This is a genomic window from Weizmannia sp. FSL W8-1119, assembly GCF_038008605.1.
In the GTDB taxonomy this organism is placed as follows: domain Bacteria; phylum Bacillota; class Bacilli; order Bacillales; family Bacillaceae_C; genus Weizmannia; species Weizmannia coagulans.
This window is the reverse complement of sequence record NZ_JBBOZL010000001.1, coordinates 2,932,324-3,047,666: the sequence shown is the minus strand read 5'-3', so window position 1 is coordinate 3,047,666 and position 115,343 is coordinate 2,932,324. Positions and strand designations below refer to the sequence as shown.

At 47.7% G+C, this 115,343-nt stretch carries 107 protein-coding genes and 1 pseudogene (1 of these 108 running past the window's edge); 77 read left to right on the top strand and 31 right to left on the bottom strand.

The features are described from left to right. Positions 1 to 47: 47 nt before the first annotated feature. A complete protein-coding gene (locus tag NSQ19_RS14870) occupies positions 48 to 1,343 on the bottom strand; it encodes a transposase (RefSeq protein ID WP_014097075.1) in 1,296 nt (431 codons plus the stop codon). Between the two features lie 427 nt (positions 1,344 to 1,770). Between NSQ19_RS14870 and NSQ19_RS14865 the strand changes: the two genes are divergently transcribed. Together NSQ19_RS14865 and NSQ19_RS14860 are read left to right on the top strand one after the other, a co-directional pair. Beyond that, positions 1,771 to 3,186, top strand: coding sequence for an ISLre2 family transposase (locus tag NSQ19_RS14865; RefSeq protein WP_265115626.1), 1,416 nt, complete (start codon positions 1,771 to 1,773; stop codon positions 3,184 to 3,186). A 473-nt stretch (positions 3,187 to 3,659) separates the two neighbouring features. After that, positions 3,660 to 3,932 (top strand): helix-turn-helix domain-containing protein, encoded by a 273-nt coding sequence (locus NSQ19_RS14860; RefSeq protein ID WP_017550349.1) that lies wholly within the window; start codon positions 3,660 to 3,662, stop codon positions 3,930 to 3,932. Positions 3,933 to 4,056: 124 nt separating this feature from the next. On the opposite strand, the gene NSQ19_RS14855 is transcribed toward NSQ19_RS14860, so the two are convergent. Continuing rightward, positions 4,057 to 4,404: a general stress protein gene (locus NSQ19_RS14855; protein WP_013860790.1), complete on the bottom strand. Its 348-nt coding sequence runs from the start codon at positions 4,402 to 4,404 to the stop codon at positions 4,057 to 4,059. A 147-nt stretch (positions 4,405 to 4,551) separates the two neighbouring features. On the opposite strand from NSQ19_RS14855, the gene NSQ19_RS14850 reads away from it, so the two are divergent. From NSQ19_RS14850 to NSQ19_RS14840, 3 genes are all read left to right on the top strand, one after another. Further along, positions 4,552 to 5,238: a uracil-DNA glycosylase gene (locus NSQ19_RS14850; RefSeq protein ID WP_340703108.1), complete on the top strand. Its 687-nt coding sequence runs from the start codon at positions 4,552 to 4,554 to the stop codon at positions 5,236 to 5,238. Positions 5,239 to 5,688: 450 nt separating this feature from the next. Beyond that, a complete protein-coding gene (locus NSQ19_RS14845; RefSeq protein WP_017550345.1) occupies positions 5,689 to 5,934 on the top strand; it encodes a YwdI family protein in 246 nt (81 codons plus the stop codon). Positions 5,935 to 6,097: 163 nt separating this feature from the next. Further along, positions 6,098 to 6,469 (top strand): DUF423 domain-containing protein, encoded by a 372-nt coding sequence (locus NSQ19_RS14840; protein ID WP_029143102.1) that lies wholly within the window; start codon positions 6,098 to 6,100, stop codon positions 6,467 to 6,469. 39 nt (positions 6,470 to 6,508) lie between these two features. On the opposite strand, the gene gerQ is transcribed toward NSQ19_RS14840, so the two are convergent. Beyond that, on the bottom strand, positions 6,509 to 6,958 hold the full coding sequence (gene gerQ / locus NSQ19_RS14835; protein WP_340703107.1) for a spore coat protein GerQ: 450 nt from the start codon (positions 6,956 to 6,958) through the stop codon (positions 6,509 to 6,511). Between the two features lie 160 nt (positions 6,959 to 7,118). Further along, entirely contained in the window at positions 7,119 to 7,874 is a 756-nt protein-coding gene (gene hemQ, locus NSQ19_RS14830; RefSeq protein WP_013860784.1) for a hydrogen peroxide-dependent heme synthase, read from the bottom strand. 140 nt (positions 7,875 to 8,014) lie between these two features. Here hemQ and pta point away from each other — a divergent pair, with 140 nt between their 5' ends. The 3 genes from pta to NSQ19_RS14815 all read left to right on the top strand — a co-directional run bounded on the left by pta (position 8,015) and on the right by NSQ19_RS14815 (position 10,444). Further along, positions 8,015 to 9,016, top strand: a complete 1,002-nt coding sequence (pta, locus tag NSQ19_RS14825; protein WP_340703106.1) for a phosphate acetyltransferase — start codon at positions 8,015 to 8,017, stop codon at positions 9,014 to 9,016. A gap of 383 nt (positions 9,017 to 9,399) precedes the next feature. Next, positions 9,400 to 9,579: a hypothetical protein gene (locus NSQ19_RS14820; protein WP_207369055.1), complete on the top strand. Its 180-nt coding sequence runs from the start codon at positions 9,400 to 9,402 to the stop codon at positions 9,577 to 9,579. Between the two features lie 31 nt (positions 9,580 to 9,610). Continuing rightward, positions 9,611 to 10,444 carry a lipoate--protein ligase family protein gene (locus tag NSQ19_RS14815; RefSeq protein WP_013860779.1) on the top strand — a complete coding sequence of 278 codons (834 nt, stop codon included), beginning with the start codon at positions 9,611 to 9,613 and terminating at the stop codon, positions 10,442 to 10,444. 445 nt (positions 10,445 to 10,889) lie between these two features. Here the strand turns inward: NSQ19_RS14815 and NSQ19_RS14810 are convergent, their stop codons facing one another. After that, positions 10,890 to 11,600, bottom strand: a complete 711-nt coding sequence (locus NSQ19_RS14810) for an RsfA family transcriptional regulator (RefSeq protein ID WP_017552677.1) — start codon at positions 11,598 to 11,600, stop codon at positions 10,890 to 10,892. A 597-nt stretch (positions 11,601 to 12,197) separates the two neighbouring features. Between NSQ19_RS14810 and NSQ19_RS14805 the strand changes: the two genes are divergently transcribed. Next, entirely contained in the window at positions 12,198 to 13,514 is a 1,317-nt protein-coding gene (locus NSQ19_RS14805; protein ID WP_017552678.1) for an HD domain-containing protein, read from the top strand. Positions 13,515 to 13,531: 17 nt separating this feature from the next. Continuing rightward, a complete protein-coding gene (locus NSQ19_RS14800; RefSeq protein ID WP_019721043.1) occupies positions 13,532 to 14,050 on the top strand; it encodes a YwgA family protein in 519 nt (172 codons plus the stop codon). A 14-nt stretch (positions 14,051 to 14,064) separates the two neighbouring features. Here the strand turns inward: NSQ19_RS14800 and NSQ19_RS14795 are convergent, their stop codons facing one another. Beyond that, positions 14,065 to 14,250 (bottom strand): 2-hydroxymuconate tautomerase, encoded by a 186-nt coding sequence (locus NSQ19_RS14795; protein WP_013860775.1) that lies wholly within the window; start codon positions 14,248 to 14,250, stop codon positions 14,065 to 14,067. Positions 14,251 to 14,396: 146 nt separating this feature from the next. On the opposite strand from NSQ19_RS14795, the gene NSQ19_RS14790 reads away from it, so the two are divergent. Beyond that, positions 14,397 to 15,059: a site-2 protease family protein gene (locus NSQ19_RS14790; RefSeq protein ID WP_014096720.1), complete on the top strand. Its 663-nt coding sequence runs from the start codon at positions 14,397 to 14,399 to the stop codon at positions 15,057 to 15,059. Positions 15,060 to 15,089: 30 nt separating this feature from the next. Continuing rightward, positions 15,090 to 15,602, top strand: a complete 513-nt coding sequence (locus NSQ19_RS14785) for a YwhD family protein (protein WP_013860773.1) — start codon at positions 15,090 to 15,092, stop codon at positions 15,600 to 15,602. Positions 15,603 to 15,708: 106 nt separating this feature from the next. Here NSQ19_RS14785 and NSQ19_RS14780 read toward each other — a convergent pair whose 3' ends face one another. Continuing rightward, positions 15,709 to 17,760, bottom strand: a complete 2,052-nt coding sequence (locus tag NSQ19_RS14780) for a transglycosylase domain-containing protein (protein WP_029713825.1) — start codon at positions 17,758 to 17,760, stop codon at positions 15,709 to 15,711. A gap of 181 nt (positions 17,761 to 17,941) precedes the next feature. Here NSQ19_RS14780 and speB point away from each other — a divergent pair, with 181 nt between their 5' ends. From speB to argS, 3 genes are all read left to right on the top strand, one after another. Next, the gene (gene speB / locus NSQ19_RS14775; RefSeq protein WP_017552682.1) at positions 17,942 to 18,814 is read left to right on the top strand and encodes an agmatinase; all 873 of its coding nucleotides are present in this window, start codon (positions 17,942 to 17,944) and stop codon (positions 18,812 to 18,814) included. Between the two features lie 155 nt (positions 18,815 to 18,969). After that, a complete protein-coding gene (locus NSQ19_RS14770; RefSeq protein WP_017552683.1) occupies positions 18,970 to 19,410 on the top strand; it encodes a DUF1934 domain-containing protein in 441 nt (146 codons plus the stop codon). After that, positions 19,407 to 21,077 (top strand): arginine--tRNA ligase, encoded by a 1,671-nt coding sequence (gene argS, locus NSQ19_RS14765; RefSeq protein ID WP_019721039.1) that lies wholly within the window; start codon positions 19,407 to 19,409, stop codon positions 21,075 to 21,077. Before NSQ19_RS14770 ends, argS begins: the two co-directional genes overlap by 4 nt. A 341-nt stretch (positions 21,078 to 21,418) precedes the next feature. On the opposite strand, the gene cls is transcribed toward argS, so the two are convergent. Then, positions 21,419 to 22,618, bottom strand: a complete 1,200-nt coding sequence (gene cls, locus NSQ19_RS14760) for a cardiolipin synthase (protein ID WP_340703105.1) — start codon at positions 22,616 to 22,618, stop codon at positions 21,419 to 21,421. A 238-nt stretch (positions 22,619 to 22,856) separates the two neighbouring features. On the opposite strand from cls, the gene NSQ19_RS14755 reads away from it, so the two are divergent. From NSQ19_RS14755 to icmF, 6 genes are all read left to right on the top strand, one after another. Then, a complete protein-coding gene (locus tag NSQ19_RS14755) occupies positions 22,857 to 24,974 on the top strand; it encodes a heterodisulfide reductase-related iron-sulfur binding cluster (protein ID WP_013860766.1) in 2,118 nt (705 codons plus the stop codon). Between the two features lie 436 nt (positions 24,975 to 25,410). Next, on the top strand, positions 25,411 to 26,589 hold the full coding sequence (locus tag NSQ19_RS14750) for an acetyl-CoA C-acetyltransferase (protein WP_340703104.1): 1,179 nt from the start codon (positions 25,411 to 25,413) through the stop codon (positions 26,587 to 26,589). A gap of 41 nt (positions 26,590 to 26,630) precedes the next feature. After that, a complete protein-coding gene (locus NSQ19_RS14745) occupies positions 26,631 to 27,767 on the top strand; it encodes an acyl-CoA dehydrogenase (RefSeq protein WP_340703103.1) in 1,137 nt (378 codons plus the stop codon). Positions 27,768 to 27,800: 33 nt separating this feature from the next. After that, positions 27,801 to 28,943 carry an acyl-CoA dehydrogenase gene (locus NSQ19_RS14740; protein WP_017550325.1) on the top strand — a complete coding sequence of 381 codons (1,143 nt, stop codon included), beginning with the start codon at positions 27,801 to 27,803 and terminating at the stop codon, positions 28,941 to 28,943. 19 nt (positions 28,944 to 28,962) lie between these two features. Then, the gene (locus tag NSQ19_RS14735) at positions 28,963 to 29,598 is read left to right on the top strand and encodes a TetR/AcrR family transcriptional regulator (RefSeq protein ID WP_340703102.1); all 636 of its coding nucleotides are present in this window, start codon (positions 28,963 to 28,965) and stop codon (positions 29,596 to 29,598) included. Positions 29,599 to 29,663: 65 nt separating this feature from the next. Next, entirely contained in the window at positions 29,664 to 32,918 is a 3,255-nt protein-coding gene (gene icmF, locus NSQ19_RS14730) for a fused isobutyryl-CoA mutase/GTPase IcmF (protein WP_340703101.1), read from the top strand. 259 nt (positions 32,919 to 33,177) lie between these two features. Here icmF and NSQ19_RS14725 read toward each other — a convergent pair whose 3' ends face one another. Both NSQ19_RS14725 and NSQ19_RS14720 read right to left on the bottom strand, forming a co-directional pair. Continuing rightward, positions 33,178 to 35,643 (bottom strand): FtsX-like permease family protein, encoded by a 2,466-nt coding sequence (locus NSQ19_RS14725; protein WP_340703100.1) that lies wholly within the window; start codon positions 35,641 to 35,643, stop codon positions 33,178 to 33,180. Continuing rightward, positions 35,636 to 36,316, bottom strand: a complete 681-nt coding sequence (locus NSQ19_RS14720; protein WP_014096734.1) for an ABC transporter ATP-binding protein — start codon at positions 36,314 to 36,316, stop codon at positions 35,636 to 35,638. Before NSQ19_RS14720 ends, NSQ19_RS14725 begins: the two co-directional genes overlap by 8 nt. A 1,011-nt stretch (positions 36,317 to 37,327) precedes the next feature. Here NSQ19_RS14720 and rpoE point away from each other — a divergent pair. The 45 genes from rpoE to fabZ all read left to right on the top strand — a co-directional run bounded on the left by rpoE (position 37,328) and on the right by fabZ (position 78,420). Continuing rightward, positions 37,328 to 37,906: a DNA-directed RNA polymerase subunit delta gene (gene rpoE / locus NSQ19_RS14715; RefSeq protein ID WP_133537291.1), complete on the top strand. Its 579-nt coding sequence runs from the start codon at positions 37,328 to 37,330 to the stop codon at positions 37,904 to 37,906. Positions 37,907 to 38,135: 229 nt separating this feature from the next. Further along, complete coding sequence (locus NSQ19_RS14710; RefSeq protein ID WP_340703099.1) at positions 38,136 to 39,737, top strand: CTP synthase; 1,602 nt, start codon at positions 38,136 to 38,138, stop codon at positions 39,735 to 39,737. A 271-nt stretch (positions 39,738 to 40,008) separates the two neighbouring features. Then, positions 40,009 to 40,410, top strand: a complete 402-nt coding sequence (locus tag NSQ19_RS14705; protein WP_035183223.1) for a GntR family transcriptional regulator — start codon at positions 40,009 to 40,011, stop codon at positions 40,408 to 40,410. Continuing rightward, complete coding sequence (locus NSQ19_RS14700; RefSeq protein ID WP_340703098.1) at positions 40,407 to 41,096, top strand: ABC transporter ATP-binding protein; 690 nt, start codon at positions 40,407 to 40,409, stop codon at positions 41,094 to 41,096. Before NSQ19_RS14705 ends, NSQ19_RS14700 begins: the two co-directional genes overlap by 4 nt. After that, positions 41,093 to 41,926 carry a hypothetical protein gene (locus tag NSQ19_RS14695; RefSeq protein WP_340703097.1) on the top strand — a complete coding sequence of 278 codons (834 nt, stop codon included), beginning with the start codon at positions 41,093 to 41,095 and terminating at the stop codon, positions 41,924 to 41,926. Before NSQ19_RS14700 ends, NSQ19_RS14695 begins: the two co-directional genes overlap by 4 nt. Before the next feature lie 12 nt (positions 41,927 to 41,938). After that, positions 41,939 to 43,087, top strand: a complete 1,149-nt coding sequence (locus NSQ19_RS14690; protein ID WP_340703096.1) for a hypothetical protein — start codon at positions 41,939 to 41,941, stop codon at positions 43,085 to 43,087. 197 nt (positions 43,088 to 43,284) lie between these two features. Continuing rightward, complete coding sequence (locus NSQ19_RS14685; RefSeq protein WP_013860752.1) at positions 43,285 to 43,650, top strand: response regulator; 366 nt, start codon at positions 43,285 to 43,287, stop codon at positions 43,648 to 43,650. 211 nt (positions 43,651 to 43,861) lie between these two features. Continuing rightward, positions 43,862 to 44,719: a class II fructose-bisphosphate aldolase gene (locus NSQ19_RS14680; RefSeq protein WP_013860751.1), complete on the top strand. Its 858-nt coding sequence runs from the start codon at positions 43,862 to 43,864 to the stop codon at positions 44,717 to 44,719. Between the two features lie 299 nt (positions 44,720 to 45,018). Then, positions 45,019 to 45,666: a fructose-6-phosphate aldolase gene (gene fsa / locus NSQ19_RS14675; protein WP_013860750.1), complete on the top strand. Its 648-nt coding sequence runs from the start codon at positions 45,019 to 45,021 to the stop codon at positions 45,664 to 45,666. Between the two features lie 178 nt (positions 45,667 to 45,844). Further along, positions 45,845 to 47,131 carry a UDP-N-acetylglucosamine 1-carboxyvinyltransferase gene (locus NSQ19_RS14670; RefSeq protein ID WP_017554520.1) on the top strand — a complete coding sequence of 429 codons (1,287 nt, stop codon included), beginning with the start codon at positions 45,845 to 45,847 and terminating at the stop codon, positions 47,129 to 47,131. Between the two features lie 109 nt (positions 47,132 to 47,240). Beyond that, positions 47,241 to 48,206, top strand: a complete 966-nt coding sequence (gene glpX / locus NSQ19_RS14665) for a class II fructose-bisphosphatase (protein WP_014096744.1) — start codon at positions 47,241 to 47,243, stop codon at positions 48,204 to 48,206. A 434-nt stretch (positions 48,207 to 48,640) separates the two neighbouring features. After that, entirely contained in the window at positions 48,641 to 49,921 is a 1,281-nt protein-coding gene (rho, locus tag NSQ19_RS14660; RefSeq protein WP_013860747.1) for a transcription termination factor Rho, read from the top strand. 160 nt (positions 49,922 to 50,081) lie between these two features. Further along, positions 50,082 to 50,282: a 50S ribosomal protein L31 gene (gene rpmE, locus NSQ19_RS14655; RefSeq protein WP_013860746.1), complete on the top strand. Its 201-nt coding sequence runs from the start codon at positions 50,082 to 50,084 to the stop codon at positions 50,280 to 50,282. Between the two features lie 116 nt (positions 50,283 to 50,398). Then, positions 50,399 to 50,971: a thymidine kinase gene (locus NSQ19_RS14650; protein ID WP_029142835.1), complete on the top strand. Its 573-nt coding sequence runs from the start codon at positions 50,399 to 50,401 to the stop codon at positions 50,969 to 50,971. A gap of 65 nt (positions 50,972 to 51,036) precedes the next feature. Continuing rightward, positions 51,037 to 51,423, top strand: coding sequence for a hypothetical protein (locus tag NSQ19_RS14645; protein ID WP_013860744.1), 387 nt, complete (start codon positions 51,037 to 51,039; stop codon positions 51,421 to 51,423). 140 nt (positions 51,424 to 51,563) lie between these two features. After that, on the top strand, positions 51,564 to 52,634 hold the full coding sequence (gene prfA / locus NSQ19_RS14640) for a peptide chain release factor 1 (RefSeq protein WP_013860743.1): 1,071 nt from the start codon (positions 51,564 to 51,566) through the stop codon (positions 52,632 to 52,634). Positions 52,635 to 52,645: 11 nt separating this feature from the next. Next, positions 52,646 to 53,497 carry a peptide chain release factor N(5)-glutamine methyltransferase gene (gene prmC / locus NSQ19_RS14635; protein ID WP_061566651.1) on the top strand — a complete coding sequence of 284 codons (852 nt, stop codon included), beginning with the start codon at positions 52,646 to 52,648 and terminating at the stop codon, positions 53,495 to 53,497. A 75-nt stretch (positions 53,498 to 53,572) separates the two neighbouring features. Next, on the top strand, positions 53,573 to 54,334 hold the full coding sequence (gene spoIIR, locus NSQ19_RS14630) for a stage II sporulation protein R (protein WP_340703095.1): 762 nt from the start codon (positions 53,573 to 53,575) through the stop codon (positions 54,332 to 54,334). A gap of 198 nt (positions 54,335 to 54,532) precedes the next feature. Next, positions 54,533 to 55,588 (top strand): L-threonylcarbamoyladenylate synthase, encoded by a 1,056-nt coding sequence (locus NSQ19_RS14625; protein WP_340703193.1) that lies wholly within the window; start codon positions 54,533 to 54,535, stop codon positions 55,586 to 55,588. Positions 55,589 to 55,737: 149 nt separating this feature from the next. Continuing rightward, positions 55,738 to 56,289 (top strand): manganese efflux pump MntP, encoded by a 552-nt coding sequence (locus tag NSQ19_RS14620; protein WP_340703094.1) that lies wholly within the window; start codon positions 55,738 to 55,740, stop codon positions 56,287 to 56,289. Between the two features lie 116 nt (positions 56,290 to 56,405). After that, positions 56,406 to 56,855 carry a low molecular weight protein arginine phosphatase gene (locus tag NSQ19_RS14615; protein WP_081106229.1) on the top strand — a complete coding sequence of 150 codons (450 nt, stop codon included), beginning with the start codon at positions 56,406 to 56,408 and terminating at the stop codon, positions 56,853 to 56,855. Positions 56,856 to 56,858: 3 nt separating this feature from the next. Beyond that, a complete protein-coding gene (locus tag NSQ19_RS14610) occupies positions 56,859 to 58,148 on the top strand; it encodes a methyl-accepting chemotaxis protein (RefSeq protein ID WP_014096754.1) in 1,290 nt (429 codons plus the stop codon). Between the two features lie 268 nt (positions 58,149 to 58,416). After that, a complete protein-coding gene (rpiB, locus tag NSQ19_RS14605) occupies positions 58,417 to 58,857 on the top strand; it encodes a ribose 5-phosphate isomerase B (protein ID WP_014096755.1) in 441 nt (146 codons plus the stop codon). Positions 58,858 to 58,871: 14 nt separating this feature from the next. After that, on the top strand, positions 58,872 to 59,435 hold the full coding sequence (locus NSQ19_RS14600) for a TIGR01440 family protein (RefSeq protein WP_041819525.1): 564 nt from the start codon (positions 58,872 to 58,874) through the stop codon (positions 59,433 to 59,435). Positions 59,436 to 59,569: 134 nt separating this feature from the next. Further along, positions 59,570 to 60,814, top strand: coding sequence for a serine hydroxymethyltransferase (gene glyA / locus NSQ19_RS14595; protein WP_340703093.1), 1,245 nt, complete (start codon positions 59,570 to 59,572; stop codon positions 60,812 to 60,814). Positions 60,815 to 61,058: 244 nt separating this feature from the next. Then, complete coding sequence (upp, locus tag NSQ19_RS14590) at positions 61,059 to 61,688, top strand: uracil phosphoribosyltransferase (protein WP_013860732.1); 630 nt, start codon at positions 61,059 to 61,061, stop codon at positions 61,686 to 61,688. A gap of 495 nt (positions 61,689 to 62,183) precedes the next feature. Next, a complete protein-coding gene (locus NSQ19_RS14585) occupies positions 62,184 to 62,558 on the top strand; it encodes an ATP synthase subunit I (RefSeq protein ID WP_017553097.1) in 375 nt (124 codons plus the stop codon). 16 nt (positions 62,559 to 62,574) lie between these two features. Next, positions 62,575 to 63,291 (top strand): F0F1 ATP synthase subunit A, encoded by a 717-nt coding sequence (atpB, locus tag NSQ19_RS14580; protein ID WP_014096761.1) that lies wholly within the window; start codon positions 62,575 to 62,577, stop codon positions 63,289 to 63,291. Between the two features lie 65 nt (positions 63,292 to 63,356). Next, entirely contained in the window at positions 63,357 to 63,569 is a 213-nt protein-coding gene (gene atpE / locus NSQ19_RS14575; protein ID WP_026104500.1) for a F0F1 ATP synthase subunit C, read from the top strand. A gap of 184 nt (positions 63,570 to 63,753) precedes the next feature. Beyond that, complete coding sequence (gene atpF / locus NSQ19_RS14570; RefSeq protein ID WP_017553095.1) at positions 63,754 to 64,275, top strand: F0F1 ATP synthase subunit B; 522 nt, start codon at positions 63,754 to 63,756, stop codon at positions 64,273 to 64,275. After that, the gene (locus NSQ19_RS14565) at positions 64,272 to 64,808 is read left to right on the top strand and encodes a F0F1 ATP synthase subunit delta (protein ID WP_017553094.1); all 537 of its coding nucleotides are present in this window, start codon (positions 64,272 to 64,274) and stop codon (positions 64,806 to 64,808) included. Before atpF ends, NSQ19_RS14565 begins: the two co-directional genes overlap by 4 nt. Positions 64,809 to 64,831: 23 nt before the next feature. Then, a complete protein-coding gene (atpA, locus tag NSQ19_RS14560; protein ID WP_013860727.1) occupies positions 64,832 to 66,346 on the top strand; it encodes a F0F1 ATP synthase subunit alpha in 1,515 nt (504 codons plus the stop codon). A 143-nt stretch (positions 66,347 to 66,489) separates the two neighbouring features. Continuing rightward, positions 66,490 to 67,347, top strand: coding sequence for an ATP synthase F1 subunit gamma (atpG, locus tag NSQ19_RS14555; RefSeq protein ID WP_071452167.1), 858 nt, complete (start codon positions 66,490 to 66,492; stop codon positions 67,345 to 67,347). Positions 67,348 to 67,422: 75 nt separating this feature from the next. Then, the gene (gene atpD, locus NSQ19_RS14550; RefSeq protein ID WP_328192050.1) at positions 67,423 to 68,844 is read left to right on the top strand and encodes a F0F1 ATP synthase subunit beta; all 1,422 of its coding nucleotides are present in this window, start codon (positions 67,423 to 67,425) and stop codon (positions 68,842 to 68,844) included. Positions 68,845 to 68,866: 22 nt separating this feature from the next. Continuing rightward, positions 68,867 to 69,277 (top strand): F0F1 ATP synthase subunit epsilon, encoded by a 411-nt coding sequence (locus NSQ19_RS14545; RefSeq protein WP_013860724.1) that lies wholly within the window; start codon positions 68,867 to 68,869, stop codon positions 69,275 to 69,277. Between the two features lie 131 nt (positions 69,278 to 69,408). Then, complete coding sequence (locus NSQ19_RS14540; RefSeq protein ID WP_195850677.1) at positions 69,409 to 69,645, top strand: DUF1146 family protein; 237 nt, start codon at positions 69,409 to 69,411, stop codon at positions 69,643 to 69,645. A gap of 232 nt (positions 69,646 to 69,877) precedes the next feature. Then, on the top strand, positions 69,878 to 70,618 hold the full coding sequence (locus NSQ19_RS14535; protein WP_019721011.1) for a YwmB family TATA-box binding protein: 741 nt from the start codon (positions 69,878 to 69,880) through the stop codon (positions 70,616 to 70,618). Between the two features lie 32 nt (positions 70,619 to 70,650). Continuing rightward, positions 70,651 to 71,964 (top strand): UDP-N-acetylglucosamine 1-carboxyvinyltransferase, encoded by a 1,314-nt coding sequence (gene murA / locus NSQ19_RS14530; RefSeq protein WP_340703092.1) that lies wholly within the window; start codon positions 70,651 to 70,653, stop codon positions 71,962 to 71,964. 370 nt (positions 71,965 to 72,334) lie between these two features. Continuing rightward, entirely contained in the window at positions 72,335 to 73,345 is a 1,011-nt protein-coding gene (gene spoIID, locus NSQ19_RS14525; protein WP_013860720.1) for a stage II sporulation protein D, read from the top strand. An 81-nt stretch (positions 73,346 to 73,426) separates the two neighbouring features. Continuing rightward, positions 73,427 to 74,197, top strand: a complete 771-nt coding sequence (locus NSQ19_RS14520) for a M23 family metallopeptidase (RefSeq protein WP_013860719.1) — start codon at positions 73,427 to 73,429, stop codon at positions 74,195 to 74,197. A gap of 323 nt (positions 74,198 to 74,520) precedes the next feature. Further along, positions 74,521 to 74,787, top strand: a complete 267-nt coding sequence (gene spoIIID / locus NSQ19_RS14515; protein WP_017553086.1) for a sporulation transcriptional regulator SpoIIID — start codon at positions 74,521 to 74,523, stop codon at positions 74,785 to 74,787. A gap of 390 nt (positions 74,788 to 75,177) precedes the next feature. After that, positions 75,178 to 76,179, top strand: a complete 1,002-nt coding sequence (locus NSQ19_RS14510) for a rod shape-determining protein (RefSeq protein ID WP_017553084.1) — start codon at positions 75,178 to 75,180, stop codon at positions 76,177 to 76,179. A gap of 38 nt (positions 76,180 to 76,217) precedes the next feature. Continuing rightward, on the top strand, positions 76,218 to 77,006 hold the full coding sequence (locus tag NSQ19_RS14505; RefSeq protein WP_019721006.1) for a flagellar hook-basal body protein: 789 nt from the start codon (positions 76,218 to 76,220) through the stop codon (positions 77,004 to 77,006). Between the two features lie 27 nt (positions 77,007 to 77,033). Beyond that, positions 77,034 to 77,864 (top strand): flagellar hook-basal body protein, encoded by an 831-nt coding sequence (locus NSQ19_RS14500; protein ID WP_061566098.1) that lies wholly within the window; start codon positions 77,034 to 77,036, stop codon positions 77,862 to 77,864. A 130-nt stretch (positions 77,865 to 77,994) separates the two neighbouring features. Continuing rightward, positions 77,995 to 78,420: a 3-hydroxyacyl-ACP dehydratase FabZ gene (fabZ, locus tag NSQ19_RS14495; RefSeq protein ID WP_019721004.1), complete on the top strand. Its 426-nt coding sequence runs from the start codon at positions 77,995 to 77,997 to the stop codon at positions 78,418 to 78,420. Positions 78,421 to 78,609: 189 nt separating this feature from the next. On the opposite strand, the gene NSQ19_RS14490 is transcribed toward fabZ, so the two are convergent. Together NSQ19_RS14490 and NSQ19_RS14485 are read right to left on the bottom strand one after the other, a co-directional pair. Continuing rightward, the gene (locus NSQ19_RS14490) at positions 78,610 to 78,774 is read right to left on the bottom strand and encodes a hypothetical protein (RefSeq protein ID WP_013860712.1); all 165 of its coding nucleotides are present in this window, start codon (positions 78,772 to 78,774) and stop codon (positions 78,610 to 78,612) included. A 6-nt stretch (positions 78,775 to 78,780) separates the two neighbouring features. Beyond that, entirely contained in the window at positions 78,781 to 79,140 is a 360-nt protein-coding gene (locus NSQ19_RS14485) for a single-stranded DNA-binding protein (RefSeq protein WP_013860711.1), read from the bottom strand. 349 nt (positions 79,141 to 79,489) lie between these two features. Between NSQ19_RS14485 and NSQ19_RS14480 the strand changes: the two genes are divergently transcribed. Then, the gene (locus NSQ19_RS14480; protein ID WP_013860710.1) at positions 79,490 to 79,912 is read left to right on the top strand and encodes a YwpF-like family protein; all 423 of its coding nucleotides are present in this window, start codon (positions 79,490 to 79,492) and stop codon (positions 79,910 to 79,912) included. Positions 79,913 to 79,935: 23 nt separating this feature from the next. Here NSQ19_RS14480 and NSQ19_RS14475 read toward each other — a convergent pair whose 3' ends face one another. From NSQ19_RS14475 to NSQ19_RS14465, 3 genes are all read right to left on the bottom strand, one after another. Then, positions 79,936 to 80,370 carry a DUF4944 domain-containing protein gene (locus NSQ19_RS14475; RefSeq protein ID WP_328005209.1) on the bottom strand — a complete coding sequence of 145 codons (435 nt, stop codon included), beginning with the start codon at positions 80,368 to 80,370 and terminating at the stop codon, positions 79,936 to 79,938. Between the two features lie 89 nt (positions 80,371 to 80,459). Beyond that, positions 80,460 to 83,261 carry a DEAD/DEAH box helicase gene (locus NSQ19_RS14470; RefSeq protein WP_340703091.1) on the bottom strand — a complete coding sequence of 934 codons (2,802 nt, stop codon included), beginning with the start codon at positions 83,259 to 83,261 and terminating at the stop codon, positions 80,460 to 80,462. Continuing rightward, positions 83,245 to 84,843, bottom strand: a complete 1,599-nt coding sequence (locus NSQ19_RS14465) for an SWIM zinc finger family protein (protein ID WP_315958888.1) — start codon at positions 84,841 to 84,843, stop codon at positions 83,245 to 83,247. Before NSQ19_RS14465 ends, NSQ19_RS14470 begins: the two co-directional genes overlap by 17 nt. A 352-nt stretch (positions 84,844 to 85,195) precedes the next feature. Here NSQ19_RS14465 and NSQ19_RS14460 point away from each other — a divergent pair, with 352 nt between their 5' ends. Further along, the gene (locus NSQ19_RS14460; protein ID WP_013860706.1) at positions 85,196 to 85,339 is read left to right on the top strand and encodes an Lmo0850 family protein; all 144 of its coding nucleotides are present in this window, start codon (positions 85,196 to 85,198) and stop codon (positions 85,337 to 85,339) included. Between the two features lie 95 nt (positions 85,340 to 85,434). Here the strand turns inward: NSQ19_RS14460 and NSQ19_RS14455 are convergent, their stop codons facing one another. From NSQ19_RS14455 to NSQ19_RS14445, 3 genes are all read right to left on the bottom strand, one after another. Further along, positions 85,435 to 86,817 (bottom strand): hemolysin family protein, encoded by a 1,383-nt coding sequence (locus tag NSQ19_RS14455; RefSeq protein WP_013860705.1) that lies wholly within the window; start codon positions 86,815 to 86,817, stop codon positions 85,435 to 85,437. Between the two features lie 82 nt (positions 86,818 to 86,899). Beyond that, positions 86,900 to 87,328, bottom strand: coding sequence for a MerR family transcriptional regulator (locus NSQ19_RS14450; protein ID WP_017553078.1), 429 nt, complete (start codon positions 87,326 to 87,328; stop codon positions 86,900 to 86,902). Between the two features lie 160 nt (positions 87,329 to 87,488). Further along, positions 87,489 to 88,802, bottom strand: coding sequence for a hemolysin family protein (locus tag NSQ19_RS14445; protein ID WP_340703090.1), 1,314 nt, complete (start codon positions 88,800 to 88,802; stop codon positions 87,489 to 87,491). Between the two features lie 442 nt (positions 88,803 to 89,244). Between NSQ19_RS14445 and NSQ19_RS14440 the strand changes: the two genes are divergently transcribed. The 3 genes from NSQ19_RS14440 to NSQ19_RS14430 all read left to right on the top strand — a co-directional run bounded on the left by NSQ19_RS14440 (position 89,245) and on the right by NSQ19_RS14430 (position 92,763). Beyond that, the gene (locus tag NSQ19_RS14440; RefSeq protein ID WP_019720997.1) at positions 89,245 to 90,018 is read left to right on the top strand and encodes a hypothetical protein; all 774 of its coding nucleotides are present in this window, start codon (positions 89,245 to 89,247) and stop codon (positions 90,016 to 90,018) included. Between the two features lie 241 nt (positions 90,019 to 90,259). Further along, positions 90,260 to 91,327, top strand: coding sequence for a D-alanine--D-alanine ligase (locus tag NSQ19_RS14435; RefSeq protein WP_019720996.1), 1,068 nt, complete (start codon positions 90,260 to 90,262; stop codon positions 91,325 to 91,327). A gap of 59 nt (positions 91,328 to 91,386) precedes the next feature. After that, a complete protein-coding gene (locus tag NSQ19_RS14430; protein ID WP_340703089.1) occupies positions 91,387 to 92,763 on the top strand; it encodes a UDP-N-acetylmuramoyl-tripeptide--D-alanyl-D-alanine ligase in 1,377 nt (458 codons plus the stop codon). A gap of 83 nt (positions 92,764 to 92,846) precedes the next feature. Here the strand turns inward: NSQ19_RS14430 and NSQ19_RS14425 are convergent, their stop codons facing one another. The 12 genes and pseudogenes from NSQ19_RS14425 to NSQ19_RS14370 form a co-directional block, all read right to left on the bottom strand. Then, a complete protein-coding gene (locus NSQ19_RS14425; RefSeq protein ID WP_340703088.1) occupies positions 92,847 to 94,514 on the bottom strand; it encodes a glycoside hydrolase family 13 protein in 1,668 nt (555 codons plus the stop codon). Further along, positions 94,511 to 96,793: a glycoside hydrolase family 65 protein gene (locus NSQ19_RS14420; RefSeq protein ID WP_340703087.1), complete on the bottom strand. Its 2,283-nt coding sequence runs from the start codon at positions 96,791 to 96,793 to the stop codon at positions 94,511 to 94,513. The genes NSQ19_RS14425 and NSQ19_RS14420 overlap by 4 nt, the downstream gene beginning before the upstream one ends. 29 nt (positions 96,794 to 96,822) lie before the next feature. Further along, complete coding sequence (locus NSQ19_RS14415; RefSeq protein WP_340703086.1) at positions 96,823 to 97,665, bottom strand: DUF1189 family protein; 843 nt, start codon at positions 97,663 to 97,665, stop codon at positions 96,823 to 96,825. 96 nt (positions 97,666 to 97,761) lie between these two features. Then, positions 97,762 to 98,613: a sugar ABC transporter permease gene (locus NSQ19_RS14410; protein ID WP_340703085.1), complete on the bottom strand. Its 852-nt coding sequence runs from the start codon at positions 98,611 to 98,613 to the stop codon at positions 97,762 to 97,764. Between the two features lies 1 nt (position 98,614). Then, positions 98,615 to 99,922: a sugar ABC transporter permease gene (locus NSQ19_RS14405; protein WP_340703084.1), complete on the bottom strand. Its 1,308-nt coding sequence runs from the start codon at positions 99,920 to 99,922 to the stop codon at positions 98,615 to 98,617. A 300-nt stretch (positions 99,923 to 100,222) separates the two neighbouring features. Then, positions 100,223 to 101,494 carry an extracellular solute-binding protein gene (locus NSQ19_RS14400; RefSeq protein WP_340703083.1) on the bottom strand — a complete coding sequence of 424 codons (1,272 nt, stop codon included), beginning with the start codon at positions 101,492 to 101,494 and terminating at the stop codon, positions 100,223 to 100,225. 129 nt (positions 101,495 to 101,623) lie between these two features. Further along, complete coding sequence (locus NSQ19_RS14395; RefSeq protein ID WP_340703082.1) at positions 101,624 to 103,429, bottom strand: alpha-glycosidase; 1,806 nt, start codon at positions 103,427 to 103,429, stop codon at positions 101,624 to 101,626. Between the two features lie 19 nt (positions 103,430 to 103,448). Beyond that, the gene (locus tag NSQ19_RS14390; RefSeq protein ID WP_340703081.1) at positions 103,449 to 105,140 is read right to left on the bottom strand and encodes a glycoside hydrolase family 13 protein; all 1,692 of its coding nucleotides are present in this window, start codon (positions 105,138 to 105,140) and stop codon (positions 103,449 to 103,451) included. Between the two features lie 160 nt (positions 105,141 to 105,300). Beyond that, a complete protein-coding gene (locus NSQ19_RS14385) occupies positions 105,301 to 106,257 on the bottom strand; it encodes a LacI family DNA-binding transcriptional regulator (protein ID WP_340703080.1) in 957 nt (318 codons plus the stop codon). A 6-nt stretch (positions 106,258 to 106,263) separates the two neighbouring features. After that, on the bottom strand, positions 106,264 to 106,947 hold the full coding sequence (gene pgmB / locus NSQ19_RS14380) for a beta-phosphoglucomutase (protein ID WP_340703079.1): 684 nt from the start codon (positions 106,945 to 106,947) through the stop codon (positions 106,264 to 106,266). A 363-nt stretch (positions 106,948 to 107,310) separates the two neighbouring features. Beyond that, complete coding sequence (locus NSQ19_RS14375) at positions 107,311 to 107,931, bottom strand: LysE family transporter (RefSeq protein ID WP_340703078.1); 621 nt, start codon at positions 107,929 to 107,931, stop codon at positions 107,311 to 107,313. A gap of 405 nt (positions 107,932 to 108,336) precedes the next feature. Then, positions 108,337 to 108,795: pseudogene (locus NSQ19_RS14370) on the bottom strand (IS30 family transposase); the annotation flags it as partial. 398 nt (positions 108,796 to 109,193) lie between these two features. On the opposite strand from NSQ19_RS14370, the gene NSQ19_RS14365 reads away from it, so the two are divergent. After that, the gene (locus tag NSQ19_RS14365) at positions 109,194 to 110,618 is read left to right on the top strand and encodes a DEAD/DEAH box helicase (protein WP_019720981.1); all 1,425 of its coding nucleotides are present in this window, start codon (positions 109,194 to 109,196) and stop codon (positions 110,616 to 110,618) included. Between the two features lie 238 nt (positions 110,619 to 110,856). On the opposite strand, the gene NSQ19_RS14360 is transcribed toward NSQ19_RS14365, so the two are convergent. Continuing rightward, positions 110,857 to 111,456 carry a rhomboid family intramembrane serine protease gene (locus NSQ19_RS14360; protein ID WP_340703077.1) on the bottom strand — a complete coding sequence of 200 codons (600 nt, stop codon included), beginning with the start codon at positions 111,454 to 111,456 and terminating at the stop codon, positions 110,857 to 110,859. A 274-nt stretch (positions 111,457 to 111,730) separates the two neighbouring features. On the opposite strand from NSQ19_RS14360, the gene acpS reads away from it, so the two are divergent. From acpS to NSQ19_RS14335, 5 genes are all read left to right on the top strand, one after another. Then, positions 111,731 to 112,081 (top strand): holo-ACP synthase, encoded by a 351-nt coding sequence (gene acpS / locus NSQ19_RS14355; RefSeq protein WP_328196268.1) that lies wholly within the window; start codon positions 111,731 to 111,733, stop codon positions 112,079 to 112,081. Positions 112,082 to 112,221: 140 nt separating this feature from the next. Next, complete coding sequence (locus NSQ19_RS14350) at positions 112,222 to 113,238, top strand: LolA family protein (protein WP_340703076.1); 1,017 nt, start codon at positions 112,222 to 112,224, stop codon at positions 113,236 to 113,238. A gap of 209 nt (positions 113,239 to 113,447) precedes the next feature. After that, on the top strand, positions 113,448 to 114,599 hold the full coding sequence (alr, locus tag NSQ19_RS14345; RefSeq protein ID WP_340703075.1) for an alanine racemase: 1,152 nt from the start codon (positions 113,448 to 113,450) through the stop codon (positions 114,597 to 114,599). Positions 114,600 to 114,751: 152 nt separating this feature from the next. Next, on the top strand, positions 114,752 to 115,030 hold the full coding sequence (locus NSQ19_RS14340) for a CopG family ribbon-helix-helix protein (protein ID WP_014096808.1): 279 nt from the start codon (positions 114,752 to 114,754) through the stop codon (positions 115,028 to 115,030). Positions 115,031 to 115,034: 4 nt separating this feature from the next. Beyond that, on the top strand, positions 115,035 to 115,343 hold the 5' portion of the coding sequence (locus tag NSQ19_RS14335; RefSeq protein ID WP_013860680.1) for a type II toxin-antitoxin system PemK/MazF family toxin. 42 nt of this gene lie beyond the right edge of the window; only the first 309 of its 351 coding nucleotides appear in the window; the start codon lies at positions 115,035 to 115,037; the stop codon falls past the right edge of the window.

The window sequence follows — 115,343 nt, the reverse complement described above, 5'->3', positions numbered from 1 at the left end:
GATCCACAAGCGCTTTTTTTGAAATTGATTTCCTTTATGTGGATAAGTTAAGAAACGAGGCTTCTCATTTTTTCAGCCTGGTTCTCTTTGATCCGGCCTAAGGCCATGGCTAACATGACACAGAGTGCCAGTCCACAACGCAGCTTCATTTTAGCCATTCCCCGAATTGTATGAAGTTCAAAGCCGAAAGAAGTATCAAGCCGGCTGTTCACGCGCTCTACAGCTGTACGTCTGTTGTATTCTTTTTTCCACTTATAGCTCGATCGATCAATGGGTGTAAAAATACGCCTGTCTTCAGATAATGAGATACGGAGCCCTTGTGCCACGGGGCATTGAGCCTTGCCTTCACATGTCACTCCCATTTGTTTCGCCGGGCAAAGTTTTTTTAGTTTCTGGCGGTCTTTCTCAAATCCCCCGTTGCACATTTCCCGTTGTTTACCTGTTTCAGGGCATACGCAGGATACGGTTCCTTTGTAGTTATAAACGACGTTTTCCTTTCCCGGGAGTAATCGTGTTTTGTCGGGGTCTTTCCACATATTGCGAATATCAATGATGGGCTTAATCTTATACGTATCCCAGAGTTTCGTAATCAGCTTCGTGTCATCATAACCCCGGTCTCCCGCCATCGTTTCCGCTGTTTTCAGAAGCTTTGGCTGCTTTTCTTCCATTTGCTCTAAGAGTTTATGCCCTTCCGTAATGTCTGACTCAGACGCTTTTGTAACCTTGAATGTTACCGGTAACTCGTAGGTTGCATCCACCACCAGATGCAGTTTGTAGCCAAACCATTTCACAACTTTTTGCCATGGGTTGCCTTCTTTTGTCACACCACTGTAAACCTTCTGGCTATGATTTGCATCCAGATCCCGGCGACCATCCTCGGTTTCATGCTTGTTCGGATGTTTAGAAAACGATGAGATCGCCTTGCTGTCGATTGCCAAGCGTTTACCAAAATCCGGCAACCGTTCCAGGAGCTGTTCTACCAAAGTCTCAAACATTTTATCCATCATTTCTTCGTCACGGATTAGGGATTTTAGAAAGCGCGTATAGGCATATGAAGTTGGAACCTGCCCTTCAAAGCCACACATCTCCCTTAATTGGCCATTACGGGAGAGTTCACGGCGTAATTTCTCAATGCTTTCATGTTGAAATACAATGCCTGCCAAGATAGAATTCCACATGGCACGAACGGGGTAGTCATTACGGCCCTTCCCCCTTTTCTTTTCAAGGCTTTGCATGAACGCTTCATCAGGCATGTAGTCCAGTACAAGGCGAAGACGGTCTAAATCTCCAAGAATCTCAATTTCTTTCCATGTAAACAGACTCATTTGTGGTATAATAGCCATACAGGTGAACCTCCCAGTGTTAACTCCCAGTGTTAAGATGTTAGTCCTAAAACTATTTTAACCTACTGGGGAAACGGGTTCACCTGTTTTTGTTTCAGTGGGGTGGAATTTTTGTCCACTCCTTATTTTTTTATCATTTTTGCTTGTTTCCCCCTCTTTTTAGGGGGAAAATTTTTTTATCCTTTTTTCAAACCCTTGGGCTACAAGGAGTCTGTAACATCGCAATTACCTCGAAAACAGAAGGATGGGTGATGAAGTAAAGCTTTTGGAAAAAGTGTCTGATAGATTTCAGCATATATCTTTAGTGATGCCGAAAAAGTATGTGTAAAATTTTACTCGAAGGGCAGATGAGTGGAAAAAAATGGGAAGACGCTCTATCATTTAAATGTACGCTTGTGGGCGAATACATTTAGAAAGAGGTCTTCCTATGGATATTATATCAATAATTGCTAGATTATTAAAGGATACAAAAAGTCTTATTGAATTTGAAGAACAAGTTAAAATTCTGATCCAGAATGCCTTTACGCAATGGGTTGGGGAAATATTTGAGACGTTAGATAAAACAATTAAGCAAAAAAAGCTGGAGGATGGCTGGGAGTACTGCCGGAGTGATAACAGAAGCATTCAGTTTTTATTTGGAAATGTGACCTTTAAACGTTCACTAATGCATGACCAGAAAGGGAATTCACATTATCCTCTGGATGAATGGTTAGGGCTTTTACCATACCAACGATACAGCCCGTTAGTGGAGTTAAAGGTGGCAGAGTTGGCAAGTGAGAACACCTATCGGGAGGTAGCTGATATTTTAAAAGAATGGACAGCAGTGAGCCTTAGTCACACAACTGTAGGGAACATGGTGAAACACGTAGGGAAAACGCAAGCTGAAGCCGACAAGGCACTTGTAGAAGAGCTAGAAATAGCTGATTCACTACCTGAGGGAAAGAAGGTAGATTACCTGTTTTCCGAAGCTGATGGTATATTCGTCCGGGGACTAGAAAAGAAACAGGGTTTGGAAGTCCACCACGCCATTCTCTATGAAGGATGGGAAACCAATGGCAAAAGAGTCTCTCTACACCATCCCGTTGTTATCATGACGACGAAATCCATCCAGACATTTTGGGATGAAGTCCAAGCTGTAGCAGCCAACACCTATTCCCTAGAAAAAGCTCGTGTCATTACAAATAGTGATGGAGGTGCGGGGTACACAGCTGAACGGTTTCAAACAGCATTCTCACAGTCGGAATTTCCGGTGCTCAACCAGCTGGATACCTACCACGTTGCACAAGCCATCGTAAGGACATTCGGGGGCGGAAAGAGCGAGATCAAAGAGCAAATTAGAAAAGCGATTAGAACGCATGACCTAGACCAATTCACATTGTATTTGGATACGCATGAAAGCACATTGACGGATGAAAAGAGCCTTAAGAAAGTCAAGGAGTTTCGTTCGTACATCCTAAAAAACTGGGACCGCATTTTTGACTGGAGGGACAAGGTAGAGAACGTACCGGAAGGTGCGAGAGGCCTGGGGGCAATGGAATCAAATCAAAGGCATATCTCATTCAGAATGAAGAAAAGGGGGATGCATTGGAGTAAAGCTGGCGCCGAAGCCATGGTAAAGGTGAAACAGGGCATGCTTAACGGGACATTGCAGGAAACCTATCTGAAACACCGTTCAAGAAGCGCGAGAAAGCAACGGAGCTTGCAACAATCCATCAGGATGTCTCAACTATTCAAGCAGCCTGTACGCCCGTCAGTGGGCGTAAAGCACGGATCAGTTGCCCTGCATTCAAGCAGTTCATCGGCAATGGGACATTTAAGCAAAATATTAGAGCTTTCGTTTTAAGCTTGGCTCAGTGGGGACTGATCGTTGAGGCGCGCGAAATTTACGAGACTCCTGCGGGAAAAGCGAGCCAGGAGAGACCCCGCAGCGAGGTACGAGCGAGGAGGCTCGCCGGCCGCCCGCGGAAAGCGAGTGAATTTCGCGCGCCTCAACATCCCCGTTATCCATCTTTATACGGAAATATTACATCTTTTCCGAAAATTACACCGAGCAAGTAAAGCACGGTAGCCGAAAGTGTACAAAAAGAGTGTCTTGGAATACCCGATATTTAAACCTTGTCGAGAAAAACTTGACACATACGCCGAAAAATTTTTCGTTGACAACAGTCAGTAATTTATTAAAATAAAAAGTATCGAAAGATTTTGTGATTGATTTGAATTTTTAATTGTTCGTTTTTTTAATTTGAAATGATAAGCTTGTAAATCAAAACTTGTAAATCAAAAATAGAATACTCAAATCATATGGGGTGGGAGCTGATGGTATATCAAGACAAACAATTTCAATCAGAGGAAATGTTTTTACAAAAAATCATAAATGCCGAAAATGTAGGGGTAGCAGTAAAAACTGCCAGATTAGAAAAGGGTTTGACGCAAAAGGATCTTGCAGGCAACATATTATCCGAAAAAACGGTTCATCGGATTGAAAAAGGTCAAGTACTACCCAGTCTGTTTACCTTTTTTTACATATTGAGCAGACTAGAATTATCAGCTGACAGTTTTTTGTCTCTCTTAAGTGATCTGTTTTTATAATTTTTGCAACTGTTAGTTTAATTGGCCTGGTTTAAAGACACGTCCCAGGATGGCTGAATATGAGCCATTTAACCTAATAAAAGCAGAAAAAAGCCGGCTTAAGGAACGCCGGCCCGGTCCGGTTTTATAGCAGGTGTTCAGGCCCCTCCTGGTTATCCGTGGCGATGACGACAACGCGCCCCTCGTCGAGTACTTTTTCATACTGTACGGCTTCCATCTCCGACAATCCGAGCGACTGCATTTTCGAACGCAGCTCATCTCCCCGCTCCCTGAACAGATTGCCGACCGAATCAATGACTCCTTGTTCTTCCATGCCGACAGATCCCGTTTCCGTTGCGTCGGTTAAATCTTTTGAACGGTCTTTGTCATGCGAGAAAATATAAATATTGTCTTTCGCAAATCCTTCATTTTCAAACTCTGTTATCTTTTTCGTCGCTTCGAGCCCGTTTTCGACCACTTCTACTTTATGCACCTGTCTTCCTCCTTCCGAAAAATGATGATACTGTTTGACATTTATATAACCGCTTCCTGCCGTCCTTAAACAAAGAAAAGTTTTACAGCCGCCGGACAAGGAAACTGATAAAATGAAAGTATAGGAAAGAAAGGGGCTGTAAATAAAATGAAGGACATTTTTAAAAATGATTGGGGCCCGCTTTTAAAGGAGGAATTCCAAAAACCATATTATTTAAAATTGAGGGAGTTCCTCAAAAAAGAATATGCAACACAGCGAATCCATCCTGATATGTTCGATATCTTTAATGCTTTTCACTATACGGCTTATCGGGATGTTAAGGTTGTCCTCCTTGGCCAGGATCCTTACCACGGACCGGGCCAGGCGCACGGGCTCAGTTTTTCAGTAAAGCCGGGGGTGGAGATTCCCCCTTCGCTCCGGAATATTTTCAAAGAGCTGCATGACGACCTTGGGTGCAGGATTCCGCAGCACGGGTGCCTGGTCAGCTGGGCAAAGCAGGGCGTGATGCTGTTAAACACCGTGTTGACTGTCAGGGAGGGGCAGGCCCATTCGCATCAGGGAATGGGATGGGAGATTTTTACAGACGAAGTGATCCGGAAAATCAATGCGAAAGAAACACCTGTCATTTTTCTGTTATGGGGGAGGCCTGCACAGAGCAAAAAAGCGCTGATCGACACCAACAAACATTTCGTTTTAACTGCTGCCCACCCAAGCCCGTTGTCCGCCCATCGCGGTTTTTTCGGGAGCCGCCCGTTTTCAAAAACCAACAATATTTTGCGCAAGTTGGGAGAAAAAGAAGTGGACTGGCAGCTGCCGGAACAGGAAAAGATATAAAACGCATTCCATCGCGGAAATCCGACAATGTTCCACGTGAAACATGACGATTTTTTTGCAAGGGATGACAGCGTTCCGCATTGTTCGGACAATTGGCCTCTGTTAAAATAAATGTAAGCAAACGATAAATGCGGGCCAGCAAAGGAAGGAAACATTGTCAGGACCGGCACCCTGCAGCCATGATGCGATCGGAAGTCATGAACCTAGCGATTACAAATTTCAGGTTGGACGCCTATGCTACAGGGAACGCATCACAGCAGCGGGATGAAAACAAATTTTCAGGCTATATAAAATGAATAAAATATCGCAGTTCTGTTGCCTTCGGAAAAAATGTCATCGTGCAAATGGAACGCGGGCTTGGGGGAAAAACTTATATTCATTGCTCATACTTTTTTGCAGTAGGCAACAGATTTCATTTATTTTATATAGAAATTGAACAGAGGTGCGGATATGGCCATTACAACGGAAATGCTTTTGGAAAAAATGGAGCAGGAATTGGCAAAGGCAAAACAGGCAATGCCGGCGGAACAACTCAGGGAGCATATCTATGCGGTAAAAGCTTTGTGCGAAGTTTTATTGGAAAGCCAGCCTGAACAGCCATTGCCTGCCGGTCCTTCTGTGCCGAAACCGGTGCTTAATCCGGAGCCGTTGAAAACGGAAGATGGTGCAAACGGGGACTCTATTTTTGACTTTTAATCGCAAACAATTGAAACAACGCCAGCCAAGCGGGAGTCCCTGTTTTCCTCTGCAGCTTCTTATACGGTTTGCACTGCCATCATAGCTTCCTATTGGCATCCAGCTTTGTATGGTGAACATTTACGTTGGCAGCGTTTCATATTAAAAAACGGGAGTGCATCGCATGAATATTTTTGTTTTTCTCGGAGCAATTAACGCATGTATATCTGTTGCGCTCGGGGCTTTCGGGGCCCACGGGTTGAAAGGGATCATGGATCAGAAGTATCTGGATATTTGGGAGACCGGCGTCCGTTATGAAATGTACCATGCGCTCGGATTGATTGCGATCGGCATTCTTTCCGGCACCCTCAAATCATCCGCACTGCTCAGCTGGTCAGGATGGTTGATGCTGATTGGCATCGTCCTTTTCTCCGGCAGCCTTTATGTTTTAAGCTTAACGAAAATCAGTGTGCTTGGTGCGATTACGCCAATCGGAGGCGTCGCGTTCCTTGCTTCCTGGATACTGCTCGGCATAGCGGCGGTAAAGTGGATGTAAGAAAAAACAGCCCGGTTTCGGAGCTGTTTTTTCTTTCGCTTATCCCCGTGGCGGATAGGTTGCCAGCGGCTGACCGGCCTGCGTTGTGCTGCCATATGGGTATTCATATTCAATTTCTTCAGAGAAGACAACATAATCAACATAGACCATCGGGATTAAATAACGCTGCCCGGTTTGCGGGTCACTGAGAATGACATGGTCCCGTCCGGCAGCTTCAATAATGCCATTGAACACTTTAGCATTCCATTCCCGGTTGTTTTCAAACGTGGCGTACAGCGTGACCAGCTTTCCTTTATTCAGCCGCAAAATATTTTCAATATACGATTGTTCAAGCGGAAGCTGGCCGGGCAGGTTCTGTGATGGCGCCTGCGCTTGCTGCCCCCCGGGAACCTGGTACTGCGGATAATATCCCCCGTAATAAGGCTGTGCGGACTGCCGGTAATAATAAGGATATCCGTATACGGGCGGTGTGTAATTGCCGTTTTCCAACTGATTTCCCCCTCCATTTTGCATATCGGTCTGCCCTGGTTTTTGTAAAATGCATAAAAAACAAGGGCATTCACTACATTCATGTGTATGCCGGCCGGAAACGGGTTATGCTTAAGATCTTTCGTTAAAAAATCCTTCCAGCAGGCTGGAAGGATTTCTTTTAACCAATATGCAAATAGGAGGTTAACCTTTCTTCGTCAAGCAGGCTGCCAACATAAAACGGGCCGAATTCCCCATACCTTGCGCTTGCTTCGTCAAACCGCATTTCATAGACGATTTTTTTGAACTGCAGGGCATCATCGGATAATAAAGCCACACCCCATTCGTAGTCGTCAAGCCCGGTGGAACCGAGAATATATTGTTTTACCTTGCCGGCATATTTGCGCCCGATCAATCCGTGGCTTTTCATTAACGTCTTTCGTTCTTCCATTGGCAGCATGTACCAGTTGTCATTGCCTTCGCGCCGTTTATCCATCGGGTAGAAGCAGAAGTATTTAGATTTCGGCAATGCCGGGTAGAGACGCTCCCGGACACGTGGATTTTCATATGCAGACTCGTCCGCTTTCCCGCCGCGCACATAGTTGCTCAGTTCATTTACACCGATGTACGAATATGCCGGAATGGTAAAATCAGCAATCCTTAATTTATTTAAGGCTGTTTCAATTTCTTCGAGGTCTTCCAGGGCCGGCCGCATCGTCCATAAAACAAAGTCGGCTTTCTGGCCGGTGATGGTGTATAAAGCATAAGCCCCTTCGTGTTTGCTTTGGATGGCATCCAGTTGCTGAAGAAATTGCCGGAATTCTTTCACAGCCGCATCCCTTTCTTCCGCAGGCAGCGCCTTCCAGCCCGCCCAGTCGAGAGAACGGAAATCATGCAGTGAGTACCAGCCATCCAGTGTTTCTGCTGCTTCGCTCATTTTTTTCCCTCCAAATGTTTTTCTCTTCCCTTACTATAACACAGGTTAGAAGAGGGAAAAAATATTACGGCTGCCGCGAAATTGTCTAAAAGAAGCCTTCTTTTGCCTTTGATTTTCCGGAAAAATGGATTATCCTTAAAATGGATACCGTTATACGAGGAGTGTTGAGCGTGAGTACATTTTTTGACGGGATAAAAGAAAAAGTGCGGGGGCACAACAAAACGATTGTTTTCCCGGAAAGTTCGGATGAAAGAGTTTTAACAGCTGTCTCACGGTTTGCATCCGATGAAGTGATCCGGCCGGTTTTAATCGGGAACAAGGACGAAATCCAGGCAAAAGCACGGGCCATCGGTGTTTCCGTCGAGGGCGTTGCAGTGTATGACCCGGAAGACTATGCCGGTTTTGAAGAAATGGTGCAGGCTTTTGTGGAACGGAGAAAAGGCAAGGCGACGGAGGAAGATGCGCGCCAAATATTAAAAGACGTCAATTATTTCGGCACCATGCTCGTCTATTTGAAAAAGGCGGACGGTCTGGTAAGCGGTGCCATCCATTCGACGGCTGATACAGTCCGGCCGGCATTGCAGATCATTAAAACAAAGCAGGGCGTGAAAAAAGTTTCCGGCGTCTTCATTATGGTGAGGGGCGAAGAGAAATTTGTTTTCGCAGATTGTGCAATCAATATTTCACCGGACAGCCAGGATTTGGCGGAAACAGCCGCGGAGAGCGCAAAAACTGCCCGGACATTTGATATTGAACCAAGGATTGCGATGCTGAGCTTTTCAACAAAAGGCTCCGCCCATTCCGATGAGACGGAGAAAGTGGCGCAGGCTGTCCGGTTGGCAAAAGAACGCGATCCGGAGCTTGTGGTGGACGGCGAGATGCAGTTTGATGCTGCGTATGTGCCGGCTGTTGCACAAAAGAAAGCGCCGGATTCCGTGATTCAGGGCAATGCAACCGTGTTTATTTTTCCAAATCTGGATGCGGGGAATATCGGTTATAAAATGGCCCAGCGTCTTGGCGGTTTTGAGGCAGTTGGCCCGATTTTGCAAGGGCTGAATGCGCCTGTCAATGATTTGTCGCGCGGCTGCAATGCGGAAGATGTTTATCATTTGGCTTTGATTTCCGCGGCACAAAGTTTGTAAGGGAGTTGCCAGGCTTCCGGCTGTTGGGTGGACAAAGTTTGGAGGAGAGCGGGTTGATCCTTGGGAGCAGCCCGGCAGGCAAATTGCCGGCAATGTCCGCGTCCGGCAGCATTGTGATTTTTTTAACAAAATGAAATAAAACTGTGTATCCATGCCGCAATGATTCGGCATGAGCGGAAAAGTGGCAAACAGCCGGCACAGTAGTAAAGCTGTTGGACATTGCGGGGGAAAATGGCCTTTGGTATGTAGCCGGGACTCCTCTTTTCCGGCTTGCACCCCCCGGAAGCGCCGGGGATTAGAGTGCTTGCCTTCTTTTGGTTTGGCTTTTGCATGATGCCAAACCTTTTTTATGTTTTATACGGCCGGAGGGAAGGCATTTTATAATGGAAGAATTTGGGGAGAAAAGGGAAAAGGCTGAATTTGATCGTATTGAGAATTTATGTGCAGCCGGGGCAATTTTTACTAAGGCATGCGATAGCCGATGGTTCAGCACTGCTCTCGAATCCTTGCCAATAGAGGGGTTTCGAGAGCAGCTTTTTGGTAGTCAATCCGGCATGATATGATAGTAGTAAAATAAATGGGGGAAGGATCAACATGGAAGAAGCGCTGCAATTGCTGAAGCAGCCCGAGTGGCGGGTGATGGACCAGTCCGGGTTGGGCCCGCAGTTTGAAGCGGCCCAGTCATTTGCGATGGACGACACATTGTGCACCTCTGTAGGGGCAAACGCCTCCCCGGCTGTTGTCCGGACATGGGTGCATCACGACACCGTCAGCCTGGGCATTCAGGATACAAAATTGCCCTTTTTTGAGGAGGGGCTGGCTGTTCTTAAAAATAGAGGATTCCGGTATATTGTCCGTAATTCAGGCGGGCTTGCCGTTGTATTGGATACGGGCGTGCTGAACATTTCGCTTGTTATGCCGGATACGGAAAAGGGGATGGATATCAACCGCGGATACGAAGCGATGTTTAAGCTGGTCCAAATGATGTTTTCGGATTTTCCGGTTGTAATTGAAGCGGGGGAAATAGCAGGCTCGTACTGCCCGGGGAGTTATGATTTGAGCATTGGCGGGAAAAAATTCGCCGGCATCTCCCAGCGGCGGGTCAGGAGAGGGGTGGCTGTCCAGATTTATTTATGCGTGACGGGCAGCGGCGCCGACAGGGCAGAACTCGTTCAGGATTTTTATGAGCGGGCAAAACAGGGCGCGGAGACAAAGTTGCAATACCCGTGTGTCCGTCCTGAAGTGATGGCTTCTTTGTCGGAGCTTTTACAGGAAATACTCACGGTCCAGGACGTTTTCATGCGGCTTTTGCAAACGCTGAAGACGCTGGGGAGCCGGCTTGTGTCCCGCCCGCTTTCGGAACAGGAAACAAAATGGTACGGCAAATATTATGAACGCATGCTGGAAAGAAACGCCCGGTTTTTGTAAAGAATGGATGATAATGGGCCATTCCTTGATCTGATGAAAGACATTCTTGAGGTGTGGCCGGAGTCCATTGTCTTTCATGTGCGGGATGAAGGACAATTTAAAGTGGCGGTAGCCCGTTTTTGTCTTTCATCGGGCGAGTGAAGGACATTTGGAGGTTGTGGTGAGATTGTTTTGTCCTTCATGGGGCGGATGAAGGACATTTGGGGCCGGTGATGGCCTCTGTTTTATCCTTCATGAAGCGGATGAAAGACATTTTGATACGCGGCTGGGAGGGCACTGAAAAAGACCCCCGGGTAACAACGTCCAATTGTTTTTTAGAATGGCTCCAAAAGACAAAACACACCGGGGTCAAAAAGCCGATGCCCGGAGGATTGCCTGCTCCGGGCATTAAAAACCCATTGAGCATGCACCGCCCAATGGGTTTTGGTGTTTGCCCGCCCGGAACTTATTCTGCCAGCTTTTCGAGGTTGCCGTTGCGGTCCATTTTGAACTTGGTCGCGCCGGTTTCGTCTTCTTCGAAAAGGACGTATTTTCTCGCGCGGTTCATGATTTTCATCAAGGTTTCGTAGTCTTCCTGCATGGTAACCGAACCTTCTTCGAGCTCTTGGACACGTTTTTTCAATTCTTCCGTTTCCTTTTTCAATTCTTGGTTTTCGTGCTTCAATCTTGCATTCTCACTTTTTAAAATCGTGCTTTGGAATTGCGTATTGTTCAAGTATTGCAGATAGCTGATGACCTTGACAAGGCTCATATCCCCGTTGCTTTCGGTCGGCTGTGAAACTTGCGGGCTGCCGTTTTCAGCTTCTTCCCCGTCCGGAGCCGGTTGTTCTGGAAATTCAGCAAGCGGCATTTCGCCAATTTCCTCGAGTGTTGGAACCGGCGGCTGGTACAGCAGTTTCTTTTTCCCGCCCTGGTCTTTTCCAAGCAGGCGCTGGCGTTGTTTGCGCTGTTTTTTTGCAAGCTGCAGCGCCTGTTCGTAATTACGGCGAACAACCGCATTCCAGCGGAAACCGCAGGCGGCGGATGTACGGTTCAGCTTATCGCCGACTTCCTCAAAAGCATTCAGCTGTGTGCTTCCTTCGCGCACGTGGCGGAGCACTGTTTCCGCCAGCAACAAATCATCTTCTTCGCTCCACGCATCTTGGCGTGATTTCATTCTCATTACCCCCAAATGTAAATTTTTTGTTTGTACTAAGAGAATGGACAAAAAACACGCAATTTATACCAATATGGTAAAAAAATAATAGAATTTTAGCGCGCAAACGGATTTTTGCTTTCGACAACACAGACAGGCGGGTACACGGGGGAAGCCAAAAAGCCCCGTTAGCGTTTGCCCGGGCACGGATAAATGCAAGGGGTTTAAAAAGCGCAGCCACACGCTGGCGGGGATTGGAAAATATGGCAAGAGAAAAACGGGTTTCCTAATTAAAAAGTGCAGCGCCACAAGCTGTGGGCATGGAGACCGCCAATGCTCTCCAACCACCTGGTCGGTTTAAAAAGTGCAGAGTCAAAGCTGGTGCGAGCCGCTGTTTTACGCTTACCGCGCCCGGCCGGTGTTAAAAAATGCAGCGCCACAAGCTGGTTCCCCTATAGAAACGGCAAAATCAAGCATTTTCGAAAGAGGCGGTCTTCCATCGGGGGGTATTCATTAGCCCCGCGCATTTCCAAAAGCTGCCCGTCCGCATATTACAAGCTTTTTTTCTCGGGCTTGTCCCGGTATAATAGAATTACGACATCAGGAAGAGGGTAAAGCATGGAATACGCCAAACGTAAGCTCAGTGAGGAAAAAGTGTTTAAAGACCCTGTCCACCGCTATGTCCATGTGCGTGACCGGGTGATCTGGGACTTGATCGGAACAAAAGAGTTCCAGCGTTTGCGCCGGATCCGGCAGCTCGGCACGACTTACCTGACTTTCCACGGGGCGGAACACAGCCGTTTCAGCCACTCGCTCGGCGTCTATGAAATTGTCAGGAGAATTACAGATGATGTTTTTAAAGACCGGGTGAACTGGAACGGAAAGGACAGGCTGCTGTCGCTTTGCGCTGCGCTTTTGCACGATCTTGGCCACGGCCCGTTTTCCCATTCGTTTGAAAAAGTGTTCGGTATGGACCATGAGGAGTTTACAAGGCAAATCATCCTCGGGGAGACGGAAGTCAATGAAGTATTGCGGCGGGTCGGCAGAAATTTCCCGAAAAAAGTGGCGGAAGTGATTGCGAAAACTTCAGAAAACAAGCTGGTGGTCAGCCTGATTTCAAGCCAGCTTGATGCGGACCGGATGGATTATTTGCTGCGCGATGCGTACTATACAGGGGTCAGCTACGGCCATTTTGACATTGAACGGCTGCTCCGCGTCATGCGCCCGCATGAAGACCAGGCCGTTTTTAAATATAGCGGCATGCATGCGGTCGAAGATTACATTTTAAGCCGTTACCAAATGTACTGGCAAGTGTATTTCCACCCGGTGACAAGAAGTGCGGAAGTGATTTTAACAAAAATTTTGCAGCGCGCGAAAACGTTGTACGATGCCCGTTATCCGTTCAAACACGGGCCCAGCCATTTCCAATCGCTTTTTGAAGGCAGGCTTACCCTGCGAGATTATTTAAAGCTGGATGAGCACATCATGCTGTATTATATTGAAGTTTGGCAGGAAGAAGATGACCCGGTTTTGCGGGATCTTTGCGCCCGCTTTGTAAACCGGAATCTGTTTAAATACATTGAGTTTGACCCGGCAAAAGAATTTAAGGTGCACAGCCGGCTTGAAAAGCTTTTTGAAGAAGCCGGGATCGACCCGAACTATTATTTGGTCATTGATTCGTCTTCAGACCTTCCGTACGATTTTTACCGGCCGGGCGAGGAAGGGGAACGGCTGCCGATCAATTTGCTGATGCGAAACGGCGACCTGAAGGAATTATCAAGGGAATCGGATATTGTGGACGCCATTTCGGGGAAAAGAAGAACGGATCATAAATTGTATTTTCCGCTTGATTTGATCGAAGACGAAACGACACACGGGGAAAAGAAAAGGGAAATTGCCGCTTTGCTGAAACTGCCCCGGAGTTCGGAAATTTAGTCAGGAGTGAATGGTTTGTGTTAGAAGATCATGTGAAAATAATGGGTGCGCTTGCCATAAGCGGAGAGATTGTCGGGCGTAAAAAGCTGCAAAAAATGATTTATATTGCGAAAAAATTATCCTTCCCGTTTCAGGAAAAATTCGAGTTCCACTTTTACGGCCCGTATTCTGAAGAGTTGACGCTCAAAGTAGAGGAACTGACCAATCTCGGGTTTGTAAACGAAGTAAAAGAGAAAAAAGGCGGATATGTCCAATACCGGTATACGGTGACAGACGAAGGCCGGGAATTTCTGGAAATGTACGAACCGGATCTGCCGGGGCTAGATGCGTGCTTGGCAGAAATGAACGGGCAAAATGCGCGTTTCCTTGAACTTGTTTCAACCGTCATGTATTTTGACACGCTTCCGAAAGAGGAAGTAAAAGAGAAAATCTTTACATTAAAAGCGAAGCAGCGTTATACAGAGGAGGAAATCAACGAGGCGTACGATTACATAGAAAAATTGAAAAAAATCGCCAGGCCCGTCCAGCAGGCTTAGCGATTTTTTCTCCCTTATTCGTCGCTTTTGCGGACGCCGCCGACAGCATAATGGTTTTTTGACATTTCTTCAATAAAAACGGTAATGTTTTCTTTCGGGGCGCCTACGGTTTCGCTGACCGCGGCCGTTACTTTTTCGACCAGCGCTTTCTTTTGTTCGTCTGTACGGCCTTCCAGCATTTTGACAGTTACATATGGCATAGGGTGCATCTCCTTTTGGATGTTTTCATTTAAAAATTGTAAAGTCTTTTTTGCCCGCCTGCAAGTGGCACTTTTAAAACATGTGAATACCGAATGAAAATTTTGTATACTATAGTCAATATATTGTTTTTAAAGGAGACCGGTACGTGGAACAATTACAACAGTTTTTGGCATATCCGTTAAGGGATATCCCGATTGTCGCGGCGGTGCTGATCATTGCTTTTACCGTCCATGAGTTTTCCCATGCTTATACAGCTTATTTGTGCGGCGACCCGACTGCCAAACGCGAGGGGCGGCTGACATTGAACCCGGCGCAGCATATTGACCCGCTTGGCGCGCTGCTTATTTTTGTCGCCGGCTTCGGCTGGGCGCGCCCTGTCCCGGTAAACCGCTACCATTTCAAAAATCCGCGCCTGGCAGGGGTGGCGGTATCTTTTGCGGGCCCTGCCAGCAATTTTTTGATGGCGTTTATCGGGGAAATCATCTTTTATGTGCTGGTGGCAACCGGGCTTGGCGCAGGCCTGCCATGGTTTGTCCTTTCCTTTTTCAATTATTTTGTCTGGCTGAATCTCGTATTGTTTATTTTTAATTTAATTCCGCTTCCGCCGCTGGACGGGTACCGGATCATAGAAGATTTGGTTTCGCCGGGGGTACGGGCAAAATTGACGCAGTACGAGCAATACAGCATCGTTGTATTTCTGGTCCTGCTGGTCACGCCGCTTGGCCGATATACGATCTCGCCGCTGCTTAACAGTGCGGTTCCGTCGATTATGAAGGGATTCCAGACCATTGTTTCCGTATTCGGATAGATTGCCATTGAGAGAAAGGGGATGTGCAAGATGGCTAAAGAAAAGAAAAAGGCAGAATTTAATATTATTAAAAATGCGCCGACTGACGGCCATAAAAGTTTTGGCACCGGGGCGCTGAACCTTGAAAATGTCTCGCCGGTGATCATTGATGTCAATGAAGGCACGGCGGTTGTCGATATTGGGGCGATGCATGCAAGGAGCGCCGTGGAAAAACGGGTGAGATTTTTCCCCGACCGTTCGGAAGTCCCGGAAGAAGGGGCAAAACCGTACTGGCTTGTGTGGGTGACAATTGAACGCGGCGAAAACGGGCCTTATTATCACGGGGTGACAGCCTGCGAAATGGTGGTCAACAAGGAAAAACGCCGCGGCTACAAATCGCTGCCGGAACATGTCAACCGCCTCGACAAGTCGATGAAGGGCCATATCATTGTAGACCATATGGACGACCGGTCCAAAAAAGTGCTGGCAGACTTTTTAAAAGGCCACAGCAGCGAGATGTGGAACTTATCCAGCGATGAATTGAAAGAAGCATTAAAGGCCTGACCCCGCGCATTTATTTTTGCGTAAGGAAAGGACCGAAATTTCACGATGCATTGAAGGAGCAGGAAAGGCCTGACCGCACAGCGGACAGGCCTTTCTGTTTGCTGTTTTAAAAAAACGGGAACAGTTTTTCAAGCCAGTTCCGGTGCTTTTTCGGGTACAACTCATTTTCTCCTGCAGCGGGATGTTTGCTGCAGGGCTCGGCCGGTTCGGTACCGGATATAAAGTATGTCAGCCTTGCCACCGGGCAGTTAGCGGTTGCGATTTTCCCGGTGGCAGGATCGATTTCAACACCGGTTACGCCTTTGGGCGGCTTAAATTCCGTTACAGGGCGCCCGTCAAGCGCCTTTTCCATAAACCGGGCCCATATTTTTTTGGCGTACATTTTATCGGCGGCCAACGTGATTTCCTGCCCGTTGTCGTATCCGACCCAAACGCCTGATACAAGCTGGGGCGAAAACCCGATCATCCAGCTGTCCGTGTTGGTGGAGCCGGATTTGCCGGCGTACGGGCGGGTGAGGTTTTTGACAATGGAGGCGCCGGTGACACGGGCATAGCCGTTCAGGCGCTTGTCAAACATGCCGGTCATCATTTGCGAGGTGACAAACGCCGCCGCTTTGTCCAACACCCGTTTTTTCTCGTGTTTGTCGTATGCATACAGGACGCGGCCTTTATAATCTTCCACTTTTGTGATGAAAACAGGCCCGTTTTGAGTGCCGCCGTTTGCAAGCAGGCTGTAGGCGTTCACCATATCGAGCAGGTGCACGCCGGATGTGCCGAGCGCAAGTGACGGCACTTTTTCCATTGGGGTTGTAAGGCCGAATTGTTTTGCGGTTTGGACAAGCACATCCTGCCCGAGCAGCAAATGGGTTTTCACGGCGTAAATATTATCTGAAACGGCGAGCGCCTGCATCATCGTAATGTCCCTATTGGCATACTGGCTGTTGAAATTATGCGGCCTGTATGAAGATCCGCCCGGCCGGAAAACGGTCGGTTCGCTTTTGAGCATCGTTGCCGGCGTGAATCCGTGGTTCAATGCAGCATAATAAAGGAGCGGCTTCATGGTGGAACCGGGCTGGCGCGTTGCCTGTGTGGCGCGGTTAAAGGAACTTTCCGCATAATCGCGGCCCCCGGTAAGTGCGGTTACGAAGCCGTTTTTCGGATTGATTGCCGCAAAACCGAGCTGGATTTGCGAAGATGCCGGAATGATTTCCTTCACTGTTTCTTCGGCAATTTTTTGCTGCTTCACATCAAGGGTGGTATATACTTTTAATCCCCCGAGCGCAATCGTCCGGTCATCAAACCCGAGTTTTGTTTTCAGCTGTTTTTTCACAAGGTCCTGGAAATAAGGGGCGATCCGGTTTGTATCCGGATCCGCTTTTTGCATGATTTTTACCGTTTCATTGGCGGCTGCTGCTGCTTGTTTTTTTGTAATATAGCCGTTTTTCACCATCGATTGCAAAACAGCAAGCTGCCGTTTTTTCGCTTTTTCCGGCGAAATGACAGGGGAGTAGACTCCGGGTCCGTTTGGAATCCCGGCAAGCATGGCGGCTTCGGCAAGTGTCAGCTGTTTGGCGCTTTTCCCGAAATAGTACCGGCTTGCGGCTTCAATCCCGTATTTTCCATGCCCGTAATTGATCGTATTTAAATAGCCTTCCAGAATCCGGTCTTTGCTGTAGCTGGACTCGAGCCGGACCGTGTAAAATGCTTCCTTTAATTTTCTTTCCCATGTTTTATCAAGCGTTAAAAACAGGTTGCGGGCGTATTGCTGGGTAATGGTGCTTGCGCCCTGCACCTTTCCCATTGCTTTCATATCGGCGGCGACCGCCCCGGCCATGCGCCGGTAATCAAAGCCGTGGTGATGGTAAAAGTTTCGGTCTTCGATTGAAATGGTCGCGTCAATGGCGTTTTCGGAGATGCCGTCAAGCGGCACCCAGTATCTTTGCTGGCCGCTGTTCGACTCGCCGATTTGTTTGCCGTTTTGTGCATAATAAAGCGTTGATTGCGGTACGGACAGCGGCGGCGGACCGAGAATTTTTGCATACAGATAGACAGCTGCCGTTAAGGCAGACAGCAGGATGGCGAAAGTAATCAGGGCAAACAGTATCAGGCGCAGGCCCCATTTGGCTTTCCGGATCTTTGGTGTTGTCTGTGTCTCCATCATCCGCACCTCTTTTTCTCCTTATTTCCTTAGTATTTAGTAAGAGAGGAAATTTTAAACACCGGAACCGAAAAAAAGGATGATGGGAAGGGTGGCCCGCTGTAAAAAGATTCTTGCTTTTTTTCGGAATTTCACTATACTTTTTCCATGTGTCCGAAATTGTGAAAAAGAGGAGAAAAAGATGAGATTTGACGAAGCTTATTCAGGCCATGTTTTTATCGGGGCAAGCCCGGATTATGAAAAAAGCCGGGTGGTGCTTTACGGCATGCCGATGGACTGGACAGTCAGCTACCGCCCGGGTTCACGGTTCGGCCCGGGGCGCATCCGGGAAGTTTCAATCGGGCTCGAAGAATACAGCCCGTATCTTGACCGGGAACTTGCTGAAATCAGCTATTTTGATGCCGGAGATATGCCGCTGCCGTTCGGCAATCCGCAAAAAAGCCTTGATATGATTGAAAATTATGTCGGGACATTGCTCGACGACGGGAAATTTCCGTTCGGCCTTGGCGGCGAGCATTTGGTGACATGGCCGGTGATCCGCGCCGTTTACAAAAAATACCCGGATCTCGCTGTCATTCATTTTGATGCCCATACCGATTTGCGCACGGATTATGAAGGCGAGCCGCTTTCGCATGCTACGCCGATCCGGAAAACGGCGGAGTTGATCGGGCCCGCGAATGTGTATTCATTCGGTATCCGGTCCGGCTTAAAAGAGGAATTTGAATGGGCGGAAAGAAACGGCATGCATATCGCAAAGTTTGAAGTGCTTGAGCCGCTCAAAAAAGTGTTGCCGGCGCTTTCCGGCCGCCATGTGTATGTGACGGTCGATATTGATGTGCTCGATCCCGCTTTTGCGCCGGGGACAGGGACGGTGGATGCCGGCGGGATCACCTCAAAAGAACTGCTGGCATCGATTCATGCGATTGCCCGTTCCGGCGTGAATGTCATTGGTTGTGACCTTGTTGAAGTGGCACCTGTATATGATCATTCCGAGCAAACAGCCAATACGGCTAGCAAGCTCGTGCGCGAAATGATGCTCGGCTGGGTGAAGTAACGGAAAACCCGGCACCGGCTGCGGGGGCGGGTGCCGGGTTTTTAAAGTTAAGCTTGCGGGATAGCAGCTCCATTATATATGATAAAATGAGGAGAGTTACCATATTATTTTTCCGCCGGAAGGGTTATAATGGATGAAATAAAGGATGTGGGAAAATGGCGGGGGAAACCGTTTCTTGCCCTGTAAAAATACATATGACCACGGAGATTTTCCAGGAAGAAGCGGAAAAAATCGAACTGGTTTTGTTCGGCCATTATTACGAAAAAGGCGGTTCGGCCTATTTAAAGTACGAGGAAGTGCAGGAAGCCGGCAAAATTTATACGGTTGTCAAAATGGCAAGCGGAAGGGCGCTTGTATTGAGAAGCGGTGCGGTCTCCATGCGGCTTGATTTGCGTGCCGGGACAAGGCGCCCGGGGACTTACGAAAACGGCTATGGCCAATTCCCGATTGAAGCGGCGGCAGATGAGATTGTGCACACGCGCACAGGCCCGCTTTCCGGGCAGCTTTCCCTCGGATACAGGCTTTATATGCATGGGGGTTCGGTCGGTACATATAAAATGAAGATCCATTATGAGGAGGTACAAGCAGCAAAATGAACATTGCGGAACAAATGCAGGAAACGCTGAAAACGGAAATCAAAGAAGCGGTGATGAAGACCGGCTTGGTTGCGGAAGCGGATATTCCGGCTATTGTGCTGGAAAAGCCAAAAGAAAAAGCGCACGGCGATTATGCCGCAAACATTGCAATGCAGCTTGCGCGTGCGGCAAAAAAAGCGCCGCGCCAGATTGCGGAAGCGATTGTCGAACATATCGACAAATCGAAAACGTCGATTGAAAAAGTGGAAATCGCAGGCCCCGGCTTTATTAATTTTTATTTGGACAATACGTATTTGACCCGGCTGATCCCTTCTATCCTTCACGATGGTGCGGATTACGGCCGTTCAGATGCCGGCAGGGGCAAAAAAATCCAGGTTGAATTCGTATCGGCGAACCCGACCGGTGATCTTCACCTCGGACATGCGCGCGGCGCCGCTGTCGGGGATTCACTGTGCAATATTCTTGAAAAAGCAGGGTATGAGGTGACCCGTGAATACTATATTAACGATGCCGGCAACCAGATCCACAATCTGGCCTTGTCAGTCGAAGCGCGCTACTTCCAGGCGCTCGGGATGGAAAAGGAAATGCCGGCAGATGGCTATTACGGCCAGGATATTATTGACCTTGGAAAAAAACTTGCCGATGAATACGGCCGGAAATTTGTGGACGCGGATGAAAAAACGCGCTACGAATTTTTCCGCCAGTACGGCCTCGATTACGAGATGGCGAAACTGAAAAAAGACCTTGAAGACTTCCGCGTTCGTTTTGATGTCTGGTATTCGGAAACGTCTCTTTATAAGAGCGGAAAAATTGACGAAATGCTGACACTGATGCGCGAAAAAGGCCATATTTATGAAAAGGACGGGGCAACGTGGTTCCGCTCGACGGCTTTCGGCGACGACAAAGACCGCGTGCTCATCAAAAACGATGGGACTTACACGTACTTGACCCCGGATATTGCTTACCATAAAGACAAATTTGACCGCGGCTTCGATACGGTGATTAATATTTGGGGCGCTGACCACCACGGCTATATCCCGCGGATGAAAGCGGCAATGGAAGCGCTCGGCTATAACAGCGGCAATCTTGAAGTGGAGATCATCCAGCTTGTTCACTTGTATAAAAACGGCGAAAAAATAAAAATGAGCAAGCGGACTGGGAAAGCGGTCACGATGCGTGAACTCATTGACGAAGTCGGGCTTGATGCAACCCGGTACTTCTTTGCGATGAGAAGCTCGGATACGCATTTGGACTTTGACCTTGATCTTGCCGTTTCAGAGTCCAATGAAAACCCGGTTTACTATGCGCAATATGCCCATGCCCGTATTTGCAGTATTTTGCGCCAGGCGGAAGAAAAAGGGTTTGTGCCGGATACAGGCGCCGATTTTTCCGTGATCCGGTCTGAAAAGGAAACGGATGTCCTGAAAAAGCTCGGAGAATTCCCGCAGGTGATTGCTGATGCGGCCGAAAAGCGGATCCCGCACCGCATTACAAATTATATTAACGAACTTGCCGCCAACTTCCACAGCTTTTACAATGCTGTGAAAGTGATCGAGCCGGCGCATGCGGACGCCACCAAAGCGCGCCTTGCCCTCGTGAAGGCCGTGCAAATTACGCTGAAAAACGCGCTCCAGCTGATCGGCGTTTCCGCACCTGAAAAAATGTAAAGACAAAAGCCGTCCTCATCCGTTTCCGGGTTCAGGGCGGCTTTTTTTTATTAAGATGGTGTTTCAGTTCAGTGTCCCAGGGACCGGCTTTTCCGTAAGCCGGTGGTCGATTGCCGCCGGGTGTAAGAAAAGCAAATTGGATTGCAGGCAGCAAGATAGCCCGGGGTTCAGTGCTTTTTTCAGTCAACGTGTGGTAAATTTACTGGGCAACAAAATGCGTTACAGCCCGCAAGATGGTATTCAAGGCCGGCCAAGCACCCATCATCCCTCGCAGTGTCCCCGGTCTTCCGGAAGGCAATATTTTCCTGATTGCGCCGACTGGCCCAGAGCCGGCTTTTTCATCACAAAAATCCTTCAATTGCCCTCACGCCCCATTCGGCCAGCCTCGTTGCCAATCCGGGGCGGTTCAGGCCGTCTGATGTAAGAGGGGCAGCGTGGCGCATATCATCCTTCACGACCGCGCACATTTTTTGGATAAACACATTGTCGTATACAAGGCAGTTGACTTCAAAGTTTAAACGGGCACTGCGCCGGTCAAAATTAGCCGTTCCAATATTGCAGACGGTCCGGTCAATGATCATAATTTTCGCGTGATAAAATCCGGGCTTGAACAAATAAATGTCTGCGCCATTTTCAAGCAGCTGCCGGAAATAGCGGCTTGCGGCCTCTTTGACAAGCGGATGGTCCGCCCTATCGGGAGTGAGCACTGTGACTTTTACGCCGCGTGCCAAAGCCTGCACCAGTTTTTTGTGCATGGCCGGAGTCGGGATAAAGTACGGGGAACCGATAAAAATCGATTCACGGGCTTCATCAATCAGGCTGCAAAACAGGTGCTCAAGCTCATCGCCCGCAGTCGGGATGATCCGGTGGCGGCATCCGCTTTTCTCCTCATGGGGAGAGATGTGTGTTTCAAATGGCATATTTTCTCCTGTAGCCGTTTCCCAGTTCCTGATAAATTCCTCCTGCAAGTCGCGGATACTTCCGCCGGTTAAGCGGTAATGGTAATCTCGCCAAGGAGACAGCGACTTGTTGCCATTGATATAATCCTTCCCCACATTGAAACCGCCAAGATAGCCTGTCTTCCCGTCAATGACGGTTATTTTCCGGTGGTTCCGCTGCTGGAGCGTGTAAAAGAAAAAAGGGAACTTCGGCCGGTTGCTGAAGGCAAACGAGACGCCAGCGTTTTTCAGCTGTGCAATCATCTGCTTTGTGACCTTCCGGCTGCCCGCCCAATCGAGCAATACTTTTACTTCTTTCCCTTCGCGCGCTTTTTTTGCGAGCAGGTTGAAAAATTCACGGCTGATTTCATCATTTTTTACAATATAAAACAGGACGTATATGCTTTTTTTGGCATGCAGGATATCGGAAAAGTAGTGGGGAAACAGATTTTCTCCGCATGTAAAAACAGTAAAATCTCCGTGCCGTACGGGATATTGGCGCTGTTTGCGAGTTTTGCGGAAATGCCTTTTTCCAAGCGTGTAATCGGTGAAAAGCCAGATGATGAGTACTATGACGGCAGAAAGGAATAAGAGCAAAATCATATCTTTTTTCCCCGCTTCAATCGATTTTTTTTGTGGTCGAGTCCATGTCTTTATTCTTCCCCAAATGCGGCCGATTCTACTTACAAAAGCCGGAAACAGGCACAAAGAAATTCAAAAAAATAAAGAAAAAAGGATTGACTGAATGCTCATTCATTATATAATGTAGGTAAGCAAGATTCGGAAAATTACCTGCTTTTTTGTGCGAGCACGAATGAACGAAGGGAGCGTCGGGAGAAAAATGCACATCTTATTATGGTTAAACTGGTTGTTGTTTTTGTCTGTAACCGCTTACGGCATTGGCCTTTTTGCGTATTTGGTAAGGACAAGGATCCAGTATATCAAATTGGGGAAAAAACAGGAATTCGACAACAATGTCAAGGCGCGGCTCAAAAAAATATGGGTATACGTTTTCGGGCAGAAAAAACTGCTCAAGGATAAAAAGAGCGGCGCCATCCATGTGATGATGTTTTACGGGTTTATTCTCGTCCAGTTCGGCGCAATTGATTTCATATGGAAGGGGCTTGCGCCGGGTTCGCACTTGCCGCTCGGGCCGCTTTACCCCGGATTTACTTTCTTTCAGGAAATCGTCACGCTCGTGATTTTATTTGCGGTCGGCTGGGCGTTTTACCGCCGCTACATTGAGAAGCTCGTCCGCTTAAAACGCGATTTTAAAGCGGGGCTTGTGCTCATCTTTATCGGCGGGCTAATGGTTTCTGTCCTGGTCGGGGGCGGTATGGAAATCATTTGGCACTTTGAGGAGCCTTCATGGACGGAACCGGTGGCAGCCGGGATTGCAGCAGCCTTTCATTGGATCGGGCCCACCGCGGCGGCCGTTGTGTTTTACGTGGCATGGTGGATCCATCTGTTGCTTCTGCTTACTTTCCTTGTCTATATCCCGCAGTCGAAGCACGCCCATTTGATTGCAGGGCCTGCGAATGTGTATCTGAACCGGCTCGGGGATACCGGGAAATTACGGGCGATCGATTTTGAAGACGAATCGCAGGAAAGTTTTGGCGTCGGGAAAATCGAGGACTTCACGCAGCTTCAGCTTGTCGATCTTTACGCCTGTGTGGAGTGCGGCCGCTGCACGAATATGTGCCCGGCAACCGGAACAGGAAAAATGCTTTCACCGATGGACTTGATCATTAAATTGAGGGACCATCTGACCAATTACGGCGCGGCCGTTACGTCCAAAGCACCGTGGGTTCCGGCATTTGCTTTTGCCAACACGACAGGGAACCGGCTCGCCCGGGAGAGTGCAACCCGCGGGGCAGAAGAGGCAGCTGTAGCGCTTGATTACAATCCGAGCCTGATCGGCGATGTCATTACCGAAGAAGAGATCTGGGCATGCACGACTTGCCGGAATTGCGAAGACCAGTGCCCGGTTATGAATGAACATGTCGATAAAATCATTGATTTGCGGCGCTATCTCGTTTTGACCGAAGGAAAAATGAAACCAGATGCACAGCGGGCAATCCAAAATATTGAACGCCAGGGCAATCCTTGGGGACTGAACCGGAAAGAGCGCGAGTCGTGGCGTGAAGGGCGCGAAGATATCGAGGTCAAGACGGTCAAAGAAATGAAAAAATCGGATGAGGAATTCGAGTATTTATTCTGGGTCGGATCAATGGGGTCTTACGACAGCCGCAGCCAAAAAATCGCGCAGTCGTTTGCGAAACTGCTGAATGAAGCGGGTGTGAAATTCGCCATTCTCGGCAACAAGGAGAAAAACTCCGGAGATACAGCACGCAGGCTTGGCAATGAATTTTTGTTCCAGGAACTGGCCGGCCAGAACATCGCCGAGTTTGAAAAGAACGGCGTGAAAAAAATTGTGACGATCGATCCGCATGCATACAATACGTTTAAGAAAGAATATAAAGATTTTGGTTTTGAAGGGGAAGTGTACCATCACACCGAAGTGCTTTATGAGCTGCTGAAAGAAGGACGCTTAAAGCCGAAGTACGAAGTCAATGAAACGGTTACCTTTCATGACTCCTGCTACCTCGGCAGGTACAATGACATTTATAACCAGCCGCGTGACATTTTAAAAATGATCCCGGGCGTAAAGCTTGTGGAAATGGAACGGAACCGTGAAACCGCGATGTGCTGCGGGGCCGGCGGCGGGTTAATGTGGACGGAAGAAGATACCGGGCACCGGATTAATGTGGCGCGGACTGAACAGGCACTTTCCGTGAATCCGACCGTCATCAGCACGGAATGCCCGTACTGTCTGACAATGCTGTCTGACGGTACAAAAGCGAAAGAAGTGGAAGACACTGTGAAAACCCTGGATGTTGCCGAAATTCTGGAACGTTCGGTCTGCGGGGCACCGGGGCAGACTGCTGCAGTATCTTAAGCGGGTGATACCGCCGCAAAACGGGATGCGCGGCAGGGAAGCTAGCAACAGTTGTATGTAAACCGGCAAATCATCTGCGCAAAAGCGGCGGGGAACAGGATATGCAAAAGGAAGATTCTCCGCCGTTTTTTTGCGGCAGATCACACAGGATGATAATGGTTTGGGAATGTAAGCGCATGCATATTGCCGGCGCTTTTCATAAATCACACAGTAAGGCAAGGCTCACTGCTGTTTTGGGAAACGAACGGCAAAGGGCCATGAATGAACGATGATTGAGCGTTCGCTCGATTGGCGCTTTTCATCCATTCCAAAAGCATCGGGAAGTTCGCTGCTGTTTTGGCAGCAAATAACAAAGGGACTATGAATGAACGATGATTCGCGTTCGTGCAAATTGCCGGCGCTTATCATAAATCCATTGTAAAAGGGGAGAAGATGGTTGAACACGGTGATCATCGACGGGGCGCGTACGCCATTTGGGAAATTCGGGGGAAAACTGGCTGCACTTCCGGCGTCCGCGTTAGGCGGGATTGCGATCCGGCATGCATTGGAAAAAGCGGGCGTTGAAAACGGGGAAGTAAATGAAGTGATTATGGGGAATGTCCTACAGGGCGGCCAGGGGCAGCTCCCATCCCGGCAGGCGGCAAGGCACGCCGGCATTCCGTGGGAAGTCAAAACGGAAACGGTGAATAAAGTGTGTGCTTCCGGCATGAGGAGCGTGACCATGGCGGATCAGATCATCCGTTTGGGAGACGGGGAAGTCATTGTAGCCGGCGGGATGGAGTCGATGTCAAACGCCCCTTACTTCCTGCCCAAGGCAAGATGGGGATTGAAAATGGGCGATGTCCAGCTGAAAGACATGATGACCCATGACGGACTCATCTGCGCATTTTCCGGCGTCCATATGGGCACATACGGAAACCGCACGGCGGAAGCGTTCGGGCTGACCCGCGACTTTCAGGACCGCTGGGCATTAAGAAGCCACCAGAAAGCATTGGAAGCCATTCATTCCGGCAAGTTTGCCGAAGAGATTGTTCCGGTGGAAATCCCGCAAAGAAAAGGCCCTGCGCTGCTTGTTGAACAGGATGAACCGCCGCGCGCGGATACGACGCTTGAAAAACTGTCCCAGCTGCCGCCTGCTTTCGACAAAGACGGCACCATCACGGCCGGCAATGCTCCGGGTGTGAATGACGGGGCGGCTGCACTTGTTTTAATGAGCGCTGAACGGGCTGCAAAAGCAGGGTTGAAGCCGCTTGCAAAGATGGTGGCGCATGCGGAAGTGGCGGTGGAGGCGCAGCATTTTCCGCAGACGCCGGGGCTTGTGATCAACGAAATCCTGAAAAAAACAGGAAGAAAGCTTGATGACATTGATTTGTTTGAAATCAATGAAGCATTTGCCGCTGTGGCCCTTGCCAGCAGCAAAATCGCACAGCTCGATTTGGATAAGGTGAATGTAAACGGCGGCGCGGTTGCGTTAGGCCATCCGATCGGTGCAAGCGGCACGCGCATTATTTTAACCCTTGCATACGAACTGAAACGGCGCGGCGGCGGGACCGGGATCGCAGCCATCTGCTCCGGTGGCGGCCAGGGCGATGCCGTCATGATTGAAGTGCAATAAAACTTCAACGTGTATGACCACCCAAAAAAGGGGACCTGATCATGGATTTTCAGTTTACGGAAGAACAGCTTTTGTTAAGAAAAACCGTACGGGATTTTGCAGGAAAAGAAATTTTGCCGGCTACGGGCGACATGGAGCGCGGCATGTTCCCGCGTGAAATACTTGGAAAAATGGCAACCCTCGGTCTGATGGGCATCACCATTCCGGAAACATACGGCGGTGCGGGGCTGGATTTTACTGCATACGTTATAGCTGTTCATGAAATTTCCAAAGCCAGCGCGACCATTGGCGTCATCCTTTCCGTCCATTCATCCGTCGGGACCGCGCCGATTTTATATTTCGGAAGTGAAGCGCAAAAACAAAAATATTTGCCAAAGCTTGCAAGCGGGGAATACCTGGGGGCTTTTTGCCTGACGGAAGCCGAGGCGGGGTCGGATGCGAAGAATTTAAAAACAAAAGCGGTAAAACAGGGCGGGCATTATGTGCTCAATGGTTCAAAAATGTTCATTACAAACGGCGGCGTGGCGGATACGTATATTGTATTTGCCCGCACGGAAGACGACAACATCACCGCTTTCATTATTGAAAAGACCATGCCGGGTTTCCGGACCGGCAAGGATGAGAAAAAAATGGGGCTGCACGGGTCAAAAACTGTCCAGCTTCACTTTGAAAATCTCCAGGTTCCGGCTGAGAACCGGCTGGGGGAAGAAGGGGAAGGGTTTAAGATCGCAATGGCGGTGCTGGATGCCGGCCGGATCGGGATCGCGGCACAGGCCCTCGGGATTGCGGAAGGCGCCTATGAACTGGCACTTCAATACGCAAAAAACCGGCGCCAGTTCGGAAAACCCATCCACGCATTTGAGGGTACCGGTTTTAAACTTGCCGACATGGCAACAAACATCGAAGCCAGCAAACTGCTTGTCTACCGATCAGCCTTTTTGCGGAGCAACGGCCTGGGCTGCAAAAAAGAAGCGGCGATGGCCAAACTGCTCGCTTCCCAAACAGCTGTTGATACAGCGATTGAAGCCGTTCAGATTTTCGGCGGATATGGATACACGAAAGATTATCCGGTTGAACGGTTCATGCGCGATGCGAAAATTACGCAAATTTATGAAGGGACAAGTGAAATCCAAAGAATCGTGATCAGCAATCAATTATTGCAAGAGAAAAGGCTTTAAGTTGTCTTGAATAAAAAAATTGGAGGCAGAAAAATGGACTTTCGTTTAAGTGAAGAACATGAAATGATCCGGAAAATGGTACGCGATTTTGCCGTGAAGGAAGTAGCGCCGACAGCAGCGGAACGCGATGAGAACGAACGGTTTGACCGTGGCATCTTTGACCGGATGGCGGCGCTTGGGCTGACCGGGATTCCGTGGCCGGAGCAGTACGGCGGGATCGGGAGCGATTTTCTGGCATACTGCATTGCGGTGGAAGAGCTGTCGCGTGTGTGCGCCTCAACCGGCGTGACCCTCTCGGCACATACTTCCCTTGCCAGCTGGCCGCTGTTTAAATTCGGCACAGAAGAACAAAAACAGAAATACCTCGTTCCGCTTGCCCGCGGGGAAAAAATCGGCGCGTACGGCTTGACGGAGCCGGGGTCGGGTTCTGATGCGGGTGCGATGGTGACAACGGCCAGGCGTGAAGGAGACCATTATGTTTTAAATGGTTCCAAAATTTTCATTACAAACGGCGGCGTGGCGGATATTTACATCGTGTTTGCCCTCACCGATCCGAAAAGCAAACACCATGGTACAAGCGCATTTATCATTGAAAAAGATTTTCCCGGGTTTTCAACCGGCAAAAAGGAAAAGAAAATGGGCATCCGGGCTTCCACCACAACGGAAATCATTTTTGACAATGTCATGGTGCCGGCAGAAAACCGGCTGGGGGAAGAAGGACAGGGCTTTAAAATCGCGATGATGACGCTGGACGGCGGGCGCAACGGCATTGCAGCCCAGGCAGTCGGCATTGCCCAGGGCGCGCTCGATGCGGCTGCAGCTTATGCGAAAGAGCGGAAACAGTTCGGCAAACCGATCGCAGCAAACCAGGGCGTGTCTTTCAAACTCGCCGACATGGCCACTGCAGTCGAAGCGGCAAGGCTGTTAACGTACCAGGCAGCCTGGCTTGAGTCAAACGGGCTGCCGTACGGAAAAGAATCCGCCATGTCCAAACTGTTTGCCGGCGATACGGCGATGAAAGTCACAACGGAAGCCGTGCAGATTTTTGGCGGCTACGGTTATACAAAAGATTATCCGGTTGAGCGGTTCATGCGCGATGCCAAAATTACGCAAATTTACGAAGGGACGCAGGAAATCCAGCGGCTTGTCATTTCAAGAATGCTGACAAGGGACTGACGGAGAGGGGAGGCCGTTTGTGAGCCAAAAAAAGTTTGTGCCGGCATCGGTCAGGGACGAAAGGCTGATTGAAAAGCGCAGAAACCAAATGATCAATGCCGCCGTCGCGCTTTTTAAGGAAAAGGGGTTCCACCGGACGACAACGAGGGAAATTGCCAAAAAATCCGGCTTTAGCATCGGGACGCTTTACGAATATATCCGGGCAAAAGAGGATGTCCTTTATTTGGTGTGCGACCGGATTTATGATGAAGTGCGCGACAGGCTGCTGCGCATTGATGCCGGCCAGGGGACGCTTGAAAGTTTGAAACTCGCAATTGCCCATTATTTCCGGATTGTTGATGAACTGCAGGATGAAGTGCTTGTCATGTACCAGGAAGCAAAATCACTGACAAAAGAAGCACTGCCTTACGTATTAAAAAAGGAAATGGAAATGGTCGGCATATTTGAAAAAATGATTAAAAGATGTGCGGAAAACGGCGAACTTGATCTGGAAGAAAAAGAGATTGAGATGCTCGCCCATAATATTTTTGTCCAAGGTGAAATGTGGGCTTTCCGCCGCTGGGCATTTAAAAAGAAGTTTACAATTGAGGATTATATCCGTCTGCAAACCCATTTGCTGTTTTCCGGCCTTGAGACAAGGGATATGATGGCATGAATTTTTCCATCCCGGGGTTCATTTATGCGTTTTAACTTAATCCTGATGAAGACAAGGAGGATATGATGGCTGATACAGAAATTTACCGCCCGAAACATGCGGTCCGTTTTGTCACAGCGTCCAGTTTGTTTGACGGTCACGATGCTTCCATCAACATTATGCGGAGGATTTTGCAGGCAAGCGGTGCGGAAGTCATTCATCTCGGTCACAATCGCTCGGCACGCGAAATTGTCCAGGCGGCGATTCAGGAAGATGTCCAGGGCATTGCCGTTTCTTCTTACCAGGGAGGGCATCTCGAGTTTTTCAAGTATATGTATGATTTGCTCCAGGAAAATGGCGCCTCCGGAATCCGTATTTACGGCGGGGGTGGAGGCGTCATCATCCCGCGTGAGATGAAAGAACTGCATGACTACGGGATCGCGCGGATTTTTTCACCGGAGGACGGCAGAAAGCTCGGCCTTCAGGGGATGATCAATATCATGCTCCGGGAGTGCGACCACCCGACGGTAACGGAAGCGGATTTTGTAAAAGAGGTGGAGCGCTTAAGCGAAGGGCGGATCGGTTCTGTTGCCAGGCTGATTTCTTATGCCGAGAACCATTTGAACCATCAGGAAGCGCTCGCTGCCCTTGAAGCTGCGGTGCCGGCTGTGAAGAAAGCGCCGGTCGTGGGCATAACCGGTACCGGGGGAGCGGGGAAGAGCTCATTAACAGATGAACTGATCCGCCGTTTTTTGCACGACCATCCGGAAAGCAAAATTGCCGTTCTTTCGGTCGATCCGACGAAGCAAAAAACGGGGGGCGCATTGCTTGGCGACCGGATCCGGATGAACGCGATTTTCCATCCGAACGTTTTTTTGCGGAGCATGGCTACGAGGGCATCCCGTTCCGAACTTTCCCTTGCCATCCATGACGCCATCCGGATTGTAAAGGCTGCCGGCTTTGATTTGATTTTGATCGAAACAAGCGGGATCGGCCAGGGGGACGCCGAAATTACGAATGTTTCCGATGTTGCCATGTATGTGATGACGAGCGAATTCGGAGCGCCTTCCCAGCTTGAAAAAATTGATATGATCGATTACGCGGACCTCATTGCGATCAACAAATTCGAGCGGAAAGGTTCAGAGGATGCGAAAAAGCAGGTGCAAAAGCAATACCAGCGGAGCCATCTGCTGTTTGACCAAAGCCTGGATGAGATGCCGGTATACGGTACGATTGCCAGCCAGTTTCATGATCCGGGGACAAACGCCTTATATGGTGCCCTGATGGAAAAAATCAATGAAAAGAGCGGTACGGCTTTTCGCTCGTCTTTTTCAAAAAAACAGGAAGCGGGCAACCGGCATACCATCATCCCGGCAAGCCGCAACCATTACTTGCGGGAAATAGTGGAAACCGTCCGCCGGTACCATAAAAAGGCGGAGGCACAGGCTTCTCTTGCACGGAGAATGTTTCAACTCGAAGGCGCCATTACGGCCGCAAAGGAGTCCGGGGCAGCAGAGGATGTGATCGCATCGCTTGAAGCGCTTCGTAGGGAAGCGGAAAAAGGGCTGACAGAAGAATCGAAAACCCTTTTGAAAAGCTGGCCGGATGTTAAGCAAAAATACAGCGGGGAGACGGTCACTGTCAAAATCCGCAATAAAGAGATCACAACGAGGATCAGAACAACAAGCTTGTCCGGGCTCCCGATCCCGAAAGTGGCGCTGCCGGATTGGGAAGACAAGGGCGAGATTTTAAAATGGCTGTATAAAGAAAATGTGCCAGGGGCATTTCCTTTTACGGCCGGTGTTTTCCCGTTTAAGCGACAGGAAGAAGATCCGAAGCGGCAGTTTGCGGGGGAAGGGACACCGGAACGGACAAATCGGCGCTTCCATTATTTATCAAAAGATGATCCGGCAAAGCGGCTGAGCACGGCTTTTGACTCGGTAACGCTGTACGGCGAAGATCCGGACGAACGCCCGGATATTTACGGAAAAGTCGGCGAGTCAGGGGTAAGTGTGTGCACGCTCGATGATATGAAAAAACTGTATGCGGGTTTTGATCTATGTGCGCCTTCGACTTCCGTTTCCATGACGATTAACGGCCCGGCGCCGGTCATTCTGGCAATGTTCATGAATACGGCGATTGACCAGCAGGTGAAAAAGAAAGAAGCGGAGCTCGGGCGCGTTTTAACCGTAGAGGAATTTACGGAGGTGCGCGAAAAGACGCTGCAGACGGTCAGGGGCACCGTGCAGGCGGATATTTTAAAAGAAGACCAGGGCCAGAATACATGCATTTTCTCAACTGAATTTGCACTCCGGATGATGGGTGATATCCAACAGTATTTTATTGACCATAAAGTGCGCAATTATTATTCGGTCTCGATTTCCGGATACCATATCGCAGAAGCGGGCGCCAATCCAATTTCACAGCTTGCGTTCACGCTCGCAAACGGTTTCACGTATGTTGAGTATTATTTAGGAAGGGGCATGAAGGTGGATGATTTTGCCCCGAACCTTTCATTCTTTTTCTCGAACGGGCTTGATCCGGAATACACGGTGATCGGGCGTGTTGCAAGAAGAATCTGGGCGGTTGTGATGCGCGATTTATACGGGGCGAATGAGCGGAGCCAGAAGCTGAAGTACCATATTCAGACATCCGGCCGGTCGCTCCATGCACAGGAAATTGATTTCAATGATATCCGCACGACGCTGCAGGCGCTGATGGCCCTTCAGGATCATTGTAATTCGCTCCATACCAATGCATATGATGAAGCGATTACGACACCGACCGAGGAATCGGTGCGCCGCGCGATGGCGATTCAGCTGATTATTACAAAAGAGCACGGATTGTCGAAAAATGAAAATCCGCTGCAAGGTTCATTTATCATTGAAGAACTGACAGACCTTGTCGAAGCCGCCGTTTTGGAGGAATTTGAGCGTATCAATGACCGCGGCGGGGTACTCGGCGCAATGGAGACCCAGTATCAGAGAGGGAAAATTCAGGAAGAGTCCATGGAATACGAGGTCAGAAAGCATTCCGGCGCCCTCCCGATTATCGGCGTCAACACCTTCCTGAATCCAAACCCGAAAAGCGAGGACGAACTGAACAATATGCAGCTTGCACGCGCAACAAAGGAAGAAAAAGATTTGCAGATCAAAAATTTGCGTGATTTCCAGGCCCGCCACAAAGCAGAAGCGGAAGCCGCACTGGAAAAATTAAAGCAAACCGCGGTTTCAGGAGGCAATATTTTCGCCGAGCTTATGGAAACCGTCAAAGTCGCAAGCCTCGGCCAAATCACCAACACCCTCTACCAAATTGGTGGCCAATACAGAAGAAATATGTGAACAGAAAGTCCCGCTGCCTTGCCCGTATCCGACAGGCAAATGTTCTGGCCGGAATAAGTTAAGGGCTTTATTACGGGCAGGTTATGCTATCCGAGGAGCTGGCTGCAAGAAGTATTGTTCTTAAAAAACTGGCAAAAATTTCGATTATACACGCGTTCTATTCATATTGCGAATGAATTAGAAAAAAAGAAAGAGAAGCGAAAAGCTATTGAATCATATCACGATAGCTTTTCGCTTCTTTATTTATGTCCAAGGCGTGTTACTCATCCCTTCTAAGGAAAGAAGCAATTGATTGACGTTGTAAGGAACGATTTATTATATAGCCCCCGATAATGAGAAAACTGATTTCAATTAAAATAGACAACAGAAAATATTTAAAATAGAAAACAAGGGGATACTGATGCGGTAACATTATCAATCCAATACAACAAATTAACATACTTAAAATCATAGAGACAAAAACATAAATGAATATTTCGCTAAAAACGAGTTGCATGATTTTTCTTTTACTCATCCCAAGAGATAAGTAAATGCCCCACTGTCTCTTCTGAGTTTGATATTTGCTAAAGATCATGATCGTGACGGAAATCGCAGTGAGGATAAGAGAGACAAAAAACAAAAGCATGCCAAGCACCTTGAGATAATTATAAATTTTACTATCGTCTTTTATTAATTGAGAAGTATTCTGCACTAAGCTGCCAGGAAATGTTGACGATAAGGATTTTACTTGTTTATCAAGATTCATTTTTTCTTTATGAGAGATATCTTTTTTCGTGTAAATCTCAAGTTCATTAAACCCATGGAACAAACCAGATTTTACTGCGGTTTGAGTGTCCATCAAAATAATAAAGTCATCTTTTTTTATTTCTACAGAAGGGCTGACTCTATATTTAAATGGTTTATGAATAACATCTAGAATTTTTAACTTTTTTTGACTGGTTTTCATTCCGGTTGGCGTTTTATACAATCTGACTAAAGTCAATGTATTTCCAACCAAGATTTTATCCTCGTTTGTGTTTTTCTTGTTAACTGGATTATAAATGAATGCTTTGCCATCAAGATCTTTATATTTCTTTGGAGCCTCAATATTTTTCCAGTCGTCTTTATTGAGAAGAACGTATTTTACATCCGGAATAATAATTTTATTATTATAAGTTTTATAAGCAGAGTTTTCATTAAAGATCCAATTGTTAATGGAAGGTGTAATCATTTTCCGATCAATTAGCGTTTCGACATCTTCCATGAATGGAGTTTTATCTATGTATAAAACCCCGGGTGTTTTTTCCAGTTTTTTTACTTCAGCTTCTGTAAAGGTTAATCCCTGGTGACTTAATACTTTTAAATTTTGTTGTGTTTTAAAGCTAAAAGCTTCTTGGGAGTTTAAATAATACTTGGATTTAAGCCCTTCCCAACTATATAAATTATCTTTTTGAATATAATTTGTAAATGTGAATGTTAAAGATGAAAAGCATAAAATTAATACAGTAAGGTAGAATTGCTTCGGATTCGAAAATAATTCTTTCACTAATAATTTTCCATAGCTAGAATGAAAGCCTTTAAAAACGCTTTTATATCGTTCGCTGAAACTTACACGATTTTGCTGGTTCAATAGTTCTTGTACATGTAATGTGCCGGACTCCTTAACATTTTTAAGGAATAAAAATAAGATCATAAAGAATAATCCAATGTATAGTAATATACTCATTCCAACCATTTCAATCATCAGCATAAAGTTAGAAAAATACTCTCTGTATGAGAAATGAATGATTAGTGACTGAATAGAATATACTATAGGAAATGAAAATAAGGCACTTAAAACAAAAATAATAACAGCTTGGTAAATGTATATGCGGTATAAAGCTCGTTGACTTGCACCTACGGATTTCATAATACCCAATTTTTTATGTTGATCTTGGGTAAAATATAAAATGAGACTGTTTATAGAAAATAGTGAAAGAATCACAATTAATAATTGAAATGTAATCGATAAGGACCTGATAGTATCACATTGATTTAGTCCGTTATTAAATAATCGACTATTAACAGTGCCTTGTTGGTCATAGTGATTAATAAGATCTATTGATTTTTCAAACGAATCTTTTGTGCTTTCGTTATATTTGAACAAAAAACTATTATTTTTCTTATAATTGGTAGTTAACTGTTTAGATATAAATATATTCGGGAAGTCATTGACACCCTTCTCAAAATCCTCGGCTACTGACCATTGTGATGAATAATTTTTTACTATTCCAACAAGGCGTAAGCTTTTCGTGCTGTTGCCAATTTTGATTGTTCTTTTTTCCGCGATTCTCCAATTTTTTAAAGGGCCTTGTAAATACGCAGATTCTATCGCAACCTCATTTGGCTTCTCCGGAAATCTCCCACTTATTAATTTTAAATGCCCCAATAATATTGATTTTTTATCCATCCAGCCCACCGTTGCAAATCTATCACTACTAACTTTAGTTTTACCAATAATTTGATATACTCCTACCGATATCCCCTTATTTCTCTTCAACAATGATTTTTTTGTTTCTGTAATATTTGTTAACATACCGGTATGTTCTCCGTAAGTATTCTGAGCCTTTTGTTTAATTGCCGATCTTACAGATTCAGAAGCAATAAATATAGAAGCTACGGATGATAGAACAATCGCAATTGAACCAGCGATGAGAAATAACCATTTTTTTCGCGATAAAAGAATTTTCATGCTTAAATTAAACATTTTCTTGTATCACCTGCAATCTCCCGTTTTTCATAAGAAACAAAGTATCTGGAAATTCGAATAAATTCTTTTCGTGAGTGACAACAATCAGTGTTATATTTTTTTTGTTACACAGACTTGTGAATAAATGGATCATTTTTTTGGTTGTTTCTCCATCAAGATTACCGGTGGGCTCATCGGCAAATATAATTTCGGGATCAGTAATAAGTGCCCGGGCAATGGCTACTCTTTGTTGTTCCCCTCCTGATAAAAAGTCAGGAAGCTTATGTAATTGATTTTCAATCCCTAAATATCCAGCTAATTCTTCCACTTTATTTGTTCTTTCATGCCTATTTATAAACATGAGTGGAAGTTCTATATTTTCTTTTACAGTCAATTCCGGAATAAGTTGAAAAGATTGGAATATAAATCCGTATTGTTCTCCTCTAATAGCAGCCTGTTCCGAATCCTTTAGATCATAAAAGGATTTTCCTTTGTAATATACTTTTCCAGATGTGGGTTTCTCCATTCCTCCCAGAATATTTAACAAGGTTGATTTCCCTGCTCCACTTTTCCCTTCAATGACATAAATCTTTCCTTTTTGAATGGTAAGGGATGTTTCTTTCAATTCCATGTTACTGCTCTTTTGATTATATCTTTTACAAATTCGATTAGCTTCTATTAATGCTTCCATAATATTCTCCTTCAATAAAAACGATAATATTTTTGAGCTATGTATTCATATGGTCATTTTAGGTATGGATCTGCATCGTAAGTCATTATTCATAGAAGAGATCTCCTCGCGGCATAGTGGTTTCCATTTTTTGTGAATGGCTGGCAAAATGGGAGAAGTAAAACTACTCTCTGAATTTTGAAGTTTCCAGTATATTGATAATGATGGAACTTTTTAAAAAAAGAATCTGTTTAACATAATATTCCAATTATAATGTGAGTTTACTCATACCGACAATATTGATATTAGCATTATATATTCCGACTGAAGCAGGTGCCAAGCGTTCTGGCCATTCTTTTAGTATTGTTGCAAACGTTACCGGGCCAACAAAGGATAAGTTGGATACTGATACAGCTAAAACTACAGTGCCAGCAAAGCTGAACGACCCAAATAGCATTTTCCGCTAGGAGTTGCCGCTGGACAAAAAGCAGCGTGTGCTTCCAAAAGCAAAAAACCGGCAGCTGAATGCCGGTTTTTTGCTTTCGCTCAATGGCAAGTACGAAAATAAATTTTCTTTCCACATAGAATTCTGTTGTTTCTTTCTGCCAGATGGATGTAAAATGGACAAGGATATAGGAGATGTGCTTGAATAGGCGGAAGGTGGGAGTAGGACTCGTCAATCGCTTATTTTTTCAAGGGATGTGGACTGTTTGTTTTCTTTTATCAAAATTTTACTATCATGCAGCGGTATGATCGTTTTTTTGCTGGCCGGGTATTATTTATACAGTAAAGAACTTGGTGCCATCCCTTTTTTAATCCTCTCTTTTTTTCTGTTTTATCTTGCATACCGGCTGATGAGGACACCGGGCCGCTTAAAAATCCGGGATAAAAAAAGCCGGAAAAGGCCGCGGGGCTAGCATAAACGTTTGCTTTTTGTATATAATGGTAAATATGTTTTCTATTAAATCATGCAAAGATTAGCATTTGCCTGCCATATAGCAGTTTTGATCAATGAGAAAGGGTGTGCGACGCGTGAGCTTGCGACAGTTGCCGAAAGAAGAGCTGAAGGAAATGTCTTTTATCGAGTTGGCGGAACAAATATTGGAGGAAAAAAAACAAGTGACTTCCTTCCAGGACTTGCTTGCGGAAATCGGCGCCATTTTGGGGTTGCCGAAAGAAGAAACCGAAAGCAAAATGATCCAGTTCTATACGGACTTAAATATTGACGGGAGATTTATCAGCCTGGGGGACAACACTTGGGGTCTCCGTGCCTGGTACCCGGTTGACCAGATTGACGAAGAAGTGACCCACACCGTGAAAACGAAGCGGAAAAAAGCGAAAGTTGTCGAGGAAGAAGAGGACTTTATAGATGATGAAGACCTTGACCTTGAGGATATCGATGATGTCGCCGAAGATGAAGAAGAGGACTTCGCCGACGAAGACGAGGAAGATGAAGATTTGGCCGAGGACGAAGATTTGGCTGACGATGAGTTTTCTGATATCGACGAAGATGATGATGATGAAACTTTCGAAGACGAAGAACTGCTCACGGATGATTTCGACGTTACCGAAGACGAAGACGAGGAAGACGTTAACGACAAAGAAGATTAGTCTTGACTTCTTTCCGGGACAACGGTAGTATTATGTTTGGGCTCCTTTGAGAAGGACGGAATATCGCAAAATAAATCAAGCTCCCCCTTGCAACCCGTATTGCAAGAGGGGCTTTTTGTTTTTTACGGGGCAGATCCGGAGAACGGCCCGGAACAGATCCGGCTCTTAAAAATGGATGAAGCCATGTATTGGGGCAACAATAATGTTACATTACAGGAGGGGACAACACGTGACAAAATATATCTTTGTAACTGGCGGGGTCGTTTCCTCGCTGGGAAAAGGGATTACTGCAGCATCGCTCGGGCGGTTGTTGAAAAACCGAGGGCTGAATATTACGATCCAGAAATTTGATCCGTATATTAATGTTGATCCGGGTACGATGAGCCCGTACCAGCACGGGGAAGTGTTTGTAACGGACGACGGCGCGGAAACCGACCTTGACCTCGGCCATTATGAGCGTTTTATTGATATTAACTTAACAAAATACAGCAGCGTTACGACCGGCAAAGTTTATTCCGAAGTCATCCGGAAAGAACGCCGCGGCGAATATCTCGGCGGCACCGTACAGGTCATCCCGCATATTACCAATGAAATCAAAGAACGCGTCTTTCGTGCCGGAAAAGTAACCAATGCAGATGTCGTCATCACGGAAATTGGCGGGACGGTCGGTGATATTGAATCACTTCCGTTCCTTGAAGCAATCCGGCAAATCAAAACGGATGTCGGCATTGACAATGTCATGTACATCCATTGCACATTAATACCTTATTTAAAGGCATCGGGCGAGATGAAAACGAAGCCGACCCAGCATAGCGTAAAAGAGTTGCGCGGCCTCGGGATCCAGCCGAATATCATTGTCGTCCGGACGGAAATGCCGATCTCGCAGGATATGAAGGACAAGATTGCATTGTTCTGCGATATCCAGCCACGTGAAGTAGTCGAATGCATCGATGCCGATACGTTATATGCCATTCCGCTCATGCTGCAGGAACAAAAACTGGACCAGCTTGTTTGCGACCATTTAAAACTGCAGTGCCCGGAAGCAGATATGGCCGAATGGAGAGGGCTTGTTGACCGGGTGCGCAATTTGAAAAAGACGGTGAAAATTGCACTTGTCGGCAAATATGTGGCACTCCAAGATGCCTATCTTTCCGTTGCAGAAGCACTCAAACATGCCGGCTACCAGTTTGATGCAGATATTGATATTGACATGATCAATGCCGAAGAGGTGGACGGGGAAAATGTGGCGGACCTGCTGAAAGATGCGGACGGCATTTTAGTGCCGGGCGGTTTCGGCGACCGCGGCATCGAAGGGAAAATTCTTGCCATCCAGTATGCCCGGGAACATAAGATTCCGTTTCTTGGCATCTGCCTTGGCATGCAGCTTGCATCGGTCGAATTTGCCCGCCATGTCCTCGGATTGAAAGATGCGCACTCCTCGGAGATCAACCCGGATACGCCTTATCCGGTGATTGACCTTTTGCCGGAGCAAAAAGAAATTGAAGACCTCGGCGGTACGCTTCGCCTTGGGCTTTATCCTTGCCGGCTTGTGAAAGGTACGAAAGCGTATGATGCTTATCAGGATGAAGTCATTTATGAGCGCCACCGCCACCGTTATGAATTTAACAATCAATTCCGTGAACAGATGGAAAATGCCGGATTCACGTTCTCAGGGACAAGCCCGGACGGCCGGCTCATTGAAATTGTCGAGCTGAAGGACCATCCGTGGTTCGTTGCTTCCCAGTTCCACCCGGAATTTACCTCGCGCCCGACACGCCCGCAGCCTTTGTTTAAAGGGTTTATCGAAGCGTCGATCAAGGGTAAACAATAAACCTGGCCCTTCGGATAGTGCCCCATTTTTCCAAAGGCACCTAAATGAAAAAAGCGGTGAGAGACCATTATGCTTGGTTTCTCACCGCTTTTTTGCATTTCGTTTTTTTTCATACAAAAGCCCGGAAATTTTTTCGGGTTTTTTATAAAAAACCATTGACGGAGAAGTGTATGAACGATATGATACACATATCAGATGTATGAATGTATTAATACGATCATTTTGGCGTTCGTGTATGAAGCCCTTCATACACATGGAGAGATGAAAAAGGATGGGGGCGATTCAGATCATCGCAGAGATTAAATGGAATAACCGCGATCCTGTCTACATCCAGGTTATCCACTATTTTAAAACCCGGATTGCGTCAGGGAGCCTTGAGGCGGGACAGGAAATTCCATCGCGGCGCGAACTTGCAGCCATGTTAAAAATAAATCCGAATACCGCGCAAAGAGCGTATAAAGAAATGGAGGAGCAAGGTTTGATCCACACAGAACGCAATCTTCCGAGCCGGATTACAACAGACCGGGAAGTGCTTGCCGGGGTACGGGAAGAACTGATCCAGTCAGCATTGGCTGATTTTCTGGATGCGATCCGCCCGATGGACATTCCGCTGGAGGAGCTGTTGGAGCTGGTAAAAAGGCAATACCGCGGGCAAAAGGGGGGCCGGGCATGATTGAAGTTATGGAAGTTACGAAAAAATACGGGCGAAAAAAAGTGCTTGATTCGCTTTCTTTTACAGCAGAAAAAGGGGAAATTACCTGTTTGATCGGGGTGAACGGGACAGGCAAAACAACCACTTTAAAAGCGATTGCAGGGCTTGTCCCGGTCAGCAAAGGAAAGATTCTGATCGATGGGGAACCGTACAACAAACATATTTACGAGAAGCTGGCATTCATTCCGGATGCGCCCATCATGCTGCCGCGGATGAAAATCAAAGATGCCATTCTTTTTATGCGGGATTATTATCCAGACTGGAATACATTGCGCGCAAAAGACTTGCTTTATTTTTTCAAACTGAATGAAAATGACCGGATCGGTGACCTTTCAAAAGGAAACATGGCAAAAGTGAATTTGCTGCTCGGGCTATCACTCGATGTCGATTACGTGCTGATGGACGAACCCTTTTCGGGCATTGACATTTTCAGCCGGGAGCAAATTGCAGATGTGTTCGCAAGCGGCCTGGTTGAAAACCGCGGTGTTTTGATTACCACACATGAAATCAATGATATTGAGCACTTGATGGACAAAGCGGTGCTGCTCGGGGACGGGAAGGTTTTAAGGGAATTTTACACGGAAGACATTCGCCAAAGCGAAGGGAAATCCGTTGTCGATATAATGAGGGAGGTATACCGGCAATGAAAAGTTTTGTAAAACTCGTCAACTTCGAAATTAACCGTTTTGCGAAAATCTACTGGTCTTTGGTTGCAATCACCATCCTTTCACAATTTACGTCCGTTTTTTTGACGGTGCATCGTTACATCACGCAAGCAAATGAGACCATGTATCACCAGTCACTGCCAAAGCTCGCATACGTAAAGCATTATGGTTCGATCGGCTTTATCGACTGCTTTGGTTCGATTTGGTTCTTGGGACCAATCGCGCTTTGTGCGGCGGCCATGATGTTTTATATATTTCTGATTTGGTACAGGGACTGGTACGGCAAGCATACGTTCATTTACCGGCTTTTGATGCTTCCTGTTGAAAGATGGAATCTCTATTTGGCGAAAGCGGCGAGCATTTTGCTGTTGGTGTTTGGATTTGTTGCTGTTCAGATTGTTTTACTGCCGGTTGAACATTTCTTTTTTAATGCCATTACACCGGGCATTTACAGGATGGATATGACGGTCATAGATGCTGTCTTAAGTTTTCCCTTGTTTAACCTGCTCCTTCCTAGTACAGTGATAGACTTTCTCTTACATTACGGGTTAGGGTTTACAGTGGTCCTTGTGATCTTTACGGCCATCTTATTGGAAAGAAGTTTCCGCATGAAGGGGGTCTTGCTTGGCCTGCTTTTCGGTTTTCTCTCGTTCGTTTTATTTTGGACGCCGGAATTGCTCTTTGATATATTGCTGCCCGGTGTTTTATACGAAACGGAAGTATTATGGATGGAAGTGGCCATGACGGCCATCATTGCGGGGTATTCTATCCTGCTGGGGGGATACTTGATCAAATACAAAGTAACGGTGTAAGGGAGAGATACGATGAGACGTTATATAAATTTATTGGTGATTTTGGTTGCGGTTGTGGCAGCGATCCCCCTTTTTTATACCGCATTGGCTGCTGACAAGGATCCGGGGCTTGTGCTGAAAAAGATAAGCGGAAATGAAAAAGAAATCCGGAATGTTAAAATTACTGCTCTGGATAACCAGGAAGATAACCTTTTGAATCGCATGTTTTCGATTACTTCATCTGGAAGCCGCTATTTAGGAAGGGAATCTTCTTTTTCGCTACTAGATGAAGACCCGGATTGGTACAAGCAGTATGTCAAGCAGTATCCCCGATTTATGAGGGGAAAGACCAATCATGGCGGCTTTTATGAGGATAGACAAATGATTGCTTATGCGGACATCATTCCGCAGCCGCTTCACCGGTTCGATAAAGAACTGTATGTCGAGGTGCTGGATAAGAAAACAAGAAAAACAGAAACAATGAAGAGGAAGGTGCAAGGTTTTTCAAAACAATCTTTTCCATCGGTTTGGGATGTGCAAAAAACTGGGAATGAGCTGAAAGTAGCGGCAGCCACAGATGGAGATATCCGCGTATATCGTGTCAGCCTGCCGGATAAGAAAATAACCGGAGGCAAATGGATTACACAAAGAGGACAGACGGGGAGAATGGCTCAATATACCCAGCTCGCAGAAACCGACGTGAACAAGCCCAACCATATACTGGCATATCAAGAAGAGAAAGTGGACGACGACGGTACAGTAAAGGAAATGACTACCTTTATTTACAATTACCATACAAATGAAACGAAAAAACTCAGGTTGCCAAAAGACATTTCGTTGCGGGACAGCGATAACTGGAAGTTTGTTTACAACGGAAAGACGGTTTATACGGCAATCACAAAAAAGAACGGAGGCGCTCGCCTTTTAACCTTTGACGGGAACGGAAAGCTGAAAGCAGACAAGACATTTGCTATCAAGTACCAGAGTACGGGCAACCCTATCCCTGAAATCAAAAACGGCAGGTTGTACTTCCTTATCCCGAACGATTCCCGGGAAAAAGCGTGCCTCCTGTATGTGTTTGACATTTCAAGCGGCAAGCAGTTGTACAGCGGAAAAGTGGTTCAAAAAGGGAAAGGAGTGAAAGCCCGGTATGTGGAGGGAGTTGAGTTGACGATAAAATAAAGGGGCCCTCCCCCTTATTTTTTCACCGCTTTTCCGCGTCTTTCGGAATCCGTCTGTGATCATTGAATTTGCCACTTGCATAAGCAGGAAAAAAGCAACCGGGAGTAGAAATAGTTTTACATATCATAAAGGCAAGTGGGAGTTACCAAAAGTACATACAAATTTTGGTAAAAATGATCATGTGACGGAGGGAAAAAATGAGAGAGCCGAATATTTTAATTGTTGACGACCAGTTTGGCATCCGGGTTCTGCTTACGGAAGTGCTGCAGAAAGAAGGCTATGAAACCTTTCAGGCGGCAAACGGCCCCCAGGCGCTTTCCCTGGCTGCAAACCATGAAATCGACCTTGTCCTGCTGGATATGAAAATCCCCGGCATGGACGGCATTGAAATTTTAAAAAAGCTGAAAGAAATGAAACCGGATATCCGGGCCATCATTATGACCGCTTACGGCGAACTGGATCTGATTGAGAAAGCGAAGGAGCTCGGGGCGCTGACCCATTTTGCAAAGCCGTTTGATATTGACGACATCCGCAAGGCAGTGAAAAAATATTTGGCGATGTAAGCGCATGAAGTGAAAAAAGTGCTAAACCGTAAAATTTTGATAATTTTATTTCTTTTTACCGACAAATAAAGTTCATTGGTAAATCCCGGTTTTGTTTGTTATGATTGTTAAGGAATGATCAATAGGCTAGTATGATGTTATCAAGATTGTATATCATAAAAATGATAACCTCGGGCAATCTTTTTAACGCAAATGATAAGGAGGAAAATTCATGCCTTTAGTTTCCATGACTGAAATGCTGAATAAAGCAAAAGAAGGGAAATATGCGGTAGGGCAATTCAACGTCAATAACCTTGAATACGCCCAGGCCATCCTGATGGCTGCAGAAGAAGAAAAATCCCCGGTCATCCTCGGTGTTTCCGAAGGAGCAGGCCGTTACATGAGCGGTTTTAAAACCGTTGTAAAAATGGTTGAAGGATTAATGGAAGACTTGAATGTCACGGTTCCGGTCGCGATCCATCTTGACCATGGTTCAAGCTTTGAAAATGCAAAGAAAGCTATCGATGCAGGCTTTACTTCTGTAATGATCGATGCTTCCCACCATCCGTTTGACGAAAACGTGGAAATTACTTCTAAAGTGGTGGAATATGCCCATGCCCGCGGCGTATCTGTGGAAGCAGAACTCGGCACTGTCGGCGGCCAGGAAGACGATGTTGTCGGAAAAGGCATCATTTATGCGGACCCGGAAGAATGCAAAAAACTGGTTGACGCAACCAAAATCGATGCTTTGGCGCCGGCTCTTGGTTCAGTTCACGGCCCTTACCACGGCGAACCAAACCTTGGCTTCAAAGAAATGGAAGAAATCAGCAAAATTACCGGCATTCCGCTTGTGCTCCACGGCGGGACAGGCATTCCTGAAGCTGACATCAAAAAAGCCATTTCTTTAGGTACTGCAAAAATTAACGTGAATACGGAAAACCAAATTGCTTCCGCAAAAACGGTTCGTGAAGTATTGGCCGCTGATCCGGATGTATACGATCCGCGCAAATACCTTGGGCCTGCACGCGAAACGATTAAACAAACCGTTATCGGCAAAATCCGCGAGTTCGGTTCTAACCAAAAAGCATGATTGTTTTAGATTAACCGTGAACACGCAATGCCTTAAGGATGGGTGTTCACGATAAAAAAGTCTGGCGCTGCCCCGTGCGTGCCGGGCTTTTTTGGTTGCTTTAAAATACGGGCGGCTTTAAGCGTTTTACCTTTGTGCTTTTTTCGGGAAACCGGTTCAAACGCCCGGAACAAGAGGGTTTGCGGCCGTTTTTTGGGTAGGCGCCTGTGAAAAAAATGGTTGTTTTTCTGAACTTTCTTTTCGTTCCGTGGTATAGTGGAAATGGATACATAGGAACCATAAAAGGAGATGGAAGCAGAATGAAATTTTTTATTGATACTGCCAATTTCGAGGAAATTAAAACTGCAAATGAATGGGGGATTTTGTCCGGTGTAACGACAAATCCGTCGCTTGTGGCCAAGGAAAATGTTTCATTCCATGACCGGTTAAAAGAAATTACGGCGCTCGTGCCCGGTTCTGTCAGTGCCGAAGTCGTGTCCGAAGATGCGGAAGGCATGGTAAAAGAAGGAAAGGAACTCGCGGCTATTGCCCCGAATATTACGGTCAAAGTGCCGATGACGCCGGAAGGAATGAAAGCTGTCCATCAATTGGCACAGGAAGGCATCCGCACAAATGTCACCCTGGTTTTCAGCAGCAACCAGGCGCTTTTGGCAGCAAGAGCAGGTGCAACTTATGTTTCGCCGTTCCTTGGCAGGCTGGATGATATCGGGCATGACGGCATCCATCTTATTTCCGAGATTGCCGAAATTTTTTCCATTCATCAAATTGATACGGAAATCATCGCAGCTTCGATCCGCCACCCGCAGCATATTACACAAGCGGCGCTCGCAGGGGCGCATATCGCAACCGTCCCGTTTAAAGTGCTCACACAGCTGTTCAAACATCCGTTAACGGATAAAGGGATTGAACAATTTACACGCGACTGGAACAGCCGTACAGAAAAATAACGGAAATATTTAAAATTGCTCTTTATTTCTTGCTTTCTCCGGGGCAGTTTGATTTTCCGCCTGTTCGGCAATCCTGTTGCTGGGATTCATATTGTTTTACGGAGCTTTCGGACCAGTTTGCGAACGGCCATTTACAACCGGAATGTACATCCATACCCGCTAAAGAAGGGAGCTTAATATGGAAAAGCTAAAAATTGCCGGGGGATATCCTTTGAAAGGCACCATTAAAGTGAGCGGCGCAAAAAATAGCGCTGTCGCTTTAATACCTGCGACCATCCTCGCGGAATCTCCTGTAACAATAGAAGGCTTGCCTGAAATTTCCGATGTCCGGACATTGACCGGCTTGCTGGAAGAGATCGGGGCAACGGTTACGTCAGAGGACGGGGAAATTACGGTGGATCCCCGCCATATGATCTCGATGCCGCTGCCCAATGGCAGGGTGAAGAAACTGCGTGCCTCATATTACTTGATGGGCGCGATGCTCGGAAGGTTCAAAAAAGCTGTCATCGGGCTGCCGGGCGGGTGCCATCTCGGACCGCGGCCGATCGACCAGCATATTAAAGGCTTTGAAGCATTGGGCGCAAAAGTGACAAATGAGCAGGGTGCCATCTATTTAAGGGCGGATGAATTGAAAGGTGCCCGTATTTATCTGGACGTTGTCAGTGTCGGAGCAACGATCAATATTATGCTGGCTGCCGTCAAAGCAAAGGGAAAGACAGTCATTGAAAACGCTGCAAAAGAACCGGAAATCATTGACGTAGCCACACTTTTGACGAATATGGGCGCAAAAATTAAAGGCGCGGGAACAGATGTCATCCGGATTGAAGGCGTGGACCATTTGAGCGGCTGCCGGCATACGATTATCCCGGACAGAATTGAAGCTGGTACGTTTATGATCCTGGCGGCGGCGGCGGGTGAAGGGGTACTGGTTGACAATGTCATTCCTCATCATCTCGAGTCGCTGACCGCAAAGCTCAGGGAAATGGGCATACCGGTGGAAACCGGGGATGAACAGATTTTTATCGGAAAAGCAGACAAGCTGAAACCGGTTGATATTAAAACACTCGTTTATCCGGGGTTTCCGACAGATCTGCAACAACCGTTCACCACGCTTTTGACAAGGGCAGAAGGCACGTCTATCGTAACCGATACAATCTATTCCGCCCGCTTTAAACATATTGACGAGTTGCGGAGAATGAGCGCCAATATTAAAGTGGAAGGACGGTCTGCGATTGTCAACGGCCCGGCCCGGCTTCAGGGGGCAAAGGTAAAAGCGAGTGATTTGCGTGCGGGTGCCGCCCTTGTCATTGCCGGCCTGATGGCAGAAGGGGTGACAGAAGTGACAGGGGTCGAACATATCGACCGCGGATACAGCTGCCTCGTGGAAAAATTAACCGGTCTTGGTGCCGCTGTTTGGCGGGAAGGCATGTCCGAAAAGGAGATGGAACACCTGAACCATTCCTAGCGGGCAATTGCCGGCTCCCCCATAAATAGAAAAAAACGGATAAATTATGACACAATAATTTTTTAAATGTGTTATACTAATTAAAAATCTATTTATGGGGGTAGTAAAATTGGAAAGAAGCTTGTCAATGGAATTGGTCCGTGTCACGGAAGCAGCAGCACTTGCATCCGCAAGATGGATGGGGCGCGGATTGAAAGATGAAGCGGATGATGCGGCAACGTCCGCGATGCGTGATGTGTTCGACACCATTCCGATGAAAGGCACTGTCGTCATTGGCGAAGGGGAAATGGATGAAGCGCCGATGCTGTATATCGGGGAAAAACTCGGGAACGGATACGGCCCGCGCGTTGACATTGCAGTTGACCCGCTGGAAGGAACGAATATCCTGGCATCCGGCGGCTGGAATGCGCTCAGTGTGCTGGCGATAGCAGATCACGGACATTTGCTCCATGCGCCGGATATGTACATGGATAAAATTGCTGTCGGCCCTGAAGCAGTCGGCATGATTGATATTAATGCACCGATTATCGATAATTTAAAGGCTGTGGCAAAGGCGAAAAATAAAGATATCGAGGATGTGGTGGCAACAGTTCTGAACCGTCCGCGCCATGAAGAAATTATTGCGCAGCTCCGTGCTGCAGGCGCCCGGATCAAACTGATCAATGACGGGGATGTGGCAGCTGCCATTAACACGGCATTCGACCATACCGGTGTAGATATTTTGTTCGGATCGGGCGGCGCGCCGGAAGGGGTTATTTCAGCAGTTGCGCTGAAATGCCTCGGCGGCGAGATCCAGGGACGCCTCCTGCCGCAAAACGACGCGGAGCAAGAACGCTGCCTGAGCATGGGGGTTGACATCAATAAAGTGCTGATGATGGACGACCTTGTGAGCGGGGATGACGCCATTTTTGCTGCGACCGGCGTAACCGACGGGGAACTTTTGCGCGGTGTCCAATTTAAGGGCCAGTACGGATCCACCCATTCTGTCGTCATGCGTGCAAAGTCGGGGACGGTCCGCTTTATTGAAGGGCAGCACAGTCTGAAGAAAAAGCCGAACCTTGTGATCAAAGCGTAAATCTCCGGGGGAACATGCAGCTATAGCGGCGGGGGAAGGGCGGAAGTGCCGCCTTCCCTCCCATTTTCAACAAAGTTTTTTACCTCTTATGCTATTTTTAGTTGATTTCTCTTCTGTTTCAGGGTTAAAATGATTATGGTTTTATTTATAAATATTCAATTGTTTGTCTTCTTTTTCTTCCGTACATGGTGCGGCTCCATAGATGCACGTGCTGCAACATTGCCTCTTTGCAGACAGCTCATGTTTTCTATCTATGCGCAAAGCAAAACTGTGGATGTTCATATCTTGCCTTCACATTCCTTTATTTTTAGCCTGTTCTGTTCCATTGGTATACCGGTATAGTTTTAAGCGCCGGGAACAAATGGAAAATTTTGATGTAACGGAAGAAACAGCCTGCTCTACCCGACTGTAAATTGAAAAAGTGTGGTGTTTTTATGGAAAGTTTATCAATATCAAGTCTGGAAAATATGACGTTAAAAGAGCTTTATGCCCTTGCAAGAGAGTATAAAGTATCCTACTACAGCAAACTGACGAAAAAAGAGTTAATTTTTGCGATTTTAAAAGCACGGGCAGAGCAAGAAGGGTATTTCTTTATGGAAGGCGTGCTCGAAATCATCCAGTCGGAAGGATTCGGATTCCTGCGCCCGATCAACTACTCCCCAAGTTCGGAGGACATTTATATTTCTGCTTCGCAAATCCGCCGCTTTGATTTAAGAAACGGCGATAAGGTTTCCGGCAAAGTCCGGCCGCCGAAAGAAAACGAACGTTATTACGGCTTGCTGCATGTGGAAGCGGTAAACGGCCAAAACCCGGAAACCGCTAAGGAACGGGTTCATTTTCCGGCTCTGACGCCGCTTTATCCGAACCGGCAGATTATCCTTGAAACGGCTCCCGAAAAACTGTCCACCCGGATTATGGATTTAATCACCCCGGTTGGTTTCGGACAGCGCGGTTTGATTGTGGCGCCGCCGAAAGCCGGTAAAACGATGCTGCTGAAAGAAATTGCCAACTCTATTACCGTGAACCATCCTGATGCGGAATTGATCGTTCTGTTGATTGATGAACGGCCGGAAGAAGTAACAGATATTGAACGTTCCGTGCATGCGGATGTCGTCAGCTCGACCTTTGACGAAGTGCCGGAAAACCATATCAAGGTTGCGGAACTCGTATTGGAAAGAGCGATGCGCCTTGTCGAGCATAAGCGCGATGTCGTCATTTTAATGGACAGCATTACGCGCCTCGCACGCGCCTATAACCTTGTGATTCCGCCGAGTGGGAGAACGCTTTCAGGCGGGATTGACCCGGCTGCGTTCCATCGTCCGAAACGGTTTTTCGGGGCGGCACGTAATATTGAAGAAGGCGGCAGCCTGACGATTTTGGCCACCGCGCTGGTCGATACCGGTTCACGCATGGATGATGTGATTTATGAAGAATTTAAAGGCACCGGGAACATGGAGCTCCATCTTGACCGCTCCCTCGCCGAAAAGCGCGTTTTCCCGGCCATCGACATCCGCCGTTCCGGTACAAGGAAAGAAGAACTGCTGCTTTCGAAAGACCATCTCGAAGTACTGTGGGCGATCCGCAAATCGATGTCCGATTCTCCGGATTTTGTCGAAAAATTCTTGCGCAAACTGAAACAATCCAAAACAAACGACGAGTTTGTGGAAATGATCAAAGCAGACTTGAAAGTATCATCGTCAAGGCGTGTAATATAAGGAAAAATAAGGAAGAACTTTTTTTCTGGCAGTGATGTTGCATTTCCACTCCGGACTTGTTATAATAATGGCAGTGTGTTTATGAAATTTTACAGGGCGTGTCCCGTAAAACAATAGAACTCTGTTTCGCAATGACTCAGGGCTGAAGGAGATGAAAAGCATGAAACCAGGAATTCATCCAGAATACAAAAAAGTAATGGTCAAATGTGCGTGCGGCAACGAATTCGAAAGTGGTTCCGTAAAAGATGAACTGCGCGTGGAAGTATGTTCCGAATGCCATCCATTCTATACAGGGCGCCAAAAATTCGCGACTGCTGACGGACGTGTTGACCGCTTTAATAAAAAATACGGACTTAAATAAAAGAATCCATGAAAAACAGGCGATGCGTTTGCCTGTTTTTTTTATGGGATGCCGGTTTGCCCGGACGGATTTTTCAGGTCTAAAAACCATATTTGTTGAAATAAGGAGCGGGGATGATGGCACAGCTATTTTTCAGATACGGCGCAATGAACAGCGGCAAATCGATTGAAATCTTGAAAGTCGCCCATAACTATGAAGAGCAGAATAAACCGGTTCTCATCTTTACATCGGGCATCGATACGCGCGATGAAGAAGGCTATATTTCGAGCAGAATCGGCTTGCGCAGGAAAGCGATCCCGATTTACGATGATACGGATATTTTTGAAATGGTGAAAGGGTACAATCCCGCGCCATACTGCGTCCTGATCGACGAAGTCCAGTTTTTGAAAAAAAGGCATGTGCTGCAGCTTGCCCGCATTGTTGATGATTTGCATATCCCGGTAATGGGGTTCGGCCTTAAAAATGATTTTCAAAATGAGCTTTTTGAGGGCAGCAAGTACATGCTTTTGTATGCCGATAAAATCGAAGAAATGAAAACGATCTGCTGGTTTTGCGAACGGAAGGCGACGATGAATTTGCGCGTCGACGAGAACGGGAAGCCGGTGTATACAGGGGACCAGATCCAGATTGGCGGGAACGACACGTATTATCCTGTTTGCCGCAAATGCCACGACCATCCGCCGCTGTGACGGCATGTGATGCATAAATAAACCTCCATCCGAAGGGAAACCTACTGGAAAAGGAGGTTTTTTTTATGGCAAAACAGCTGATTTTCCTCTGCTTAATGATGGTGCTTTCAGGTTGCACGGCCCAAAGCCGGACCCGTGAAGCTGCGCCGGATCGCATTGAAACGAAGCCGTTAAGCACGGCGGATACGCAAAAGGCAGGGCAAAGAAACGGGAATGCTGGTGGGGCAGCTGCTGTAAATGCGGATATCGAGAGGGTGCGGGAAGCGGTTTGGAAAATGGACAGTGCTGTCCCCCATTCGGTATATGTGAACGGGAAAGATATGTGGGTCAATGTCCATACGGAGGAACAGCTGAACCACAGGGAAAGAATGAAAAAAGCGGCGGACATCCGCAGCCGGCTTTTGAAAGTGGCGCCCCGCTACGACATTCATGTCCGAATAGACGTGAAATAGGAAAAGGCGTTTCAGCAGCGTTGCTCCCATGTTCCGCTTTAAGTTTCCCCGTGCGTATACTATAATAAATTTGTTATGTCTGAAGGGCGGGTTTTGCTGTTACCGGAATGGGAATACGTTGTGAAATGAGGTGGGGTTCGATGTTCGATCGGTTGCAGGCCGTGGAAGACCGGTACGAAAAGCTGAATGAGTTGTTAAGTGATCCTGAGATCGTCAATGATCCGAAAAAACTGCGGGAGTATTCGAAGGAGCAGTCGGATTTGCAGGAAACCGTGCAGGTGTACCGTGAATATAAAGAAGTGCAGAAACAGCTCCGGGATGCAAAGTCGCTTCTGTCGGAAAAACTCGATCCTGAAATGAAGGACATGGTGAAAGAAGAGATCCATGAACTCGAGTCAAAAATCCCGGAATACGAAGAACGCCTGAAAATTTTGCTTCTGCCGAAAGACCCGAATGACGAAAAAAACGTCATTGTGGAAATCCGCGGGGCTGCCGGCGGGGATGAGGCCGCGTTGTTTGCAGGCGACCTGTACCGTATGTACACGCGTTATGCCGAATCGCAAGGCTGGAAAATCGATGTGATTGAAGCCAATGTCACGGGGATCGGCGGGTACAAAGAAATTGTTTTCATGGTGAACGGCAAGGGCGCGTATTCAAAATTGAAGTTTGAAAACGGGGCCCACCGGGTGCAGCGTGTGCCGGAAACGGAATCGGGCGGGCGTATCCATACGTCTACGGCAACGGTTGCGGTTTTGCCGGAAGCGGAGGAAGTCGAAGTGGATATCAATGAAAAAGATATCCGCGTCGATACGTTTGCATCAAGCGGGCCGGGCGGGCAAAGCGTCAACACGACGATGTCGGCTGTGCGCCTGACCCACATTCCGACCGGGATTGTTGTGTCCTGCCAGGATGAAAAATCGCAGATCAAAAATAAAGAAAAAGCGATGAAAGTGCTGCGTGCCCGCATTTATGATAAATTTCAGCAGGAAGCGCAGGCGGAATATGATGCCAACCGGAAATCCGCCGTTGGAACGGGGGACCGTTCCGAGCGGATCCGTACGTACAATTTTCCGCAAAACCGTGTGACAGACCACAGGATCGGATTAACGATCCAAAAGCTTGACCAGGTGCTTGATGGCAAACTCGATGAAATCATTGATGCCCTTATCCTTGAAGACCAGTCAAAAAAACTGGAGAGTGTGAATGGCTGATGGAAAGGAACATAAAAGTGTATGAAGCCTTAAAGTGGGCTTCTTCTTTTTTAACGGAAAACGGCCGTGACGCGAATGCGGGTGAACTTTTGCTCGGGCATTTTCTGGATATGGACAGAACCCGCCTGCTTTCCAACTTGCGGATGGCTTTGCCCCCGGATGCGGAGGTGAAGTTCCGGCAAGCGGTAGAAGCCCATGCAAAAGGGGTTCCGGTCCAGCATATCACAGGCTACGAATACTTTTACGGCCGGAAATTTCTTGTCAACCGGGATGTGCTCATTCCGCGCCCGGAAACGGAAGAGCTGGTGCAGGGCGCAATCGGACGGATCCGCCGCCATTTCGGGGAAACAAAAGGGCTTACATTGGCAGATATCGGGACAGGCAGCGGCATTATTGCAACCACAATTAAATTGGAGTTGCCAAAGCTTTTTGTGTACGCATCCGATATTTCGGAAAAAGCGCTTGCCGTCGCTGAAAAAAATGCTGAAGCCCTGCATGCGGATATTCGGTTTGTGCACGGGGATCTGCTCCAGCCGTTCATGGGCAGCAAAAAATTGGACATAGTGTTATCCAATCCGCCGTATATCCCGGAAACGGACCGCAGCTCGTTATCCGTTGTGGTGCGCGATCATGATCCTGAAACGGCCCTGTTTGGCGGAGAAGACGGCCTTGCATTTTACCGGCGCTTGGTGGAAACCTTGCCGTATGTTTTAAATAAGCGGGCGCTCGTCGGTTTTGAAATTGGTTCAGGCCAGGGGGAACGCGTTTCCTGCCTGCTGCGGGATACGTTCCCGGAAAGCGTTGTGGAAGTGGTCCGCGATCTCAACGGCCATGAGCGGATGGTATTTTGCGAAAAAAATTAGATTTTTTTCAGATTCATAGTTTAAAATCCCCTGTTCCTGCCCACAATGGGAATACGAAGGGACGGGGAGAAGAAAATGAAAAGAAAAACAGTGGTATCATTGTATATTTTCATGTTATCGATCGCAACGATCATCAGTTTATATGCACCGAAACAAAAAGCGGCGGAGGCTGAAACCATCGTCATTCCGAAAGACGCGATCCGGCTGCGGATTCTGGCAAACAGCGACAAGCCGGAAGACCAGGGGGTAAAACGGAAAATCCGCGATGAAGTGAATGCGAACATTGCCAAATGGGTGGACCACTTAACGTCCAAAAAAGAAGCGGAAAAAGTCATCCGCTCCCGCTTGCCGGAAATTGAAAACATTGCAAGAAGGGTGATGGCGGAAGAACATCTGAACGAACCGGTCAAGGCAGAACTTGGAAAGGTCGCCTTTCCGACAAAATTATACGGCCAGTACTTATATCCGGCCGGGAAGTATGAAGCAGTTCTGATTACGCTTGGGGAAGGCAAGGGCGCCAATTGGTGGTGCGTCCTGTATCCGCCCCTCTGTTTTCTCGATTTTTCCAACGGCGTTGCAACAAGTAGCGGGGGTGAAGAAAAGAAACCGGAAACAAAGAAGGTTGCGGCTTCCAATGCCGGCACAAAACCTGCGGAAGAGGCGGCAGCTGAAAAAGTGAACCGGAAACCGCACGAAAACCAGGCAGGGGCACAAGACCGCGGAACCAAGCAGCCAGCCGGTGAAACAGCAAACCGCAACGGCTCTGTTTACGCCGGCGATGATGGCGGGGTGGAGAAAAAGCTGCTGATTGTGAAAGTGATCAAGGAACTGTTTTAACATTTTTCGCCCGGTTTGTGGAAAAGCCGGACAAACGGGCTGGAACGAAGTCGGGTTATCAACAAAATGCAAAGTATTATCCACAAGATGTGGATAATACTTGTTTCATTTTTCAAACTTTTGTATCCTTGCCGGGAGAAAACTTGATAAATAAATATCCTGGCAAGGCCGATGATTGGATGGAGAAAGGTGAAAAGGATGGAAACAAAATACTGGGTTGTGGATAAAACTGTGGAGAATTCCGGGTCTTATCCACAACTTGCAGAAGCAGCACAGTTACTGAAAGAGAAGCAGACAGTCGCTTTTCCGACTGAAACGGTATACGGTTTAGGAGCCGATGCAACAAGCGATGAAGCGGTGGATAAGATTTTCAAGGCAAAAGGAAGGCCATCCGATAATCCGCTGATTGTCCACATTGCGGAGGAAAAGCAGCTGGAAGAATTGGCGGAAGAAATACCGGAAACGGCGAAAGTGCTGATGAAAGCTTTTTGGCCGGGCCCGCTTACGCTCGTTGTAAAGGTGAAGAAGGGGGCATTGTCCAAAAAGGTGACGGCCGGGCTGGACACGGTCGGGATCCGCATGCCCCGGCATCCGGTTGCACTGGCGCTCATCCGCCTGGCCGGGCTGCCGATTGCCGCCCCGAGCGCCAACCGGTCCGGCAAGCCGAGCCCGACATTGGCCCGCCATGTCCGGGAAGATCTTGCCGGTAAAATTGCCGGGATTTTGGACGGGGGAGAAACGGGTGTCGGAGTGGAATCGACCGTGCTCGATGTGACCGCGGAAGTGCCTGTGATTTTGCGCCCGGGCGGTGTTACGAAAGAACAGCTCGAAGAATGGATCGGAAAAGTCAGGCTTGATCCGGGGCTTAAGGGGACCGGCGCCCGGCCGAAAGCGCCCGGCATGAAATATACGCATTATGCGCCGAATGCGCCGGTTTATCTTGTGGACGGCAGCACGGCTTTTATGCAGCAAATGATCGATGCACACCGGAAAAAAGGGGAAGTAACAGGGGCGATTGTGACGGAAGAAACATCCGGTGAAATCCGTGCTGATGTGGTCGCGGTGTGCGGCAGGCGGTCATCCCTTGAGACCGTTGCCCGGCACTTGTATGATACACTCCGATCATTTGATGCGCAAAAAGTGGACGTGATATTTTCTGAAATTTTCCCGCGTGAAGGCATAGGCCGGGCGATTATGAACCGGCTTGAAAAAGCAGCGGGGCATCGTTATGTAAAAGAAAAGGATGTTCAGTAACTCCGGACGTTTCCAAACCACCCTTATCACTTGGTCTTGCTTCATTACGGATTGTGTGCGCGGGAGGGGGGGTGCCGGGAGATCTGCGGCTTCTAAAACACCCCGGACGTGCATAAGTTGGAATAGGCACGTCCAAAGGGGGAAAAAGAATGGCAGTCCTCGCAGAAATGGTAACTTTGGCGATCATGGCTCTGGCGCTCGGCATGGATGCTTTTTCGGTAAGCCTCGGCGTGGGCATGATGCAGCCCAGACTGAGGCAAATCTTTTACATAGGTTTAACGGTCGGCATTTTTCATGTGTTGATGCCGGTTCTCGGTGTTTTTGCGGGCCATCTTCTCTCCCATACTTTTGGCCTGTTTGCCCAGTATATTGGCGGCATATTGCTTGTTATCATGGGGATACAGATGATTGTATGGGTCTTCAGAAAGGAGGGGGCACAAGCTGTCAGCCCGTCCGGACGGGGAACGATGCTGTTTGCGTTGAGTGTAAGCCTGGACAGTTTTTCTGCCGGGCTATCACTTGGCATTTTCGGCGTGCGGACTGTTGCTGTTATGATTTGCTTCGGTGTTGCTGCTACTTTTTTAACCTGGCTCGGCCTTTTGATCGGCAGGAAATTCCAGGGTTGGATCGGGGTGTACGGCGAAGTGCTCGGGGGAACGATCCTCGTTGTTTTTGGACTGAAATTGTTGTTTTCTATTTAGAAAAGCTGGTTTCAATTTTCCGGCTTTTTTTATCTATCTATAGATTAACCTTGTAATTAAGGTCTTTTTTACTATAATAATAGTAGATTTAAAAGTTCAGGATAGGAGGACAGCTTTTGAATATCCTTTTTGTTTGCACCGGGAATACATGCAGGAGCCCGATGGCGGAGGCCATTTTAAAAGCGAAACAGCTGCCGGGCATTGAAGTGGAATCAGCCGGCCTTTTTGCGCCCGAGGGTGAAGACGCTTCTGTCCATACCTACGAGGTGCTGAAAGAAAATGGAATCGATTTCCGCCACCACGCCCGGAACCTTTCGGAGAATTTGGCGGGTTGGGCTGACGTGATTCTTACGATGACGTCCGGGCACAAACAGGCAGTGGCAGCACGGTATCCGCATGCCCGCAATAAAACGTTTACCATCGCGGAGTATGCCGGAAGCAGCGGGGATGTACCGGACCCGTACGGCGGCAGCCTGGATGCTTACAGAGAAACTTATCAACAATTGCATGCATTGATCAATCGTTTGATTAAAAACAGGAAAACGGGAAACCAGGGGCGGGTGTGACGGATGGAAAAGCGAAGCTACAGATTCAGTTTAACGAAGAAAATTGTATTGTTCGTAACCGGGCTGTCTTTTATTACATATTCGGCAAGCGGTCTTTTCATTTATCTTATTTATCCGTTTTTTTCCGACTGGATAAAGCTGCCGTGGTTTATTGTCATTACACTTGCATTAGGGATTATCTGGTCCGGGATTTTAAGCTTTTTCGGTTCATTCCTGATTGCAGGCCCGATGCGCAAGTTAGAAGATGCAGCCCTTAAAGCGAGCCGCGGGGATTTAAGAGATGAAGTCCCCGTGCCGAAATCGGGCGATGAAATCGAGTCGCTCGCAGCGGCTTTCAATTCTTTGCTTTCCAATTTGCGGGAGACGGTTGAACAAATTGATGAAAATGTGGAACGCACCAAAGAAAGTGTGTCGGAAATATCGGAGAAAACGGCACTGGCTGCGGGCCAGGCGGAACATGTAAACAAGACGGTGGAAGAGATTTCACTTGGCGCCGAGCAATCCGCGGCTGCCACCCAATCTGCGGCTGACCTCGTTGAAAAAACCTATCAGCTTGCATCCGAAGTCCGCGGGAAAGCGGATACTTGCAAAAAATCTTCTGATCACATGCTGAGCGAATTAAAGACGAGCAAAGAGACAATGGACTCGCTTATATCAGGTGTTGAAAATCTGGCAAAAGAAAATACCATCTCGCTGGAAGCCGTTCGGGATCTTGCGGAAGAAACGAAGAAAGTGGAGGGGATCATTTCTTTTGTCGGTGAAGTCGCGGCACAAACCAATTTGCTGGCGTTGAATGCTTCTATTGAAGCGGCACGCGCCGGGGAATACGGGCGCGGGTTTGCGGTGGTCGCAAATGAGGTCCGGAAGCTTGCGGATGAAAGTGCCCAGGCCGTTCAGGGTATTACCGGGATGATCCAGCACATTGAGCAGGAAGGTACACGGGTTGTCGAACAAATGGCTGTACAAGTTCAAAAAGCCAATGAAGAAGTGCACAGAGGACAAAAGGCCAATGAAGCGATGGACAGAATGACGGAATCAATCCATTTGGTTGCGGGGGCAGTTGATCAAATTGCCGGTATGGCCAAGAACCAAATGGATGCGATTCACGAAGCTTCGAGCCAGTCGCAGGAAGTGGCGGCCATTACCGAACAGACTTCTGCCGGGGCAAAAGAAGTCACGGCGATTACAAATGAGCAGGCGCAGAACATGGAATTGATTGAAAGGCTTATCGCGCAGCTCGAGCAGGATGCGGAGAAATTAAAAGGGAGCACCCGCCGCTTTCATATCCGGTGAGTTTTTCGCCCGCCTGGTTTTGGACGGGGAGCACCGGTTTTGGCTAGAAGAAGCGCGGCAATTCAGGTTTTGTGCCGGGAAATCCCGCAAGACAAGAGGAGATGCGGGAACATGCGGCCGTATGCCTGGCATTTTTCCGGGGACGATGGACGTTTTAAACGGGCCGGAAATTTTAACAGCCATGGAACCTGGCCTCTAAGACGCTTTATTTTCTTTTTCGACGTTCTGTGCCACAATAGAATCAGAAGCATGAAGGAGGGGGAAGAACATGAAAGTGGCATTGGCTTCAGACCACGGCGGTAAGCATCTTAAACAGGAAATTGCCGGTTTGCTTCAGGATCTGGGTGTTGCCTACGAAGATTTCGGATGCGATTGTGAAGGGTCGGTTGATTATCCGGATTACGCGCTTCCGGTTGCGGAAAAGGTGGCAAAAGGGGAATTTGACCGTGCTATCCTCATTTGCGGCACCGGGATCGGGATGTGTATTTCCGCCAATAAAGTAAAGGGCATCCGTTGCGCGCTTGTGCATGATGTCTTCAGCGCGAAGGCTACAAGGGCCCATAATGACAGCAATGTCCTCGCCATGGGAGAGCGGGTCATCGGCCCGGGGCTTGCCTGTGAAATTGTGAAAGAATGGCTCGGAACGCCGTTTGAAGGCGGCCGCCATGCACGCAGGATTGAGAAAATCGCGCAGTATGAACAAAAATAACAGAGGTGTTTTTGTTGCAATCAGATCCGGCACGTTTGGAGGAACAGTTGGACCGCATGCTGGATGAATTTTTCCGGCAGGCGCCAATGAAAAAAGGACAGGTTTTTGTTGTTGGATGCTCGACATCTGAAGTAACCGGGAAAAAAATCGGGACAGCCGGGGCAATGGACATTGCCGCAATCATTTATGGCGGCGTACAGAAGTTTGCACGCCGGTTCGGGTTCCAACCGGCATTTCAATGCTGTGAACACCTGAACCGGGCGCTTGTGGTTGACCGTTCGCTTGCCGATGAAAGGGGATGGGAAGAAGTGGCGGTCGTGCCTGTCCGGAAGGCGGGCGGCGCGATGGCTGCGTATGCATTCGCCCATATGGAAGATCCCGTTGTCGTCGAATTCATCCGCGCTGATGCGGGCATCGACATTGGGGACACTTTGATCGGCATGCATTTAAAGCATGTTGCCGTCCCTGTAAGGGTTTCCGGAAAAGAGCTGGGGAAAGCCCATGTTACATTTGCCAAAACGCGGCCGAAACTGATCGGCGGCGTGCGGGCGGTTTACGAAAAAGAACAGCCGGAATAAGGGACCATCCGTACTGCCCCGTATGTTGTGTGCGGGGCATGTTTTTTTCTTCTTGTTAAAAAAATGGACAAAATTTGCAAAGCATTATGGTAAAATAAAAAAGAATATGAAAACGATCTTGAGGGGGTACCGAATTGAGCCATATTGCAAATCAAGACAAGGAAGTTTACGAGGCGATCCGGCAGGAATTGAACCGGCAAAGAAACAAGATTGAACTCATTGCCAGCGAAAATTTTGTCAGCGAAGCAGTGATGGAAGCACAAGGTTCCGTTCTGACCAACAAATATGCGGAAGGGTATCCGGGGCACCGGTATTACGGCGGGTGCGAATATGTGGATATCGTGGAAAACCTTGCGCGGGAGCGGGCCAAACAGCTTTTTGGCGCCGAACATGTCAATGTCCAGCCGCACTCCGGCGCACAGGCCAATATGGCGGTTTATTTCACCATTCTGGAGCACGGCGACACGGTGCTTGGCATGAATTTGTCCCACGGCGGGCATTTGACACACGGCAGCCCGGTCAATTTCAGCGGCATGCAGTACCATTTTGTGGAATACGGTGTGGATAAGGAAACGCAGCATATTGACTATGAAGATGTGCTGGAAAAAGCGCGCGTACATAAGCCGAAACTGATTGTCGCAGGTGCAAGTGCATACCCCCGCACGATTGATTTTAAAAAGTTCAGGGAAATTGCGGATGAAACAGGCGCCTATTTAATGGTGGATATGGCGCATATTGCAGGGCTTGTGGCTGCAGGGTTACATCCGAACCCGGTGCCGTATGCGGATTTTGTCACGACCACAACGCATAAAACCTTGCGGGGACCGCGCGGCGGCATGATTTTATGCAAAGCGGAATTTGCAAAGAAAGTGGACAAGTCGATTTTCCCGGGGATCCAGGGCGGCCCGCTTATGCATGTAATTGCTGCCAAAGCCGTCGCTTTTGGAGAGGCGCTTACAGACGGGTTCAAAACCTATTCGCAAAAAGTGGTGGACAACGCAAAACGGCTGGCGGAAGGACTCCAAAAAGAAGGATTTGACCTTGTATCCGGCGGGACGGACAATCACCTGATTCTCATTGATTTGCGTTCTTTCGGGATTACCGGGAAGGATGCGGAGAAGGTGCTCGATGATATCGGCATCACGGCCAATAAAAATACGATTCCGTATGACCCGGAAAGCCCGTTTGTGACAAGCGGTCTCAGAATCGGTACCCCTGCAGTCACAACAAGGGGATTCGGCCTGGAAGAAATGGATGAGGTGGCATCCATTATCGGATCGGCATTGAAAAATCCGGATAACGAAGCAGTCTTAAAAGAAGCGGCAGAACGCGTCCGGCATCTTACGTTACGCTTCCCGCTGTACGCCGGCCAAAACTGAGCAGGCGCATTTTAGCGCCCGCTTTTTCCGGACGGATAGCTGGCTGGTGCACTTCCAATGCGGCATAAAAACGAACCGGCAAAAAAATTGAACAGGAAGGCCTCGTAAACCGCGGGGCCGGTCCTTTCACCTGGCCTCAGGATTTTCTTTTGGCTTTCCTTGAGATTGGGCGCTTTTTTCGTGTAAAATGGTTGGGGTAAGCATTTGCCGAACCTGATACCAACCTTTAAAGGAGAGAATTCATTTGAGTACACTTCATGTCATTGACCACCCGCTGATCCAGCACAAGTTGACGTATATCCGCGATAAACATACGGGGACAAAAGAATTCCGCGAACTTGTCGATGAAGTTTCGACTTTGATGGCATTTGAAATTACCCGTGATATGCCGCTTGAAGAAATTGAAATTGAAACGCCAGTCTGCAAGGCAAAATCAAAAATTTTATCCGGCAAAAAAATTGGCATTGTCCCGATCCTGCGTGCGGGCCTGGGCATGGTAGACGGCGTGCGGAAACTAATCCCGGCTGCAAAAGTCGGACATGTCGGCCTGTACCGCGATCCGAAGACACTGACGCCGGTTGAATATTACATAAAACTTCCAAGCGATGTAGAGGAACGCGATTTTATCATTGTGGATCCGATGCTGGCTACAGGCGGTTCTGCCGTGGATGCGATCCAGTCCTTAAAACAGCGGGGTGCAAAAAACATTAAATTCATGTGCCTGATTGCATCCCCTGAGGGCGTGGAAGCCGTGCAGAAAGCCCATCCGGACGTTGATATTTATACAGCAGCCCTTGATGAGAAGCTGAATGAGCAAGGGTACATTGTGCCGGGTCTCGGAGACGCAGGGGACCGCCTGTTTGGGACAAAATAAAATGTATGGATGCGCTTAGTGTTTTACAATTTTGTTAACCCGTCAGAAACAGGCTGGTAAAAAAATAAAAAGGGTCTATAATAACGGTATGTTTTCGGTATAGAGATGAATGCCAGGCATGTAAACGATTGGAAAAGCAGCGCAAGCTTACGCCGGTGTACGGTGTTTCCTTCCTGTTCCGGGAAGCGGGATGGCCATTTTCCGAAAAAATAAGTTCTAATGACTATATCAAGGAAACTCCTATTGACATTGGATAAGCGCTATTGTATGCTAAAAAAGTGTACATAATGAGAAGGTTTTCATGAGGTTGGGATTCTACTATTAATATGCCGGAAATGTGAAAAACCAGTAAAGCCGGGGCTGCAGGCTGTTCGTAACCTTAACAAATTGCAAGTTTTGGTTAAGAATGTTGCGATTTGCCAGGTGAGGAAGTGACATACTGCTTTCCTGCTGTGCTGCAAACGATCGGCGTCCCTTGTCAGGAGTGTTTAAGGCATGCCGGAACTTCTACGTATTTACAAAAGACAGCGCAAGTATTTGGTGATTCTTTTGTGCCTTTATTTGGCGGGGGCGATGTTTCCCGGTTACCGTTCTGTTTTCCTCGGGCTTTTGCTTGGCACAACTGTCAGCCTCTTTAACTTATGGCTTATGGTGAAGAAAACAATGGCTGTTACCGATGTTTCTCCGGGCAAAAAAAGGATCTCGCTCGGTACCGGGATGAGAATGGCGGCTGCCGTACTCGCGGTAGCGGTGGCGCTCCGTTTTCCGGATTTGTTTCATCTATTGGCTGTAGTGATTGGCATAATGACATCTTATCTCGTCATTATGATAGATTTTTTTGTAGGTTTGCTTCAACAGAGAAAAAAGTAAAGTGAGGTGAGTTTCGGTGGAACATAAGCAACCGATAGTCGAATTCATGGGGTTGTATTTTAACCTGTCCAACGTCATGATGATTACTGTCTCATCCTTGATCGTGTTCATCATTGCGGTCATCTCAACAAGAAAGTTGGCGTTGAAACCTACAGGCATGCAGAATTTTATGGAATGGGTCATGGATTTTGTCAGAGGGATCATTAAAAGCAATATGGACTGGAAAACCGGCGGCGTCTTTCATATTCTGGGCCTAACATTGATCATGTATATCTTTGTTTCCAATATGCTCGGATTGCCGTTTATGGTTGTTTATGATCATTATTCCTGGTGGAAGTCACCTACTTCCGACCCGGTTGTTACCCTTACGCTGGCCGTTCTGGTCATGGGCCTGTCCCACTTTTACGGTGTCAAAAAGAGAGGGTTTGGCGGATATCTGAAAAGCTATGCTGAACCGTTATGGTTTTTGGTCCCGATTAACCTGATCGAACAGTTTGCCAACACGTTAACATTAGGGCTCCGGCTTTACGGGAATATTTATGCCGGCGAAGTGCTGCTGTCGCTGCTTGCGGGCACTTTGGCGATGCATACAAACATTTGGGGGACAATCGGAGCGATTATTCCGACCCTTGTATGGCAAGGATTTTCCATTTTTGTCGGCACGATCCAGGCATATATCTTTACCATGTTAACAATGGTTTATATTTCTCATAGGATTGCCCATGAGGAATAACCATTTCTATATTTTTGAAAAATCACCTATTTATATATTCCAAAGGAGGAAATCTTATCATGAGTTTGGGTATTCTTGCAGCAGCAATCGCGGTTGGTTTGGCAGCATTGGGCGCCGGTATCGGCAACGGCCTTATTGTCGGTCGTACAGTTGAAGGGATTGCAAGGCAGCCGGAAGCACGCGGCCTTTTGCAGACAACAATGTTTATCGGCATCGGCTTAGTTGAAGCTCTTCCTATCATTGCGGTTGTTATCGCATTTATTGCACTGGGAAGATAAGGAACATGTTGACGGCGAAGCGGATTCTAAGAGACCTTCGCCTTTCCTTTATGGTTTAGCCGGGAACAGCTGTAGCTTCGGTTATGAGCGGTTCAGGGCAATCTTTTTTGAACCATTTTGCTTCTTTTTTTGGTAAAAGGTGCGAAAGAATGTTTTAAGAACGTGTGGAAGGGAGTGAACCCGGGTGTCCCAGACTGATTTAGTACTCGGATTTGTGCTAGGGAAGCTCAACACAGGCGATATTTTATTCCAGGCCATTGTGTTTGTTGTGTTGCTTCTGCTATTGAAAAAATTTGCTTACGGCCCTCTAGTTGAAATGATGAGGAAACGTGAGGAACATATTGCAAAAGAAATTGAAACGGCGGAAAAAAACCGCGAAGAAGCAGCCAGGCTTTTGGAAGAACAGCGCAAGATGCTGAAAGAAGCACGTGTTGAAGGCCAGAATTTAATTGAAAATGCAAGGAAACAGGCAGAAGTGCAGCATGATGATATCGTTGCAACAGCGCGCCAGGAAGCAGAACGCATGAAAGATGCTGCCAAAGTTGAAATCGAACAGGAAAAAGCGAAAGCTGTTGCTGCTTTGCGTGAACAGGTAGCATCCTTGTCCGTGATGATTGCCTCTAAAGTGATTGAAAAAGAAATTTCCGAGAAAGACCACGAGAAATTCATACTCGATTCTATTAAAGAGGCAGGAGAAATGAAATGAGTAATGAGGCGGTAGAAAAACGGTACGCTTCGGCACTTTTCGAGCTTGCAAAAGAGCACGGGCAGCTTCAAGAAATCGAAAAAGAAGTCCGGGCGGTAAGAGAGGTTTTTGAGGAAAACGAACCGTTCCGAAAGCTCCTTAAATCTCCGAAATTGACGATAGAAAAGAAACAAGAAATCCTTAAAAACATTTTTTCCGGATTATCCACTTTCACTTTGAATTTGTTGTTGCTCTTGACTGAGCGGCACAGGGACGAGCTCATCCCGAGGGTATGCCGTGCTTTTATTGAACGGGTGAATGATGAACGCGGTATTGCAGATGCACTTGTCTACTCTGCTCGCCCGCTTTCTGCTGACGAGAGCAAAGCGATATCCGAAGTATTTGCCAAAAAGGTCGGAAAGCGGTCTTTAAACATTGAGAATATCGTGGATGACGGTCTGCTGGCCGGATTAAAGATTAGAATCGGCAACTCTATTTTTGACAGCAGTTTGCGCGGAAAATTGGAACGTCTTGAAAAAACATTAATCAGTTAAGTGAGAAATGAGGTGCTGGATTTATGAGCATTAAGGCTGAAGAAATCAGCTTGCTGATAAAAAAACAGATTGAAAATTACCAGTCTGAAATTGAAGTGAGCGATGTCGGTACCGTTATCGAAGTCGGTGACGGGATTGCGCGTGCACACGGTCTTGACCAGGCCATGTCCGGGGAACTGCTGGAATTTTCCAACGGGGTCATGGGGCTTGCGCAGAACCTTGAGGAAAGCAATGTCGGGATCATTATTCTCGGGCCTTACCGTGAAATTCATGAAGGCGATGAAGTAAGGCGTACAGGCCGGATCATGCAGGTGCCGGTCGGGGAGGAACTCATCGGCCGTGTCGTCAACCCGCTCGGCCAGCCGGTTGACGGGCTCGGGCCCATCAACACAACGAAAACCCGCCCGATTGAATCTAAAGCGCCTGGCGTAATGGACCGGAAATCGGTAAGCGAACCGCTGCAAACGGGGATTAAGGCGATCGATGCACTTGTGCCGATCGGCCGCGGGCAGCGGGAATTGATTATTGGCGACCGCCAAACTGGTAAAACGACTATTGCGATTGATACGATTATAAACCAAAAAGACCAGGACATGATTTGTATCTATGTTGCGATTGGCCAAAAAGAATCGACCGTCCGCGGTACAGTTGAAACGCTCCGCAAATTCGGGGCTTTGGATTATACGATTGTGGTAACGGCTTCCGCTTCGCAACCGGCGCCTCTTCAATACCTGGCACCGTATGCCGGTGTTGCGATGGGCGAAGAATTCATGTACAACGGAAAACACGTGCTCGTTGTGTATGATGACTTATCCAAACAGGCTGTTGCTTACCGTGAACTTTCCTTGCTCTTGCGCCGTCCGCCGGGCCGTGAAGCATATCCTGGCGACGTATTCTATTTGCACTCCCGCCTGCTTGAACGTGCCGCCAAATTAAGTGATGCAAAAGGCGGAGGTTCATTGACCGCCCTGCCGTTTGTTGAAACACAGGCCGGCGATATTTCGGCTTACATTCCGACAAACGTGATTTCGATTACAGACGGGCAGATCTTCCTGCAGTCCGACTTGTTCTTCTCAGGTGTCCGCCCGGCGATCAATGCAGGGTTATCCGTATCCCGCGTAGGCGGTGCCGCGCAAATCAAGGCAATGAAAAAAGTTTCCGGCACACTGCGCCTTGACCTGGCATCTTACCGTGAACTTGAGTCATTTGCCCAATTCGGGTCGGATCTGGATAAAGCCACCCAGGCAAAACTGGCACGCGGGCAGCGTACGGTTGAAGTATTGAAGCAGGACCTGAACAAGCCAATCAAAGTGGAAAAACAAGTATGCATCCTGTATGCATTAACAAAAGGATTGCTGGACGATATTCAAGTGGAAGACATTCTCCGTTTTGAATCGGAACTTTATGACTGGCTGGACCAGAACCGGGCATCACTGCTCGAAGAAATCCGTACAACCGGAAATCTTCCTGACGATGAAAAAATGAAAGAAGCCATTCAGGCATTTAAAAAGACCTTCGTAGCATCTGAACATCAATAATTGGACAGAGAACCCCGTTACCCGTATGCGGCATGCGTGCTTTTTCACTGCAGCATCCGAACCGGAGGCAAACGGGCCGGACAGACAAAGGATTTCAATCCAGGATTGGAATCCTGATTAACTCACAAGGGTGGTGAAGTGAAGTGGCATCCTTACGCGATATAAAAAACCGGATCAACTCTACGCAGAAAACAAGCCAGATTACGAAGGCGATGCAGATGGTGTCGTCTGCAAAACTGAACCGTGCGGAATTGTCCGCCAAATCATTTGTCCCCTACATGGAGAAAATGCAGGATGTAGTAGTCAGCATTTCCCAGGGGACAGGCGGCGCCCGGCATCCGATGCTTGTTTCCCGCCCGGTTAAAAGGACCGGTTATTTCGTGATCACATCTGACCGCGGACTGGCCGGCGCTTTTAACAGCAACGTTTTAAGGCTTGTAACCCAGACCATCCGGGAACGCCATCAATCTGATGATGAATATGCGATTATTGTGATCGGCCGTACAGGATACGAATTTTTCAGGCGTCTAAAGATGAATGTTGTGCTGCAGATTGTCGGCCTGTCTGACCATCCGACATTCCAGGATATCAAAAATATCACGAAGAAAACGGTCGCGATGTATGAAGACGGGACATTCGATGAGTTGTATTTGTATTACAACCATTTTGTCAGCGCCATTAGCCAGGATGTGACGGAAAAAAGGCTGCTGCCGCTTACGGATGTAACGGCGACAAACCGGCTCATTTCCTATGAATTTGAACCGTCTGCAGAAGAAATCCTGAATGTTTTGCTGCCGCAATACGCAGAAAGCCTTATTTATGGCGCGCTGCTGGACAGCAAAGCAAGTGAACACGCGGCACGCATGACTGCAATGAAAAATGCGACGGACAATGCAACTGAATTAATCGACTCGTTGACATTGACATATAACCGTGCCCGCCAGGCATCCATCACACAGGAAATTACAGAAATTGTCGGTGGAGCAGCTGCACTGGAATAATTTCCGTTTTGGCAAACCGCTCTTTTGCCGAAACGGATCGGGCATGTGCCATCAAGCAAGTTAGGAGGGAACAGTATGAGCATTGGACACGTTCTGCAAGTAATGGGTCCGGTAGTTGACGTAAAGTTTGAAAACGGTCAGCTCCCTGATATTTATAACGCATTAAAAATCAATTATAAAGCAAAAAATGCCAATGAAGTGGATATCAATGTTACACTGGAAGTTGCATTACACCTGGGCGATGATGCCGTCCGCACAATTGCGATGGCTTCCACAGACGGCATCCGTCGCGGCATGGAAGTAGTGGACACAGGCACGCCAATTTCTGTACCGGTAGGGGAAGCAACCCTTGGCCGTGTATTTAATGTGCTCGGGGAAGTCATTGACCTTGACGGCGAACTGAAAGGCAATGTGCGCCGCGACCCGATCCAAAAACCGGCGCCTTCCTTCGAGCAGTTATCCACGCAGGTTGAAATTCTTGAAACCGGCATTAAAGTCATTGACCTTTTGGCGCCTTACATCAAAGGCGGGAAGATCGGTTTGTTCGGCGGTGCCGGCGTTGGCAAAACCGTGTTAATCCAGGAACTGATTAACAACGTTGCACAGGAACACGGTGGTATTTCTGTATTCGCCGGCGTAGGGGAACGGACGCGTGAAGGGAACGACCTCTACTACGAAATGAAAGATTCCGGCGTTATTGCCAAAACAGCAATGGTGTTCGGGCAAATGAACGAACCGCCTGGCGCACGTATGCGTGTGGCTTTAACAGGCCTGACGATGGCTGAATATTTCCGTGACGAACAAGGCCAGGACGTATTGCTCTTTATCGACAATATTTTCCGTTTCACACAGGCAGGTTCTGAAGTGTCTGCGTTGCTCGGCCGTATGCCGTCAGCCGTAGGTTACCAGCCGACCCTTGCAACCGAAATGGGCCAGCTGCAGGAACGGATTACATCTACAAATAAAGGTTCAATCACATCGATCCAGGCGATCTATGTGCCGGCTGACGACTACACTGACCCGGCTCCGGCCACAACATTCGCCCACCTCGATGCGACGACCAACCTTGAACGCCGTTTGTCGGAAATGGGGATTTATCCTGCTGTAGATCCGCTCGCTTCGACATCCAGGGCATTGTCCCCTGAAATTGTCGGGGAAGAGCATTACAACGTTGCCCGCCAGGTACAGCAAACATTGCAACGTTATCGCGAGCTCCAGGACATTATCGCGATCCTCGGGATGGATGAACTGAGCGAAGATGACAAACTGGTTGTTGCGCGCGCACGCCGCATCCAGTTCTTCCTGTCGCAAAACTTCCACGTTGCGGAACAATTTACCGGCCAGCCGGGATCTTATGTGCCGGTTAAGGAAACTGTCCGCGGCTTTAAAGAAATTCTTGAAGGGAAATACGACCATCTTCCTGAAGATGCTTTCCGCCTCGTAGGCACGATCGAGGATGCTGTGAAAAAAGCGGAAGCCATGGGCGTAAAAGCATAATGCGGGACCGGGAGGAAGTAAAATGAGGACATTTGAAGCCAGTGTTGTCACTCCGGACGGCCCGGTATACAATGCGGAAGTGGAAATGGTAATTGCAAAAGCCAAAAGCGGCGAGATCGGTATCCTGTACGGGCATGTTCCGCTTGTTGCGCCGCTTGATATCGGAGTTGTCCGGTTTAAAAACGGCGACCAGGAAAAAGTAGTTGCAGTGAGCGGCGGCATTTTGGAAACACGCTCCAACCAGGTGACCATTCTGGCACAGGCTGCCGAAACACCCGAACAAATTGACATCCGGCGGGCGGAAGAAGCAAAGCAGCGTGCAGAAAAAAGATTGCACCAGTCCCATCAGGATGATATCGATTTTAGACGGGCGGAGCTTGCGTTAAAACGCGCGATGAACCGGATTGAAGTCTATCGCCACTTTTCCAGATAACCGCTTTTCCTTACTGTCATTTTATGATCAAAAAGGCACCTTCTGCTTCTTCGGAAGGTGTTTTTCTTTAAGCAGCCGGCTTGCCGGGCAAGGCGCCTGAACGGGCAAAAACAGGAAGGGAATGAGGACAGATGACAGCTGAATTCGGAACGCAGGCAGTGCTCAGCATCCTTGTGAATTTGTTTTTTATTGGCATGACGTTTTGGATCCTTCAAGCCGTCCATATTGACAAGATCATAAAGAAAAACCGCATTGTCCAGGCAAGGCTTTTGTATATTTTCCTTTCTGTCGCAATCGGATACAGCGTCAGCAATTTTTTCCTTGACTATTTGATATGGGCGCAGCGCCTGCATTTCCTGTTCCAATGACGGGTACCGCTAAGCATTGTTTCAAAATTCCAATTGATCGGTTCTTTTGAGGCTGAAAAATGGTTTGTTTTTCCTGTTTCCAAAAAATGATCCGTTGCATATAATTTAGGTATGCTTTTTTGACAAAATTCATTATACTAGTGTATAGGGTGTCAAAACTTGACGACTTTTACCTGGTATGTCTGCCGTCTCTCTTGTTAACACTTTTAATAAGGGAGAGGGGAGCGCAAAGATGAAATTCCGATTTGTATATCCGGTTTTGGCAATTGTTGGTTTGACACTGATTTTCGTGGGGAATAAGACAGATGCGGCCAATTTTACGGATCAATTGCAGTTATTTCAGGCGTCCATTGCAAAATTGAACGGCAAAGTCACTGAATGGTCTTTATATACAAGAGAACCCCTGCGGGCGCCGTCCGAACCGGAATGGGCCGAAAAAGTGCAGACATTGCAGGATACATTCCCTGAAATGCACTGGTCGGTAAAAAAGGACAGGCATGTGAAGGTGCTCACGGGCAAGCTGGAAAAAAGCCATTATGTCGAAACCGTAAAATTGATGTCGACCTTATCAAATGCTGAAAACGGTTCGTATATCATTTATGAAGTGAATGGCAAAGGATGGGACCGCGCGCAAATGCGCAAAGTCAATCAATTGGTATCTGCCCGCACTCGAGCGCTTTTTACGAAAAAGCCCATGGTTTTCTCTTGTATCAAAGGCGAATTCAGTGATAAAATGGATCATGTTTTGTTACGTGGAAAAAAAGAACAATTGCTGAAACGTCTTGATGCGCAAGAAATTGAAACAATGGAAGAAAAGAACTTTTATGCGGTTTCCGGATACTCGCCTAAGTTTTCTGAAAATATCCATGCCAAAAACCGGAAAATGAATGTGCAAATCGGTTTGCGAGACAGCGGTTTGGGCGGTAAGACAACGGTCGTAATTGGCACACCCATCATTACGATTGAATATTAATATAGAGAATATGGACGCGGAGGGGAATACTCTTGGAAAAGATCATCGTCCGCGGCGGAAACAGGCTTCAGGGCACCGTTCAAGTGGAAGGTGCAAAGAATGCCGTATTGCCTGTGATCGCTGCATCGTTATTGGCAAGTGAAGGAAAAAGCATCATACGTGATGTACCACAACTCTCCGATGTATTTACAATCAGTGAAGTGCTGCGCCACTTGAATGCTGAAGTTACGTTTCTGGATAATGAAATCACTGTAGATGCATCAAGGGAGTTATCAATTGAAACGCCTTTTGAATATGTACGCAAAATGAGGGCATCTTTTTTAGTGCTGGGGCCGTTACTGGCGAGAACCGGGAAAGCAAGGGTCGCATTACCGGGAGGCTGTGCCATTGGATCCCGCCCTATTGACTTGCACTTAAAAGGATTTGAAGCAATGGGCGCCAAAGTAGATGTGGGAAACGGTTTTATTGAAGCGTCTGTATCCGGCCGCTTGCATGGCGCGAAAATATATATGGATTTTCCAAGCGTCGGCGCAACCCAGAATATCATGATGGCCGCATCGCTGGCTGACGGACAAACGGTCATTGAAAACTGTGCAAAAGAACCTGAAATTGTGGATCTTGCCAATTTCCTGAATGAAATGGGCGCAAATGTAAAAGGTGCCGGCACGGGAACCATTAAGATCGAAGGTGTGGATAAGCTGCATGCTGCTGATCATACCATCATACCGGACAGAATTGAAGCAGGGACATTTATGGTTGCCGCTGCGATTACAAAGGGAAATGTGTTGGTAAAAGGTGCGGTACCTGAGCATATTTCTTCCTTAATTGCAAAGCTGGAGGAAATGGGTGTCACCATCATTGAAGAAGAGAACGGTGTCCGGGTTATCGGCCCGGAAACATTAAAGGCAGTAGACATAAAGACAATGCCTTATCCGGGATTCCCGACCGATATGCAGTCGCAAATGATGGCGCTCCTTTTGTGTGCTGAAGGCACGAGCGTGATTACGGAAACGGTATTTGAAAACCGATTCATGCATGTGGAAGAATTCCGGCGCATGAATGCGGATTTAAAAATAGAAGGGCGTTCGGTTATTGTGAACGGGCCGTGCAATTTGCAGGGGGCTGAAGTTGCCGCAACAGACCTGCGGGCAGCCGCCGCTTTAATTATTGCCGGGCTGGCGGCAAAAGGCATTACCCGGGTGACCGAATTAAAACATCTGGACCGCGGCTATTTGAACTTTCATTTAAAACTGGCTGCACTTGGGGCCGACATTGAAAGGGTCGACGACGAAGCGGAAGTTGCGCCGGCAAAACAAGATCAATTGCTTGCTGACGCCAATCTTTAGTTTGTATAAAAACCTCTGTACATATTCCCCATGTGCAGGGTTTTTTTTTCGCCATTTTTCTTCTGCTGTTCCCATTATGGACAAAACAGGCCGGTTTCAAACGTACAGGCCTTGATTTTTCATGCAGTTGTTGAAACAGTTTATGCTGAAACGCCGTCCAATGCGTTTCCTCCCGCCTCAAGCGATGCGCCTCCGGAACTTATCCGGTTGTCGCCAGAGCGCGCCGGGAAGGTTCGTCGGCTTTTTTTCGGTGCTGCCCCATGCTTGCCCCGCACACCCTTGAGCGTGCATTTTTAATCATAAATGCTTGTCCCGTCCCATAAATTGGAGTATAGGCTTTCCACCACTTCGATCATATGGAGGCGTCAGCATGAAACCAATCAAACCCGTTGTAATCGCAGCGATCCTCGTCCTCGCCTTTTCCTTTCTCATTCCGGCCCTTGTCGTCCTTCCGTTCCACAACGACAAGGTGAGCGGAAAATTGCATGAAAAAAAACCGCCAAAGGAGGAGAAAGCAACGGTATCCGTCCAGGTATCCGTATACAGAAGCATGGAGAAAAAGGTTGACCGCGTGCCAATGGAAGACTATGTTGCAGGCGTGGTCGCAGCTGAAATGCCTGCAACGTTTAAACTCGAGGCATTAAAAGCCCAGGCACTGACTGCCCGCACTTTCATTGTCAACCGGATGTTAAATGGCGGAAACAGGGATTTGCCGGATAATGCCAATGTGACAGATACGGTCAACGACCAGGTATATTTGAGCCGGGATGAACTGAAAAACGTTTGGGGGAAAGCGTATCAGGAAAAAATGGAGAAAATCGACAAAGCGGTTGCTGCAACAGAAGGCGAAATCATCACTTACCATAACAAGCCGATCGATGCAGCGTTTTTTTCCACCAGCAACGGCTACACAGAAAATGCCGGCGATTACTGGTCCAGTGCCGTACCCTATTTAAAAAGCGTGAAAAGCCCGTGGGATCAAAACTCGCCTAAATTCAAGAAAGTCACATCCATCCCCGCCACGGCGTTCGAACAAAAACTGGGGATCCGGATTCAAGCGAATGATACGGGAACTGTCTTATCCAGGACAGAAGGAAAAAGAGTGGCGAAAATCAAAATTGCCGGCAAAGTTTTCACCGGCAGGCAGGTGAGGGAGAAGCTGGGGCTGCCTTCTTCAGATTTTACATGGGAAAGAAAAGGAAAAGAAATTGAAATTATAACGAAAGGATACGGGCACGGCGTCGGCATGAGCCAGTACGGGGCAAACGGCATGGCACAGGAAGGGAAAGATTATAAAGCGATTGTGGCGTATTATTATCAAGGCGTCACGGTGAAACCATTCAGCCAAATTGCCGGAGCCGGCGCCCTGGCAAAAAGATAATCCCTCCCGGACAAAAATTTTTTAAACTTGATGTATAAACAAATGAAGAAATGTTCAGAATGGTTGCTGAGGTGATGATAAATGAGAGAGGAAGAAAAGAAACGGCCTTCTCAACCAAAGAACATAAAAAATTTCTTCAAAAAACGCTGGGTCTATCCGGCAATCTATTTAGTAAGTGCGGTGCTGTTGATTACAGGGATTATTTGGTATCAGTCGCTTGGAACCCATTCGGCAAAAGAAAAATTTAAAAACGATGCATCCATCAGCCAGAAAGGATCCGGCAATGACGCAATCGAAGTAAACAAAGCGGTAGAAAACTTCAGAATGCCGGTACAAAAACCTGAACTGGCCACGATTGAGAAGAAGTTTTACGACGCGAATGCTTCCGTCAAGGACCAGGAAGCCGCACTCGTTGTATACGGCAACACATATCAGCCGAACCAGGGAATTGACATCACGATGAAAAATGGCAAAACATTTGACGTTGTTGCTGCAATGGGCGGTACCGTCACAAAAGTGCAGGAAGATGCCGTTTTGGGCAATGTCATTGAAGTCGAACATGACAAAGGCGTGACGACCGAATACCAATCGGTGAAAGACATTGCGGTGAAAGAAGGCGATATGGTCAAGCAAGGACAAACGATCGCAAAAGCCGGCCGGAGCGAGCTGAACAAAGCCGCCGGGACGCATCTTCATTTTGAAATCCGCAAAGACGATGTGGCGGTCAATCCGGAAGGCTACTTCAATAAAACGGCCAGCGACGTCAAAACGCCGGAAGTTTCATCCGAAAGCAGCCAGTCCAAGCAAAGCCGGTCTTCGGAAAAAACATCAACCAGCCAGAACAGCCATTAATACAGCCCGCGTGTATACAGGACAGAAAACCTCTGTCCTTTTTTTGTTTTCCGCCCGCTTCCCGTAAAAAAGCAGTTTCTTGCATAAAATGGTACACAAGCTAATAAACTGTTACAAACTTGACAAAAAAGCGGGAGTGTTTGAGGTGAGGAATCGTTAATGACGGGAGCATCTTCGCTACAGACTTGATTATATTCTGCACCATCAGAAAGGCTTCACTTTCTGCCGCAAGCATGAACAGCCTGCGGGATCCAGTACAAAATTGAATCCGGCGAGTCTCATTTCACACGCCTCACATCCAATTTTGGGGGAGGGCGAGTAGTGTGCACGATTACATCAAAGAGAGGACTATCAAGATTGGGAAGTATATCGTGGAGACGAGGAAAACAGTTCGCGTAATTGCGAAAGAGTTTGGCGTATCCAAAAGTACTGTCCATAAAGATTTGACGGAAAGGCTGCCGGAAATCAATCCGGAACTGGCAAATGAGGTAAAGAATATCCTCGATTACCATAAATCTGTCCGCCATTTGCGCGGAGGGGAAGCAACAAAGCAAAAATATAAAAAAGAAGAGTATCCGGTCACAGAGTAACAGAAAAACCGCAGCAGCGCTTTCCGGCTCATGAGGGCTCCATGATTCCTGAAAGAAGCAATCGAATTGCGCGGTTGCTTCTTTTTACGGTCCGGGCCCGTTTTGGGAGCGGTTCAGCCACAGGATGCGCAGCTGCTTTCATCCGGTAAACGGCTTTCGCAGAATTGAAACGGACACCCTGCGCGAAAGCTGCTTTTTTGCAAACCGGCCCCCCGTAAAATCCCCTTCGTTTGCCTCGCTTGAAAAATACCCGAAAATAAAATTTGACAAATGGTCCCGAAACCCGGCAAAAATATGCTAAAATAAATAATCAGGGATAACAGACAATGATAGACTTCGAATAGATAAATCGTCCTAAAAAAGTTTGAAAAATGAGGAAGGAGCACATACATGTTTGCAAAGGATATAGGAATTGATTTGGGTACCGCGAATGTACTGATCCACGTAAAAGGCCAGGGAATTGTGCTGAATGAGCCGTCTGTTGTAGCCATTGAGAAAACGGCCAATAAAGTGCTCGCGGTCGGGGAGGAAGCGCGCCGCATGGTTGGCAGGACGCCGGGCAATATTGTCGCCATCCGCCCGCTGAAAGACGGCGTCATTGCCGATTTTGACGTAACGGAAACGATGCTGCGGTATTTTATTAACAAGTTGAATGTAAAGGGATTCTTATCGAAACCGCGCATTTTGATTTGCTGCCCGACAAATATTACGAGCGTGGAGCAAAAAGCGATCCGCGAGGCAGCAGAAAAAAGCGGCGGGAAAAATGTTTACCTGGAAGAAGAACCGAAAGTGGCGGCCATCGGTGCAGGCATGGATATTTTCCAGCCGAGCGGGAATATGGTGGTCGATATCGGCGGCGGCACGACGGATATTGCGGTACTGTCGATGGGGGACATTGTGACAAGCTCGTCCATCAAAATGGCCGGTGACAAATTTGACAATGAAATTCTGCAGTATATTAAACGGGAGTACAAACTGCTGATCGGCGAACGGACGGCAGAGAATATCAAGATGAATATCGGCACGGTATTTCCGGGCGCCCGCAATGAAGAAATGGACATCCGGGGCAGGGATATGGTTTCCGGCTTGCCGCGGACGATTACGATCAAATCCGCTGAAATTGAAAAAGCGCTGCGTGAATCCGTGTCCATCATTGTCCACGCCACGAAAAACGTTTTAGAGAAAACGCCTCCTGAACTGTCAGCCGACATCATTGACCGCGGTGTCATTTTAACAGGCGGCGGGGCCCTTTTACACGGTATTGACCAATTGCTTGCCGAAGAAATTAAAGTGCCGGTCCTTGTTGCCGAAAATCCGATGAGTTCCGTAGCGATCGGAACAGGCATCATGCTTGAAAATATCGATAAAATTTCAAGAAGAAAACTCGTTTAATCAAACGTTTGATGAATGCTCCAGCGAGGTGAATGGCAATGTTACGGGGTTTATATACAGCGGCTTCCGGGATGATCGCCCAGCAGCGGAAAACGGATTTGCTCGCCAATAATTTATCCAACGCAGACACGCCAGGGTATAAAACGGACCAGTCATCGATCCGCTCTTTCCCGAAAATGCTGCTCAGTTATATGGATAAAAACGGGACAACAGGCGAAGTAGTGAAATCGGTCGGGTCACTTGCGACCGGTGTTTATATGCAGGAAACACTGCCGCTTTTTAAACAGGGTGACCTTAAAGAAACAGGCAACCGGACCGATTTGGCCATATTAGATCAGGCTTCACCGCAAGGAAGCCTGTTCTTCCGCATCGATGACGGCAACGGGCATGAAGCCTATACGCGGAACGGGAATTTCACAGTGAACCCGGAAGGCTATTTAACGACCGCTTCCGGCCATTACGTGCTGGATGAAAACGGGGGCCGCATTCAGACGGGGGGAACCGATTTTTCCGTCGATGCGGCTGGCGTGGTAACGGAAAACGGGCGGTATGCGGGCACGATCGGCCTTGCCTACGCCCAAAATCCGGCACAGCTTGAGAAAACAGGCGACGGTTTATATACGCTCGCGAATAACGGGGCGCTGCCAGCTGCAGGCCAAAACGGCTTTCAAATCAAGCAGGGCTGCCTGGAATCTTCCAATGTCGATGAGACAAAAACAATGACAGATATGATGAGTGCTTACCGCTCTTTTGAAGCCAATCAAAAAGTGCTGCAGGCTTATGACGCAAGCCTCGGCAAAGCCGTAAATGACGTAGGAAAAGTATAACGGAGAATGGTGGGGTGAGACAGCGCCATGAATCAATCCATGTTGACAGCAACCAATACGCTCAGGCAGTTGCAGGACAAAATCGATACCATCAGCCATAATGTTGCTAATGTGGATACAAACGGCTATAAAAGCAAACAGGCGAGCTTTACCGATCTGCTCGCCCAGCAAATCAACAACCAGCCGGATCCATCCAAAGAAACAGGCAGAAAAACGCCGTACGGCATCCGGACCGGCACGGGGGCAAAACTGGCACAAGCGGTGCTTTCCCCATCGCAGGGGGCGCTTGAAAATACCGGACGCGCCCTTGATATGGCCTTTACAAAAGAAAACCAGTATTTAAAAGTGCTTGCCCGGGCAAATGGCAGTGATGAAGTGGCATTTACACGCAACGGCGCATTGGAAGTGTCCCCGCTCGGAAACAATAGAAGTGTGCTCACTGATGCGAACGGGAATCCTGTCCTGGATGAGAATAACAGGATGATTACATTCCAGGGCAGAGTAGCAGATTACGCGATCAGGCCAAACGGGATCTTGCAGGTGGTATACAGTGACGGCACGCGGGAAAGCTTTAACCTCGGCGTTGTCCAAATACGCAACCCGCAAGTGCTGGAACAGGCCGGGAACAACTTGCTGAGGCTGCCGCAAAACGCCAATGCGGCAAATGTATACACCGATTTAAAGGGGGCAAACCGCAGCCAAATTTCTATGCAGCAGGGCGCGCTTGAAAAATCGAATGTCGACCTTTCTGCTGAAATAACGGAGCTAACGAAAACAGAACGGTTGTATCAGTTCCAGTCAAGGACGATTACATTGTCCGACCAGATGATGGGCCTTGTAAACAACATCCGTTCCTGATGATTCGCTTTTTACGAAAACCAGCTGCCTTACGTACTTTAAGGCAGTATCCGGGGACGCGGCCGTTTCGGATCCTGCCCGCCGCCTTATTTCTCCCGGACTGAAACTGAAAACGGAGGATTTTTTGCCAATGTTGGATTTACAGCAAATTAAAGACATTCTCCCGCACCGTTATCCTTTTTTATTGATTGATCGCATTCTTGAGGTGGAAGAAGGAAAACGTGCGGTTGGAATCAAAAACGTATCCGGAAACGAACCTTTTTTTGCAGGCCACTTTCCGCAATATCCGGTCATGCCGGGTGTATTGATTGTGGAGGCGCTCGCACAGGTGGGCGCGGTCGCCATGTTGAAAAAGGAAGAAAACCGCGGGAAACTTGCGCTTTTTGCAGGTATTGACAAGTGCCGGTTTAAACGCCAGGTAAAACCGGGAGACCAGCTTCGCCTCGAAGTGGAAATCATCCGCTTGAAAGGGCCGGTCGGAAAAGGCAAAGCGGTTGCTACAGTCGGCGGGGAGCTTGCCTGTGAAGCGGAGATCATGTTTGCACTCGAAAAATAGCAGCGGAACAGATCTTGCCGCTTTTTTCCGTAAAAAAAATCAGCCGGATGTCCAGCTGACCAAAAAGAAAAGGGGATAGAAGAGGATCGATATTGATAACAAACACATTCTCTCTGATGGGGCAAAATAGGAGAAACGTTAGGAACTGGTAAAATGGAAAAGAAAGTTGGAAAAGGAAAACTCATACGTTTACTTCAGATGTGGCACGAGTGCGGGCATTTTGCGGCTCTCTTCCTCTATCCGTTTTACTTCCTGCATCAAAAGTGCAAGCTGCCGGTTCAGCATGCCCTGTTTGACGATCATATCCGCTAATACCCGCTCAAGTGCATCCAACCGTTTTGCAGCATCTTCCATTGCATGCTACCCTCCCTGGCCGGTTTCCTGCAGCGGTTTGTTTTCCGGCCGTTTGCTTAAAAATTGGACTGTGTCGGCAATGACTTCGGTGACGTAGACCCTTTTTCCGTCCTTATTATCATAGTGGCGGGTCTGAATCCGGCCGGTAATGCCGAGCATGGAACCTTTTGCGCAATATTTGCTTGTATTCTCCGCGATTTTATTCCAAAGGGTACATTGGACAAAATCGGTTAACGTTTCGCCAAATTGATTCCGGTAATGGCGGTTTAAGGCAAGCGTAATATTTAGCACCGGTTTTCCGTCTGCTGTGTAGTGAAGATCCGGATCTTTTGTGAGCCTTCCGACTAATGTGACCTGGTTAATCAACTGATCCACCCCCTTCCTGCATTTATCTTACCGGCTTTCATTTTTCTTGTAAAATCGCCATTTTTCAAAAATAGCCCCTTCGTTTCGTGCAAAAATGTATTTTTGCACGCCTGGTTTTTACATATTTCGGCAGTAAAAAGAGGTTATGGCATTATTTAAAATTTTTTCTTTGGCATCAACCGGGCGAAAATGGGAACTTTTACCGCGGAAACATAACAGCTGGTTCCCGGCTTGGACTTGCATTGTCCAGACTTCCGCCTTTTTGATGCAGGTGAGAAAATGGGCTGTTGCCGGTGATCGTCTGTTGGATGTATGTTATAATTTTTACAAACGAATAGGGAGGAAAGGGATGAAAACGTTTAAGATCCTGTCGCTTACCATTTTGAATGACGGCGAACGCGTGCCGATTCCGTTGATTGACGGGCTGATTCTGAACAAGGAAGATGGGCGGGGCACCTGGCTGATTGAAGCATACACGGAGAGCAAGCATCTGCCGTTTTTTGCGGAAAAAGAAAAGCAGCAGACGGAGCTGGATACTGAAGTGGTGATCACGTATGAGAACAATGATCCGGCACCGCTTTCGACCCGGGTCAGGGGAATAAAAGAATTTGACGGAACGATCAGCGTCCTGCTCGAAGGGAAAATACGCTCGAGGCGGATCGCGTATGCGGAAAAGCTGTTGGAGGAGCTGGTCCGCGAAGGGTACGAAGGCGAGGAATTAATTGAGGCATTTAAAGAAAGATTAAACGGAAAAGGCCGCTCTGCGTCATAAAACAGAGCGGCCCTTTCGCGCCTTTATTTTTGCTTTTTTAATTCGATGACTTCCTTATGGACTTTGTTATCTTCTTCCCAATAAATGACGGCTTCTGGATGTTCTCCTTTTTTTGGCGCGTCTGTATATTCTACAAATCCTGTGTCTGGAGATACCTTCTCTTTGTTTGCTGTTTTGTCCCCGGCTTCCATTTCACCACCGATCCAATATTGTGTTTTTAAAACAGAAACCTTATTTTTCTCTTTTTTGGAGCCATTCCAAATGAAATCTCCAGAATAATTAACATCATCAGATTTCTCACCGTTATACGATAATACAGCCGTCCATTTGCCGCTCTTGCTGTGGCCCACCCATTTCGGGTAGCTTGGCTTTTCCTTTTCATGGACAACTATACCGACTATAATGCCGATTACGACAACGGCAGCAATGATGCCTGTGATAGCCCAAGGTTTTTTCATGTTTAACGTGCTCTCCCTTTTTGTTGATAATAATAAATATTCAAAAAACGTAGGAGAGGGGGAACCTCAGAGCGGGTGCCCCCCTCTATTTAGCTTTGCAGCAAAACCAAATGTTTCAATTCGTCATCGGACAGTTCGGTAACCCAGTTGTCACTTTGGATAATTTCATCGTTCAGCGCCTGCTTTTTCTCAAGCATCGCGTCAATCTTTTCTTCCAGTGTGCCGGTCGCAATCAATTTGTGGACATGGACAAACCGCTGCTGCCCGATGCGGTGCGCCCTGTCCGTTGCCTGGTTTTCAACAGCCGGGTTCCACCAGCGGTCATAATGGATGACGTGATTGGCTGCTGTTAAGTTCAACCCCGTTCCCCCGGCTTTTAAACTCAGGAGAAAAACAGGGAACGCCTTGTTTTGAAAATCACGGATCAACTGGTCGCGTTTTGCTTTTGGCATGCTTCCGTTTAAAAACGGAACGTCAAGGCCAAACAGCTCCTTCATCATTTGCCGGATCATTTGGCCCATCCCGATATACTGGGTGAAAATGAGGCACGATTCCCCCGTATTCAAAATGGCTTCTGTCAGTGTGGCCAGTTTTTCCAATTTAAATGACCGTTCCAAAAGGTGCGCCGGTTTTTCTTCTTTCAGAAACAGGGCAGGATGGTTGCATAGCTGTTTCAGCCGGTTCAGCATCTGCAAAATCAGCGCTCTTCTGCCAAGCCCGCTCAGCTGGTCGATCCCCTTAAAAGCATTTTGCACCGTTTCTTCGTACAGGGCCGCTTGCTCCGCCGTCAGCGGGCAATATTCTTTTTGCTCCAGCTTTTCGGGCAGATTCAGTTCCACATCCGGATCTTTTTTCGTCCGGCGTAGCAAAAACGGCTGAATGAGGCGCTTAAGCTCGCGGATTTTTTCTTTCGATCCATCCTTTTCGATCGGGGCGATGAACCGTTTTTGGAACTGCCTGAACGTGCCCAAATAGCCTTTATTGGTAAAATCAAAGATCGCCCACAGTTCTGAAAGCTGGTTTTCCATCGGGGTGCCGGTCAAAGCAATATAATGCCTGCCCTTTAGTTTCCGGATCGCCCGCGACTGTTTCGTCTCTGCATTTTTAATGTTTTGCGCTTCATCAAGGGCAATCGTGCTCCATTCCACAGCTGACAATGCCTCGAAATCAAGGTGGGCAATCCCGTAGCTCGTCAGCACAACATCGGCATGCTGATAGCAGTCCCCCAGGTTTTCTTTTTTCCGGTTCGGCCCGTAATGGAGGGCGGCATTTAAGCCATTTCCAAATTTTTCAATCTCCCGCTGCCAGTTGCCGAGGACAGATGTCGGGCAAATGATGAGCGCCGGATTTGCCGGCTGTTTTGCATGTTTCACATGGAGGAGGTAAGCGATCAGCTGCACGGTTTTCCCAAGCCCCATATCGTCTGCCAGTACGGCGCCAAACCCGCAATCACGCAAAAAGGAGAGCCAGTTTAAGCCAAGCTGCTGATACGGCCGCAAATCGCCCTGAAATCCGGGCGGGATCGGGACGGATGGAATTTCGTCCAGATTGGAAAGTTTCCGGATGAATTTTTTTAATGACTGATTCAGTTCAATTTGAATCCGGGCGAGCGCCTGCATATCCTCTGTTTCTTCTTCGTCCGTTTCCTCTTCGGATCCGGAAGTTTGCGCGAGCAGATCCTGAAGATGGAGGCCCTCTTTTTTGGCCTTTTCCATGAGCGCCTGCAGCGACCGGATCATCTTCGGATCAAGCGTGATCCACTCTTCTCCCGCTTTCACAAAGCGGCGCCCTCCGTTTACGAGGTTTTGAAATTCTTCTTCGCTCATTTCCATCCCGTTTAAGGAAATCCGCCAGTCAAATTCGAGCACTGTATTGAGATTGAAAAAGGACCGGTAGCTTGTGTTTTTTTTCAGTTTTGCTTTCAACCGCATATTGGCGTTTTTAACAGATGACCACCAGGACGGCAGCATAATTTCCACACCGAGCGGGAGAAGCTTTTCGCTGGCATGAACGAAGAACTCCCATGCGCGGTTTTCTTCAAGTTCATTGCGCAGCTGCCCGTTTTCATCTTGAAGCCAGGGGAACAGTTTTCCCCATCTTGCCTGTTCGAGCCGGACCTCTTCTTCAAACGGCTGCCATTTTTTATACAGCTTTTGCCGGGGGTAGACCAGCATCCGTTCCGGTTTATCACGGCCGCGCAGCACGGTTTCAAGCTTCCAGCGCCCGCCGTCAGCGTCCGGTTCAAAAAGGCGGATCCCAATCGTAAAGGGGAGGGACGCTTCGCCCGCCCATAGTTGAAAACGCCGCTTGTCAAAATACGAGGAGAGTTCCCGGGAGGTAAAGCCTAATTTTTTCAGCTCCATGAATTGCCGCTTCAATTTGGGCCGGCTGGTGATAAAAGAACGGGCAGCTTCTCCGTACCATTCGGAGAGGACGCGGGACAAAGGTTTTTCATCCAGCATCCGGCCCCAAAACGACGGGCTGAACTCATCGATGACGGCATCAGGCAGCTCTATCTCCCATGCTTCTTCTTCCGGAAGTGCAGCCGCCTCAGCAAGCCAGCCGCCGCTTAAAACGGCATCAAGCAGCACGGGAGCCGCAGCCAAATAAATTTGCCCGCGTTCATCCCAATCCCAGCGCAACATCGAACTGAACCCTTCTTTTCCGAGCAGGGACAAAAGCGTAAAGCTGTCAGCCAAAATCCCGCGGCGGCTTCCGAAACGCGTGTACGGCATAAAGGCGCCGTAAAAACTTTCTTCATGCCACATAAACAAAGACGGCGCCCAGTAGGAAGGATCGGCCCCGTTTCCGGCCCGGTCTTCGGCAAATAAGAAATAGCGCCCGTCCGGAACCGGCTGTATATTGATTTTTACATCATATTCCATCTGCATCGGTCAAATTTCCCCTCCTGCATTCTTCCTGAAAAGCGCGCATCCGTTTTGTCCGCTCCTTGATTTCATCAAAGAATGCGTACCACCGTTCCTCTTCATGGCGTTTCCGGTAAATGGCTTTTAATTTTTTCAAATAGCGGACGGCTTTTTGATAGGACTTCCGGTTTTTTTCCCCGATACAGATGACGACCGCCCGGTGGTAAAGAGGGAGAAGGGCTTCAGGCGCTTGTTTTGCAACCTGTTCGAGTTTTTCTTTTTCAATATCTCCGGGTGTATGGCCGGTAAGTGTCTGGAGTTCCGCCCACTCCTTGTATCTTGCGGATGAAAACAAAACGTCCCCGTATTTCGGTGCGCTGACAGGCAAAAAGGCGCGGTACAGTTTTTCCAGCAATTTCAGCTGCTGGGCGGAGAGTGCCTGTTCATTGATGGAACGGAAAAACATGCGCATATAGGCAGCCCTTTCGAAGTCGTCCGTGCAAGATTCCAAAAGGCGCGGGATCATCGGCACGGCGGCGGAAATATAGCGGGACAGCCTCTCATCTGCTTTCAGTTCCAAAAACCAGTACGGCATATATACGGCTGTATGGGCGCCGCTTGCAGCCAGCTGCCCGAGAAAAAACAGCGCGGTGTCGTCATTCCCGAGCAAAAAGGCGAGATGTATAAAGCAGAGCACCTTCAGAGTGGAGAGGTTTTCACCGGCGTCAATGCTGTTTAAAATTTCCTTTCTTAAACGCGCCTCTTCCTCTTTCCGCCAATTTTCTTTCTTGAGCAGGCGCGACCAGAGCATCCGGTAAAAATCAACGGTTTCCAGTTCATAGATGGATGCACTGTCCGCCAGCTCGCGGGTGTTCTCGCGAAAATAAGCAATAAACGGATCAAAAGCAAACGGGAGCGCTGCGGACGACAGCCGGTTTGCCGCCTCTTCCGCTTCGCCGGCCAAAAACTGCATGAGAGCCGCGGACGAAAAAAAGCCATTTTTCAAACAAACCGTGTGAAGGTATTTAAACAATTCATAGGCAGCGGCCAGTCTGTAAAGCGGTTCCCATTCCCGTTCGACCGGCAAAAAAAGGGTGAGCCGGCGGTAAACTTCCCTTGCCGAGAGATCGAGAAGAAATTCATCCTTCACATTGATCTCTTCAAACGCGGTATGGAAATCATCCAGCCACATGCTGATGGTTTGCCCGGTTGTTTCCGGCTTTTTTTTCTCCAGCAAATCGCTTGCCCGCTTCACGGATTGCAGGATGTCCCCGTCCGTACTGCGGCGCTTCCACTCGCGGACCCAGTCGAATACACTGTTTGCTTCACTGTAGGCAGAGAAAAACAAAGCCATCAGGTGGCGGCAAAAACCGTCATGGGGGCAGGCACAGTCAAAATTCAACGGGTCAAGCAGGTCCAGCTCGCAATCCACCGGTGTCACATCCTGGACTTTCCCGCGCAAAAACCGCCCCGAAACCCGTTTGGCATGGACGAGATGCTGGCGGTACAACAGCAGCCCTTTTTGCACCAGTTTCTGGTGGGATTCGCGCTCCGGCTGCAACCGGTTCTGAAGTTTTGTGGCATAATCGTTCAGTAAGGCGGCCATAGGGCGACACACTTCCTTGGAAAAATATGTAAAACGAAAAGCAGGCAGGCTGCTTCGGTTTGTGGCAAGTGATAATTCAACTATTTAGCATAATACACATTTCTGTTGATGTCCAGTGCGGAAAAGAGGGCAGCCGCAACCGGTCTATTTGTTCTTCTCGCAGACTTGAGGAAGGAAATCAAACAATTTTGATGAAAACCCTTATATTTTTTTAAATTTTTTGCTATATTAAGAGTAAGGCAAGAAAATTTTCATTAAAATTTAAGAAATGCCGTGTAAAATCCTATATAGATGGGAATACATATACAGATAAGGAAACAGTACGGAAATCCATGATAGATGAGGCGGTCGTATGAAAAAAAACCATGATCATTTAATAAAGATGATATCGGCTTTTTCGGAAATGGGAATCAAAACCTCCTTTACGAAATCCCGGCTGGAATTGTTCGAAGTGCTCGAAGGGAGAAAGCTGCAACCGGTTTACAAAAAGCATTAATTTCTGTTTTGCGGAGCGGAAAAACGCGGGCGACCAAGCGATCGCCCGCGTTTTTGGATTTTGAATTGGCATCAGAGGGCAGCTGGCGCCCTCCATTACTCAAAAGCTTTTAACATTTCAGGATGTCCGGATTCATTTTGGATCATCGGCGTGGGTTCCTGTTTTGCAGTTCGTTTGGCCGGCCGTGCCGCTTTCTTTTTCACTTCGATATAGCGGATATGCATATCTTCCATTTCACTGATCGTAAAGGTGTATTCATCGGTTTCAACCGTGTCGCCCTGCTTTGCCTCGAATTTTTTGGTTAAAATCCAACCGCCGAGGGTATCAATGTCTTCATCGGAAATTTGTGTGCCGAGCAGGTCGTTCACTTCGCTGATCAGTACTTTGGCGTCGATAATAAAGTGGCCGTCCTTGACTTTCCGGATCAGCGGCACTTCATCCATGTCAAATTCATCACGGATTTCACCGACGATTTCTTCCAAAATATCCTCGACCGTCACTATGCCGCTCGTGCCCCCGTATTCATCAAGCAATACAGCCATGTGAATGCGTTCTTTTTGCATCATGACGAGCAGCTCATTAATCGGAATCGTGTCAATCACGCGGATAATCGGCCGTATATACGCTTCCAGTGACGAAGGGGGAGCCTGTTTTTTCAATACATCGGTTAAAACTTCCTTTAAATTGATGATCCCGATAATATGGTCCTTATCTCCGTCAATGACAGGGTAGCGGGTAAACCGTTCTTCCTGCACGAGGTCCATGAACGTCTGGAGGGAGTCCCCTTTGGAAAGGGAGACAATCTCGGTTCTTGGCACCATAATTTCTTTCGCAATCCGGTTATCAAACTCAAAAATTTTATTTACATATTTAAACTCTGATTGATTGATTTCACCATTTTTATAGCTTTCGGACAGGATAAAGCGCAATTCCTCTTCCGTATGAGCGACGTCATGCCGGGATGCGGGTTCCAGCCCGGCCATTTTTGTAATCAGGCCGGCAGAACTGTTCAGCAGCCAAATAAACGGGTACATCAGCCTGTGGAACAAAATTAACGGCTTTGCTGCAAGAAACGCAATGGTTTCCGCTTTTTGAATCGCAACTGTTTTTGGCGCAAGTTCTCCTGCCACGACATGCACAATGGTAATGACAGAAAAGGCAAGGATGACGGAGAAAACGGCGCCAAAAGACCCCGGAAGATGCAACAGCCCGAGTACGGGAGCGAGAAGATGCGAAACGGTTTCTTCCCCGATCCATCCGATCAGAAGCGAAATGATGGTGATGCCCAATTGGCAGGTCGATAAATACTCATCAAGATTTGTGATGATGTTTTTTACCGAAATCGCTTTTTTGTTTCCTTCTTCGATGAGTTGGTCAATCCGGGAACTTCTAATCTTTACGATTGCAAACTCTGAAGCTACAAAAAAAGCAGAAAGTGCGATTAAAATAAAAATCAGCACCAATTTAAATATGTCCAAATAAGTTTCCCTGCTCCGAATAGAGACGGGGCAGGAGTCACCTCCTGTATATTTGCAAAATTAAATGATCCTATTCCCGGTTTCAGCGCCAGACCACTTCCTTGTTTAAAATGGAGGAAAGGGACTGGACGAGTGCCCGGCTGTCTCCTGATAATTGATTGCGCAATGTTTCTTTTTGCTCTTCCGGCAGTTTCTCCAGATTCGGTGTCATATCTTTCAGTTCCATATTGAGCTGTTTTAACTGTTCGGAAAAGAGGTTCAACTGCTGGACCAAGGCATGTGCATTCGATATGCCGTTCCTTCTGCATTCCAGTTTGGCTCGGATCGCCTCAAGCGGGAGATGCATTTTTTTGCATTCTTCTATAAATTGCAGGTCACTTACGGCATCTTCGTCATAAATCCGGTAATTTGCGCCGGTGCGTTTTGGTTTTAACAGCCCGAGCCGGGTGTAGTAATCAATGGTCCGTTTTGAAACATTGGCAATGGATGCTAATTCTCCGATGCGGTACAAAACCCCATTGGAATCACCCCAATCTCTGAAAAAGCACACTTATATTACGACTATTATAAAACATAAATACCATACAGTCAAACGTAGCGGTTAGAAATAAAATGTAATTAGGAAAATTCAATTAGTTTAAAAGTGGAAAACCAGGTTGGGCAGCCCCCCGTTATGAGGAAGCCGCTTCCTGTTTTTTTGATACTTCCACATACAGGACGTGCGAACCTTCCATATCTTTTACTTTGAAATCATACGATTGGAATGGCACGGAATCGCCCTTTTTTAAATCGTATTTCTGTGTCAGCAGCCATCCGCCAATCGTGTCCACGTCATCATCGGGAATTTCGATCGCAAGGAGATCATTTACATCTTCAATCAGCACTTTGGCGTCCAAAATATAATGCTCATCCCCGATTTTTTGGATAAGCGGGATTTCATCCGTATCAAACTCGTCCCGGATTTCACCGACGATTTCCTCTAAAATGTCCTCGACTGTAATAATGCCGGCAGTCCCGCCATATTCATCCAGTAAAACGGCCATATGAGTGTTATCTTTTTGCATGCGGGCAAGGACACCCTGAATCGGCACCGTTTCAATGACATGGATAATTGGATTAATATACGGTTCAATCGTCGCATCGTCCCGGAGATCCGGGTTTGAAACATAATCCGTCAGCACTTCTTTCATGTTGAGCACGCCGATGATATTGTCCTTGTCCCCGTCTGTAACCGGGTAACGCGTATATTTTTCCGATTGTGCAAGCCGGATGAGATCGGCAATCCGGTCGCTCTTGTCGACGGTGACCACTTCTGTGCGGGGGACCATAATTTCTTTTGCGATCCGGTTATCGAATTCAAATATATTGTTGACATATTTATATTCGGACTGGTTAATTTCACCGCTTTTTAAGCTTTCCGACAGAATAATCCGCAGTTCTTCCTCTGAATGGGTGATTTCATTGTCCAATTGCATGTCGAAACCGAGCGCTTTTGTCACAAACCGTGACGACTTGTTCAGCGTCCACGTAAAGGGATACATGATTTTGTTGATGAAAATCAGCGGTTTGGCGACGAGCAGCACAATCGTTTCTGCTGTCTGGATCGCAATATTTTTCGGTGCAAGCTCCCCAACCACGACGCTGAAAAAGGTGATGATGAAAAAAGAAAGAATAAAGGTCACCACGTGGATGAGTGTCCCGGGAACATGGAGTTTGATTAAAAGCGGATTAAAAATCACCCTTAATGTCGGCTCGCCCAGCCACCCGAGAATAAGAGAAATCACGGTGATGCCCAGCTGTGTTGTCGACAAATAGCTGTCCAGGCTGGAAATTACCTTTTTGGCGGAAGCGGCTTTTTTGTTGCCTTCCGCAATGAGCTGGTCAATTCTCGATGTTCGCACCCTTACGAGAGAAAATTCCGAGGCGACAAAAAACGCATTGGCCCCGATTAATAAGACAATAATGAGCAATTTGATCGTCAGCATGGTTTGTCCTGCCAAGAGATGCAAAAATGAATCGTTTTACATGGCCCCTGATTCGGCAAGACATGCACCTCCTTAAGAGACTCTTCCTGTATACTGTTCCCGAAAAACAGGAGAAAAAACGGGGCTTGCCCGGGAACAAGAAAGTACCCGTCGTTTTCTGTATATTCCTATCCATATTTTGAATCATTTTAATAGGAACTGCAAGCACAAGGGCGTCTTTTCCCGGTTAAAAAATGGCAATGCTGGTGAGGGGGTAAACAGCAGTATATGGTTTTGCATTTAGCGGAAATACATTATAATCATCAGTGAGGATAAAGGATGCCCCTTTTTCAGATAGGAATGAAATAAAAATCCAATTTTTTCGCCAACTTTGTTAAAATAAAATTATGAGAACTGGCGGGCTTTAGTTCATAACATGCTTTGCACAATCGGGGGTAATAGTTTGAAAAACCATGGTGGAAACAGGGAGCTCATTTACGTTCACGCGAATGAAGTGAATCACTATGTTTTATCGCACGGCATCTGTTTTTATGAATTTTACCATGCTTTCCCCAATTTGACGAATCTCCTTCTTCTCCGTCATCAATTTGAGGCGGGCACTGTAAATTTACATACGCTGTTTGAATATGCGGATGAAGAAACAATCGGGCGGCTGCTGGAAGAAGACATATACAGCTACGGGGATTTTTGCTGGGTTGATTTTGAGGATGAGGAAGGGCTCGATCTGCTGGAGGGGTATGAAATTGCGGAATTGCTGTATCTGAGCCATATGAAACATCATTTGCGGAGGCCTTTTTACCGGAAATTAAATAACCGTTTCGTCTATTTATCGCAGGATGACGGCTACTACAGCAAAATTTATTTCCGTTCTTTCCGTGATTTTTATGCGATGCTTGGCTGTGTGGTTGCCGAGCGGATCAACAGGATCAAAGGAGAGAAGCCGTTTCTGTTCGGGCGGAAAAAGCGGAAAGCGCTGCCTGCTATCCCGGTGGAGGTGCTGTTGCCGCTTTTGGATAAAATGAAGGAAGGGATGGTCATTTCAATGGAATATGCCGTGCAGACCCGGGTGCAAATTGAAATCCCGTTCTGGACGATCGGCGATTTTCATGATATGGATGAAATGCACGAAGAATATGCCGTCATCTCCGGCACGCCAATCGATGGAAAAATGGTCTATGACCGCAGGATGCAGGAATGGAAAATTTTAATCCATTAGACGCCCATGTGCGGTGAACGCTGTACCAGCGCAGCAGATGGATGAAAAGCAGCTGGCGCAATGTTTCAGGATAGAAAAGCGGGGAAGCCACCCCGCTTTTCATTATACACGTGTTACACAAATGCCTGTTTTGACATACAATAGGGAAGAAACTGAACAAATCAAAATGGCAAATTTGGCGCACACCGGGTGTGTAAAATGTTAAAATAGGAATATCCTGTTCGTATGATGGAGGATGACAATGAAAAAGAAAATCTGTTTGCTTTACGGCGGAAAATCCGCTGAGCATGAAGTATCCCTGCAAACCGCCAAAGCTGTAATACAGGCCTTGGATCACGAAAAATACGATATTTACCCTATCTTCATTACAACGGAAGGGGACTGGATAAAAGGGCCGCTTTTAACCGGGCCTGTTGAAACCGTGAAACAGCTTGAATTCCATGACGGAAAGAAAATGGCCCCTAATGCGCTTTTAACCACCGTATCGGACGAAAAGGGCGGCTATGACATCATTTTTCCGCTGTTGCACGGGCCGAACGGGGAGGACGGCACCGTACAGGGCATGCTTGAACTGTTAAATCTGCCGTATGTTGGAAATGGCGTGCTTGCCTCTTCAGCCGGAATGGATAAAGTGATTATGAAAAACCTGTTTGCGCAAGCCGGGCTCGACCAGGTGAAATATGTTTCTTTTATCCGCAGCGAATGGGAAAAAGCGCCCGAAACCTGTTTTCAACAAGTGGAAGAAAAGACCGGTTACCCTTGTTTCGTCAAGCCGGCGAATCTCGGTTCAAGTGTCGGGATCAGTAAGTGTAAAGACCGCACAGAACTGGAAGCCGCATTTAAGGAAGCCTTTCAATACGACCGGAAAATCATTGTTGAAGAAGGCGTCACGGCAAGGGAAATTGAACTTGGCGTGATCGGGAATGACGATCCGCAATGTTCCGTTGCCGGCGAAATTGTCGCGAAAAAAGATTTTTACGATTATAAAGCGAAATACGAAGATGGGGATACGGCGTTAATCATTCCGGCCGAAATTTCCGAAACGGTATATAAAAAGCTAACCGAAGCTGCGATTACGGCATTTAAAGCACTCGACTGCTCGGGGCTGGTGCGCGCTGACTTTTTTGTGACAGAAGACGAACGGGTGATCATCAATGAAATCAATACGATGCCCGGATTTACGCCATTCAGCATGTTTCCGCTTCTGTGGAAAGAGGCGGGGCTGGATTACCCGCAGCTGATCGAAAAGCTGATTGAACTTGCCCTGGAGCGGCATGCTGAAAAACAGCGGATTAAATATACTTTGTAACGAATTTGGAACCATTGACAATGGTTCCCGTTCTGTTTTCAAGGAGGAAAAGAGCGAAAATGATCAGACGGACGATCCGGGAAATGACCGGAATGATCCATGTGGAAAACGGGGAAGAACTGCAGCGCAACGAAACGCTTGTACAAGGTGTATGCATTGATTCGCGCAAAATCGAAAAAGGTAATCTGTATGTGCCGCTTACAGGCAGGCATGCGGACGGCCATCAATTTGTGGAGGACGCATTTCGCAGAGGCGCAGCTGCATCCCTCTGGCAAAAAGATGTGCCGAACCCGCCGGCGCACGTGCCGCTTCTTATCGTGGAAGATACAGAGAAAAGCCTGCAGGAATTGGCAAAAAGCTACCGGAACGCCTTGCGGGCAAAAGTCGTCGGCATTACCGGCAGCAACGGGAAAACGACGACAAAAGATATGGTCGCCTCCGTCCTTTCCGAAAAATTTAAAGTGCAAAAAACAGAAGGCAATTTTAACAACCACCAGGGCGTTCCGTTAACGCTCCTGTCCCTTGATGAAGATACGGAAATCGCCGTGGTGGAAATGGGCATGAGTGCAAAAGGGGAAATTTCTTTTCTAACATCGATTGCCCGCCCGGATGTGGCCATTATTACAAATATTGGCGAGGCGCATATTCAAAATCTCGGTTCCCGTGAAGCGATTGCCGATGCAAAACTCGAAATTACAGAAGGCCTTCCGGAAAACGGGCTGCTGATCTATATGGGGGACGAACCGCTTTTGCAGGAACGGGTGCCAAACATTACCGGCATCCGGACAAAGACGTTCGGCAAAGGGCACGGAAATGATCTTTATCCGGTGGGATGGAGACAAGAGACAAACGGCAGCGCGTTCCGGACAAATGCTTCGGGGGATATCAGTTTTCATCTGCCTGTCCTTGGCGAATACAATGCTATCAATTCGCTTGCCGCCATTCTTGCCGGCCGCGAGTTTGGCATGCCATTTGAGGAAATCCGCGCAGGCCTAGGGAAAACGAGGCTGAGCGCAATGCGGATGGAAATGGCGGATGGCATCAACGGTTCAAAAATCATCAACGATGCATATAATGCAAGCCCGACGTCGATGCGTGCGGCCATCCGGCTTGTGGAGCAGTTTGAAGGAACGGGCCGGAAAATCCTCGTGCTCGGGGATATGCTTGAACTAGGTGAAAAGGAAGCGGCGTTTCACAGGGAGGTCGGCCGCAGCTTGAACCCTGAAAAAATTGATTTTGTTTTTACATATGGCAAGTTGGGCCGTTTGATCGCGGAAGCTTGCGATTTTCCGGGCAACCGCGTGTTTTCGTTTGAGGACAAGGAGCGGTTGATCGATATGTTGAAAGGAAAAATCGGAGCCGGCGATTTGATTCTGGTCAAAGCCTCAAGAGGCATGCAGCTAGAAGAAGTGGTAAAGGCCATTACAGTTTCATAAAGGAAACAGCAAAGAGCCCCTCATACGCAGTATGGAGGCTCTTTGCATAAAAAGGACATCGGGCAAAAACCGCACGCAAAAAACTATTTTTCCAGATAGTAAATGGCCGCTTCATACGGGCGGAACAGCGTGCTTGTGCCAGTATCTTCATAGTTTTCAAGCACCAGTTTCCAGTTGTCATCCGGTTGATCAAAGCTTACTGTGTTTTCGCTTAAGTTGGCGGCAACGAGCAGTTTTTCCGATTCATTTTCCCTCGTGTACACGTACAAATGCGGATGGTCCGGCATCAGCAGCTCATACCGGCCGTCTGTAAACACATCGTATGAATGCCGCAGCTTAATCAAAGATTGATAGTAATAAAAAATCGAATCAGGCTCTTGAAGCGCTTTTGCCACGTTGATCTCCGAATAGCGGGAATTGACTTTAAGCCACGGTGTTCCGGTTGTAAAGCCGGCATTCAAACTGCCGTCCCACTGCATCGGCGTCCGTGCATTGTCGCGTCCTTTTTTTCGGACAGCTGTTAAAAATTCATCTTTCGACATGATTTGGTTTTCCATCACAAGCTCTTGATAAGCATTCCGGATTTCAATGTCATCATATTCTTCGAGTTCGAGATCGGCGTTCACCATCCCGATTTCTTCCCCTTGATAAATAAAAGGGGTCCCTTTCAGCCCGTGCAAAATGGTGGCAAACGCTTTGGCACATTCTGCCCGGTACGTTGTATCATTGCCCCAGCGCGATACCACCCTCGCCTGGTCATGGTTTTCAAAATAGAGCGCATTCCAGCCGGTATCCGCGAGCTCATATTGCCAGCGGGAAAGGATTTGTTTCAATTCGACCAGGTCAAAAGGCTTCAAAGCCCATTTGCCGGCAGGGCTGCCCGGTTTCGTATCGACATCCATATGTTCAAAATTAAAAATCATATTGAGTTCATGGCGGTCCGGCCCTGTATATTTCCTGGCGATTTCGACATCGGATCCGATGGCTTCCCCGACAGTCATGCAGTCGTATTTTGACAGCACTTCGCGGTTCATTTCCTGGATGAACGCATGGAGGCGCGGCCCGTTTGCATGATACTTGCCAATGCCGTATTTTTGCCCTTCCGGAAGTTCATAATCAGGAAAATCAAGAAACTTGGAAATCGAGCCGATCACATCCATGCGCCAGCCGTCCACCCCTTTATCCATCCAGAACTTCATCATATCGTAAATCTCTTTCCGCACTTTTTCGTTTTCCCAGTTTAAGTCAGGCTGTTTCTTTGAAAAATAGTGCAAATAGTATTGCCCGGTTGTTTCGTCGTACTCCCAGGCGGAACCGGAAAACATCGAACCCCAGTTGTTCGGAGGGGTGCCGTCCGGTTTCGGGTCTTTCCAAAAATAAAAGTCGCGGTACGGATTATCCTTCGATTTCCGGCTTTCGACAAACCAGGCATGTTCATCGGAGGTATGGTTCACGACAAGATCCATTACGATTTTAATCCCGCGTGCATGGGCTTCGTCAAGCAGGCGGTCCATATCTTCATTTGTCCCGAACATCTTGTCGATCTTGCGGTAGTCACGGATATCGTAGCCATTGTCATCCTGCGGCGAGTCGTACACCGGGCTGATCCAGATGCAGTCGATCCCGAGTGTTTTCAAATAGTCGAGCTTATCCATAATTCCCCGCAAATCGCCGATCCCGTCACCATTTGTATCATAAAAACTGCGCGGGTAAATCTGGTAAACAACGGCTTTTTTCCACCATTCTGTCATGACAGCTTATACTCCTTCGTGTACGTATTTGTTAGATGGATGAATTCCCCATATAACTTCAATTGAAGCGGTTTGCCTTCCAGAAGGGAGACGGCGACTTCTCTTTTGTTCACTTTTACTTCAAGGAGGCGGTGCCGGTAATTGACTTTGAATGCGTATTCACCCCAGTCTTTCGGCAAAAACGGCGCAAACGACAAGGTTTCATGGAAGGTGCGCATGCCGGCAAACCCGTGGACAATGGAGAGCCAGCTTCCGGCCATGGACGTGATGTGCAACCCGTCTTCCGTATCATGGTTATAGTTGTCAAGATCAAGCCGGGACGTGCGTTTATACAGTTCGACCGCTTTGTCTTCTTTCCGGAGCTCAGCCGCCAGAATCGCATGGACGCAAGGGGAGAGGCTCGATTCATGGACGGTGAGCGGTTCGTAAAATTCAAAATGGCGCCGCTTTTCCTCTATTGTAAACTCATCATTGAAGAAATAAAACCCTTGCAGGACGTCTGCCTGCTTAATATAACAGGAGCGGAGGATCCGGTCCCATGACCAGTGCTGGTTGAGCGGCAGGTCTTCTTTCGGGAGGCAGGCGGCCGGTTTGATCGGTTTATCCAGGAAGCCGTCCTGCTGCAGAAAAATGCCCAGCTCTTCATCATACGGGAAATACATCCGGCCGATAATATCCTGCCAATGCGCGCGTTCTTCATCCGTAACATTCAGCGCGGCTGCTTTTTCCGCACCGGCAAAGTCAAGGGACGCAAGGGTGTATTTAAGCGTCCAGACGGCAATTCGGTTTGTGTACCAGTTGTTGTTGACGTTGTTTTCATACTCGTTCGGGCCGGTTACGCCATGGATCATGTATTTTTGCTTTCGCTCGGAAAAATGGACGCGGTCGGCGAAAAAGCGGCTGATGCCGACGAGGACATCAATCCCGTACTGGCTGATGTAGGCTTTATCGCCGGTGTAATTGACATAATTGTAAATGGCATAAGCAATGGCGCCGTTCCGGTGAATTTCTTCGAATGTGATTTCCCATTCGTTATGGCATTCGATTCCGGTAAAAGTGACCATCGGGTATAAAGCGCCTTTCAGCCCGAGTTTTTTTGCATTTTCATACGCCTCGGGGAGCTGATGGTAGCGGTAGAGCAGTAAATTTCTTGTGACTTCCGGCGCGGCAACAGACAGATACATGGGTACGGCATAGGCTTCTGTATCCCAGTACGTCGCGCCGCCGTATTTTTCGCCGGTGAAACCTTTCGGGCCGATGTTTAAGCGCGGATCATCGCCGTAATAGGTCGAAAAAAGCTGAAATAGGTTAAAGCGGATCCCTTGCTGGGCTTCCGGATCGCCGGAAATGCGGACGTCTGCTTTCTCCCACCGTTTATGCCAGGCTGCTGCGTGCTCCTCATATAGCTTTTCGTACCCGTTTTCCAAAGCCTGTTCAAGCAATTCGTAGGCGCGGGGGAGGAGCGCATCCTTTTCATAGTCCCGGCTTGTCGTGACAGAAACCATTTTATCCAGAAGGAGCGACTCGTTTTCGCCGAGCGTTTTTTCATATACATAGCCGGCATAAAGCGTATCCGACTCACAGGAAGCAAGCGTTGCCTCCGTCAGATTGCCCATGGCGGCGGCTACGGTAAAACGGGGAACGCCAAACGGGTTTTCAATTGTTTCCGTGACAACCGCGGCCTTGTCTTCCGTTGCCTCAGACCGGATTTCCGTCCAGAACATTTCATCATAATTGGCGTCTTCGTTTTTGACATTGCCGTCCAGGAAAGGTTTTAACGTGAGTACGGCCGGATTGCCAAGATTGGTGGCACGGATTCGGATCGCGGCAATTTCTTTATGGACAATGCTGAAAAAGCGTTCAAATTCAATTTTGACTTTCTTGCCGGACTTTTCGACAAGATAGGAATGGCGCAAGACGGCATTTTTCATATCAAGTTCCAGCTGAAATTGTTCGAGCGGGTCCAGAAACAGGTCAATTTCCTCTTGATCAATCCAGACGCGCAACCCGGCAAGATTGACCGCGTTAATGACTTTTCCGAAATAATCGGGATAGCCGACTTTCCACCAGCCCACCCTTGTTTTATCCGGGTACCAGACCCCTGCAATATATGTGCCCTGGTGATGATCCCCGGAATAAGACTCCTCGAAATTTCCGCGCATGCCCATATAGCCGTTTCCTAAAGAAGTGATGCTTTCCTGAAGCCGGATATGTTCACGGTGGAGCTTCGTTGTTTTTAAAGTCCATTCATCTACATCGAAAAGCCGGTTGTAATACATTAGAAATCCTCCTCGTCAGCATCTTGTACTTACATGTCGTCCGTCAGAAATTTTGTTTTTAAAAAAATCATCGCAATGAAAAGCACCATGCCCAGTGATTGGATCATCATCATTGTTGCAGCACCTGCGCCGGAAAAGCCTGCCAACATGGCAATAATGGACGGAACCCCTGCTGCAGACAGCGTAATGGTTGCAGCCTGTTTCAATGACCGGATGCCGGAAAAACTTGAAAAACGTGTCAGGCAAAGTATCAGGGACACCGCCCCCATCAATAGCATATTGCTGAAAAGAAACAGGATTCCGATCAGGCATGAAACAAGCGGAATCAGGATGACTTTATGTTGCCGGAACCAGAGAGCGCCGGCAAAAGAAGCAAGATCACGGCCGTTTTGGATGATGATCTTCTCGTTTCCGGCCGGGTAGCGGACGGAAAAGCCAAAGCCGTTTTCATCAGCCAGAATGAGCCGGTCTTTCCGGAAAAGGAGCGCATTTTTGTAATGCGCGACTTTTGTATGGTAACGGCTTTCCGAAACGGCCGTGGTTTTGCGCGGATCAAAGGAGATAATCGTATCTCCGTGCTCCTTTGTCCACGCGTTGCCGGATTGGAGCACGCCGTTTTGAAAGGAAAGGACGGCGTTCTGCCCGGTATACCCGGTTTGTATCGCTGCATTTAAATGCGGCGCCACTTGCTCTAAGCTGATATTTCCTGCCCGCGCAAAAGAGAGTGAAAGCGGGGCAATCAGGCAGGCGTTTAAAAAGAGAAAAATGAGAATCAGTTTCCAAACGTTAAGCGCACCCCGGTACCGGAAAATTTTTACAGGTGAAACGATCATCGCAAAATAACCAGCAGGGAATCTTTGAATCTGTTCCATAAGCAATCCCACATTTCAATAAAGTATGCTATGTTTTTTACAAGTTTTTTCCGCCCGGGCCGGCAGCTGTTAAAGCTGTCCATCCCGTTACGCCCTTTATCCTTTTGTGCCGCCCGACGTCAGCCCGGATACAAAGTTTTTTTGCAGGAAGAAAAACAAAATACAGATTGGCAGCGCGGCTAAAATGGCGCCGGCAGCAAAGAGCGTCACCTTTTGCTCGGTCGGGTTGGAAATAAATTGCTGGAGGCCGACTGCCACGGTTAAATGTTCCGGTGTCCGGAGCAAAAATTTGGCCAGCAAAAAATCCCCGAACGGCCCCATAAATGCCCAGAGTGCCTGGACGGCAAGCATCGGTTTAACAAGCGGGAGCACAATTTGCCAAAATACGCGCAAATGGCCGGCCCCGTCAATTCTTGCAGATTCGTCCAAATCGCGCGGCACCGTATCGAAATACCCTTTCATCAGCCACGTATTCATCGGAATGCCGCCGCCAACATAAAGCAAGGTTAAAAACCAGTACGTGTCCAGCGCGTCCAGGATATTCGCCAGTACATAAAATGCGGTCAGGGCCGCCATTGTCGGAACCATTTGGATGATCAGGAAAAAGACAAGGCTGTACTTTCTTCCTTTAAAACGGTAGCGGCTGTAAGTGTAGCCAGCAAGGGTCACGATGACGACCTGCAAAACCATCGTTGCAACCGCGATGATAAGCGTGTTTTTATACCATTCCGGATACAGCGTATGGGTAAACAGCTGGCGAAAATTGTCCAATGTCCAATGGGAATGAAAATCCAGCTGGAAGGAAACGATATTGGATTCCCTGAAAGCAGACGCCGCCGTAATCAGCAGCGGATACAGAATGATTACACTTAAAAGAATTAAAAACGCATAGGTGAAAAACCGGTTCCAGAAACGGGTGAATTTTTGATTTTTCATTAACGCCTTCATCCTACATCATCTCCTCATTGCCGAAAGCGTTCGTCTTTTTAAAGGCGATCATCGAGACGGCAATAACAATAAATGAAATCATAAGGGTAATCGCCGCTGCCATCGCGTACTGCGGCGATGTCCCGGTCGTCAGTTTATAAATCCAGGAAATTAAAATATCGCTCGTCCCGGCTCCCGCTCCGACACTGCCCGGCCCGCCGTTATTAAAGAGATAAATAATCGTGAAGTTATTGAAATTAAATGTGTACTGGGTGATCAGAACAGGCGCGGTGGCAAATAAAATCATCGGCAGGGTAATCCTGCGGAACTTTTGCCAGAAATTCGCGCCGTCAATGATGGCGGCTTCGTATAAATCGCCCGGGATCGACTGCAGGACGCCGGTGACCATCACATAAATATACGGGAAACCGAGCCATGTCTGGATCATGATCAAGGCCACTTTTGTCCAGAACGGATCCGTTTTCCACGAGATGGCCGGAATGTCGGTAAACGGAAGATGGTTGAGCAGCGGAATGACCTGGGCATTGATGGCGCCGATACTGTCATTGAAAATATTGGAAAAACTCATAATGGTAATAAAGGATGGCACCGCCCACGGTAGCAAAAAAATGATCCGAAACAGCTTTTTCCCTTTGATAAAAGGCTGGTTTACCACACAGGCTGTTAAAATGCCGAGCACAATCTGGCCGGTGGTCGCGCATAATGTCCAGATGATTGTCCAGCTGAACACACTTGTAAACGTGGCCCGATACGAGCTAAGTGAAAAAATATTTAAGAAATTTTTGATCCCGACCCAGTCAATTAGGCGGAAAGGCGGAATATGATAAAAATCATAGTTTGTAAAAGCAGTGAACAGCGTCACAAGCACCGGAAAAATGATCACGAATGTCATGGCCACATAAGCCGGAATCGTCAGCAAATAAGGGAAGCCTGCATCCCATGCATTTTTTAAAATGGCCTTGGCAGATGTGTTGGCTGTCCCCTTTAAGTTCCAGATGGCGGCAACACGCCGGGCATCATAAATATTCAGCAAATAAAAAGCAAGAAAAATGGCGATCAAGATGATTTGCAGGGAACCCTTGATCAGCAGAAACAGCGAATGGTCAACCCGCGGGACAGAACCCAGCGTGATAAAATCGTTTATTGCCGGGATGCCTGCTATGACCATTTGGATGACAAAAAGGATAAAAATGGCCAGAAAAAGGACGCCTTTAAAAGGCTGCTTGTTATAAAACTGGCCGAGCCCCGGGATCAGGGAGAAGAGGCCGGCTTTTCGGACATCCTTCAGTTTATTCAGTTCGGTTTCCATTTTGATCGCCTCGTTTCTATATTGGTCTTTCCAAAAAATCCCGCTGGCAGATTTTCATGCTGCAGCTATAGAAAATGAGCGAAATATGGCTACTTTGTGCCTTTTGCAATAGATGACTTGGTCTCAAGTCCATGTGATACAGTGCTGCATTTTTGCGGCACGGACACCTTTTGAAAATATTTCATTTTTTGTTGGCAGCAGATTTTTGTGGTCCGGGTGCCAATCTTGAAAATACGCGCAGTTGACTTATGTTACTAAACCAGGTGGAGCGTATCCCCACCTGGAAATGAATAAAGCGGTCTATTTATTGGAATACTTTTGGGCAATATTGTCTTTGATCGTCTTCACCGCTGCATCGGCTGCCTGCTTTGGTGTTTTCTTGCCGCTCGCTGCGTCAAACATCGTCGATTCCATACCGGTCCAGACTTCTGCCATTTCCGGAACGTTCGGCATCGGCTGGGCGGATTTGTACTGTTCAACAACCGCTTTTGTCAGTTCGTCATTTGTCGCAGCCGCTTTTTCGCGTGCAGCCGGGTTGGCAGGGATTTCTTTATATTTTTCATAGAATTTGTAGCTGTTTGCAGAGTTGGTGACGTATTGAATCCATTTTTCCGCAAGTTTTGGTTCTTTCGTATAGTTGGAAGCGACCCATCCCTTTCCGCCGCTGAATGCTTCGTACTTGTTGCCGTTCGGAAGCGTCGGGATCGGGGCTGCGCCGTAATTTACTTTTGCTTTCGCGTAGGTTTCCGCCGACCAAGGACCGTCAATGACGGCAGCTGCTTTGCCCTTTGAGAATTCTTCTTTTACAAAGTCGCCGGAGCTTTTTGTATCTTTCATTCCTTTCGGCCAGATATCCTTGAACCAGTGTGTGGCGTACGTAATGGCTTTTACGGAACCGGCATTGTTTAATCCGATATCTTTTGTATTTGTGCCGTTATCGCCGAACACATAGCCGCCGTAACCTGCGAGCAAGCCGTAAGAATAGTAGAAGTCCGTCCATTTAACAAGGAACCCTGTATTCTTTCCGGATTCGGATGAAAAATTATATTTGCTGTCTTTCGCCAGTTTTTCAAGGTCGGCAAATGTTTTTGGCGGGCTTTTCAACAAATCTTTGTTGTAATAAAGGACGAGCGTTTCAATAACGAACGGGACGCCGTAAACTTTGTTGTCGATCATGACTTGGCGCTGGTCTTTTGCATCATAGGCGCTGACATCTTTTTTGGACAGTTTAAGCAGATGCCCCTGCTGGCCGAGGCCACCGATCCGGTCATAAGAAGCGAGCATCACATCCGGGGCTTTTCCTGCCGGGCCGTCCAAAGGCAGTGCTTCCAGCTGGTCAAACATCGGCTTTTTGACCACTTTTACAGTACAATTGTTTTTCTTTTCAAAATCGCCCTTAATACTGTTGACATAATCGGCATATTTTTCTTCCACGGAAACCGTAAGCGTCTTTTTGCCGCCGCTGTCTTGAGAAGATCCGCTGTTTGTTTTTTTCGATCCCCCGCACGCGGCGAGCGCCATGATGACGCCCAAGACAAGCGTAAGCACGAACAGCTTCTTGAATACTTTCATTTTATGAACCTCCCTTTTTTGGTACAACTTTATTATAGAAGAGAGGGGAAAACGGTTACAACCTAAAATTTTCTGTTAACGGTAACAGAATGAAAAGCCCCTGCCAAGATTCAGGCAGGGGAGGGAGGGTCAGTCTGTTATTTCCAGAATTGCAAAGTCCATTGGCGAAAGGACAAGGGTTTTGTTGGGAACCGGTTTGTTGTCCCAAACGTTTTTTGCGGTGCCCGGTTTTACATCCAGCTCGCTCCACGGGATGGCCTGTTCCTGGTCCGACCGGTTAAAGGCAAACAGCAAGGTGCATTTTTCCCCTTTGCGCAGGAAGCTGACCACTTGTTTTTCGTTATCGGTTTTCAGCCAGACGAGATCGCCGTATGTCAAGGTTTGTTGATGGTCTTTCCGGAAGCGGATCAGCTTTTTCATAAATGCGAGCATGTCGCGGTCCTGCTTGTCTTCATCCCAGACCATGCATTTCCGGCAAAGCGGGTCACCTGCGCCGTCTATTCCGACCTCCGTGCCGTAATAAATGCACGGCGAACCGGTATGCGCGAACGTAAAGGCAAGGGCAAGCTTCACCTTTTGCTTGTCGCCGCCTGCCTTTGTCAAAATCCGCGGGGTGTCATGGCTGTCAAGCATATTAAACAAAGCCTCGTTGTTGGACTGCATATAATGCATAAACTGCTGGTTGAGGCTGTGCATCAGTTTTTCGGCGGAAATTTTTTCATCCACAAAGTATTCAATTATTGTCTGCGTAAATGGATAATTCATGACCGAATGAAACTCATCGCCTAAAAGCCAAGGCCATGCATCATGCCAAATTTCGCCGAGAATAAAAACATCTGGTTTCTCGCCTACAACGGCCTGGTGGAACTTTTTCCAAAAAGCATGGTCGACTTCGTTGGCGACATCAAGGCGCCAGCCGTCGATGTCAAATTCACGGATCCAGTAAGTCGCAATATCGAGCAAATGCTGTTGCACTTCGGGATTGGCCGTATTCAGCTTCGGCATGCTTGTCGTAAAAGCAAACGTATCAAATGAGAGCGTATCCTGCCCGTCAATGTTCCCGTTTTCGCCTTCGCGGACCGGGAAAGAGTGGATATGGAACCAGTCTTTGTAGCGCGATTTCTCCCCGTTTTCTAGCACATCCTGCCACTGTTTTGAATTTTTCCCGATATGGTTGAACACCGCATCGAGCATAATCCGTATCCCGCGTTTGTGGGCTTCTTCCACCAGTTTGCGGAATGTTTCTTTATCGCCGAAATGTGGGTCAATCGTAAAATAGTCGAATGTATCATATTTATGATTGGAAGGGGCTTCGAAAATCGGCGTCAAATAAATCCCGTTAATGCCAAGATCGGCGAGATAATCGAGATGGCCGATGATCCCCTCGAGGTCGCCGCCGAAAAAGTCGTCCACGCCCGGGTCTTTGCTTCCCCACGGCAGGGCATTTTCCGGAGAAATGGCGGGATTGCCGTTTGCAAACCGTTCAGGAAAAATCTGGTACCAGATGGTGGACTTCACCCAGTCAGGCGCCTTGAACATATCGGTTTCGTGCATAAACGGAAATTTAAAATAATAGTCAGGCACCCGCAGTGTATCTTCATTTGCCGGGTAAAAGCCGCGCCCGCCATAAAAAATGTCGCTGCCATCCGTGCCGATAAGGATAAAGGCGTACTGCAGGCGGCGGTGCGGCGGGCGGACTTCGGCAAACCAGACATCGTGCGCCTCTGTTTCAGTCTTTTTTTCCATTTCGAGGCGTTCAGATTCCCAGTGGTATTCCCCGTCTTGCTTTTTTTTAAATAAATACGGGTCTCCCCAAATGAGGACGGCTTTCTGAATATCCCCTTTTTTCGTGCGCAGCTTCAGGTGCATCGTTTTTTTGTCATATACATACGCATCCGCGCTGAACGGCTGATGAAAAATTCCTGCAAGTTCCATCTTTTCTCCTCCTCTTATGCTACATTTGTAATAAGACAAAGCATTCAAAAGGCGATAGCATCAGTTTGCTTGGCACCGCTTTGCCGCGATCGCCGTTGTTATTGAGCAGGCATGCCCATCTGTGGCGGGTAAGCTCCGGGCAGGTAAAGGTCTGCAGTTTTTTCGATGTATTGCAGACAACCATGGCACAGCTGCCTTCATGCTTCCGTATATACGCGTAGATGTCCGGGTCCTCATCAGCGAGCATTTCCCAGCTTCCGGCCGTAAAGACAGGCATGGTTTTTTTCAGTTTGAGCAGCTTCCGGTAATAATGCAGCACGGAGCCGGGATCTTTTTCCTGCGCCGCCACGTTTACGGTCCGCGTATCTTCATTGATGCCGAGCCACGGAGCATATGTAGAAAAGCCGCCGTATCGATCACTGTTCCACTGCATGGCGCCTCTTGAAGTATCTTTGGAACGCTGCTGCACCATTTTTAAAATTTCTTCCTCCGAATAGCCTTTCTTTTTCGCAATTGTGGCGAGCCCTTTGATACTTGGGTCTTCATAGTCTTCAAGCCGCGGGAGCTTCAAATTCACCATGCCGATTTCTTCGCCCTGCAGCAAAATCGGCAGCCCCCACTGCAAATACATCAAAGTGGCAAGCATCTTTGCGCTTTTTTGCCGGTATTTGCCTTCGTCCCCGAAGCGCGACAACGCCCGCGGCATATCATGATTATTCCAGTAGAGCGAATTGAAGCCTTCCCCGTACAGGTCATTTTGCCACCGGGACATCGCTTTTTTAAAAGCAAGCAAATTCCATTTTCCCTGTTGCCAGTTTTGCGGAATGCCGGGTTTTTTTGCTTCCGTGTCAAACCCCAAGTAGTTAAAGGTAATGATGCAGTCGCATTCTTCGCGGTCCGGCCTTGAATAAAGCCGGGCAAGCTTCGTGTCGGCGGAAGCTGTTTCCCCGATTAAAAAAGCTTCCGGATGCTTCGCTTTAATTGTACGGTTAAATTCACGGATATAATCATGGACACGCGGCAGGTTGGCATAATACTGTTCTGCAAGCACAAACGCTTCTTCCGAGTTTGTTTTAACGGGAAGAAAACGGGTGTCCTTTGCCAGGTGAATGACCGCATCCAGCCGGAATCCATCCACACCTTTATCCAGCCAGAATAGGGCGATTTTTGCCATTTCTTCGCGCACTTTTTTGTTCTCCCAGTTCAGGTCGGGCATTTTATCGCTGAACAGATGAAAATAATATTGCCCGGTCTGCTGATCAAAGGCCCATGTGCTGCCGCCGAAAAAGCTCGCCCAGTTCGTCGGTTCACGCCCTTCTACTGGGTCATGCCAAATGTAGTAATCCCTGTACGGATTTTCTTTACTTTTCCGCGCTTCCCGGAACCACGGGTGGCGGTCTGACGTATGGTTCAGCACAAGGTCCAGAATGATTTTGAGCCCGCGTTTTTTCGCTTCCTGAATCAGACGTTCCACATCTTCCATCGTGCCGAAAACCGGGTCGATTTTTTCGTAGTTGCTGACATCATAGCCGTTGTCCACATGCGGCGATTCAAAAATTGGATTGAGCCAGATGGCCGTTGCCCCGAGATCGCGGATATAATCCAGCTTTTCAATGATGCCCGGGATATCGCCCACGCCGTCCCCGTTTGAATCTTTGAAACTGCGCGGATATACCTGATAAATGACATCTTTCCACCACGCATCTTGCAAAGCGGTTCACCTCCACGTTTCTTCTATACTCTTTCAACGTATCATCACCCCTTTATGCGGAACAAATTTTTCAGCGATGTTACCGTTAACAAAATACTTTTTACGGGTTTGATTGGCCCAAGCCCATCCTGAAAAAAATAAGCAACCGGTGTAAGACTGCTTATTCACAGACGGTGGAGGGGCGGATGACCACTTCCGGTTCAAAAAACCGGTGCCCCTGGGATTTCCCGTTTTCCTGAATTTTTTTCAACAGCATACGTGCACACGCTTCCCCCATTTTTACAACGGGCTGGCGCACGGTTGTAATATGGGGGGCGGAAATCCGGTCAAGAAACACCCCGTCAAAACCGGTGACTGCAACCTCACTTGGTATGGCGAGCTGCAGCGATTGGGCGGCTCTGATCACACCGAGGGCAATCCGGTCGCTTGCGCATACAAACGCGCATCTTTCCTTCCGGCTGGACAAAATTTTTTCCGCTTTTTGTTGGGCGGCGCTTGAACTGTTTTTGACCCTGCAAAGAAACGGCGGCAATCCGTTTGCTTCGGTTGCATCCAGATAACCTTTTTGTCTCGCAAACATAAACGGTTCTTGCAGGTCAATGCCGAAAAAATAAATTTTTTTAAATCCGCGGCGAATGACATGCTCTGTTAACAGCCGTACGCCTTTTTCATTGTCCACATCAATAAAATCAAACCCTCTGTCATTTTGCCCGAATAAAATCACCGGTTTGGAAAATTCTTTTAAAATGGTATCAAAATCCTGGCTGCGGACACCTGTTGCAATCACGCCGTCGCACTGGCCGATGTCCTTCGATTTCCGTGTGACCAGCTGAAGCGAGTAGTGGTTCCGGTCCAGCTCCCTGGCAATGCCGGCCAGCAAGTTCATATAATACGGCTCTGTCGTGTCCATTTCTTCCAATATCAGGAACTTGATGACCTGGGTGCGGTTGGAGACGAGGGCACGCGCCGCATAATTGGGCACATAGTTCAACTGCTCCATCGCCTCATACACCAGTTTTTTTAAATCATCTCTAACCTGTTCGGGGTGGTTAAGGACCCGTGAAACCGTCATTTTGGAAACATTCGCCTGTTTTGCGACATCGGAAATGGTAACCATGACGCCTCATCCTTTATTTTTCAGAAGAAATGCGCTTTCAATTTTTTCAAAATCAAGGTCCCGGGTTCCTTCAACAAGGAAATCCGCCTGCTTCATTTTATCCGGCGTGCCGACTCCGACTGCAAACATGCCGGCCGCTTTAATGGCCTGGATCCCGGCTTCCGCGTCTTCAATCCCGATGCAAAAGGCCGGATCCGCGTCCAGCTTGCGGGCGCCGGTTAAAAAGATTTCCGGATCCGGCTTTCCGTGCTGAATGCGGGCAGCGTCCACGATTTCATCAAAATAGGAAGCTATCCCCAGTCTGTCAATTACAAACATGGCGTTTTTGCTCGCGGAAGCCAGCGCTGTTTTGATTCCCCTTTTCTTTATATCTTCGAGCAGGTTTTGGATGCCGGGAAGCAAATTGGCAGGGGAAATTTGGCGGATCAGTTTTTTGTAATACTCATTTTTCCTGTCCGCGAGTTCGTTCAGCTTTTCTTCGGAAAAGGAAGTCTCCGGCCGGGCGTTCTCCAATATTTTCTTTAAAGAGTCCATGCGGCTAAGCCCTTTAAGCGCTTCATTAAAATGGCGGTCAAAAGGAACCTGCAGCTCATCAGCTAGCTTTTTCCATGCTAAGTAGTGGTATTCCGCAGTATCTGTGATGACCCCGTCTAAATCAAAGAGAACTGCTTGGATATGTGATGCTGCCATTGACAATTCTCCTCCAACTTATAAGTTTGATTGCTTTTATGATAAGTATACGGGAAATTTCTCTTGAAAACTAGGGAACAAATACAAGTTGCCTGCTGAAATCAGCCGAAAAGGCGAAAAAGATCCGGAAAAAGCGAAAGAACCGGCGAAAAGGGGAAAAACCCGGTGCACTTCGAAAAGCGCGGTTTAAATGAAAGGATTCCATGCCCACTTCAGAAATCGTTCCTTTATTTGAAAAAAGGGTGACTGAATCGGCAAAAAGGGCCGGACGGGAAAAAGCGGGCGGAAAGCAAGGATGGGCTGATTTTTCCGGAAAACCAGCGAAAAGGTACAAGAGTCCGGCGGGCCTTTTGTTTGCTTATGCTACAGGCTCTTGACCGCCTGAATGCCGAAATAAATGCCGAAACCGACAAGAGACAGGCCGGACAGTCTCGAAATGAAAAGAATCAAACGGTTGGTTAACAGTTTTCCGAAGCTGCTTGAGACGGCAGCCATCGAAAAGTCCCACAGCGCCACCCCGATAAAGATGGCCAGGCTGTAGAGGAGAAACTGCTGCGGGCCTACGGATTCAGCCGTTTTTGCAAGCACGGAACCGTAAACGCCGAGCCAGAATAAAATGGTGAGCGGATTGGTCAGAGACATTAGAAAACCGGTCAGGAATGATTTTGACAATTTTTCTTTGTTTCTCATCAAACCGGAAATCGGCTGATTGGCTGCAATCATGCTTTCAATGCCGGTGTATGTAAGGACAAAGCATCCGAAAAACCAAAGGAATGATTTTACAAATCCGATGCTGAGCAAATGGACGACACCGAGATAAACGAGCAGCATATACAAACCGTCTGTTGCCATGGCGCCGATTCCGAGCAGCCATGAGTGGAGAAAGCCATTTTTAATCCCCTTGTCAATTTGAGCGGCATTCACCGGCCCGATCGGCGCAGCAAGCGATAGCCCCAAAAAAATATAACTAATCATGCTTTCCATCATTTTCCCCAGCCTTTCCATAGCGATTAGTATATTTGTATTCAGAAACCATAGCCTGTACAACTTATAAAAGCAAAATGGATGCCATAAATGGAAAAAATGAACCCAAACGATGAAAGTGCATAAACAGAGTCGATGGGTTAAAAGTGCGCCATTATTCTTCCATGGATTGAAGAAATTAAAATCTTAAATTGCAATATTAAATGCAACAAGTATTGAAAGACCAGATAACCCATGATTAAGTAGAATCGGGACACGCTGCGCAACTTGACGTGGAGTGGCGGGCATGGTAGCCTGGTTGGCCCAGCCAGTACCGTATACCTGGCTTCATGGCTGGTAGCCATGCCCGCAGAGGCTCTTTGTCAAGTTGCTAAAAACCAACCCTTTGGGTTAGCTGGCTTAAGGTTAAGAAGCTAAGCCAGCTAACTCTATTTGGAAACACTCCTCAGGTGTACGATAATTGAGGATCTTCCTTGGAAGATGGTTACGCCAATTTTCAACATAGGTAATGGTTTCGTCTGCCACAGAGGAAATGGGTCTCCCCTTTGGTATGAAGCGCCTAATAAGGCCATTATGACGCTCGTTGGTTCCTCGTTCACAGGATGTGTAAGGGTGTGTAAAATAAACCTCTGTTAGATCTTTTTCAACACTAAGGCCGAGGTCAGCAAATTCAGAACCGTTATCAGCCGTAATGGTTTTAAACACTTTAGAGAACCGATTACCGTAAGACACTTTCAACTGAGATATGACTTCTGAAACGGATAGACTATCCTTGGCTGTCACTCTCAAAATTATTTCTTTACGGGTTTTGCGCTCAGTAAGAGTCAATAAGGCCTGATCTTTAGTCTTCTTGCCTATAACCGTATGGCGAACTGATTTTTTAAATCCCAAACAACATGTGGCCAATGCCGATGTCGTACGATTACTTCCACAAGTGAATGTGAAGGCTGAAACGGAATATGGAAAAAGAGCCTTCCCTGTGTTCCGTTTTTTGGAATTTTGTCCTTGCATTCTGGTTTCGACAGGAAGTTTTCAATATAGCGGCGACCATTGGTACCGAAAAATTGAAAGTTCCAAAATGATTGTGAAAAAACCACGGCTCCATATTCGTTGAAATCTTGCCGTATTCATGTTACGATTACCGTACATCGTTTACGCTTTTAGCTGACAATGCTCAAAAGAGTATATTTTTTTGCCGAAAAGGGTAAAACCCTAAGGAAGACATGCGGCCCTGTTGAACGTTTAGAAGGAGATTGAGAAGATTGACGAAGTTTTCAGAATTAAATTTAAGCCCGGCGATTTTAAAAGCTGTGAAAAGAATGGGATTTGAAGAGGCATCGCCGATTCAGGCAGCTACCATTCCGCTCACCATGCAAGGGAAGGATATTATCGGCCAGGCGCAGACAGGTACGGGAAAAACTGCAGCATTTGGCATACCGTTAATTGAAAAGATTGATCATAGAAGCCGTAATATTCAAGGAATCATTATCGCGCCAACACGCGAGCTTGCCATTCAGGTATCTGAAGAATTGTACCGGATCGGCCAGTATTCGCGCGTTCATGTGCTGGCTGTTTATGGCGGTCAGGATATTTCGCGTCAGATCCGTGCGCTGAAGAACCATCCGCAAATTATTGTCGGAACACCGGGACGGATTCTTGACCATATACACCGGGGAACCTTGAAACTCGACCATGTGCATACGCTTGTGCTTGACGAAGCGGATGAAATGTTGAATATGGGCTTTATTGATGACATTGAAGCCATTCTTTCCACCGTGCCGAAAGACCGCCAAACGATGCTGTTCTCGGCAACCATGCCGGATCCGATCCGGAAAATTGCCGAACGCTTCATGAACAACCCGGAACTTGTCCGTGTGAAAGCAAAAGAAATGACCGTTCCGTCTATTGAACAATACTACATTAAAGTCCAGGAACGTGAAAAATTCGATGTATTGTCAAGGCTTTTGGATGTACAGTCTCCGGACCTTGCGATTGTGTTTGGGCGGACGAAGCGGAGAGTCGATGAACTGGCGAATGCCCTGACCTTGCGCGGCTATCTTGCAGAAGGTATTCACGGTGATTTGAGCCAGGCGAAACGCTTATCGGTACTCCGAAAGTTTAAAGACGGGAAAATTGATGTGCTTGTTGCCACCGATGTTGCGGCACGCGGGCTGGATATCTCGGGTGTAACCCATGTTTACAATTACGATATTCCACAGGACCCGGAATCCTATGTGCACCGGATCGGAAGAACGGGCCGTGCCGGACGGGAAGGCATGGCAATGACCTTTGTCACGCCGCGGGAAATGGGCTATCTCAAAACGGTTGAACAGACAACGAAAAAGAGAATGCTCCCGATGCGCCCGCCGACCTGGGATGAAGCGTTTGAAGGGCAGCAGCGCGTCACCATGGAACGGATCGGGGAAACCATCAAAGAAGGCAATATTGATGAATATATGTCGGTAGCGAAAGAGCTGCTTGCAGAATATGACCCGGCCGAGGTCACGGCAGCTGCTTTGAAACTGATGACGAAAGAGCCGGATAAAACACCAGTTCATATTTCAGAAGAACGGCCGCTTCCGCATAAAAAAGACCATAGCAGACGGGGCAAGCCTGCAGGGTCCTACAAAGGGTCTTACAATAAGGGAAGAAAGCCGAGAAGAACAACAAACCGCAAACCATTTTAACCAAACGAAGGCGGGGCCAAAAAAATAGAGCATCATCAGCTTTACGAGCGGGCCGGTTTGTATCCGGCTGCGACTCTTTACAAGTAAAAATGCCGGTATGGCAAAAGTGCCGGCGCCCCATTAAAAAAGCAACGGCAGCTCCCGTTGCTTTTTTTAAAGCGGAAGAAGCCGCTTTTGCCCGCAAAAGCATTCCCCCCGAGCGGCACGCCGCAACGGGTCCGAAAAGACGGGCTGTTTTTTAAGTGGGAGAAGCCGCCTTTCTTTGCAAAAGCATGCCTCCAAGCAGCATGCCGGCAACGAGTCCGGAAAGATGGGCTGTATGATTGGCGCCAGGCTGCATCATAGCCGTTACAACGGAAATGACCGCAATCGACAAAATGGTTTGCCGGCTTGTTTTTGGCACACCTTCCCCGACCCAGACAAGGGCGACATATGCGCCGATCAGGCCAAACAGGGCGCCGCTCGCACCGGCATGGGAATAGGTAAGCGGAAGCAGAAAAAAAGAAGCGAGATTGGCGCAGCATCCGCAGCCCAAATATAACAGGATAAACTTCCATTTTCCGGCCAGCCGTTCGAGACAGGGGCCGAGCAGGAGAAGGGAGAAAGAATTCAGCAGCAGATGGCGGAAATCAATATGGACAAAAACGGGAGAGACAAGCCGCCATATTTCCCCTTGGGCAATATAGAGGTTCACACCGGCCAGCGCTTCATAAAAGGTCTGTGTTGGAAAAAACGGAAGCCGCATGGCCGCAAACAGGAGGCACTGGGCCAGGAAAATGGCAAATACAACGGGATAGGAACCGATAAAAGCGGAAAAACGGATCGGGCGGATCAGCATTGCAAATACTCCTTTCAATGGAAAAGCTCTATTTATACATATGCCGGAAATGACGAATTAGACGTCCGGTTTGCTTCTAACCGCAACCGCCAGCAGGATGGAAAAAGGGATAGCCCAAATCCGGCTCGTATTTTCAAAAAGGGCCGAACCGCCATCATGGATACCAGCAGAACGATTTACCGGCGCATATTTTCACGGAAGGCAGAGGCACCGGCAGCAGCGTAAAAATCGGAAATTTTGTGGTTTATACCCAGGGAAAACAGAAGGTGAGCACATGATTAAAGGCATTGGCATTGATATTGTCGAGCTTGAAAGGATAAAAAAGCTCTATGAACGGCAGCCGCGGTTTCCGGGGCGGATTTTAACGAAAGTGGAGCAGCAACAGTTCGGCAAATTGGCAGAAAAAAGGAAAATTGAATTCCTTGCCGGCAGATTTGCGGCGAAAGAAGCATATTCCAAAGCTTTTGGAACGGGAATCGGGGGTGCGTTATCTTTTCAGGAAATTGAAATCGCAAAAGATAAGAACGGCCGCCCGTATTTTTCAAAGCCGGCAGGGCCCCGCGCCCATTTGTCGATCACGCACAGCCGTGAATATGCATTCGCCCAAGTGATGCTGGAAGACTGAAGCTATAACGTTTTTTCAATTCCCCATCATACAGGCCCGGGTTGTCTCATATATTCAAAGTAAGAGAGGAGAGACAAGGCACGGGCTTTTGATGAAGCCTTTCTCTTCATAAGATTTGAGACAATAAAGGGGTTGAAAGGATGAAGAGAAAGTACTGGGTTTTGTTTGCGGCTCTGTTTGTTATTTTTCTGCTTTCCGCCTGCGGAGCGAAAAAACCGCAGGATGTGGCCGGAAAATTAAATGAAAAAGTGGAGAAGATGGACGGCTACAAGCTGAATGCGAAAATGACGCTTGAAACGGGCAATGAACCGCGGACATACAATATTGAAGTTTGGCACAACCGGCCGGGATATTACCGTGTCAACCTGAAAAATGCGGGCGAGGGGCAAAGCCAGATGATTTTGCGCAATAAAGAAGGCGTGTTTGTGGTCACGCCCGCCCTCAACAAAAGCTACAAATTTCAAAGCGACTGGCCGAACAACACAAGCCAGGCGTACCTTTATGAATCGCTTGTGAAAGACATATTGAAAGATAAAGAGGCAAAGATGACGGTGAAAAAGAACCGGTATGTGTTTGAGACGAAGACACGCTATCAAAACCATAAAATGCTGCCGTACCAGCAAATTACTTTTGACAAAAGGACGCTTGCACCAGTCAGTGTGAAAGTGATGGACACGGACCGCAATACGCTTGTCAGTGTGCTTTTTACAAAAGTGGATTTTAATGCAAAATTCGACAGCAACGCGTTTGACACGAAAAAAAATATGACAGGAGCGAAACTCGAAGTGCCGGTGGATGGAAAAGTCGGCAACAAAGAGTTTTCGGTAAAATATCCAACGGCAAAAATCGGGGGAACGACGCTGCTCGATGAACAGGAAGTTGCCGTTGCAAACGGTAAGCGCGTTATTTTGACCTATACGGGCGATAAAACGTATACGCTGATTGAGGAAAAGGCAGAGGTACTTCCAGCTGCTTCCACAGAACCGATTCCTGCAAACGGGGAAATGGCGGATCTCGGGTTTGCGTTCGGGATCAAGACAGGTGACTCCCTGTCCTGGACGGTGAACGGTGTCGAATACACGCTTGCCTCCAAATCGCTATCGGCTGCGGAAATGATGGAAGTCGCCCAGTCTGTCGGAAGAGAACCGGAAAAATAAAATGCGGATAACGGGAGAAACCCTTTCGCAAGCACAAAAAGCACAAGCCCGCAGCCATTCTCTGCGGGTTTTTTTCTTGAAGGGGTTTAGCACGTCTCTTCCGGCAACCTGCTCCAAACCGGTTTGATAAGACTTCTTTTTAAAAACCATTGACAACACTGGCTACGCGTTCGATAATCAGGATATGGAATGATAAAGGAAGTGTAATCATGGCTTTTTACCGGGATACATGGGTGGAAGTCGATTTGGATGCCATTTCGGAGAATGTCGGAAATATGCGCCGCCTGTTGCCGGAGCATACGCAAATCATTGCGGTTGTAAAAGCTAACGCTTACGGGCACGGCGCGGAATATGTGGCGAAAACCGCGCTTGCATCCGGAGCTTCAGCGCTTGCGGTTGCATTTTTGGACGAGGCGCTCGCGTTACGAAAAAAAGGGATTACCGCTCCGATACTTGTTTTGGGGGCAGCCCGTCCGGAAGATGCCGGAATCGCTGCTGAAGAAAACATCTCCCTGACTGTTTTTCAAAAAGACTGGCTCGAGGAAGCGGGCCGGTATTTAACCGGGCGGAAACTATCCGTCCATCTTAAATGTGATACCGGAATGGGCCGGATTGGCGTAAGAACCGTACAGGAATTAAAAGAAGTGGAAAAAATCGTGAACCAACAATCTTGTTTCTTTTTTGAAGGGATTTTTACCCACTTTGCGACAGCGGATGAAATCGATATGACTTTGTATGAAAAGCAATACAGCCGGTTTCAGGATATGGTTTTAAACCTTGAAACCCGCCCGCCGTATGTGCACTGCGCAAACAGCGCCGCCGCTTTGAGATTTGACCAGTCTCCGTTTAATGCTGTCCGTTTCGGCATTGCGATGTACGGGCTCTCCCCTTCGCCCGAAATCAAGCCGGTTTTGCCGTTTCCGTTAAAAGAGGCGTTCTCCCTTCATACGAAGGTGACGCATGTGAAACAAATCCATGCCGGGGACACGGTGAGTTATGGTGCCACTTATCAGGCTTCCGGCGATGAATGGATCGCCACGCTGCCGATTGGATATGCAGATGGCTGGATTCGCAGGCTTTCAGGTCAGGAAGTGATCATCGGCGGGGAAAGAGCGCCTATTGTCGGCAGGATTTGCATGGATCAGTGTATGGTAAGGATCCCCCGTCCGGTTGCTGTCGGGACAAAAGCAACGCTGATTGGAAAACAGGGGGATTTGTCCGTTCCTGTTGATGAAATTGCCAAAAAGCTCGATACCATCAACTATGAGGTGACCTGTTCCATTTCAAGCCGGGTCCCGCGCGTTTTCCGGAAAAACGGGAACGATGCCGCGGGCGTGTCGAATCCGGTCCTTGAAGGGTGAAAAATGTTTTGGCGAATTTTGAATAATGGCATGATTTTTTTGCCGATAATAGACAGGAATGGTGATTTGGCCTTTGCATATAGTGTATTTGATGGTATGATGAAAAGGGAATGGAAAGCAGAAACGGTGTCTAGTGCGTGGAGGTGTAGCAGGTGTCTGAACCTATTTCAACAGAAATTTTAGTCCGCTTGCCGCAGCAGCTGTTGACGGAATTGGACGGATTTGCTGAAACTGAAAATATGAATCGCAATGAGTTAATTTACCGTGCCACAAAAATGTATTTAAAAGAACGGAAAAAACGCCAAATCCGCGAAACGATGAGGCGTGGCTACATGGAAATGGCAAAAATTAATTTGGCGATTGCCTCCGAAGCGATCCAGGCTGAATACGAAGCAGAACATACAGTTGAAAGCCTAGTAAGCGGGGGGTAATCCTTTGATTGTTAAGCGTGGAGACGTGTACTTCGCCGATCTATCTCCGGTGGTCGGCTCCGAGCAGGGAGGCGTACGTCCTGTCCTCATTTTACAAAACGACATTGGAAACCGTTTTAGCCCCACTGTCATTGTTGCCGCTATAACAGCGCAAATCCAGAAAGCAAAATTGCCCACGCATGTGGAAATCGATGCAAAGCGTTACGGTTTGGAAAGGGATTCTGTGATATTGCTTGAACAAATACGCACAATCGATAAACAACGCTTAACGGATAAGATTACGCATCTTGATGAAGAAGTCATGGAGAAAATT

Bases quoted from the DNA above. Each gene is read 5' to 3' on its own strand.
- NSQ19_RS14850 (WP_340703108.1), top strand. From the start codon at position 4,552: ATGAAGGACATTTTTAAAAATGATTGGGGCCCGCTTTTAAAGGAGGAA.
- NSQ19_RS14545 (WP_013860724.1), top strand. From the start codon at position 68,867: ATGAGGACATTTGAAGCCAGTGTTGTCACTCCGGACGGCCCGGTATAC.
- NSQ19_RS14460 (WP_013860706.1), top strand. From the start codon at position 85,196: ATGAAAAAAAACCATGATCATTTAATAAAGATGATATCGGCTTTTTCG.
- NSQ19_RS14490 (WP_013860712.1), bottom strand. From the start codon at position 78,774: ATGGAAGATGCTGCAAAACGGTTGGATGCACTTGAGCGGGTATTAGCG.
- NSQ19_RS14685 (WP_013860752.1), top strand. From the start codon at position 43,285: ATGAGAGAGCCGAATATTTTAATTGTTGACGACCAGTTTGGCATCCGG.
- NSQ19_RS14755 (WP_013860766.1), top strand. From the start codon at position 22,857: ATGCACATCTTATTATGGTTAAACTGGTTGTTGTTTTTGTCTGTAACC.
- rho (WP_013860747.1), top strand. From the start codon at position 48,641: ATGGAAAGTTTATCAATATCAAGTCTGGAAAATATGACGTTAAAAGAG.
- NSQ19_RS14725 (WP_340703100.1), bottom strand. From the start codon at position 35,643: ATGTTTAATTTAAGCATGAAAATTCTTTTATCGCGAAAAAAATGGTTA.
- NSQ19_RS14425 (WP_340703088.1), bottom strand. From the start codon at position 94,514: ATGACAGAATGGTGGAAAAAAGCCGTTGTTTACCAGATTTACCCGCGC.
- NSQ19_RS14535 (WP_019721011.1), top strand. From the start codon at position 69,878: ATGAAATTCCGATTTGTATATCCGGTTTTGGCAATTGTTGGTTTGACA.
- cls (WP_340703105.1), bottom strand. From the start codon at position 22,618: ATGATTTTGCTCTTATTCCTTTCTGCCGTCATAGTACTCATCATCTGG.
- atpA (WP_013860727.1), top strand. From the start codon at position 64,832: ATGAGCATTAAGGCTGAAGAAATCAGCTTGCTGATAAAAAAACAGATT.
- NSQ19_RS14465 (WP_315958888.1), bottom strand. From the start codon at position 84,843: ATGGCCGCCTTACTGAACGATTATGCCACAAAACTTCAGAACCGGTTG.
- NSQ19_RS14840 (WP_029143102.1), top strand. From the start codon at position 6,098: ATGAATATTTTTGTTTTTCTCGGAGCAATTAACGCATGTATATCTGTT.
- NSQ19_RS14845 (WP_017550345.1), top strand. From the start codon at position 5,689: ATGGCCATTACAACGGAAATGCTTTTGGAAAAAATGGAGCAGGAATTG.
- pta (WP_340703106.1), top strand. From the start codon at position 8,015: ATGGATACCGTTATACGAGGAGTGTTGAGCGTGAGTACATTTTTTGAC.
- icmF (WP_340703101.1), top strand. From the start codon at position 29,664: ATGGCTGATACAGAAATTTACCGCCCGAAACATGCGGTCCGTTTTGTC.
- NSQ19_RS14745 (WP_340703103.1), top strand. From the start codon at position 26,631: ATGGATTTTCAGTTTACGGAAGAACAGCTTTTGTTAAGAAAAACCGTA.
- NSQ19_RS14815 (WP_013860779.1), top strand. From the start codon at position 9,611: ATGGAAGAAGCGCTGCAATTGCTGAAGCAGCCCGAGTGGCGGGTGATG.
- NSQ19_RS14540 (WP_195850677.1), top strand. From the start codon at position 69,409: ATGACAGCTGAATTCGGAACGCAGGCAGTGCTCAGCATCCTTGTGAAT.
- NSQ19_RS14420 (WP_340703087.1), bottom strand. From the start codon at position 96,793: ATGTATTACAACCGGCTTTTCGATGTAGATGAATGGACTTTAAAAACA.
- NSQ19_RS14500 (WP_061566098.1), top strand. From the start codon at position 77,034: ATGAATCAATCCATGTTGACAGCAACCAATACGCTCAGGCAGTTGCAG.
- rpmE (WP_013860746.1), top strand. From the start codon at position 50,082: ATGAAACCAGGAATTCATCCAGAATACAAAAAAGTAATGGTCAAATGT.
- NSQ19_RS14870 (WP_014097075.1), bottom strand. From the start codon at position 1,343: ATGGCTATTATACCACAAATGAGTCTGTTTACATGGAAAGAAATTGAG.
- NSQ19_RS14700 (WP_340703098.1), top strand. From the start codon at position 40,407: ATGATTGAAGTTATGGAAGTTACGAAAAAATACGGGCGAAAAAAAGTG.
- NSQ19_RS14360 (WP_340703077.1), bottom strand. From the start codon at position 111,456: ATGCTGATCCGCCCGATCCGTTTTTCCGCTTTTATCGGTTCCTATCCC.
- NSQ19_RS14645 (WP_013860744.1), top strand. From the start codon at position 51,037: ATGGCAAAACAGCTGATTTTCCTCTGCTTAATGATGGTGCTTTCAGGT.
- NSQ19_RS14770 (WP_017552683.1), top strand. From the start codon at position 18,970: ATGGCGGGGGAAACCGTTTCTTGCCCTGTAAAAATACATATGACCACG.
- NSQ19_RS14350 (WP_340703076.1), top strand. From the start codon at position 112,222: ATGAAGAGAAAGTACTGGGTTTTGTTTGCGGCTCTGTTTGTTATTTTT.
- NSQ19_RS14625 (WP_340703193.1), top strand. From the start codon at position 54,533: ATGGAAACAAAATACTGGGTTGTGGATAAAACTGTGGAGAATTCCGGG.
- NSQ19_RS14385 (WP_340703080.1), bottom strand. From the start codon at position 106,257: ATGGTTACCATTTCCGATGTCGCAAAACAGGCGAATGTTTCCAAAATG.
- NSQ19_RS14680 (WP_013860751.1), top strand. From the start codon at position 43,862: ATGCCTTTAGTTTCCATGACTGAAATGCTGAATAAAGCAAAAGAAGGG.
- NSQ19_RS14505 (WP_019721006.1), top strand. From the start codon at position 76,218: ATGTTACGGGGTTTATATACAGCGGCTTCCGGGATGATCGCCCAGCAG.
- alr (WP_340703075.1), top strand. From the start codon at position 113,448: ATGGCTTTTTACCGGGATACATGGGTGGAAGTCGATTTGGATGCCATT.
- NSQ19_RS14520 (WP_013860719.1), top strand. From the start codon at position 73,427: ATGAGAGAGGAAGAAAAGAAACGGCCTTCTCAACCAAAGAACATAAAA.
- hemQ (WP_013860784.1), bottom strand. From the start codon at position 7,874: ATGAGCGAAGCAGCAGAAACACTGGATGGCTGGTACTCACTGCATGAT.
- NSQ19_RS14740 (WP_017550325.1), top strand. From the start codon at position 27,801: ATGGACTTTCGTTTAAGTGAAGAACATGAAATGATCCGGAAAATGGTA.
- acpS (WP_328196268.1), top strand. From the start codon at position 111,731: ATGATTAAAGGCATTGGCATTGATATTGTCGAGCTTGAAAGGATAAAA.
- NSQ19_RS14510 (WP_017553084.1), top strand. From the start codon at position 75,178: ATGTTTGCAAAGGATATAGGAATTGATTTGGGTACCGCGAATGTACTG.
- NSQ19_RS14865 (WP_265115626.1), top strand. From the start codon at position 1,771: ATGGATATTATATCAATAATTGCTAGATTATTAAAGGATACAAAAAGT.
- NSQ19_RS14430 (WP_340703089.1), top strand. From the start codon at position 91,387: ATGATCAGACGGACGATCCGGGAAATGACCGGAATGATCCATGTGGAA.
- NSQ19_RS14860 (WP_017550349.1), top strand. From the start codon at position 3,660: ATGGTATATCAAGACAAACAATTTCAATCAGAGGAAATGTTTTTACAA.
- fsa (WP_013860750.1), top strand. From the start codon at position 45,019: ATGAAATTTTTTATTGATACTGCCAATTTCGAGGAAATTAAAACTGCA.
- NSQ19_RS14435 (WP_019720996.1), top strand. From the start codon at position 90,260: ATGAAAAAGAAAATCTGTTTGCTTTACGGCGGAAAATCCGCTGAGCAT.
- NSQ19_RS14610 (WP_014096754.1), top strand. From the start codon at position 56,859: ATGGAAAAGCGAAGCTACAGATTCAGTTTAACGAAGAAAATTGTATTG.
- NSQ19_RS14810 (WP_017552677.1), bottom strand. From the start codon at position 11,600: ATGAAATCACGCCAAGATGCGTGGAGCGAAGAAGATGATTTGTTGCTG.
- NSQ19_RS14805 (WP_017552678.1), top strand. From the start codon at position 12,198: ATGGAATACGCCAAACGTAAGCTCAGTGAGGAAAAAGTGTTTAAAGAC.
- spoIID (WP_013860720.1), top strand. From the start codon at position 72,335: ATGAAACCAATCAAACCCGTTGTAATCGCAGCGATCCTCGTCCTCGCC.
- pgmB (WP_340703079.1), bottom strand. From the start codon at position 106,947: ATGGCAGCATCACATATCCAAGCAGTTCTCTTTGATTTAGACGGGGTC.
- NSQ19_RS14650 (WP_029142835.1), top strand. From the start codon at position 50,399: ATGGCACAGCTATTTTTCAGATACGGCGCAATGAACAGCGGCAAATCG.
- NSQ19_RS14585 (WP_017553097.1), top strand. From the start codon at position 62,184: ATGCCGGAACTTCTACGTATTTACAAAAGACAGCGCAAGTATTTGGTG.
- NSQ19_RS14720 (WP_014096734.1), bottom strand. From the start codon at position 36,316: ATGGAAGCATTAATAGAAGCTAATCGAATTTGTAAAAGATATAATCAA.
- NSQ19_RS14400 (WP_340703083.1), bottom strand. From the start codon at position 101,494: ATGAAAGTATTCAAGAAGCTGTTCGTGCTTACGCTTGTCTTGGGCGTC.
- NSQ19_RS14405 (WP_340703084.1), bottom strand. From the start codon at position 99,922: ATGGAAACCGAACTGAATAAACTGAAGGATGTCCGAAAAGCCGGCCTC.
- speB (WP_017552682.1), top strand. From the start codon at position 17,942: ATGAGATTTGACGAAGCTTATTCAGGCCATGTTTTTATCGGGGCAAGC.
- NSQ19_RS14695 (WP_340703097.1), top strand. From the start codon at position 41,093: ATGAAAAGTTTTGTAAAACTCGTCAACTTCGAAATTAACCGTTTTGCG.
- fabZ (WP_019721004.1), top strand. From the start codon at position 77,995: ATGTTGGATTTACAGCAAATTAAAGACATTCTCCCGCACCGTTATCCT.
- NSQ19_RS14410 (WP_340703085.1), bottom strand. From the start codon at position 98,613: ATGAAGGCGTTAATGAAAAATCAAAAATTCACCCGTTTCTGGAACCGG.
- NSQ19_RS14705 (WP_035183223.1), top strand. From the start codon at position 40,009: ATGGGGGCGATTCAGATCATCGCAGAGATTAAATGGAATAACCGCGAT.
- NSQ19_RS14415 (WP_340703086.1), bottom strand. From the start codon at position 97,665: ATGGAACAGATTCAAAGATTCCCTGCTGGTTATTTTGCGATGATCGTT.
- NSQ19_RS14620 (WP_340703094.1), top strand. From the start codon at position 55,738: ATGGCAGTCCTCGCAGAAATGGTAACTTTGGCGATCATGGCTCTGGCG.
- NSQ19_RS14780 (WP_029713825.1), bottom strand. From the start codon at position 17,760: ATGGAGACACAGACAACACCAAAGATCCGGAAAGCCAAATGGGGCCTG.
- rpiB (WP_014096755.1), top strand. From the start codon at position 58,417: ATGAAAGTGGCATTGGCTTCAGACCACGGCGGTAAGCATCTTAAACAG.
- NSQ19_RS14795 (WP_013860775.1), bottom strand. From the start codon at position 14,250: ATGCCATATGTAACTGTCAAAATGCTGGAAGGCCGTACAGACGAACAA.
- NSQ19_RS14395 (WP_340703082.1), bottom strand. From the start codon at position 103,429: ATGGAACTTGCAGGAATTTTTCATCAGCCGTTCAGCGCGGATGCGTAT.
- NSQ19_RS14475 (WP_328005209.1), bottom strand. From the start codon at position 80,370: ATGAAAAAACCTTGGGCTATCACAGGCATCATTGCTGCCGTTGTCGTA.
- spoIIR (WP_340703095.1), top strand. From the start codon at position 53,573: ATGAAAAGAAAAACAGTGGTATCATTGTATATTTTCATGTTATCGATC.
- prfA (WP_013860743.1), top strand. From the start codon at position 51,564: ATGTTCGATCGGTTGCAGGCCGTGGAAGACCGGTACGAAAAGCTGAAT.
- NSQ19_RS14565 (WP_017553094.1), top strand. From the start codon at position 64,272: ATGAGTAATGAGGCGGTAGAAAAACGGTACGCTTCGGCACTTTTCGAG.
- NSQ19_RS14785 (WP_013860773.1), top strand. From the start codon at position 15,090: ATGGCTAAAGAAAAGAAAAAGGCAGAATTTAATATTATTAAAAATGCG.
- NSQ19_RS14820 (WP_207369055.1), top strand. From the start codon at position 9,400: ATGGAAGAATTTGGGGAGAAAAGGGAAAAGGCTGAATTTGATCGTATT.
- NSQ19_RS14480 (WP_013860710.1), top strand. From the start codon at position 79,490: ATGAAAACGTTTAAGATCCTGTCGCTTACCATTTTGAATGACGGCGAA.
- NSQ19_RS14470 (WP_340703091.1), bottom strand. From the start codon at position 83,261: ATGCAGATGGAATATGATGTAAAAATCAATATACAGCCGGTTCCGGAC.
- NSQ19_RS14375 (WP_340703078.1), bottom strand. From the start codon at position 107,931: ATGGAAAGCATGATTAGTTATATTTTTTTGGGGCTATCGCTTGCTGCG.
- NSQ19_RS14690 (WP_340703096.1), top strand. From the start codon at position 41,939: ATGAGACGTTATATAAATTTATTGGTGATTTTGGTTGCGGTTGTGGCA.
- argS (WP_019721039.1), top strand. From the start codon at position 19,407: ATGAACATTGCGGAACAAATGCAGGAAACGCTGAAAACGGAAATCAAA.
- NSQ19_RS14670 (WP_017554520.1), top strand. From the start codon at position 45,845: ATGGAAAAGCTAAAAATTGCCGGGGGATATCCTTTGAAAGGCACCATT.
- atpD (WP_328192050.1), top strand. From the start codon at position 67,423: ATGAGCATTGGACACGTTCTGCAAGTAATGGGTCCGGTAGTTGACGTA.
- NSQ19_RS14445 (WP_340703090.1), bottom strand. From the start codon at position 88,802: ATGCTGACGATCAAATTGCTCATTATTGTCTTATTAATCGGGGCCAAT.